Origin of the sequence: Streptomyces sp. NPDC006430 (assembly GCF_040612395.1) — a bacterium.
Classification (GTDB): domain Bacteria; phylum Actinomycetota; class Actinomycetes; order Streptomycetales; family Streptomycetaceae; genus Streptomyces.
Genome location: NZ_JBEXQA010000001.1, coordinates 505,062 through 618,182 on the forward strand (window position 1 = coordinate 505,062; position 113,121 = coordinate 618,182).

At 71.5% G+C, this 113,121-nt stretch carries 97 protein-coding genes and 3 pseudogenes (2 of these 100 running past the window's edge); 49 read left to right on the top strand and 51 right to left on the bottom strand.

Annotated elements, in window-relative coordinates; all coding sequences use genetic code 11:
• The 5 genes from ABZZ20_RS02355 to ABZZ20_RS02375 form a co-directional block, all read right to left on the bottom strand.
• Positions 1-90: the beginning of an alpha-L-glutamate ligase gene (locus ABZZ20_RS02355; protein WP_356865820.1), read on the bottom strand. Its footprint begins 717 nt before the window's first position; 90 of the gene's 807 nt are visible here — the first part of the coding sequence; it begins with the start codon at positions 88-90; the stop codon falls past the left edge of the window.
• On the bottom strand, positions 87-998 hold the full coding sequence (locus ABZZ20_RS02360) for a hypothetical protein (RefSeq protein WP_356865822.1): 912 nt from the start codon (positions 996-998) through the stop codon (positions 87-89). Before ABZZ20_RS02360 ends, ABZZ20_RS02355 begins: the two co-directional genes overlap by 4 nt.
• Positions 999-1,221: 223 nt before the next feature.
• Positions 1,222-1,953, bottom strand: coding sequence for a zf-HC2 domain-containing protein (locus ABZZ20_RS02365; protein WP_356865824.1), 732 nt, complete (start codon positions 1,951-1,953; stop codon positions 1,222-1,224).
• Positions 1,950-2,546: a sigma-70 family RNA polymerase sigma factor gene (locus ABZZ20_RS02370; protein ID WP_356865826.1), complete on the bottom strand. Its 597-nt coding sequence runs from the start codon at positions 2,544-2,546 to the stop codon at positions 1,950-1,952. The genes ABZZ20_RS02365 and ABZZ20_RS02370 overlap by 4 nt, the downstream gene beginning before the upstream one ends.
• 83 nt (positions 2,547-2,629) lie before the next feature.
• A complete protein-coding gene (locus ABZZ20_RS02375; RefSeq protein ID WP_356865828.1) occupies positions 2,630-3,625 on the bottom strand; it encodes a DUF1996 domain-containing protein in 996 nt (331 codons plus the stop codon).
• Positions 3,626-3,738: 113 nt separating this feature from the next.
• On the opposite strand from ABZZ20_RS02375, the gene ABZZ20_RS02380 reads away from it, so the two are divergent.
• The 3 genes from ABZZ20_RS02380 (at position 3,739) to ABZZ20_RS02390 (ending at position 9,913) form a co-directional block, all read left to right on the top strand.
• Positions 3,739-4,482: a DUF1838 family protein gene (locus ABZZ20_RS02380; RefSeq protein WP_356865830.1), complete on the top strand. Its 744-nt coding sequence runs from the start codon at positions 3,739-3,741 to the stop codon at positions 4,480-4,482.
• Between the two features lie 650 nt (positions 4,483-5,132).
• Positions 5,133-6,917 carry a S8 family serine peptidase gene (locus ABZZ20_RS02385; RefSeq protein WP_356866141.1) on the top strand — a complete coding sequence of 595 codons (1,785 nt, stop codon included), beginning with the start codon at positions 5,133-5,135 and terminating at the stop codon, positions 6,915-6,917.
• A gap of 224 nt (positions 6,918-7,141) precedes the next feature.
• A complete protein-coding gene (locus tag ABZZ20_RS02390) occupies positions 7,142-9,913 on the top strand; it encodes a LuxR family transcriptional regulator (protein WP_356865832.1) in 2,772 nt (923 codons plus the stop codon).
• Between the two features lie 26 nt (positions 9,914-9,939).
• On the opposite strand, the gene ABZZ20_RS02395 is transcribed toward ABZZ20_RS02390, so the two are convergent.
• The 3 genes from ABZZ20_RS02395 to ABZZ20_RS02405 form a co-directional block, all read right to left on the bottom strand.
• Positions 9,940-10,863 carry a glycoside hydrolase family 19 protein gene (locus tag ABZZ20_RS02395; RefSeq protein WP_356865834.1) on the bottom strand — a complete coding sequence of 308 codons (924 nt, stop codon included), beginning with the start codon at positions 10,861-10,863 and terminating at the stop codon, positions 9,940-9,942.
• Between the two features lie 169 nt (positions 10,864-11,032).
• Positions 11,033-11,446 (bottom strand): rodlin, encoded by a 414-nt coding sequence (locus ABZZ20_RS02400; RefSeq protein ID WP_356865836.1) that lies wholly within the window; start codon positions 11,444-11,446, stop codon positions 11,033-11,035.
• A 214-nt stretch (positions 11,447-11,660) separates the two neighbouring features.
• Positions 11,661-11,852: a DUF5302 family protein gene (locus ABZZ20_RS02405; RefSeq protein ID WP_356865838.1), complete on the bottom strand. Its 192-nt coding sequence runs from the start codon at positions 11,850-11,852 to the stop codon at positions 11,661-11,663.
• Positions 11,853-12,028: 176 nt separating this feature from the next.
• Between ABZZ20_RS02405 and ABZZ20_RS02410 the strand changes: the two are divergent.
• Positions 12,029-12,145: pseudogene (locus ABZZ20_RS02410) on the top strand (MerR family DNA-binding transcriptional regulator); the annotation flags it as partial.
• Positions 12,146-12,378: 233 nt separating this feature from the next.
• Here the strand turns inward: ABZZ20_RS02410 and ABZZ20_RS02415 are convergent.
• On the bottom strand, positions 12,379-13,179 hold the full coding sequence (locus ABZZ20_RS02415; RefSeq protein WP_356865840.1) for a caspase family protein: 801 nt from the start codon (positions 13,177-13,179) through the stop codon (positions 12,379-12,381).
• Positions 13,180-13,394: 215 nt separating this feature from the next.
• Here ABZZ20_RS02415 and ABZZ20_RS02420 point away from each other — a divergent pair, with 215 nt between their 5' ends.
• The 4 genes from ABZZ20_RS02420 (at position 13,395) to ABZZ20_RS02435 (ending at position 20,801) form a co-directional block, all read left to right on the top strand.
• Entirely contained in the window at positions 13,395-14,357 is a 963-nt protein-coding gene (locus tag ABZZ20_RS02420) for a hypothetical protein (protein WP_356865842.1), read from the top strand.
• Between the two features lie 62 nt (positions 14,358-14,419).
• Positions 14,420-18,568 (top strand): ATP-binding protein, encoded by a 4,149-nt coding sequence (locus ABZZ20_RS02425; protein ID WP_356865844.1) that lies wholly within the window; start codon positions 14,420-14,422, stop codon positions 18,566-18,568.
• Between the two features lie 6 nt (positions 18,569-18,574).
• Complete coding sequence (locus ABZZ20_RS02430; protein ID WP_356865846.1) at positions 18,575-19,741, top strand: trypsin-like peptidase domain-containing protein; 1,167 nt, start codon at positions 18,575-18,577, stop codon at positions 19,739-19,741.
• A 1-nt stretch (position 19,742) separates the two neighbouring features.
• Complete coding sequence (locus tag ABZZ20_RS02435) at positions 19,743-20,801, top strand: serine protease (protein WP_356865848.1); 1,059 nt, start codon at positions 19,743-19,745, stop codon at positions 20,799-20,801.
• Here the strand turns inward: ABZZ20_RS02435 and ABZZ20_RS02440 are convergent.
• Entirely contained in the window at positions 20,788-21,159 is a 372-nt protein-coding gene (locus tag ABZZ20_RS02440; RefSeq protein ID WP_356865850.1) for a hypothetical protein, read from the bottom strand. The two genes, ABZZ20_RS02435 and ABZZ20_RS02440, sit on opposite strands and share 14 nt — an antisense overlap.
• A gap of 313 nt (positions 21,160-21,472) precedes the next feature.
• Complete coding sequence (locus tag ABZZ20_RS02445; RefSeq protein WP_356865852.1) at positions 21,473-22,393, bottom strand: MurR/RpiR family transcriptional regulator; 921 nt, start codon at positions 22,391-22,393, stop codon at positions 21,473-21,475.
• A 257-nt stretch (positions 22,394-22,650) separates the two neighbouring features.
• Between ABZZ20_RS02445 and ABZZ20_RS02450 the strand changes: the two genes are divergently transcribed.
• The 4 genes from ABZZ20_RS02450 (at position 22,651) to ABZZ20_RS02465 (ending at position 27,937) form a co-directional block, all read left to right on the top strand.
• The gene (locus tag ABZZ20_RS02450) at positions 22,651-23,484 is read left to right on the top strand and encodes a PP2C family protein-serine/threonine phosphatase (RefSeq protein WP_356865854.1); all 834 of its coding nucleotides are present in this window, start codon (positions 22,651-22,653) and stop codon (positions 23,482-23,484) included.
• Positions 23,485-23,514: 30 nt separating this feature from the next.
• Positions 23,515-24,543 carry an MASE1 domain-containing protein gene (locus ABZZ20_RS02455; RefSeq protein ID WP_356865856.1) on the top strand — a complete coding sequence of 343 codons (1,029 nt, stop codon included), beginning with the start codon at positions 23,515-23,517 and terminating at the stop codon, positions 24,541-24,543.
• 197 nt (positions 24,544-24,740) lie between these two features.
• Entirely contained in the window at positions 24,741-25,544 is an 804-nt protein-coding gene (locus ABZZ20_RS02460) for a hypothetical protein (RefSeq protein WP_356865858.1), read from the top strand.
• An 818-nt stretch (positions 25,545-26,362) separates the two neighbouring features.
• Positions 26,363-27,937 carry a DUF4012 domain-containing protein gene (locus ABZZ20_RS02465; protein ID WP_356865860.1) on the top strand — a complete coding sequence of 525 codons (1,575 nt, stop codon included), beginning with the start codon at positions 26,363-26,365 and terminating at the stop codon, positions 27,935-27,937.
• Positions 27,938-27,987: 50 nt separating this feature from the next.
• Here ABZZ20_RS02465 and ABZZ20_RS02470 read toward each other — a convergent pair whose 3' ends face one another.
• The 3 genes from ABZZ20_RS02470 to ABZZ20_RS02480 all read right to left on the bottom strand — a co-directional run bounded on the left by ABZZ20_RS02470 (position 27,988) and on the right by ABZZ20_RS02480 (position 31,495).
• Positions 27,988-29,094: a glycosyltransferase gene (locus ABZZ20_RS02470; RefSeq protein ID WP_356865862.1), complete on the bottom strand. Its 1,107-nt coding sequence runs from the start codon at positions 29,092-29,094 to the stop codon at positions 27,988-27,990.
• A 143-nt stretch (positions 29,095-29,237) separates the two neighbouring features.
• Complete coding sequence (locus ABZZ20_RS02475) at positions 29,238-30,428, bottom strand: MraY family glycosyltransferase (protein WP_356865864.1); 1,191 nt, start codon at positions 30,426-30,428, stop codon at positions 29,238-29,240.
• On the bottom strand, positions 30,425-31,495 hold the full coding sequence (locus ABZZ20_RS02480; protein ID WP_356865866.1) for a GDP-mannose 4,6-dehydratase: 1,071 nt from the start codon (positions 31,493-31,495) through the stop codon (positions 30,425-30,427). The genes ABZZ20_RS02475 and ABZZ20_RS02480 overlap by 4 nt, the downstream gene beginning before the upstream one ends.
• Before the next feature lie 260 nt (positions 31,496-31,755).
• Between ABZZ20_RS02480 and ABZZ20_RS02485 the strand changes: the two genes are divergently transcribed.
• Together ABZZ20_RS02485 and ABZZ20_RS02490 are read left to right on the top strand one after the other, a co-directional pair.
• Positions 31,756-33,036, top strand: a complete 1,281-nt coding sequence (locus tag ABZZ20_RS02485; RefSeq protein ID WP_356865868.1) for a nucleotide sugar dehydrogenase — start codon at positions 31,756-31,758, stop codon at positions 33,034-33,036.
• A 242-nt stretch (positions 33,037-33,278) separates the two neighbouring features.
• Positions 33,279-34,667 (top strand): hypothetical protein, encoded by a 1,389-nt coding sequence (locus ABZZ20_RS02490; RefSeq protein WP_356865870.1) that lies wholly within the window; start codon positions 33,279-33,281, stop codon positions 34,665-34,667.
• Between the two features lie 31 nt (positions 34,668-34,698).
• Here the strand turns inward: ABZZ20_RS02490 and ABZZ20_RS02495 are convergent, their stop codons facing one another.
• Complete coding sequence (locus tag ABZZ20_RS02495) at positions 34,699-35,637, bottom strand: NAD-dependent epimerase/dehydratase family protein (protein ID WP_356865872.1); 939 nt, start codon at positions 35,635-35,637, stop codon at positions 34,699-34,701.
• Positions 35,638-35,650: 13 nt separating this feature from the next.
• On the bottom strand, positions 35,651-36,787 hold the full coding sequence (locus ABZZ20_RS02500) for a glycosyltransferase (RefSeq protein WP_356865874.1): 1,137 nt from the start codon (positions 36,785-36,787) through the stop codon (positions 35,651-35,653).
• Positions 36,788-37,462: 675 nt separating this feature from the next.
• On the opposite strand from ABZZ20_RS02500, the gene ABZZ20_RS02505 reads away from it, so the two are divergent.
• The 5 genes from ABZZ20_RS02505 to ABZZ20_RS02525 all read left to right on the top strand — a co-directional run bounded on the left by ABZZ20_RS02505 (position 37,463) and on the right by ABZZ20_RS02525 (position 41,965).
• Positions 37,463-38,755 (top strand): hypothetical protein, encoded by a 1,293-nt coding sequence (locus ABZZ20_RS02505; protein ID WP_356865876.1) that lies wholly within the window; start codon positions 37,463-37,465, stop codon positions 38,753-38,755.
• Between the two features lie 168 nt (positions 38,756-38,923).
• Complete coding sequence (locus tag ABZZ20_RS02510; protein WP_356865878.1) at positions 38,924-39,409, top strand: GNAT family N-acetyltransferase; 486 nt, start codon at positions 38,924-38,926, stop codon at positions 39,407-39,409.
• The gene (locus tag ABZZ20_RS02515; RefSeq protein WP_356865880.1) at positions 39,406-40,101 is read left to right on the top strand and encodes a PIG-L family deacetylase; all 696 of its coding nucleotides are present in this window, start codon (positions 39,406-39,408) and stop codon (positions 40,099-40,101) included. The genes ABZZ20_RS02510 and ABZZ20_RS02515 overlap by 4 nt, the downstream gene beginning before the upstream one ends.
• Complete coding sequence (locus tag ABZZ20_RS02520) at positions 40,098-40,796, top strand: WbqC family protein (RefSeq protein WP_356865884.1); 699 nt, start codon at positions 40,098-40,100, stop codon at positions 40,794-40,796. Before ABZZ20_RS02515 ends, ABZZ20_RS02520 begins: the two co-directional genes overlap by 4 nt.
• Positions 40,796-41,965 (top strand): glycosyltransferase, encoded by a 1,170-nt coding sequence (locus ABZZ20_RS02525; protein ID WP_356865886.1) that lies wholly within the window; start codon positions 40,796-40,798, stop codon positions 41,963-41,965. The genes ABZZ20_RS02520 and ABZZ20_RS02525 overlap by 1 nt, the downstream gene beginning before the upstream one ends.
• On the opposite strand, the gene ABZZ20_RS02530 is transcribed toward ABZZ20_RS02525, so the two are convergent.
• Positions 41,937-42,491, bottom strand: a complete 555-nt coding sequence (locus ABZZ20_RS02530) for a DapH/DapD/GlmU-related protein (RefSeq protein ID WP_356865888.1) — start codon at positions 42,489-42,491, stop codon at positions 41,937-41,939. The two genes, ABZZ20_RS02525 and ABZZ20_RS02530, sit on opposite strands and share 29 nt — an antisense overlap.
• Positions 42,492-43,013: 522 nt before the next feature.
• Here ABZZ20_RS02530 and ABZZ20_RS02535 point away from each other — a divergent pair.
• Both ABZZ20_RS02535 and ABZZ20_RS02540 read left to right on the top strand, forming a co-directional pair.
• The gene (locus ABZZ20_RS02535) at positions 43,014-43,760 is read left to right on the top strand and encodes a class I SAM-dependent methyltransferase (protein WP_356865890.1); all 747 of its coding nucleotides are present in this window, start codon (positions 43,014-43,016) and stop codon (positions 43,758-43,760) included.
• Positions 43,761-44,963 (top strand): glycosyltransferase family 4 protein, encoded by a 1,203-nt coding sequence (locus ABZZ20_RS02540; protein ID WP_356865892.1) that lies wholly within the window; start codon positions 43,761-43,763, stop codon positions 44,961-44,963.
• A 60-nt stretch (positions 44,964-45,023) separates the two neighbouring features.
• Here ABZZ20_RS02540 and ABZZ20_RS02545 read toward each other — a convergent pair whose 3' ends face one another.
• The 5 genes from ABZZ20_RS02545 to ABZZ20_RS02565 form a co-directional block, all read right to left on the bottom strand.
• The gene (locus ABZZ20_RS02545) at positions 45,024-45,776 is read right to left on the bottom strand and encodes an FkbM family methyltransferase (protein ID WP_356865893.1); all 753 of its coding nucleotides are present in this window, start codon (positions 45,774-45,776) and stop codon (positions 45,024-45,026) included.
• A gap of 20 nt (positions 45,777-45,796) precedes the next feature.
• Positions 45,797-46,798: an NAD-dependent epimerase/dehydratase family protein gene (locus ABZZ20_RS02550; protein ID WP_356865895.1), complete on the bottom strand. Its 1,002-nt coding sequence runs from the start codon at positions 46,796-46,798 to the stop codon at positions 45,797-45,799.
• 370 nt (positions 46,799-47,168) lie between these two features.
• The gene (locus ABZZ20_RS02555) at positions 47,169-48,305 is read right to left on the bottom strand and encodes a glycosyltransferase family 4 protein (RefSeq protein WP_356865897.1); all 1,137 of its coding nucleotides are present in this window, start codon (positions 48,303-48,305) and stop codon (positions 47,169-47,171) included.
• 278 nt (positions 48,306-48,583) lie between these two features.
• A complete protein-coding gene (locus ABZZ20_RS02560) occupies positions 48,584-49,573 on the bottom strand; it encodes a glutaminyl-peptide cyclotransferase (RefSeq protein WP_356865899.1) in 990 nt (329 codons plus the stop codon).
• A gap of 61 nt (positions 49,574-49,634) precedes the next feature.
• A complete protein-coding gene (locus tag ABZZ20_RS02565; RefSeq protein WP_356865901.1) occupies positions 49,635-50,186 on the bottom strand; it encodes a hypothetical protein in 552 nt (183 codons plus the stop codon).
• A 276-nt stretch (positions 50,187-50,462) separates the two neighbouring features.
• On the opposite strand from ABZZ20_RS02565, the gene ABZZ20_RS02570 reads away from it, so the two are divergent.
• From ABZZ20_RS02570 to ABZZ20_RS02580, 3 genes are all read left to right on the top strand, one after another.
• Complete coding sequence (locus ABZZ20_RS02570; protein ID WP_356866143.1) at positions 50,463-52,025, top strand: polysaccharide biosynthesis tyrosine autokinase; 1,563 nt, start codon at positions 50,463-50,465, stop codon at positions 52,023-52,025.
• The gene (locus ABZZ20_RS02575) at positions 52,022-52,600 is read left to right on the top strand and encodes a low molecular weight phosphatase family protein (protein WP_356865903.1); all 579 of its coding nucleotides are present in this window, start codon (positions 52,022-52,024) and stop codon (positions 52,598-52,600) included. Before ABZZ20_RS02570 ends, ABZZ20_RS02575 begins: the two co-directional genes overlap by 4 nt.
• A gap of 300 nt (positions 52,601-52,900) precedes the next feature.
• Positions 52,901-55,555 carry a DUF6493 family protein gene (locus tag ABZZ20_RS02580; protein ID WP_356865905.1) on the top strand — a complete coding sequence of 885 codons (2,655 nt, stop codon included), beginning with the start codon at positions 52,901-52,903 and terminating at the stop codon, positions 55,553-55,555.
• A gap of 326 nt (positions 55,556-55,881) precedes the next feature.
• On the opposite strand, the gene ABZZ20_RS02585 is transcribed toward ABZZ20_RS02580, so the two are convergent.
• Positions 55,882-56,523 (bottom strand): RDD family protein, encoded by a 642-nt coding sequence (locus tag ABZZ20_RS02585; protein WP_356865907.1) that lies wholly within the window; start codon positions 56,521-56,523, stop codon positions 55,882-55,884.
• A 305-nt stretch (positions 56,524-56,828) separates the two neighbouring features.
• Here ABZZ20_RS02585 and ABZZ20_RS02590 point away from each other — a divergent pair, with 305 nt between their 5' ends.
• Positions 56,829-58,481 (top strand): phospholipase D-like domain-containing protein, encoded by a 1,653-nt coding sequence (locus ABZZ20_RS02590; protein ID WP_356865909.1) that lies wholly within the window; start codon positions 56,829-56,831, stop codon positions 58,479-58,481.
• A 91-nt stretch (positions 58,482-58,572) separates the two neighbouring features.
• On the opposite strand, the gene ABZZ20_RS02595 is transcribed toward ABZZ20_RS02590, so the two are convergent.
• Positions 58,573-59,073 carry a hypothetical protein gene (locus ABZZ20_RS02595; protein ID WP_356865911.1) on the bottom strand — a complete coding sequence of 167 codons (501 nt, stop codon included), beginning with the start codon at positions 59,071-59,073 and terminating at the stop codon, positions 58,573-58,575.
• Positions 59,074-59,408: 335 nt separating this feature from the next.
• On the opposite strand from ABZZ20_RS02595, the gene ABZZ20_RS02600 reads away from it, so the two are divergent.
• The 3 genes from ABZZ20_RS02600 to ABZZ20_RS02610 all read left to right on the top strand — a co-directional run bounded on the left by ABZZ20_RS02600 (position 59,409) and on the right by ABZZ20_RS02610 (position 61,722).
• Positions 59,409-60,521 (top strand): alpha/beta hydrolase-fold protein, encoded by a 1,113-nt coding sequence (locus ABZZ20_RS02600; RefSeq protein ID WP_356865913.1) that lies wholly within the window; start codon positions 59,409-59,411, stop codon positions 60,519-60,521.
• A gap of 160 nt (positions 60,522-60,681) precedes the next feature.
• Positions 60,682-60,930 carry a hypothetical protein gene (locus ABZZ20_RS02605; RefSeq protein WP_356865915.1) on the top strand — a complete coding sequence of 83 codons (249 nt, stop codon included), beginning with the start codon at positions 60,682-60,684 and terminating at the stop codon, positions 60,928-60,930.
• 99 nt (positions 60,931-61,029) lie between these two features.
• Positions 61,030-61,722, top strand: a complete 693-nt coding sequence (locus tag ABZZ20_RS02610; RefSeq protein ID WP_356865916.1) for an RraA family protein — start codon at positions 61,030-61,032, stop codon at positions 61,720-61,722.
• A gap of 99 nt (positions 61,723-61,821) precedes the next feature.
• Here ABZZ20_RS02610 and ABZZ20_RS02615 read toward each other — a convergent pair whose 3' ends face one another.
• Positions 61,822-63,345 (bottom strand): alpha/beta hydrolase, encoded by a 1,524-nt coding sequence (locus ABZZ20_RS02615; protein WP_356865918.1) that lies wholly within the window; start codon positions 63,343-63,345, stop codon positions 61,822-61,824.
• Positions 63,346-63,696: 351 nt separating this feature from the next.
• On the opposite strand from ABZZ20_RS02615, the gene ABZZ20_RS02620 reads away from it, so the two are divergent.
• Positions 63,697-65,343, top strand: coding sequence for an AMP-binding protein (locus ABZZ20_RS02620; RefSeq protein ID WP_356865920.1), 1,647 nt, complete (start codon positions 63,697-63,699; stop codon positions 65,341-65,343).
• 47 nt (positions 65,344-65,390) lie between these two features.
• Here ABZZ20_RS02620 and ABZZ20_RS02625 read toward each other — a convergent pair whose 3' ends face one another.
• The 3 genes from ABZZ20_RS02625 to ABZZ20_RS02635 all read right to left on the bottom strand — a co-directional run bounded on the left by ABZZ20_RS02625 (position 65,391) and on the right by ABZZ20_RS02635 (position 67,754).
• A complete protein-coding gene (locus tag ABZZ20_RS02625; RefSeq protein WP_356865922.1) occupies positions 65,391-65,717 on the bottom strand; it encodes a putative quinol monooxygenase in 327 nt (108 codons plus the stop codon).
• A gap of 123 nt (positions 65,718-65,840) precedes the next feature.
• Positions 65,841-66,602, bottom strand: coding sequence for an IclR family transcriptional regulator C-terminal domain-containing protein (locus ABZZ20_RS02630; RefSeq protein WP_356865924.1), 762 nt, complete (start codon positions 66,600-66,602; stop codon positions 65,841-65,843).
• A 183-nt stretch (positions 66,603-66,785) separates the two neighbouring features.
• Positions 66,786-67,754: a winged helix-turn-helix domain-containing protein gene (locus ABZZ20_RS02635; RefSeq protein ID WP_356866144.1), complete on the bottom strand. Its 969-nt coding sequence runs from the start codon at positions 67,752-67,754 to the stop codon at positions 66,786-66,788.
• 111 nt (positions 67,755-67,865) lie between these two features.
• Between ABZZ20_RS02635 and ABZZ20_RS02640 the strand changes: the two genes are divergently transcribed.
• Positions 67,866-68,774, top strand: coding sequence for an oxidoreductase (locus tag ABZZ20_RS02640; protein ID WP_356865925.1), 909 nt, complete (start codon positions 67,866-67,868; stop codon positions 68,772-68,774).
• A gap of 18 nt (positions 68,775-68,792) precedes the next feature.
• Here the strand turns inward: ABZZ20_RS02640 and ABZZ20_RS02645 are convergent, their stop codons facing one another.
• The gene (locus ABZZ20_RS02645) at positions 68,793-69,545 is read right to left on the bottom strand and encodes an SDR family oxidoreductase (protein WP_356865927.1); all 753 of its coding nucleotides are present in this window, start codon (positions 69,543-69,545) and stop codon (positions 68,793-68,795) included.
• Entirely contained in the window at positions 69,542-69,970 is a 429-nt protein-coding gene (locus tag ABZZ20_RS02650; protein WP_356865929.1) for a VOC family protein, read from the bottom strand. The genes ABZZ20_RS02645 and ABZZ20_RS02650 overlap by 4 nt, the downstream gene beginning before the upstream one ends.
• A gap of 68 nt (positions 69,971-70,038) precedes the next feature.
• Here ABZZ20_RS02650 and ABZZ20_RS02655 point away from each other — a divergent pair, with 68 nt between their 5' ends.
• A complete protein-coding gene (locus ABZZ20_RS02655; protein WP_356865930.1) occupies positions 70,039-70,740 on the top strand; it encodes a GntR family transcriptional regulator in 702 nt (233 codons plus the stop codon).
• Positions 70,741-70,854: 114 nt separating this feature from the next.
• Here the strand turns inward: ABZZ20_RS02655 and ABZZ20_RS02660 are convergent, their stop codons facing one another.
• Positions 70,855-71,481, bottom strand: coding sequence for a hypothetical protein (locus ABZZ20_RS02660; RefSeq protein ID WP_356865932.1), 627 nt, complete (start codon positions 71,479-71,481; stop codon positions 70,855-70,857).
• A 133-nt stretch (positions 71,482-71,614) separates the two neighbouring features.
• Here ABZZ20_RS02660 and ABZZ20_RS02665 point away from each other — a divergent pair, with 133 nt between their 5' ends.
• Both ABZZ20_RS02665 and ABZZ20_RS02670 read left to right on the top strand, forming a co-directional pair.
• A complete protein-coding gene (locus tag ABZZ20_RS02665) occupies positions 71,615-72,292 on the top strand; it encodes a response regulator transcription factor (protein WP_356865934.1) in 678 nt (225 codons plus the stop codon).
• Positions 72,285-73,751 (top strand): HAMP domain-containing sensor histidine kinase, encoded by a 1,467-nt coding sequence (locus tag ABZZ20_RS02670; protein ID WP_356865936.1) that lies wholly within the window; start codon positions 72,285-72,287, stop codon positions 73,749-73,751. The genes ABZZ20_RS02665 and ABZZ20_RS02670 overlap by 8 nt, the downstream gene beginning before the upstream one ends.
• Before the next feature lie 28 nt (positions 73,752-73,779).
• Here the strand turns inward: ABZZ20_RS02670 and ABZZ20_RS02675 are convergent, their stop codons facing one another.
• From ABZZ20_RS02675 to ABZZ20_RS02695, 5 genes are all read right to left on the bottom strand, one after another.
• Positions 73,780-74,265: a hypothetical protein gene (locus ABZZ20_RS02675; protein ID WP_356865938.1), complete on the bottom strand. Its 486-nt coding sequence runs from the start codon at positions 74,263-74,265 to the stop codon at positions 73,780-73,782.
• A 231-nt stretch (positions 74,266-74,496) separates the two neighbouring features.
• Positions 74,497-75,771: a serine hydrolase domain-containing protein gene (locus tag ABZZ20_RS02680; RefSeq protein WP_356866146.1), complete on the bottom strand. Its 1,275-nt coding sequence runs from the start codon at positions 75,769-75,771 to the stop codon at positions 74,497-74,499.
• Between the two features lie 131 nt (positions 75,772-75,902).
• Complete coding sequence (locus ABZZ20_RS02685) at positions 75,903-76,745, bottom strand: NlpC/P60 family protein (RefSeq protein WP_356865940.1); 843 nt, start codon at positions 76,743-76,745, stop codon at positions 75,903-75,905.
• Between the two features lie 164 nt (positions 76,746-76,909).
• A complete protein-coding gene (locus ABZZ20_RS02690) occupies positions 76,910-80,770 on the bottom strand; it encodes a helix-turn-helix domain-containing protein (RefSeq protein WP_356865942.1) in 3,861 nt (1,286 codons plus the stop codon).
• Between the two features lie 246 nt (positions 80,771-81,016).
• Positions 81,017-81,382, bottom strand: coding sequence for a hypothetical protein (locus ABZZ20_RS02695; RefSeq protein ID WP_356865944.1), 366 nt, complete (start codon positions 81,380-81,382; stop codon positions 81,017-81,019).
• Positions 81,383-81,797: 415 nt separating this feature from the next.
• Between ABZZ20_RS02695 and ABZZ20_RS02700 the strand changes: the two genes are divergently transcribed.
• Positions 81,798-83,858, top strand: coding sequence for a SpoIIE family protein phosphatase (locus tag ABZZ20_RS02700; RefSeq protein WP_356865946.1), 2,061 nt, complete (start codon positions 81,798-81,800; stop codon positions 83,856-83,858).
• Here ABZZ20_RS02700 and ABZZ20_RS02705 read toward each other — a convergent pair.
• Entirely contained in the window at positions 83,797-84,375 is a 579-nt protein-coding gene (locus ABZZ20_RS02705) for a YdeI/OmpD-associated family protein (protein ID WP_356865948.1), read from the bottom strand. The genes ABZZ20_RS02700 and ABZZ20_RS02705 overlap by 62 nt on opposite strands.
• A 179-nt stretch (positions 84,376-84,554) precedes the next feature.
• Here ABZZ20_RS02705 and ABZZ20_RS02710 point away from each other — a divergent pair, with 179 nt between their 5' ends.
• Entirely contained in the window at positions 84,555-85,541 is a 987-nt protein-coding gene (locus ABZZ20_RS02710) for an endonuclease/exonuclease/phosphatase family protein (RefSeq protein WP_356865950.1), read from the top strand.
• A gap of 103 nt (positions 85,542-85,644) precedes the next feature.
• Here the strand turns inward: ABZZ20_RS02710 and ABZZ20_RS02715 are convergent, their stop codons facing one another.
• Positions 85,645-86,088: a nuclear transport factor 2 family protein gene (locus ABZZ20_RS02715; RefSeq protein WP_356865952.1), complete on the bottom strand. Its 444-nt coding sequence runs from the start codon at positions 86,086-86,088 to the stop codon at positions 85,645-85,647.
• Positions 86,089-86,181: 93 nt separating this feature from the next.
• Between ABZZ20_RS02715 and ABZZ20_RS02720 the strand changes: the two genes are divergently transcribed.
• Positions 86,182-86,751: a PadR family transcriptional regulator gene (locus ABZZ20_RS02720; protein WP_356865954.1), complete on the top strand. Its 570-nt coding sequence runs from the start codon at positions 86,182-86,184 to the stop codon at positions 86,749-86,751.
• Positions 86,738-87,550, top strand: a complete 813-nt coding sequence (locus ABZZ20_RS02725; RefSeq protein ID WP_356865956.1) for an SGNH/GDSL hydrolase family protein — start codon at positions 86,738-86,740, stop codon at positions 87,548-87,550. The genes ABZZ20_RS02720 and ABZZ20_RS02725 overlap by 14 nt, the downstream gene beginning before the upstream one ends.
• Positions 87,551-87,614: 64 nt before the next feature.
• On the opposite strand, the pseudogene ABZZ20_RS02730 reads toward ABZZ20_RS02725, so the two are convergent.
• The 3 genes and pseudogenes from ABZZ20_RS02730 to ABZZ20_RS02740 form a co-directional block, all read right to left on the bottom strand.
• Positions 87,615-87,854: pseudogene (locus ABZZ20_RS02730) on the bottom strand (aspartate/glutamate racemase family protein); the annotation flags it as partial.
• Entirely contained in the window at positions 87,833-88,333 is a 501-nt protein-coding gene (locus ABZZ20_RS02735; RefSeq protein WP_356865958.1) for a DUF6328 family protein, read from the bottom strand. The pseudogene ABZZ20_RS02730 and the gene ABZZ20_RS02735, both read right to left, overlap by 22 nt.
• A 43-nt stretch (positions 88,334-88,376) precedes the next feature.
• Positions 88,377-88,565 (bottom strand): hypothetical protein, encoded by a 189-nt coding sequence (locus tag ABZZ20_RS02740; RefSeq protein ID WP_356865960.1) that lies wholly within the window; start codon positions 88,563-88,565, stop codon positions 88,377-88,379.
• Between the two features lie 238 nt (positions 88,566-88,803).
• Between ABZZ20_RS02740 and ABZZ20_RS02745 the strand changes: the two genes are divergently transcribed.
• Positions 88,804-91,080: a helicase gene (locus tag ABZZ20_RS02745; protein ID WP_356866148.1), complete on the top strand. Its 2,277-nt coding sequence runs from the start codon at positions 88,804-88,806 to the stop codon at positions 91,078-91,080.
• A gap of 51 nt (positions 91,081-91,131) precedes the next feature.
• Here ABZZ20_RS02745 and ABZZ20_RS02750 read toward each other — a convergent pair whose 3' ends face one another.
• Complete coding sequence (locus tag ABZZ20_RS02750) at positions 91,132-92,013, bottom strand: helix-turn-helix domain-containing protein (protein ID WP_356865962.1); 882 nt, start codon at positions 92,011-92,013, stop codon at positions 91,132-91,134.
• Between the two features lie 149 nt (positions 92,014-92,162).
• Between ABZZ20_RS02750 and ABZZ20_RS02755 the strand changes: the two genes are divergently transcribed.
• Positions 92,163-93,593 (top strand): MFS transporter, encoded by a 1,431-nt coding sequence (locus ABZZ20_RS02755; protein ID WP_356866150.1) that lies wholly within the window; start codon positions 92,163-92,165, stop codon positions 93,591-93,593.
• A gap of 115 nt (positions 93,594-93,708) precedes the next feature.
• Here the strand turns inward: ABZZ20_RS02755 and ABZZ20_RS02760 are convergent, their stop codons facing one another.
• A complete protein-coding gene (locus tag ABZZ20_RS02760) occupies positions 93,709-94,383 on the bottom strand; it encodes an SUMF1/EgtB/PvdO family nonheme iron enzyme (protein WP_356865964.1) in 675 nt (224 codons plus the stop codon).
• Between the two features lie 95 nt (positions 94,384-94,478).
• Here ABZZ20_RS02760 and ABZZ20_RS02765 point away from each other — a divergent pair, with 95 nt between their 5' ends.
• Together ABZZ20_RS02765 and ABZZ20_RS02770 are read left to right on the top strand one after the other, a co-directional pair.
• A complete protein-coding gene (locus ABZZ20_RS02765; RefSeq protein ID WP_356865966.1) occupies positions 94,479-95,093 on the top strand; it encodes a TetR/AcrR family transcriptional regulator in 615 nt (204 codons plus the stop codon).
• A complete protein-coding gene (locus ABZZ20_RS02770) occupies positions 95,077-96,711 on the top strand; it encodes an isovaleryl-CoA dehydrogenase (protein WP_356865968.1) in 1,635 nt (544 codons plus the stop codon). Before ABZZ20_RS02765 ends, ABZZ20_RS02770 begins: the two co-directional genes overlap by 17 nt.
• A gap of 161 nt (positions 96,712-96,872) precedes the next feature.
• Here ABZZ20_RS02770 and ABZZ20_RS02775 read toward each other — a convergent pair whose 3' ends face one another.
• On the bottom strand, positions 96,873-97,181 hold the full coding sequence (locus tag ABZZ20_RS02775; protein WP_356865970.1) for a hypothetical protein: 309 nt from the start codon (positions 97,179-97,181) through the stop codon (positions 96,873-96,875).
• Between ABZZ20_RS02775 and ABZZ20_RS02780 the strand changes: the two genes are divergently transcribed.
• Positions 97,171-98,073, top strand: a complete 903-nt coding sequence (locus tag ABZZ20_RS02780) for a S8 family peptidase (RefSeq protein WP_356865972.1) — start codon at positions 97,171-97,173, stop codon at positions 98,071-98,073. The genes ABZZ20_RS02775 and ABZZ20_RS02780 overlap by 11 nt on opposite strands.
• A gap of 20 nt (positions 98,074-98,093) precedes the next feature.
• On the opposite strand, the gene ABZZ20_RS02785 is transcribed toward ABZZ20_RS02780, so the two are convergent.
• Positions 98,094-99,509: an amidase gene (locus tag ABZZ20_RS02785; RefSeq protein WP_356865974.1), complete on the bottom strand. Its 1,416-nt coding sequence runs from the start codon at positions 99,507-99,509 to the stop codon at positions 98,094-98,096.
• A 136-nt stretch (positions 99,510-99,645) separates the two neighbouring features.
• On the opposite strand from ABZZ20_RS02785, the gene ABZZ20_RS02790 reads away from it, so the two are divergent.
• The 5 genes from ABZZ20_RS02790 (at position 99,646) to ABZZ20_RS02810 (ending at position 105,585) form a co-directional block, all read left to right on the top strand.
• A complete protein-coding gene (locus ABZZ20_RS02790) occupies positions 99,646-100,275 on the top strand; it encodes a TetR/AcrR family transcriptional regulator (protein WP_356865976.1) in 630 nt (209 codons plus the stop codon).
• A 74-nt stretch (positions 100,276-100,349) separates the two neighbouring features.
• A complete protein-coding gene (locus tag ABZZ20_RS02795) occupies positions 100,350-100,625 on the top strand; it encodes a DUF6225 family protein (protein ID WP_356865978.1) in 276 nt (91 codons plus the stop codon).
• 264 nt (positions 100,626-100,889) lie between these two features.
• Positions 100,890-101,681, top strand: coding sequence for a nucleotidyltransferase domain-containing protein (locus tag ABZZ20_RS02800; protein ID WP_356866152.1), 792 nt, complete (start codon positions 100,890-100,892; stop codon positions 101,679-101,681).
• A gap of 121 nt (positions 101,682-101,802) precedes the next feature.
• On the top strand, positions 101,803-103,461 hold the full coding sequence (gltD, locus tag ABZZ20_RS02805; RefSeq protein WP_356865980.1) for a glutamate synthase small subunit: 1,659 nt from the start codon (positions 101,803-101,805) through the stop codon (positions 103,459-103,461).
• A gap of 99 nt (positions 103,462-103,560) precedes the next feature.
• Positions 103,561-105,585 (top strand): prolyl oligopeptidase family serine peptidase, encoded by a 2,025-nt coding sequence (locus ABZZ20_RS02810; RefSeq protein WP_356865982.1) that lies wholly within the window; start codon positions 103,561-103,563, stop codon positions 105,583-105,585.
• A 133-nt stretch (positions 105,586-105,718) separates the two neighbouring features.
• Here ABZZ20_RS02810 and ABZZ20_RS02815 read toward each other — a convergent pair whose 3' ends face one another.
• On the bottom strand, positions 105,719-106,144 hold the full coding sequence (locus tag ABZZ20_RS02815) for a hypothetical protein (protein WP_356865984.1): 426 nt from the start codon (positions 106,142-106,144) through the stop codon (positions 105,719-105,721).
• Positions 106,145-106,424: 280 nt separating this feature from the next.
• On the opposite strand from ABZZ20_RS02815, the gene ABZZ20_RS02820 reads away from it, so the two are divergent.
• Positions 106,425-107,225, top strand: a complete 801-nt coding sequence (locus ABZZ20_RS02820; RefSeq protein ID WP_356865986.1) for an alpha/beta hydrolase — start codon at positions 106,425-106,427, stop codon at positions 107,223-107,225.
• A 22-nt stretch (positions 107,226-107,247) separates the two neighbouring features.
• On the opposite strand, the gene ABZZ20_RS02825 is transcribed toward ABZZ20_RS02820, so the two are convergent.
• Positions 107,248-108,519: a pyroglutamyl peptidase gene (locus ABZZ20_RS02825; protein ID WP_356865988.1), complete on the bottom strand. Its 1,272-nt coding sequence runs from the start codon at positions 108,517-108,519 to the stop codon at positions 107,248-107,250.
• Between the two features lie 255 nt (positions 108,520-108,774).
• Between ABZZ20_RS02825 and ABZZ20_RS02830 the strand changes: the two genes are divergently transcribed.
• Positions 108,775-109,011: a chaplin gene (locus tag ABZZ20_RS02830; RefSeq protein WP_356865990.1), complete on the top strand. Its 237-nt coding sequence runs from the start codon at positions 108,775-108,777 to the stop codon at positions 109,009-109,011.
• Positions 109,012-109,169: 158 nt separating this feature from the next.
• Here ABZZ20_RS02830 and ABZZ20_RS02835 read toward each other — a convergent pair whose 3' ends face one another.
• The 4 genes and pseudogenes from ABZZ20_RS02835 to ABZZ20_RS02850 all read right to left on the bottom strand — a co-directional run.
• Positions 109,170-110,408, bottom strand: a complete 1,239-nt coding sequence (locus tag ABZZ20_RS02835; RefSeq protein WP_356865992.1) for an MFS transporter — start codon at positions 110,406-110,408, stop codon at positions 109,170-109,172.
• Positions 110,405-111,775 carry a GH1 family beta-glucosidase gene (locus ABZZ20_RS02840; protein ID WP_356865994.1) on the bottom strand — a complete coding sequence of 457 codons (1,371 nt, stop codon included), beginning with the start codon at positions 111,773-111,775 and terminating at the stop codon, positions 110,405-110,407. Before ABZZ20_RS02840 ends, ABZZ20_RS02835 begins: the two co-directional genes overlap by 4 nt.
• 172 nt (positions 111,776-111,947) lie before the next feature.
• Positions 111,948-112,238: pseudogene (locus ABZZ20_RS02845) on the bottom strand (hypothetical protein); the annotation flags it as partial.
• Positions 112,239-112,492: 254 nt separating this feature from the next.
• A protein-coding gene (locus ABZZ20_RS02850) for a response regulator transcription factor (protein ID WP_356865996.1) crosses the window boundary here: on the bottom strand, positions 112,493-113,121 show its 3' portion. 112 nt of this gene lie beyond the right edge of the window; only the last 629 of its 741 coding nucleotides appear in the window; the start codon falls outside the window, past its right edge; it ends in the stop codon at positions 112,493-112,495.

Sequence of the window (113,121 nt, forward strand, 5' to 3'; positions counted from 1 at the left end):
CTCCACCCGGTGGCCGGCGGCGGTGAGGAGCGCCGTCGTGGAGGCCAGCAGTGGATGGTCGGGCTCCGGAGTGATCAGGCAGATCCTCACAGCGCGACCTCGCCGGCCCGCGGCGCGGACGCCTGCGCCGGAATCGACAGCGGCAACCCCTGGGCCCGCGGGTGGCAGACCGCCGCAGCCGCCGGACTTCCCGTCCGCGCCAGCTCCAGCACCGCCCTCGCCACCCGGGCCGCCGCGTCGGGAACCTGACGGAAGCTCGGGAAGTCGTTCACGTCCACCACCACCGGCCCGTCCGGCCCCAGTAGTACGTCCACCCCGTACAGGTCGAGCCCGTAGACGGCCCCCACCTGCGTGGCGATCGCGGCCACCTCGCCCGACAGCGGCACGCGCCGCTCCCGCACCGCCGGATCGGGGTGCAGGGGCGAGCAGCGCTCGGTGGCGAAGAGCTCCCCGCCGACCGCGTAGACCTTGATGTCGGTGCCCGAGTTGGGCACGTACGGCTGGGCGATCAGCATGTGCTCCCCCGCCAGCTCCGGCAGCACCTCGTCGAGCCGCTCCGGCGAGGACACCAGGTGCACCGCCCGCCCGGAGCTGCCGTCCGAGGGCTTGACGACGAGGGGGTACTGCGCCGCCGGAACCTCCCGCAGCAGTTCGGGCTCCGCCACGGCGTACGTGGGGGGCATCGGAAGCCCCCGGAGGCGTCCGATGGCGGCGGCCAGCGCCTTGTCCCGCACGCCGCGGATCGCACGGGCGTCGTTGACCGTGGTCAGCCCGGCCGCAGCCGCGGCTTCCAGCAGGGTCAGCCCGGGCCCGCCGGACACGGTCTTCAGCACCCAGGCGTCGTGCGCGCCCGAGGACACCACCTCGGTCATGCACAGCAGCGAGCCGCCCGGCCGCACCACGTCGACCTGGTGGCCCCACGCGGTCAGTTGCCGGATCACCTCGTTCGGCATGCCGTCGTGGCGGTAGTGCTCCTCCACCAGGAAGCAGAGCCTCATCGACCTTCCCCAAATCCCCCGGACGTCCGCCGATCCCGTCCGGCGAGTTGTGACGTCACAGGATGTCATGGACCGCAATGTGATGATCGGTCCGGATGGGGTCCCGGGGCTCCGAGCTGTCGACGCCCGTCGCTCCGGCCCGTCGCTCCGAGGGCCTTGCACAGCGGAGAGCCCGGGCGGCCGTCATGCGACGCCGCCCGGGCTCCCCACGAGACTCCGCCGGTTACACCGGCATGGGTACGGACACGAACCGCCTGCCCGACTCGTTCTCGACCACGACCTCCTTGACGTCGGACGGGTCCACCGCCGCCGAGCCGTCCAGTCCCGCGCCCTTGCTCTCGCCGTTCTGCTGGTGGCCCACGACCCAACTGCCCGCGCTCGTGCGGGTGCCGTCCCGCGCGACCACGATCAGCCGGCAGCGCTCGCCCGGCGGCACCCCGGCCACCGCCGCGTGCACCCGTACCCACTTCGCGGCGGGTGTGACCTGTACGGTCATCCGCGCGCCCGTGCCGGCATCGGTCGCCGAGGCCACCTTCGTGCCCGCCGCCGGTAGCGAGGGCAGCGCCGAGATCGTCGGCGTCGGCGGCAGCGGTCGGGCGACCGGATCGGAGTCACCGGAGCCCAGCTGCGCCCCGGCCCAGAACACGGCGGCCAGCGCCGCCGCTGCGGCCAGCCCCGCCACGCTCCGGCGTCGGCGACGCTCACCTTCCGCCTCGCCCCGCATCTGCCGCAGAGTGCGCTGCAACAGCAGGTCGCCGCCCTGCGGCGGGCCGTCGAAGAAGGCCTCCGTGGGCACCTCGCCCAATGCCGCTTCCATCTCGCGCAACGCGGCCAACTCCTCCCGGCACTGCACGCAGCCGCTCATGTGCTCTTCGACCCGGCGGACGTCCGCTGCGTCCAAGACGCCGAGAACGTACGGGCCGAGCAGTTCCTCCTCGTGCCGCTGCCGGTTCATGCCACCACCTCCTGCAGTCCGGCGGGCTGCTGGGGCGGCCTGCCCATTCGATTGCCCTCCTTGACGTTGCCTTGCCGAAATACCTCGCGCAGCGCCTTCAGCGCATAGTGCGACCGTGATTTGACCGTGCCCGCAGGGATGCCGAGGCTGTCTGCGGCCTCGGCGACGCTGAGCTGTCGGTAGTACAACTCCTTCAGCACGTCCCGGTGTTCCGGGGACAGCTGGTCGAGGGCCCCCAGCACGGTCATCGTGTCCACGACGGAATCGGCGTGGTCCTGCTCGACCGGGGGAGCGGCTGCCGCTCCCGAGACCTCCGCGGGGCGGGCGGCCTTGGCCCGGTAGCGGTCGGTGACGATGTTGCGCGCCACCGTCAGCAGCCAGCCGCGCACCGAACCCTTCCCGTTCACCAGGACTTCGGAATGCCGCCAGGCCCGGATGAGCGTCTCCTGGACGACGTCCTCGGCGGTGGCCCGGTCTCCGGTTAGCCGGGTGGCGTACGCGAGCAGGGCGTGGCCGTGCTCCTCGTAGACCGACCTGATCAGTACCTCATCGGTCGAGCCCCGCCGCGTGCGGGGCCACAGTGGTCCGGCCATCTCACCCTCTCCGTCTTCCTCGCCCATCTGGTGCGGTCAGAACACGCGGTCCGACGCCGTCCGGTTCATGTGACCCGCATCACTCAGGCGCGGCAGGTGCGCCCGCGGTTGAGGCAGTCGACCACCCCGGCCATCTGTCCGTCCGTCATGGCGTCGACGAACATCGCGTGGTCCGTCTTCGGGTTGTGCTGCTGCTCGGGGAAGGAGTCGACGGCGACGGGCACCCCCGGCGCCACCTCGTACGCGAGGGAGATGCGCAACTGGGGCACGGCGAAGGTGCCCTGCGGGCAGACGCCGTTGGCCGCGGGGAAGCCGAGGTGCGAGCGGTGGTTGGGGCTCTCGGTCTCCAGCCCGTTCCAGCAGCTGGGGAAGACGAGCGTACGGGTGAGGCGGTCGCCCGCCGGGCAGCGCGGGTAGCGGGTGGTGAACCGGTCCGGGGAGCCGGAACAACCCCACCGGGCCCGGACGTCCGCCTCGCTCGCGGCGGTGCCGGCCACCGCATCGCCGGTCACCGCACGCAGGAAGCGCGGCATCGGCACCACCTTGCCCACCGGGTTGCCCCGGAACTCCACGGAGACCGTGGCCTCCGGCAGGATCTCGCCCGAGTTGCCGTGCCCGGCGGAGCTCTCGTGCGGACGACTGCTCGACCGGTCCGACCGGCGCAGGACCGGCCAGTAGTACGTGGACCGGTCGCCACCGCGGCAGCTGGTGGCGGCCGAGGCCAGCGAGGCATCGGTAGACATCGCGTCCGTGGACAGGTTTCCGACGTAGGCGTGCGTGTGGTGGGCGCCCGAACGCAGGCCCGGCGACACCACCAGGTTGTCCTCGTTGTAGTGGCGCTCCTCGTTGCGCCCGCAGTCCACCGTCACCCTGCCCGTCGAGGCGTCGGGACCGACCGGGGGCGGATCGCCGGGACCGGACGGTACGTCACGTATGTCCACGAAATCGGCGGCATTCGCTCCGGAACGGGGCACCCCGTCGGGACCGGCCGTCCGTGAGGCGCCCACCACGGCGGCGGTCAGCCCGATGCCCAGCACCAGGCAGACGAGCAGAGTGAGCATGCGGCGTTCGATCCCCATGCGGGTCACGGTTACCGCTGGCCGGTCCAGCGTCAACCTCGCATCCACATGTCGGCCACACGCGCGTGCCGGGAGCTTGCCGAGCCCGCCGGCGACCGCGCACAGTACCCGGCATGACACCCGCTGAGCTCCTCCACGCGTTCGCCCGCACCCGCGCCTCGCTCGACGGCGGTGAGGTGACCTTCTGGTGGTACGGGGACGTCCACGCCTGGGCCCCGGACCAGCCGTACCGGCGCCTCTTCGGCTTCGAGGGGCTCAACGTCGCGCGCCTCGTCAAGGACGCCGAGAGCGGCGGCTTACAACTCCTGTCCCGGGAGGCCGCGTTCTACCTCGATCCGCAGACCCGGGAGATCCTGGACACCTGGGAGGGCAAGCCGGTGGTCCACGTCTGGAACGACCCGGCCAACCAGAAGCTACGGCCGTTCCCCATCCCCCTGACCGAGCTCGGGGACCAGGTGTGCTTCAGCCTGGAGATCCCGCTCGCCTATCCCTCGCCGCTGCCGGTCGCGGACTACCCGCTCAACTCCGCCGACGACACGTACCGGGCTCTGGAGCTCTTCCAGTTCTTCGCTCCGACCACGGTGTTCACCACCGACGAGCCCAGCGTCCCGTGCACCATGTCCTGGATGCGGATGTCCCCGTGGCTCCCCTGGATGGAACAGGGGGCGCGGCCGGGCGGCCTCACCTTCCACTGTCGGGGCCGCAAGCTCGGCTCCTACGCCGAGGTCCCCGCACGCACCCGTGCCCGCATCGCCGCCGAGCACCCCGAGTACGCCCACGCCCCGGAGAAGTGGTCCGAACCCAACGAGACCAGCTGGACCTACTTCCGCAAGCACGGCTTCCCGCAGCAACTCTGAGGGACGCGACCGTCCTCCGCCCGAGCACCGCCCCGACCGACGTCGAGGCGCTGCCGTTGCACGGTGCCGCAGGGTGCCGGGGTCGCCGGGTGCGCTCGTTTCGGGTTGCCCGTCCAGCCCCGGCCGGCGGGCCCCCTCGGCCGGCGGGCCCCCTCGGCCGGCGGGCCCCACGGTGTCGGCGGGGGCCGGGTTCCCGCAGGCAGGGGGCGTCGTCGGGGAGCCTGGCGGGTGCGCGTAGGGTGCCGTCGAGGGCGGACCGAGGGGGCGCGGGGGAGGGACGGGCCGGAGGCGTAGGGGGCCGGCAGGGGGCGACAAGGGTTTTCCCCGTATCGGGTTCATCCCCGCGTTGCCTACTGTCTGCCCACCGGCGATCTTTCCCGCTTCGAACGGCCCCCGCCCCAACCCCACATGGTGCGAAGCCGTACGGTCGGGGGATCGCCCGCACCGCCGTCGCCCAGCCCCGCCGAAGCGGCCGGGACGACGCGGCGAGCAGCGGTGGCCGGGACGGGTCTGACCAGCCCTTCCCCGGCCCCGTAGCCGCCGGTTCACCTCCCACACAGCTCAACCGGCCGCTCCGGTCCGCCCGGAAACGGCCCGCGAAAGGGAACACTGTGCACGCATCGAGACGCAGGCTCATATCCGTGGTGGCGATGTCCGTCACCCTGCTCGCCGGGTCCGCCACCGCCGCGGTGGCCCTGACCGGCGCGGAGCCCGCCCCGGCCCCCGCCGCTGCCGCTTCCGCCCTCCCGGCCGCTGCCGCACCCACCGGTGCCGCGCCCGTCGAGAACCTGATCGTCGGATACAAGTCCTCCGCCACCGAGGCCAGCTCGAACTCGGCCGCCGCCGACGACGCGGCAGCCAAGGGCAAGAAGGCCGGCAAGAAGGCGAAGTTCGACCGCCGTCTCGGCACCGGAGCCGCCCTCGTCAACCTCGGCGGTGCCGTCGCTCCCTCCGTCGCGGCCGACGTGATGGCCCAGTTCCGCGCCGACCCGGACGTCGCCTACGTCGAGCCGGACGCCCGCGCCTACGCGATGGCCACTCCGAACGACACCGAGTACGCCAAGCAGTGGGACCTCTTCGAGTCCACCGCCGGCATGAACGTTCCGGCCGCCTGGGACAAGAGCACCGGCTCCGGCGTCACCGTCGCCGTGATCGACACCGGCTACGTGACGCACTCCGACGTCGCCCCGAACGTCGTCGCCGGCTACGACTTCATCTCCAGCTCCACCGCCGCCCGTGACGGCAACGGACGCGACAGCAACCCCGCCGACCAGGGCGACTGGAGCGCCGCCGGCGAGTGCGGCACCGGTTCCAAGGCCAGTGACTCCTCCTGGCACGGCACCCACGTCGCGGGCACCATCGCCGCGGCCACCAACAACGCCAAGGGCGTTGCGGGCATCGCGTACAACGCGAAGATCCAGCCCGTCCGCGTCCTCGGCAAGTGCGGCGGCGCCACCTCGGACATCGTCGACGCCATCACCTGGGCCTCCGGCGGCTCCGTCGCGGGCGTCCCGGCGAACGCCACCCCCGCCAAGGTGATCAACATGAGCCTCGGCGGTTCCGGCACCTGCACCAGCAGCTACCAGAACGCGATCAACGCGGCCGTCGCCCGCGGAACGACAGTCGTCGTCGCCGCCGGCAACAGCAACGCCGACGCGAGCGGCTTCACCCCCGCCAGCTGCAACAACGTGATCACCGTGGCCGCGAGCAACCGCACGGGCGACCGCTCCTTCTACTCCAACTACGGCACCCTCGTGGACATCGCCGCCCCGGGCGGTGAGACCCGCCGCGCCACCGACACGCCCGGCACCGTCACCACCCCGGAGAACGGCATCCTCTCCACGCTGAACTCCGGCACCACCACCCCGGGCTCGGAAATCTACAAGCCCTACCAGGGCACCAGCATGGCCGCCCCGCACGTCGCGGGCCTCGCCGCGCTGATGGTCGCCGCCAAGCCCTCGCTGACCCCGGCACAGGTCGAGTCGGCGATCAAGGCGAACGCCCGCCCCCTGGCCGGTACCTGCACCGGCGGCTGCGGCGCCGGTCTCGCCGACGCTGCCGCCACCGTGACCGCCGTGACCTCGACCCCCACCACCCCGGGCTTCGAGAACACCACGAACGTGACGATCGGTGACAACACGACCGTGGAGAGCCCGATCACCGTCAGCGGTGTGGCGGGCAACGCGCCGGCCACCCTCACGGTGGGCGTGAACATCGTGCACACCTACATCGGTGACCTGAAGGTCGACCTGGTGGCCCCGGACGGCACCGTCTACACGCTGCACAACCGCGCCGGCGGAAGCGCCGACAACATCAACCAGCAGTACACCGTCGACGCCTCCTCGGAGGTCGCCAACGGCACCTGGAAGCTCCGCGTCAACGACAACGCCGGCGGCGACACCGGCTACATCGACTCCTGGAAGCTCGGGTTCTGACCCGACCGGAAGAAGACGGCGCCACATCGGCCTGACGGGCCGATAGTCCGGACCAAGCCAGCCCGCGGACCTGCTGATACACCCCGTATCGGCAGGTCCGCAGCTCTTTCCCGACGGCTGACTGAATTCTGCGTCACAATCCGTGTTCACCCGGCATCCGACCTCGTATTGTCGCGTCTCACAGGAGAGGCACAGACTGGGGACCGAGAGGCTGGTGGCAGTGCGTGGTGGCGGCTGCGGGGCACGCTGACACGACCGTCGGACACGGTGAACTGACCAGGGCGGTCGAACGGGCGTTGACCACGCACGGGCGCGCCCTCCTCACCGGACCCGCCGGCGCGGGCAAGACCGAAGTGGTCGCGGCCGTCGCGGCCGCAGCCGCGGCCCGCCACGAGACCGTGCTGCGCCTCGCCCCCGAAGCCTCCGACCGGTGGATACCCGAAGCCTCCGCCGCCGCCCTGCTCGCCTCCGTGCCGTGCACCGTGCTGGAACGCCTCTCCGGACCCCAACGCACCGCCATCGCCCTGCTGCGCCGGGAAGCGGACGCGCCCCGGGCGGGACGCGACCACGTGGCGTTGCGGCTCGCCGTCGTAGAGGTGCTGCGCACCCTCGCCGCCCGCAGCCCCGTCCTGCTCGTCCTCGACAACGCCCAGTGGCTGGACGCGGAAAGCACCGATCTGCTGCGTTTCGCGCTCCGCCTGACGCCACCCCGGGTACGTGTCCTCGTGGCCGAATGCGTCCAGGGCGGCACCCCGGTGGCCGAACCCCTGTGCGGCCCCGGCACCCCCGCGATCCGTGTCCCCCCGCTCGGCGCCGACGAAGTGGCCGAACTCCTGTCCGTGCACGGCCTGCCCGCCCGTCTCGCCGGCCGCATCCACCAGGCCAGCGGCGGCAACCCCCGGCTCGCGCTCGCCCTCGGGCACTCCCTCGCGCAGGCCGCCGAGGCCCGTGACGGCAGTGCCCACCACGCCGATCCGCTGCCGCTGTCCGGCCAGGCCCGGGAGGTCGCCCGCCGGCTCCTCGCCGAAGCACCCGCCGAGGCCCGCCGCACGCTGCTGCTCGCCGCCCTCGCGGCCCGTCCGACGACCGCGCTGCTGCGCCGCGCCGGCCGCCCCGACGCCGAGGCCGAACTCGCCGAGGCGGAAAGGGTCGCGCTGGTCACCGTCGGGGAGGACGGCGCGGTCGTGTTCACCGCCGGTGCCCTCCCCATGGCGCTGGCCGCCGACGCGGGTTGGCCCGAACGCGCCGCCGGCCACGCCGCCCTCGCCGCCGCCGTCGACGACCCCGTCCAGGCCGTACGCCATCGCGCACTGGCCGTGGACACCCCCGACGAGTGGCTCGCCGCCGAGATCACCGAGGCCGCCGCAGCCTGCCGGCGACGCGGTCAGCGCGCCCTGGCCGCCGAGCTCGGCCTGCTCGCGGCCGAACGTACGCCGACCACCCGGCCCGGAGACGAGCTGGCCCGCCTCGTCGCCGCCGCCGAGGACGCCGGCTGGGCCGGCCGCGCCGACCTCGCGCGCCGGGCGTCCCGTGCCGTGCTGGCCCGGGACGCCTCCCCCGGTGACCGGGTACGGGCCCGCCTGGCCGTGATCGACGCTGCGGGACAGGCCCTCGCCGCCCTGGACGAGACGTTCGCGTACGCCATGGACGAGGCCGCGGGCGACCCCGCCCTCCAGGCCGCCGTGCAGCTGCGGATCGCCACGAAGCACAACCTCAGTGACGGCGACCCCGTCCGCTCCCGCGACGCCGCCGCCGAGGCCCGGGCGCTCGCCGCGAAGGGGGGAGACCAGGTCGCGGAGGCCATGGCCCTCACGGTCCAGGCCCGCATGGGCCGCATCCTCGGTGACCCGGACGCCGAGGACATCCTGGCCGAAGCGCTGGCCCTGCCCGCCCCCGAGGTGCCGCTCGGCATGCGCAACGCGCCGCAGTACCTCGCCGTCCGGCACGCCCTCTTCGACGACCGGCTCGCCGATGCCCGGCGCCAACTGCTCGGCCTGCTGCCCGCCGTCCAGCGCACCGGGTCCGCGGAGGACGTCTTCGAGGTCCTGCGCAGCCTCACCGAGGTCGAACTGCGCAGCGGTCGGTGCGCGATCGCCTCCGCGCACGCCCGCCGCGCCCTGGAACTGACCATCGAGGCGGGCCTTTCACCCGGCCCCGCCTGGTACGCCGCCGCGATGGCCGAAGCCGTGGGCGGTAGCTTCGCGCGTGCCGCCGGATACGCCCGGCGCGGTATCCAGGCCTCCGAGGAGGAGCACGACCAGGTCTTCCTCTCGCGCAGTCTGTACGCCCTCGGCCTGACCGAGCTGGCGACGGGGGAGGCCGCGAAGGCGGTGGCCACCCTGCGTCGGGTGGCCGAACTGGAGGAGGCCCAACAGGTCGTCGACCCCTCGATCCTGCGTTGGCACGGCGACCTGGCGGAGGCGCTGGTCGCCGCGGACGCGCCCGACGAAGCCGCGGAACTGCTCGACGACGTGCGTACGGTCGCCCTCGGTCTCGGGCGCACCACGGTGCTGGCCGCACTCGACCGGGCCCGCGGCCTGTGCTTGTCCGCGCACGGCGAGGCCGACGCGGCCGTGGACCTGTTGGGGGACACGGCGGCCCGGTTCGGCGCGCTCCAACTGCCCGTGGAGCGCGGCCGTACGCTGCTCGCCCTGGCCCGGGTGGAACGCCGCCGCCGGCGGCGAGCACCCGCCCGCGCCGCGCTCCGGGAAGCCGCCGCGGTCTTCGCCGCGGCCGGCGCGAAACCCTGGGTGGAACTCGCCGTGGAGAACAGGGAGCAGACACCCGCCGAGGGTGGCACGGCCGTGGCGCTGGCCGCGTTGACGGAGGCGGAATCCCGCCTCGCACTGCTCGTGGCCGAGGGCGCCAGCAACCAGGAGGCGGCCGCGAAGCTCTTCGTCAGCGTCAAGACGGTCGAGGCCCGGCTGACCCGGATCTACCAGAAGCTGGACCTGCGCTCCCGGTCCCAGTTGGCCACCGTCCTGCGGACCCGCTGAGGGGCCGCAGGACAGTGGCGGGGCCGTCAGCAGCTGAGGTTGTTGCCCGGTGTGACGCCCAGGATCTGGGTGAAGCTCTGGTAGGCGTTGATCCGGCTCTGGACCTGGGCGGGGTTGCCGCCGTTGCACTCCAGCGAACCGTTGATGGAGCGGATCGTCTCGCCGAAGCCCGCTCCGTTGACCATCGCGGCGTGGGCGGTCATGGTGCCCGGCCCGTTCTGGGTGTTCCAGTACCACAGGGCCGTCTTCATGGCGACGGCCGGATCCTGCTCCACGAGGTACGGGTTGGCGAGCAGGTTGATGCCGAGGGCGTCGCCGGCCGCCTTGTAGTTGAAGTTCCAGCTGAGTTGGATCGGGCCGCGGCCGTAGTACGCGGCCTGTCCGGCGGGGCAGCCGTAGGGCTGGCTCGCGTCGCAGTAGTGGGGGTAGTTGGCGGTGTTCTGCTCGACGATGTACACCAGCCCGCCCGTCTCGTGCGAGACGTTCGCCAGGAAGGCGGCAGCCTCCCGCCGCTTGACGGTGTCATCACCGGTGTGGGCGAAGGCGGGGTACGCCGACAGGGCCGCCACCAGGCCGTTGTAGGTGTAGAACGGGTTGCGGCTCGGGAACATCCGGTTGAACTGGGCCTCGGAGACCACGAATCCGGACGGGGCGCCGGGGTCCGGATCGGGGTCCTGACCGCCACCGCCGCCACAGGTGCCGAGGTCGGACCAGACGCCCCACTGGCCGGTGGTGCCGGGCGTCTCTCCCTGGGTCCACCACTTGGCCTGCCAGTTGTGTCCGCCGTACGAGGCGCTCATGCCGTTGGTGTAGACGGCCGACGAGGCCCATGAGGTGACGCAGGCGGCTGCCGCGGCGGCGGGGGAGGCAGGGAGGGCGACGCACAGGGCGAGGGTGGAGGCCACTGCGGCGGCCAGGGCGAGGGTACGGCGTCGAAGCGCACGTATCACGTAACTGCTCCTTCAGTGGGGGGAATTGCCGTGAGGGGGCATGTACCCGCCACTGAATCGAAACTGGTCTGGACCTGTCAAGGTCTAGACCAGTTTTCTGTCCTCCGTGACAACGGACAGGGCCCGTACGCGATCGCGCGTACGGGCTCTGCAAGTGGTGTCGGGGTGATCAGCTGCCGGCGGAGGCGTTGCCGGACAGGACCGGGATGTTGCTGAGGATGTGCGAGGCCGAGTCGTCGCCCTTGGCCTGGGTGGAGTTCTCGGTGCACTGCTGGTTCATCGGGTTGTGCAGGACGTTGATGTCCTGGACGCCGACGGCGGTGACCTCCCCAACGAGCGACTGGGCGTTCACCTTCGCAGGCAGGGCGATGCAGGGCTTGTTCAGGGTGCCCTGGACAGCGCTGAGCTGCGGGCTCATCGCGCCCTTGGTCTCCTGGTTGCCGTAGATCTGGGAGGAGTCGTTGCCGTTGACCGTGTTCACGCCGTTGTCGTTGCCGATCGCCATCGCCGGGGCGGCTGCCGCGGCGCCGAGACCCAGCACGGAGGCGGTGACCGCAGTGGTGGCCATGAGCTTCTTGAGCATGAGGAATGTCCTTCTGTAGCGCTGTTGCGTTGAGATGGCTGCCCCCGGCGGGACGAGCTGATCAACTGCCATCAGCGCTCTTGGTTATCGGGTGTCACCCGACTGGCCCAGTGGGCGGCCCGGACCGGTCGAGCCGAAGTCCGGGACGACAGAAGGGAAATCTCCTCTCCGCGACGAAGCGACCGCCGGGCCGATGCCGGGCCCGGGCGGTCGGTCAGCCCGTCTTGCGCCGGGTCTTCTTGTTCTTGCCGCCGGCGCCACCACTGGCGCCCTGGATCTTCGCCCGGCTCTGGTGCGCCTGCTGCGCATGGGCGCTGCGGGCGTTGCGTTCGAGGGCCTCCCGGAACTTGCGCTTCGCCGCCTCTTCCGCGGATTCGTCCTGCGGAGTGTCCGACTCCTGTGCCATATGTCCTCCTGGGTAGAGCTGAAGCCGTCCCAGTCTGTCAGCTGCCGTCCCCCCTGACCAGCGGGTTCCGTGTCCCGCAGCCCGAGCGTCGAGCACCGTAGGGGAAACTCCCCCGAGGACTGGACGGCGTTCCGGCGGGCTTGGGTCTCCCACAAGGGGCGACAGCAAGGTGGGGGATGAAGCGCGACACGCTCTATTCGATCGGGGAACTCGCCCGGCGCGCCGGGCTGACGGTCAAGACCGTCCGCTTCTACTCCGATGCGGAAATCGTGCCGCCGACGGTCCGCAACCCGCCTCGCCCCGGTTCACCTGGTTCATCGCGGCACTGCGCGGATGACGCGGAGCGGCCGGCCACGACGAGAACGGAGCTCGGTGGGTCAGTCCGGCCCGGCAAGGGGGTCGTGCACGAAGTCCCGGGCCTCGCGGGGAGACCCGGGACTTCTCGGTGCACTTCGCTTGACCGCCGTGCTCAACGACGGACCGCGCGGAAGGTCACTCGCCGTTCCGGATCCGGTCGGTGCCGGGATCAGATCGTGAACGGCTTCTGGCCCAGGAACCCGGCACCGGGGCTGCCGGTCGTGAAGAAGTTCGGGATCTGAGTGGCGGGCATTCGCTTCTTGATGTCCTGGTGGAAGGCCTCGTAGCTGCCGTCGAAGGCTCCGCCGCTCCAGACCCGCAGCAGCGTCTCGGTGAACTTGCCGTTGACGCGGCCGTCCAGGGCGACCTGGTCGTCCTGACAGGCCGAGATGAGCACGACCCCGGGTTCGTTCCCGTCACCGCTCGTGTTCCTCAGCTCGCGCTGGAGCTTCTGGAAGAACGCCTTGTCCCGCTCGAAGATCTGTTGCTGCTTCAGCACCGGCATCAGGCGGACGCCCTGCTCCGGGCTGGAGGCGTCGAGGGTCTCGGTGGCGGTGCCGCTGTGACAGCTGTCGAGGAAGGTGAGGATCCGGACGTCCTTGTCGAACCGTTGCAGTTCCCGGTGGAGCTCGTCGTCGAGGAACTGGCGGTCGAAGAACACGAGCGTCTCGTCCAGCTCGTCCGGTTCGTCGCCCTCGGAGTCGGGCATCTGGCCGCCGTGGCCCGAGTAGGTGAACAGCAGGATGTCACCCGCCTTGAGCTTGGCCGCCGCCTTGCGCAGTTCGGACGTGACGTTGCCCACGGTGGCGTTCTTCGTCAGGATCACGGTGTCGTCGAATCCGGCGGCGCGGGCCAGTTCGGCCATGTCACGGGCGTCGTTCTCGCACGCCATGAGCTGGCCGTCCCAGCCGTCGTACGCCTGGGGGTCGACGTTGTTGAGCCCTACGTGGATGGACAGGCCTGAGGGCATGAGGTCCTCCTCGAATGCGGAAGCGCGGTGGCACCGGATGGGGCGTTGCTTCGAGGAGGGTCTTCCGTGGCGGCCGGTCCGGCGAACCGCGGTGCGCGCGGCGACCCCCGATCGTGCGTGGCGGCCGGAGCAACGGCCGCGACCGACTGGCGGCCACTGAGCGGCCGACCAATACTGACGGTGACCGGCATCCGTGCTGCGGCGCGGGAGGTGCTATGGAAGCCCGGGTCGTCTACGTACACGGAAACGGGAACAAGGTCCGCGCGGACCTGCTCAAGTCCCAGTGGGACAGGGCGCTCTTCGGCGTGGACATGGCCGGGGCCTCGCGCATGGCCTACTGGGCGCCGCTCCGGTACCCGGTTCCCCTCCCCGAGGCCGAGCCAGACCCCGTCGACGGGCAGAGCCGGGATGCCGGAGCGCTCGGGGAAACGGTGGCGCCCGGGACGGAGTCGTCCGAGGAGTTCGTGGCGCGGACGCTCGCCGAGGCGCGACTGAAGGCCGCCGCCGGCAGTCCCGAAGGCGTTCCCGGCCCCGACGGGGCCGGCCCCGGGGACGCGGCGCTCGTCGGTTGGCTGCGGGACATGGTCTACCTCGCGGACGCGCTCGCCGAGGGCGACACCGAGGCCGCTTCGCCGGAGGCGCTCCCACTGCCCCTCATCGGCCGCACACCGCTGTTCCGGCTGCTGGTGAAACACACCTTCGAGGACGTGTACGCCTACTTCTTCGGCGGGATCGGCCCGGCGATGCGGGACGTGGCCCGGCGCGCCCTCGACGAAGGACCGGACGGCCCCCGCGACGACCGCCCGCTCGTCGTCATCGGCCACAGCCTCGGCAGCATCATCGCGTACGAGGTGCTCGCCGAGGTCGAGCGGGCCGTAGACCTCTTCGTCACCGTCGGGTCACCACTCGCGATCACAGAGGTCCAAGACGTCCTGGCGAAGCCCCCCGCGGTCCCGGCCGGAGTCGCGGCCTGGCACAACGCCTCCGATCCGCGCGACCTGGTCGCGCTCGACCACACCCTGCGGCCCGACTACGCACCGGTCCGACTCGTCTTCGACCACCTCGTGCTGAACGGCAGCGCCAACCACCACGGAATCCGCGAATACCTTGCGACCGCACCGGTCCGGGATCCGGTGCTCCGTCTCTTCGGCCGCCTTGCCACCAACCGGACCGAGTGAAACCATGACAGGTAGTAGTCAATCCGTTCGCCGCCCCGCAGGGGTGGCCGGGTAGGTGCGGTATGCCGCTCACCGATACGGAATGGGGCCTCGTCACCACCTGGGTGCGTGACTTCTTTCTCGACACCCTCGACCCGCGGGACCGGCTCGCACAGTTCGGATTCCCCCCGGACTTCATCGGTGACCTCGCGCTGACGAACAAGAGCGGTGAGAACGCCACCTCACTGGTGCGGGCCTCGCGCAAGGACATCGTGACGCAGCTCCGCCTGCTCGATGCCCTGGTGAGCCTGGACGAACTGAGCACGCTGCCGGCCGTCACGGAGGCGAAGAAGTTCCGGGCCAGGTTGCTCGAGGACGAAACGGTGCACTCCTCCGCCCAGGACCATTTCCTCGCCGGCGTGCTCCGCAACGGCACCGAGGTCTTCATCGACCGCGCGGGCCTGCGCGAGCGTCTGCGGGAATTCCTCGCCGACCCCGAGAAGACCGTACTGATGGTCGACGGGGAGGCGGACAGTGGGCGCTCGTACACCTACAGCCTGGTTCGGTACCTCGGTCAGCACTGCGGATTCCGCCCGGTGCGCGTCACGCTGTCGCGCACGTCGACAGCAGCTCAGGTGGTCCGGCGGCTGGCCGAGTTCGTACAGGACCCGCGTGCCGGGATCTCCCCGTTGAATCCGACACAGTTGAACGACTCACTGCCGTCGATCGACGATGCCGTCCACCAGATCGTCAGCCGCGCGACGGCCGCGCCGGAGCAGTTCTGGCTCGTCCTCGACGAGTGTGACAAGCTCGACGCCAATTCCGACGTCTGGGACTGCATCGGCCAGCTGGCCCTGGCCATCTACGAGTACACCCCGGTACGGGAGGAGACCGTGCCCCGGCTGGTGCTGCTCGGCTACGCGCCGACGATGCGCCAGCTGCCCTACGACATCCGCAAGAACGAGTGCCGCGACACCGCACGCGTCGCCGACCCCGACGACCTGCACACCTTCTTCCGGCAGTTCTTCGCGGACTCGCCGTCCCCGCAGGAAGCGGCCGAGGTCGCCGCACTGGCGGACGTGGCCGTCTCGACGGTCCTCGAAGCCGCCCGGGCTCCGGGGAACGACAGCTATATGCGGAAGGTCTGCACGGCGGCCGAGCGGACGGTGCGCGTCCACCGCTCGCTGCGGCCCGGCGAGGACTTCGCCGACCGGCTGCGCCGGGAACTGCTCACCGAGGCGGACGTGTCGGCCCCGACGGTCCGGGACACCCGCCGGGCGTACCGGGAGGCCGCCGCACTGCTCACCGGGTTCGACCCCACGCAGCTGCGGCTGCCGGGCGAGGAGACGAGCAGTGGCAGGGCGGCGCTGGAACTGGTCCAGGACTGCACGACCCTCGGAGTGCGGCCCCGCACCGTCTGGCTCCTCAAGCAGGAGGTCCGCGAGACGGCGCTGCGCGGCCTCGCCGGCCCCGAGGCCGCGCGCCTGGTCCTTGAGGCCAATCTCGACCAGGTTCCCAAGGGCCCGGGACCGGAACGGTTCGCCCACGCCTACCTCTGCGGCAGCCCCCCGGACCTGGAGCGGCAGGACGTGGACGGGCTCGCCGACGTCCTCCAGGCGGTGCTGTGGCTGGCGCAGGTCCCGCACGTGACCGACGTCCCGGACCCCGAGGAGGTCCAGGGTCTGCTGGAGCGCGCCAGGCTGCTCCAACCGTTGGAGCGCCTGGTGCAGGGCAGGTTCTGCGGGCGCGCCGCCGAACTGGACCAGTTGCGCGCGTACCTCGCCTCCGGTGCCGACGTCACCGGGCCGGTCAGGGAGCCGCCCCTGCTGATCCACGGGCTGGGTGGCATGGGGAAGAGCTCCCTGCTCGCCAAGTTCCTCCTCGACAGCCTGGACGACGCCCCGTCCCGCTTCCCCTTCGCCTACATCGACTTCGAGCGGCCCACGCTCTCGGTGCAGGAGCCGGTCACCCTGGTCGCCGAGATCGCACGCCAGTTCGGCATCCAGTACCCGGCCCAGCGCGCCGCGTTCGACGCGCTGGCCGTCACCTGTGAGGAGACCGCCCGCACCCAGCGGGAGGAGCAGAACACCATCGACGAGCTGTACCAGCTCTCCACCACCCGGTCGGGAGCCGGGCGCAGCGCCGCCGAGCAGTTCCACAACCGGGCGCGCGCACGCGAGACGGACCTGGTGCGGCGGGTCGCCGCATGCCTCGTCCAGGAGGTGGCGGGCGGGGGCGAGGACGACGGTCCGCCGCTGGTGATCGTGGTCGACTCCTTCGAGGAGGCCCAGTACCGGGCGAACCCCGTGCTCGGCCGGATGTGGGCCATGTGGGCGGCGCTCCAGGACGTGTATCCGCGGCTGCGGTTCCTCGTCGCCGGCCGCGCCAGCGTGAACCACCCGGGGCGGGCCGCGGAACCGAAGACGATCGCGCTCGGCGACCTCGAACCGGAGGCCGCCGTGGACCTGCTGATGTCCTGCGGGGTCGAGGACGCCGCCGTCGCCCGGGCCTTGGCCGACCGCGTCGGCGGACACCCGCTCAGCCTGAAACTGGCGGCGAGGGCGGCTGTACTCGTGGGCGAGGAGGCCGGCTCGCTGGGCGAGCTGGTCGAGAGCCTGCCCGCCCGGCGCCGGTACTTCTACCGCAAGGTCGACCAGATGCTCGTCCAGGGCATCCTGTACGACCGCATCCTCAAGCACATAGCCAACGAGGAGGTGCGCGCCCTGGCCCAGGCGGGCCTGGCGCTGCGGACCATCACCCCCGAGCTGGTCAAGGACGTGCTGGCCGCCCCGTGCGGACTGCACGTGGACACCCCGGAGCGGGCCAGCCACCTCTTCGGACAACTGGCCCGGCTCGACCTGATGGAGCCGGCCGGTCCGGGCGCCGTCCGGCACCGCGGCGACCTGCGGGCCATCATGCTGCGCCTGTCGGACGCCTCGCGCACCGACCTGATGCGCAGCGTCGGGCAGCGTGCGGTGGAGTTCTACGCGGCCCGCGAGGGGCCGGAGGCCCGTGCCGAGGAGATCTACCACCGGCTGCGCCTCAACGAGAACCCGCGCTCCGTGGAACGGCATTGGGAGCCCGGTGTCGAACGCCACCTCGACAACGCGGACCAGGACATGACGTCCCGGTCGGCCGCCTTCCTGACGGGCCGGATCGGTGGGCACACCCCGGACGCCGTGATGTTCGACGCCGACCAGGAGGACTGGGAGCGGATCGCCGCCCGCGAGGTCGAGGACCTGCTGGCCCAGGGCTACACGGACGAGGCGGCGGCCCGGCTCGCCGAACGCCGCCCCTGGACACCTGGCAGTCCCCTCCATCCGCTGCTCGTCGAGACGCTGTCGCGCAGCGGGCGGCGGGCGGAGGCCAGGGACGTGGCGCAGCAGGCCGTCGACCGCGCCGAGGAAGCCGGCAACGCCGACGCGCAGCTCGACCTGCTGCTGCTGTCCGCGCACCTCGCGGAGGACGACGGCGACGTGCGGGGCGCCGAGCGTGACCTCGCCGAGGCGGAGGACATCGCCACCGGCCTCGGACGCGACTTCGACGCGATGGGCGCCATGCTGGCCCGGGCCCGATTGGCCGACTCGCCGGGTCGCGGCGGTGCGATCGACCGGCGCCTCGCCCGGAGGCTGCGGGAGCTGCCCGACGAGGCACTGGCCGAGCAGCCGGTCCTGGTCCGGGCCGTCGCGGCCGAGGTGTCCCGGCACGATCCGGCCGCACTCGACCACACCTTGGAGGTCGTGGGCCTGCCAGAGGCCGACGACGGGGTCGTGGACGCGCTCGCGGACTCGATCGGCCGCGTGGTCGCCGAGCAGCCGGAACTACGACTAGCCCTGGCGAAGATCCTGGAGAACGCCGTCGGTCCGACGTCGGCCCAGCCCGCACAGCCGCCCCAGCAGCCCCCTGTCCCGAGCTCGACCCCGACCCCGACCCCGATGCGGGTCCCTGCCCCGCCGTCGGAGCCGTCCAGCGACGCCGTCGTACTGGACTACGGGCCCGCGAGGGAGGCTGCCGAGCCCACCGGGGCCACCCACACCGGGATGACCGGCATGCTCCGCGAAGCCCGTAGCCGGGGCACCCTCGACCGGCTCGCCCGGCGGCTGCTCGTACTGCGTGACCGGAGCGGGGAACTCGTTTCCGGCGTGGCCGCCGCCATTGGTGCGGGCACTCCCGACCCGGCGCCGCCGACCGTGGGGCGCACTGCCGAAAGGAACGGCCCCCGTGCGGCCTGAGCCGGTATGAGCGATGCGTATCTCCCCTCCGAGGAAATCGTCCGGCTGGTCGACGCCGCGCTGGAGACCGGGCTGGCCGACCCCTCGGTCCGGCGGCTGCTCCTGGACGGCATCTTGCCCAAGTACCGGGGGACGTTGCCGATGATGGCGGCCCCCGGCATGCAGGTGCACTCGGACCTCAACGAGATGAACCGGGTGGAGCGGCTCGTCGACGGATCGGTACCGCTGGAGATCTGGCTGCGCAACGCCGTCGCCCAGACCGCTGAGGCGGGGCCGCTCGCCGTCTTCCAGCGGGCCCTGGACGCGGTGGCGCGCGACGCCGCCGGCGAGCCGGACGTTCCCGCCGGGCTGCCGACCGGAGAGACCAAGGAAGAGATCGTCCACCGGGACGACACGGTGCCCTTCGAGTTCCTGCACGGCGGCGACCTGGCCGGTACGTCGGTCGCCCGGATCAAGGTTCCCCCGTACCAGGCCGGTGCCCCGCTCCAGCCGAACGGCTTCCCGCACTCGGGTACGGCCTGGTTGATCGCGCCGGGCCTGCTCGTCACCAACCACCACGTGGTGAACGCCCGGACCCGCAGCGCCACCGATCGCGGCATCGTGGATCCCGCGGACCTCCAGTTGCAGGTGCAGCATTCGCGCTCGCGTTTCGATTACGGCGCCGACGAGACGGAGACCGAGGAGGTGGCCGCGAGCGGCCTGGTCGCCTGGGACGAGGCGCTCGACTACGCGATCGTGCGGCTCGCCGACGAGCCGCCGCGGCCCGCCCTGCGGGTGGCCACCGAACCGCTGACGGTCGTCCGCGACGAGCCGGTTGCGGTCAACATCATTCAGCATCCCGGCGGCCAGCCCAAGCGCGTCGCCCTGCGCAACAACCTCGTCTACGAGGCGAACGAGGACGACGTGCGCTACTTCACCGACACCCGGGGCGGTTCCTCCGGATCGCCGGTCTTCACCGACGACTGGAGGGTCGTCGCGCTGCACCGAGGGACGCGGCGCGTCGAGGACGTCAGCTTCCAGGGCAAGAACACCGCGTTCGTCAACGTTGGCACGCAGATGAGCAGCGTCATGCGGCACCTGCGGGAGCACAGCCCCGAGGTCCATGCCGAGATCACGGCGGCACAGGTGGCACAGGCCCCTGCGCCGGAGCAGAGTCGGGCGGAGGTGGCGTGAGATGCGCGGTGGTTCACCGGTGGCGACCGGTCCCGAGCAGGTCTTCGGGAACCTTGGCGAGGTCGCCGAACGGGTGCGTCGGCAGCTGGACGCGGAGGTCCCCGAGTCCTCGCAGGACCTTCCGGCGGATCGGGCCCCGGCCGGGCAGATCGGTGAGTTCGCCCGGCAGGAGAGGGCGAGGGTGCTCAGCGCGGGTGTCACCGGGCTGGAGAAGCTGGCCGCCGGCCGGGCGGACGAGGTCGACGACGAAGAGTACTTCGGCGTCGAGGCGATCGTCCTCCTCGAAGGTCGGCCCGCCCTGTTGATCCAGGGCCAGGACTTTCCCTCGCAGCAGGGGGACTGGGCGGTGCTCGACGGTCAGCGCGCCGGGATCCGGGCGTCGATCGCCCGCGTGGGCCGGGTGGAGGTCACCGGTCACACCAGCCTGGACTGGCTGGGCACCGCCTTCCTCGTCGGCCCCGACGTTGTGATGACGAACCGCCACGTGGCGGCCGAGTTCGCCCTCGGTGACGGTGCCGGCTGGTCCTTCCGGCCCGGCATGAGCGCCCGCGTCGACCTGGCCGAGGAACTGGCCGCCGTGCCCGGCGACGGCTCGCTCGAATGCGCGGTCACCGAAGTGGTCGGGATCCACCCCGAGGTGGACATGGCCCTGCTGCGGGTGGACACCACCCGGGCCGGGCCGAGTTCGACGACCCCGCTGGCCGTGGCTGCCGATCCACCGGCCGACGTGCCCGGACGGCCGGTGTACGTGATCGGCTACCCGGCGGAGGACGGCCGCCGCAACGAACCGGAGGCCATGCGGCGCATCTTCATGGACGTGTACAACGTGAAGCGCCTTCAGCCCGGTACGACGACGGGGCTGGTTCCCGGCGAGCTCACGGTGAAGCACGACTGCTCGACGCTGGGCGGCAACAGCGGTTCCCCGGTCCTCGACCTGGTCGACCACCGCGTCCTCGGCCTGCACTACGGCGGCCGCTACGGGTTCGGCAACTACGCGGTCCCGCTGTGGGAGCTCGTGGATGATCCCCTGCTGCGCCGCGCGCAGGTCAACTGGGTGTGACGCGCAGCGCGTCGCTGACGAGGCGTACCGCGCGGGAGAGTCGGCCCAGCTGCTGGAGTTCGACGGCGTACATCCGGATCGAGTTCTCGATGACGGACTCGGCCACGCCCATCGAGGGCAGCTCGGCCCGGCTGGTCTCCAGCGCGACCCGAACCGCGCGCATCTCGTGCTGGAGCTGGAGCTGGGCGTGCCGGGAGAGGAGGACGGGGCTGCGGGTCAGCGTCGAGTAGCTGCCGTAGCGGGCCGGGAGCAGATCCCGCAGCCAGCGCATGGCCGTGCGTTCCCAGTCGTGCGTACCGGGGGTCTTGACCTGGCAGGGCCAGTCCGGGCTGAGCGTGGTAGAGGCCGTGTGGCGCATTCTCGTCGCTTCCGAGTGGTGTCGAACTCTGATCGAGACGTGGGTGGGGCGGCCTCGGCCCAGGGGTTGACCGAGGCCGCCTCGAGCGCTCTGGTGGATCGAGGTGCCGGGACTGGCACCCAGGCGGGACGTGAGGAGGAGCATCCCGTACGAGTGTCTGTCTGGGAGGGCGTGGGGTCGCTCTCCTGGCGTCCGTGCGATCCGGCGCGCTGCTTAGTAAACATATATACCGTCGAGTAAACAAGAGAATGAAAAATTACATGCGCTCACCTGGCATGAAAGTGGACCGTTCCGTACCGGTTGAAAATCGGTCTTACAGGAAGAATCCGTGCTGGTCGGCGACCTGCTCGTACCCTTCGAGCCGCGCCTGGGTCCGCTCCGGATCGGCGTCGGCCATCGCCTGCAACAAGGCTGCGGAGAGCATCCCCGGAGCCGCGTACGAGTCGAAAACCAGCCGCGCCCCGGTCCCGGCGGTCAGCGCCACGTCCGCCTCGTCCACCAGCGGACCCAAGGTCGTGTCGGTGATCAGCGCGATCTTCAGCCCGGCGCTGCGGGCGGCCTTGAGGGCCCCCAGGGTCTCCTTGGCGTGCCGGGGCATGGCGAACGCCAGCACCCAGGTGCCGCCCGCCGCCCCGGACTGTAGGAGGGCGTCATAGGCGACGCTGCCGCCACGTGTCACCAGTCGGACGTCGGGGTGGATGCGCCGTGCCGCGTACGCGAAGTACTCCGCGAGGGAGACCGAGATCCGCAGCCCGAGGACGGTCAGCGGCACCGAGCGGGCCAGCTCGCGGCCGATGTCCAGCACCTGATCGGTGTCGGCCAGCAGCCGCCGTACGTTCTCCAAGTTCACGATCTCGGCGTCCACGGCCGCCTGGAGCTCGTTGCGGCGGAACTGCTCGCGGGTCTCCGGTGAGCCCGCCACCGCGCTCAGCGCCATCGGCTGAAGCGCGTCCCGCAGGGCCGGGTACCCGCTGAATCCGAGGGAGGTGGCGAAACGTGTCACCGACGGCTGGCTGACCCCGACCCGCTCCGCGAGCTCGGTGATCGAGAGGAACGCGGCCTCGGTGAGGTGGTCGATCAGGTACTGGGCGATCCGCCGCTGCCCCGGGGAGAGCCGGTGGCCGTCGAACAGGGCGCGGACCCGGTCGCCGGGGGCGCGCTCGTGGACCGGCGGTGCCTGCCCACTCGGCGTGATCGCAGCCGCCTGTGCCCGTGCCTGCTGCCCCGATGACACCGGTGGGCCTCCCTCTCCTGTCACTCTTCTTCAAACATAGCTCACGCCCTGTGGTCGGCTGACCGGCGCCGTTGCCCCGTGGGCCGTGCAGCCGGGCCGCGGCCCCCCGGAGCGGTCGGCGAGGCCCCCGGGTGCGCGGACCGCACCTGTAGCGCCCGTAGAGGGGTGGAAATATGATGAACCGGGTCTTTGGGGCACAGTGCAGCGAGAGCCGAGAGCCGAGAGCAGGGACATATGAGTGCACCCGGGAGCGGCCCGTGACCCCGCGCCGCACTCCGCGGTCGGTGAGCGCCGACGACCTGCTGGCCACGCTGGGACGGCTCACCGAGCGGGCCCGTGCGGGCGCCGAACTGCAGCAGGCCCGGGTGGAACTGGCCGAGGCCCTGCAACGCGAGATGCTGCCGAGCTCGCTGCCCGCCGTCCCGGGTCTGCGCACCGCCGCCCGGTACGCGCCCGCCCGGCACGGTCTGGACATCGGCGGCGACTGGTACGACGGCTTCCGGCTGCCCGAAGGTTCGCTCGCCTTCTCCATCGGCGACGTCCAGGGCCATGACGTCGAGGCCGCCGCCTTCATGGGACAGGTCCGCGTCGGTCTGCGCGCGGTGTCCACCGTCATCGTCGATCCGGGGGAGGTGCTGAGCCGGGCCAACGACGTCCTGCTCTCGATGGATTGCGAACTCTTCGCGACCTGTACCCTGCTCCGCTTCGACCCCGAGACCTGGGAGCTGGAGAGCGCCCGGGCCGGACACGTCCCCAGCGTCTGGGCCACGGTCGACGGCCGGTACGGCGTGACCGACGACGAGGGCGGGATGCCGCTGGGCGTGCAGGCCGGCGAGGGCTACGCGGTGACCCGGCGCAAGCTGGACCAGGCGGGATCCATCGCCCTCCTGACCGACGGCGTGGTCGAAGGGCCGTCGTTCCCGATCGACGTCGGGCTGGCCCGGGTGGTCCGGGTCGTGCGGGAGACAGCGGGAGCCGACCCCGACGAGATCGCCGCCGAGATCATGAAGGTGGCCGACTCCACCGGCCACGCGGACGACGCGGCGGTGCTGGTCCTCAGCCATGACGCGGCGGGCCCCGCGCCCTGGTAGTGCGTGTCACGCTCCGTGCGGAGGCGGCGCTTGTTGTCTGATGCTGTGGTGCGCACCGAGGAATGGCGACGTCTGACCGGAACTCTTCTCGGGATCCTCGCTGTCGCCGGCGCCTACTACGCGACGGGACGGGTCGGCCTCCTGCTGCGCGTGCCCGTCGAGGATGCGCAGGTCACGCCCCTGTGGCTGCCCACCGGTATCGCGGTGGCCGCCCTGCTGTGGATGGGGCTGCGGGTCTGGCCCGGGATCGCGCTCGGCACGTACCTGTCCATCGCTGGCATCAGCGGCTTCCAGCCCTCCGGCATCGGGATCGTCGTGGGGAACACCCTCGCCCCGGTGTGCGCGTACCTGCTGCTCCGCCGGGTGGGATTCCGTAGCGAAATGGACCGGCTGCGGGACGGCCTGGCCCTGGTCTTCCTGGGCGGGCTGCTGCCGATGCTCATCAGTTCGTCCGTCGGCACCGGGGTGTTGGTGGCCACCGGCGACCTGCCGCCGAGCGAGTTCTGGCCGGTGTGGTCGGCGTGGTGGGCCGGCGATGCGATGGGGGTGCTCGTAGTGACGCCGCTGCTGCTCGTCCTGCCCAGGGTCCGGATGCCGCAGGACCCCTACCGCGCCGCCGAGGCGGCGACGCTGATGGTCGCCGTCGGGGTCGTCACCCTGGCGGCCACCAGGAGTTCCCTCTCGGTGCTCTTCCTCGTCTTCCCGCTGCTGATCTGGTCCGCCGTGCGCTTCCAACTCCCCGGGAGTGCTCCGTGCGTCCTGATCGTGTCCGTGCTGTCCATCGTGGCGGCGACCGATCGCGCCGGACCGTTCGCGGACCACACGCTGTTCGAGATCATGGTCAACCTCCAGGCGCTCAACGGCTCGGCGGCCCTGACCGGGCTGTTGCTGTCCGCGTTGGTGACCGAGCAGGACAACATCCGCCTGAGGATCGAGCAGGTGTGCGAGGATCTGGCCGAAGTGGTCGACCGGCTCGCTCCCGGGAAACCGGCGGACGGGCCGAGGGGCGGCGCGGGGGACGGCGCAGGGGGCAGACCGGGCGACGGTGTGGAGGGCTGACCACCGAACCGTGTGCCTCGTGGTCCGCTCTGGAGCAGCCCACCGCCGAAGGGTTGGTGACGCTCCACGACGGTTACCGGCTAATCAGTAGGGGGCCAATTCGCTGTAAGTCCCCTATATGGCCCAGACGCAGCGGCACCAAAACCTCCGGCAAGCGGGCGGCCTCTCGCTTCTCCCGTCTGTCCATCGTCATCGCAGTGAGTGCATCCGCGCTGCTGTCCGTCGTCGGTCCGACGCACGCGGTCCCGGCCAAGGACCCTCTCCCGGCCGACATCCCCGACTACCAGGCCGCCCTCAACGCGGTGAAGTCCACCGAGGTCCGCAACGCCGTCTGTCGTTTCCTGCGCACTCCGGTGCCCAGCGGCGGCGCTGGTGGGCCGGTGGAGACGATCCCCGAAACGGCCGAGCCGTGCCAGGGCCTCCCGGTCTTCACGATCAAGGACCCAGTGGCACGGAACGAGATCACCCCCGGGTTCGTCGCAGGCACCGTCCAGCCACTGCCCACCGAGGCGATCAAGCTGACGCAGCTGGTCTCCTCGCTGAGCACCACCGTCAACGGCCGCAACGCCACCGTCATGCTCGCCCCCACCCAGGGCGGCGGCTGGCACCTGGCGGCCGTGCGCGACGGCGACAGCGACGCCACGTACGCCAGCAAGGCCACCGTGGGCACACTGGTCTTCACCGAGCCGCAGATCCGCGGCTGGTACCAACTCAAGCTCCTCACCGTCGAGCCCCTCAACGACCAGGCCCGGCAAGGACTGGGCGGCCAGGCATCGGTGTCGCTCAGCGACTACCAGAAACTGGTCAAGGCCCGCTACGCCGACAAGCTCCCCGGCTCGGAGTACGCCACCAAGGGCTACTCCAGCGGCTACAGCCCCCAACTCAAGGCGGACGACGCCTCGTCCTCCACCCTGCTCCTTGCCGGCGGTTCCGGCATGGCACTCGCCCTCGCGGGCGGAGCCGCAGTGCTCCACCGGCGCCGGCGCACGAGCACCCGCTGACCCGACCCCATACGCCCCCTCGCTCCCTTCCGGCAGCCAGCCGGGAGGGAGCGAGCGGGGCGTACGGCCTGCTGCAACCTGGGCGACTTCTCGTCCATGGGCCGCGTCGGGTCGTACTTCTACGAGGCCGTCAGCGAAGCGTTCGACTCCAAGAGCCCGATCGACTACGAACGCGAATACCGAGCCGCCCTTACCGTGGGGCTGGCTCATAGGAGGCCAACACCTCGGTATGAATTATTGGGCCATCCAGTGATTCGGGTATTCCAAGGCGTTATCGGACGCTACCCAGCGACATGTATGGGTGTGTAGAGCCAATTTGCCCCGTCGGTTCTGGCCCTGACTCATGTAAGGAGCGTGGAGAATTTGGCGACGTCGTCGATGTGGCGTGGCGCGCGGGCGGCCGGCACAGCCTGGGCTGCCGTCGCCGTGTCCCCTCGTCCGGGCGACTGGCCCGGCCACGCTCTTCGCAGGGCGACAGGAGTGGTCCCACCCGGAGGCGGCGTGGGTGGAGCAGCCTCGTGGCTCGAAAACCATTGATCACCGAGTTCTCCGTGTGGCTGCGACACCTGCGTGAGCGTCTCGAATTCATCGAGAACACGGGGCGGTCTCCAAGGACGGAGCCGGCGAGCCGCCGATTCCCACGGCCTCGTGCCCGGCACGTGCTGTCGGCCGCCGCCGCCCTGTGTCTTGCCCTAGCGGGCTGGATCGTGGGCACCGGTCTACTTGCCCGGACGGAGTTGCTGGCCGCTCAGCGGTCGCTGGATACGCTGCGGCACTCGGTCGCGGATACGACGGGGAACGCTGCCTCGGAGGCAGCGATGAGCTCTGCGGCGGGGCACGCCGACCGGGCGCATCGCCTGACCACCGGACCCGCCTGGTATCTCTTCGCGCAGGTGCCGTTCTTCGGCCGCCCCGCGGAAACGGTTCGCGGCGCGGCGAGCGCCGCCGACCGGTTGACTCACGACGTACTTCCGCCGTTCGTGCGCATCGCTCCCGAACTCGCAGATGGCTCCCGTGAGGGCGGTAGGGGAGCGCTGCTGTCCGCCTTCGGCGGCAAGGCTCCGGCTCTCGAACGGGCGGCGCGGGCGGTCGCCGAGACGCGCGCGGAGGCCGACCGTCTTCCCCGTACCACCTGGTTGCCGGCGGCCGACCACGCGCGCACGCAACTGTTGGGGTTGCTCGACCGGATCGCCCCCGTCACGTCCGATGCCGCAGTGGCCGCCCGTGTGCTGCCGGCGATGCTGGGGGAACAGGGTCCTCGACGGTATTTCGTCGGCGTCCAGAACACGGCGGAAGCCCGCGGCACCGGCGGCATGCCGGGGGCCTTCGCCGTGCTCACCGCCGAACGGGGACAACTGCACTTCGAGACCTTCGGCAATGACGACAGGGTGACGGGTGGCAGTCCCACGGTCGACCTGGGAGCCGAATACACCGCCCGCTACGCCCAGTACAAGCCCACCCGCTTCTGGGCCAACTCCAATCTCAGCCCGCATTTCCCCTACGCCGCCCGTATCTGGGCGGCAACCTGGCGCCAGCGCAGCGGCCAGAGGGTGGACGGGGTCATTGCCCTGGACCCCGCCACCTTGGGCCGATTGCTGCGAGCGTCGGGCCCGGGACGACTGTCCGACGGCTCGGTGCTCACCGGCGACAACGTGCTGGATCTGACGGAGCGCACGGGTTACGCACGCCACTTGGACGACGCGCGGCGCAAGGCTTTCCTCCTCGACGTGGCGCGCACGGCCGTCACCACCCTGGTGGAGGCCTTCCACGATCCGCGCCGGATTCCCGGACTGCTCAAGGCAGCGTACGGTGACGCGGCGACAGGACGGCTGAAGGTGTGGAGCGCCCGGGAGAACGAGCAACGTCTCCTGTCGACACGTCCGTTGAGCGGCGTGTTTCCCCAGGAGACCGGCCCCTTCGCCGGACTCGTCGTCAACAACGCGGCGGGCGGGAAGCTGGATTACTACCTCGATCGAGAGCTGAGCTTGGTTCCGGGCCGCTGTACGCCACAAGGCCGAATCGTCACCGTGCGGATCGCTCTCACCAACCGGGCGCCACGGTCGGGGCTTCCTTCCTACGTCACCCAGCGAGGCGACAAGCCGGCTTACCCCGTCCGGCCGGGAGACAACCGGGTGCTGCTCTCCTATTACGCCAGCACGGGCGCACAGCTCACCGGTGCGACCCTCGACGGTCGGACCGTCTTGGCGGGCATCGGCGAGGAACGCCGACACCCGGTCTACACGATGGACCTGGAACTGCCCGCGCAGCGCACCCGCACCCTGATGCTCCGGCTCCTGGAGCCGGTCAGTGACCGTGCGCCCGTGCTGTGGCGCCAGCCGTTGGTCACACCGCTGCGGGCCCATGTGGAGTCCCACTCGGCGTGCGGCGACTGACGGCGGGCACTTGAGAAGGCAGCGGTGACCGATGCCCAGACGGCTTCTCCTCAGCTTTCCCGGGCTCCGCTCGCCAAGGCGGCGTAGACCTTGTCGAACCAGGCGGCGGTGGAGGCGACGTCCACCGAGGTGGTGTCGGCGAGCGCTCGGGCGGCGAGCGCGCAATGAACCTCGGGCCGCATGGCGCGCAGGATGCCTTCCGCCAGCCGTTGCGGTGAACCGGGCTGGACGAGGATGCCGTTGTCGCCGTCGCGGACCAGGTCGGGGATTCCCCCTACCCTGGTGGCCACCACCGGCACGGCGGATGCCAGTGCCTCCATCACCACCACGGGCATCGCTTCGTAGTGGGATGCCAGGACCAGGGTGTCGGCAGCCGCCACCAGCCGGCCAGCCTGCTGAATCCGTCCCAGATACGGCATCCGGTCCTGTAGTCCGCGCCGGTGGATGTCCGCGAGCACCTGCTCGCGCAGAGGGCCGTCCCCGGCCAGGACGAACAGCGCGTCAGGACGCTGCTCGAGTACCAGAGCGGCTGCTTCGACCAGCATCGCGTGGTTCTTCACTGGACGGAAGTTGGCCACGAAAGCCATCACGAAGGCCTCCGCCGGGATACCGAACTCCTCCCGAACCTGGGCCGATCGTTGCGCCCAGCTGCGCTGAGCGGCCACGTCCACCCCGTGGATGCGCGTACGGACCCGACGAGCGCCCCGCACGGATCCGGAGGCGGCTACCTGTGGTGAGACGGCCACCGTCAGATCATCAAGGCGCCGCGTCGGCCGTTCGAGCAGCCTCGTCAGCGGGTGACACCGCACATAGTGCACTGTCGAGATCAGTACCGGGCGCGGGCGCATCAGGCGCAGAGCGGGGCGCAGCACCGCGGCGGGCAACGGGGAGTGAACATTCACCACGTCCGGAGCCAAGCGCCGCACGGCACGGAGCAGCCCGAGGTAGCGCAGCCTCCGCGGACAGGACCGGAGATCGACGAGTCTTACTCCGCAGTCCCGGAGTGCATCCACCAGCTCCTCCGTCTCGGCTTGGAGGAAGACCACGGTGTAGTCACGGTCGGACCGGGGTGCCCTGCGCAGGCGTTCGACCAGAAGGACCTCGGCACCGCCGACGTCGAGGGTCTTGATCACTTCGCAGATACGCGTCATGGCCATCGAGTCGCCTTCCGATAACGACGAGGCCTTGCGCCGTCGCGGTTCAGCACCGTAGGTGCTGAGTGGCGCCCGGACACAAGGCCTCGCCCCGGTCGTCGCGTCTTTCCTGGGAGCCTCACCCGAATGTCGCCTCTTCTACGGCATCACTGTGGTGCCACCAGAGAGCCCGCTGTCGGGGACAACGCGGCGGCGTTCGTGGCTTCCCGTGAGTGCGGTACACCCGTCGGCCGGACTGCCCTGGGGCGGAGTCTGGCCCCATCACCGAGTCTCCACCGGAGCGCCGTACGGGCACCCCCGTCGGCCAGGGCCGGGATCGCGACGCGCGGCGAAGCGGTGGACGAGGCGGGGACTTTGAGCAGCAGCCGCAACGCCCCGATCCCCACGGCGCAGGCGGCGAGGAGCGCGATGCCGGGAGCCAGCAACCCGTAGGTCACCAGCATCGCGGACAGGCAGCCCACCACGGCGAAGGCGCTGAGCGTCTGGACCACCTGCGGCACCGTCAAGCCCATGCGCCGCAACCGGTGGGCGGTATGGTCCGTGCCGCCCTGCAGCAGGGGCCTCGACTCCCGGTAGCGGGAGAGCATCACCAGCGCGGTGTCCAGCGTCGGTACCAAGGTGGCGAGCAGGAGACTCGTGGGTCCGGACAGGCCTGCGGCGTCACCGTGGCACACCGTCATCGCGGAGGCCAGCGTGAAGCCGAGGAAGAGTGAGCCCGCGTCACCGAGGAAGATCCGTGCCGGATGCCTGTTGTGGAACAGGAAACCGAGACAGGCCCCGGCCAGGGCCGCCATCACCACACCCAGGCCGTTCAGATCGCCTGCCGGGGCAGTCAGGCAGACGAATCCTCCGATGACGACACACAGCGATGACGCTGCGCCGTCCATGTTGTCCAGCAGGTTGAATGCGTTCGTGACGAAGACGATCCACAGGACGGCAAGCACGACGTCGACCGTTCCGCCGAGGACGCTCGGATGCCCCCCTACCACTACCACCATCGTGGCGGCCGACGTCTCGACGCACAGCCGGATCTTCGGCCCCAGCTGACGCAGATCGTCGATGAGCCCGAGGACGCACACGATGGCCGCGCCGCCGAGCAGCACCGCGAGAACCGGGTCGAAGACACCCCGGGCGAGCGCGACGGTCGTAGCCACGGCAAGGGTGGCGAGCGCGACGGCGACACCGCCGAGATAGGGCGTGGGCCGAGTGTGCGACTTACGGGCGCTGGGACGGTCGGTGATCCCATGGCGCAGGGCGAAACGCCGCATGGGTTCCGTCAGTAGAAGGGCCGCCGCGCCTGCTCCCGCCATCGGCAGCACCGCGCTGATGCCGTTCACCGTCCCGCCACAGCGGCTTTGGGGACGGGCCCGCCGGTCCCGGGGAGACGTGGCTCCGGGGGGGCCGGCACATGTCCCGACGGGGTCTCGCGCACTGCCGCACGGGCGTCGGCGATCGCGTCGGCGAGCACGTCGGCCAGGCCGTGCCGGGGCTGCCAGCCCGTCAGTGCGCGGAGTTTCGTGGTGTCGGGGACTCGTCGTTCCATGTCCTCGAAGTCCGCTCCGTATGCGTCTGCGTACGAAAGGTGTTCCACCCGTGAGACGCTTCCGGTCTCGGCGATGATCCGGTTGGCGAGCTCGAGGATGCTGATCTCGTCGTGCACGCCGATGTTGAAGGTCTCTCCCACCGCCTCGGGGTGTTCCAGCAGGAGCAGCAGCGCCGCGACGGCGTCGGCGACGTGCAGGAAGCAGCGTCTCTGGTGGCCGTCCGCATGGATCGTGAGGGGTTCCCCGAAGACTGCCTGCCGGGCGAACCGCGGAATGACCATGCCGTACGCCGGGCTCTGGCGGGGTCCCACGGTGTTGAAGAACCGGACCACGGTCGACCTCAGCCCTCGCTCCCGGTGGTAGAGGCAGGCCATGACCTCGTCCACCGCCTTGGCGGTGCTGTACGACCACCGGGCCACGGACGGGCTGCCCAGGATACGGTCGGAAGTCTCGCTGAGCGGTCCGGAGGAATTCTTCCCGTAGATTTCCGAGGTGCTGGCGATGAGAATCCTACGATCGTGGCGCTGCGCGGACTCGATGACGGTCTCGGTGCCTTTTGTGTTCGTGATGAACGACCTCAACGGCTGCTCCACGATGAGTTTGACCCCTACGGCGGCAGCCAAATGGATGACAATCTCGCATTCCTGCACCAGCTCGTCGACGAGCGGCGCATCCAGAACGGATCCGTGGACGAAGCGGAAGCGCGGGTTCGCCTGCGCCTGGGTGAGGTTTTCGTGCCGTCCGGTGGTGAGGTTGTCGAGGACCACCACGCTGTTTCCGTCGGCCAGCAGTGCGTCCACGAGATGGGAGCCGATGAAGCCGGCTCCGCCGGTTACCAGGTACTTCGAACAACGATCCATGTGCGGCGTCACTCCGGTTCGGGTGGTGGGGTCGCGGTTTCGGTGAGCTCGATCACGGCGCCGAGCCAATGTTCACCTATGCGATGAATAGCGGAGATCGGAACCTCGTCAGGTGATGACGGAACGCTCGGCGAGTCTCCCGTTACTGAATCAGGGTGATGACGGTCGGACACATCCCGAAGATGCGGGTCGGAGCTGCCGCGCATGCGTCAATGGGCGTTGGCATATGCCGAGTCCCCAAAAAAATCGGAGTGATGAGGGTGCGTCAGAACAGCGTCGCCGACAGGCGCAACCTGATCGTCGTAGGCCTGGGCTACGTAGGCCTTCCCCTGGCCATCCGGGCGGTCGAGGCTGGATATTCCGTCGTCGGCGTGGATACCGACGAGTTGCGTGTCAAACGCCTGGGCGGCTGCGACTCCTATATCGAAGGCGTCGACGACGCGCGCCTCATGGCCATCACGGACAGCGGCCACTTCCGTGCCGCCACCGACTACGACGGGATCGACGGTTTCGACGTATGCGTCATCACGGTGCCGACACCCCTGCGCGAGGGCGTCCCCGATCTGAGTTTCGTGGAGTGCGCCGGTCGGAGCATCGCCCCGCACATCTCACCCGGCGCCACCGTGATTCTCGAGTCCACCACGTATCCCGGGACGACCGAGAGCCTGCTGCTTCCGCTGCTGGAAGCGGGCAGCGGACTGAGGGCCGGAGCAGATTTCCACCTGGGCTACAGCCCCGAGCGCATCGATCCGGGCAACCCCGACTGGCGCCTGGAGAACACGCCCAAGGTGACCTCCGGGATCGATCCCGCGTCCCTGGACAGCATCGAAAGATTCTACGCCGACATCGTGGAGCAGACCGTGCCGGTGAGTTCGTGCCGGACCGCCGAGCTGACCAAGCTGCTGGAGAACACCTATCGGCACGTCAACATTGCGATGGTCAACGAAATGGCCATGGTCTCGCGCCAGTTGGGGGCCGACATCTGGGAGGCCATCGAGGCCGCCAGCAGCAAGCCGTTCGGCTTCATGCCGTTCCGACCCGGTCCCGGCGTGGGCGGACACTGTCTGCCGGTGGACCCGTCCTATCTGTCGTGGCAGGTCAAGCGGCTGCTGAAACAGGACCTCCGATTCATCGCCCTGGCCAACGAGATCAACGACCGCATGCCGTCCCACGCCGTCTGGCGGATCACCCGCGGACTGAACGAACGCGGGAAGTCGGTCAAGGGCTCGCGCGTGCTGCAACTCGGTCTGGCCTACAAGAAGAACACGGGTGACATCCGTGAGTCGCCGGCCCTCGCCCTCGCCGGGTCGCTGCTCGCCCTCGGCGCCCGGCTGGTGGTAGTGGAGCCGCACACCGACTCGTACCTCGTTCCCCCGCAGATCACCCGGGTCGAACTCACCGAGGCGGAGGTCCGGGCAGCCGACGTGGTCGTCGTGGCAACCGATCACGATGCCTTCGACTACGCACTCGTCGAAGAGGCCGGTGCCTACGTTTTCGACACGCGGAATCGCTGCCGGGGCGAGCATGTCGAGGTCCTCTGACCCGTGCGCGTCCGCGCCCTTCTCCGGCCGGGGAGGATCCGGGCCGGCCGGATCCTCCTGCTCCGCCGAGGTCGGGACGACTTCGCCAAGTCGCACGGGCCGTGGGACGGTTGTGGCAGAGAGGCAACCGATGCCCGCCACCCGCTCCGACTGACGAGGAGGTGCAGCAGCAGGTGAGAGGTACACCGCCAACGGCGGCGGCACTGGATGCCACAGGTACCGGGGCGCACCCCGGGAGTTGGGTGAGGCGCTGGGCGAGGCGACTGCCCTGGCAGCGGCATCTGAGGACCTTCTGCTCGCTCACCGCCGCCAGTCAGATCGAGGCGGCATTCTCGTTCGCCACCACCGTCACACTGGTCCGGCTGGTCGGCAGCACTGCGGCGGGGGAGGTGCTGCTGACCCAGGCCATGGCAGCGGTCTGGTTCCTGCTGTGGGATCCGCGCTTCGAGGACGCGCAGCAACGGTTCGTTCCCATGGAACAACGTCGCGGCGCCGGTCACGGAACCCGGCTGTACTGCCGGCTTCTCCGGCTGGACATCGGGGCCGGGCTGCTGGCCACGGTCCTGGGCGTGGCGGCGGCGCTGGCCGCCGCGGCCCTGGGATGGATCCCCGCAGAACGGCTGTCGCTGCTCGTGCTTGCCGTGCTGGCGGCAGGAGCGGCCACGCCCTGGGGCAGTGCATCGGTCGGTTTCGCGATCTCCGACCGGCTTGAGCGGCTCGGAGTGATCCGCGTGGTGCTCGCCGTCTTCGGCTTCCTGGTGACGCTGGCGGCATTGATGACGGCCGGCACGGTCGGCTACCTGCTGGCCACCGTGATCACCGGCCTGGTTTCCACCGTATCCGTCACCGTGATCGCCGGGCGGCAGGTGAGGCAGGCGTGCGGCCCTCCCGCCGAGGGCCCCGCTCCGATGCCGGCGGGCCTGTTGCCCTTCCTGGTGAAGAGTTCGGCGACCCAATCCGTCTCCCTGGCCTCAGACAGTGGCGTCTCTCTCCTGGCCGGACTGCTCGGGGGCCCCACCCTGGTGACGTACCTGAAAATCGCCGGCGCTCCGGGCCGTCTCTTCGGGAGCGTCGTCAACCCGGTGGCGTCGCAGCTCTACCCGCGTCTTGCTCGGGCCGGAGCCCATGGGCGCCGGAAGGCGGTGATGGGCGACGTCCACCGCTGCAGTGCACTCGTCGGCGCCGTCGGACTGGTCGCGGTGGTGGTCGCGGTTTCCCTCCTCGGCCTGCTGATCGGCCTGATGTACGGCGCCCAGTACACGATCCTGTCCACGGCGGCGGTGGTGATGCTGGCGGGGGCCGCGCTGCGTGGCACGGCGATCTGGTCCAAGGTCCTGCCCTCGGCTCTGGGCTTCCCCGGTGTCAGGCTGGTCTTCCTCACCGCCGAGGGTGTCTGTCAGCTCGGGCTGCTGGCCTGCGTCATCCACTTCTGTGCCGGTGCGTCGGGCAGGACGCTGGCCTGGGCATGGGGAAATCTGGGCCTGACGGTCCTGAGCACGGCCGGCTGGTTCATCGTGCTGAGGTGCCTCACCCGGTCGATGCCGGATCCGGACGTCCAGGCCGGGCGGGGTCCGGTGGGGAACGACCCCCGCGTCCACGCGGTCGGCGCGGCCTGCGGCGCAGACCACTGAGTCCCGCCCGCGAGGCCGCACATAGGCTCCGCTACGCGTACGCCGGCAGGGAGCGGAACCACCGGACGGTCTCGGTCAGCCCCTCCTCCAGCGGAACCGCCGCGAGACCCGGGAAGAGACCACGGAGCAGCCCGTCGTCGGCCTGCGAGTCGCGCACATCGCCGCGGCGGGGATCCTCGTGGCGGACGTCGATCGCCAACTCCAGCGTCTTGGCGAGGTGATGGGCGAGCTCCAGGACGCTGATCCGGGTGCCGAAGGCCAGGTTGACGGGGCTCGTGCTCGTGACCTTGCGCAGGACGGCGCCGGCGAGTACCCGGGCGACCGTTCCGACGTAGGTGAAGTCGCGGGTCTGGTGGCCGTCGCCGAAGACCGTCAGCGGCTGACCGCGCAGCGCGGCGTCGATGAAGGCCGGAACGACGGCTGCGTAGGCGTGTCCGGCAGGCTGTAGCGGGCCGTAGACGTTGAAGAAGCGGAAAACGAGGGTCGGAAGGCCGAATGCCGATCCGTAGGCGAGCGCATAGGCCTCGGTGGCGAGCTTACTGGCGGCGTACGGGCTGAGGGGACGCGTCGGCAGGCCCTCGTGCTTGGGCAGGTCGGCGACCGAGCCGTACACGGACGACGAGGACGCGGCGACCAGGTGGGTGTTTCCGCGGCGGCACGCTTCGAGGACGCGCATGGTTCCGGTGGCGTTGACTTCGTGGCTGGCGAACGGATCCGCCAGGGAACGCGGCACGGACGGCCGCGCGGCCAGGTGGACCACGGCGTCGGCCCCGGCCACCACGCCCTCGAGCAGGTCGCGGTCGAGGATGCTGCCCTCGATGAGCTCCACGTCCGTACCCGCGAGATTGGCCGCTGTACCGGTACTCAGATCGTCCAGGGCGAAGACCCTGCCGATGGATGGGTGGGTGGTCAGTTCACGGCACAGGTTCGCTCCGATGAACCCGGCCCCTCCGGTCACTACGACGTCCAACGGTTCGTGCCTTTCAGTGGGGGATCGGCCACCAGCCGTGTGTCACGGCGATGGAGGCATAGAGATCGTGGGTGTCCTGCACCAGGCGCTCGGCCCCGAACTGCCGCGCTGTCCAGGCGCGGGCCTGCTCGCCCATCCGGCGGCGGAGCGAGTCGTCGCCAAGGAGCCTGATGGTGTGCCGGGCGAGGTCATCGGCGTCGCGCTGGGCCAGAAGCCCGGTCTGCCCGTCCAGGACCACCTCTGCCACGCTGCCCACGTTCGTTGCCACGGCCGGCACCCCCGCCAGCCCGGCCTCGATGAGACTGACCGGCATTCCCTCGTTGTCCGATGTGAGTAGCACCAGGTCCGAGGCGGCGTAGACGGTCTCCACGTCGGCGCGCCAGCCCAGCAGATGGAGCGAGTCGCCCAGATCGCCGGCAGCTTCCAGATCGCCGTGCAGGTCTCCGTCCCCGCACACCAGGAATCGAGCGGTCGGGAAGGCGCGACGTACCTCTCGGGCCACCGACAGGAACCGGTCGGGCCGTTTGATCCTGGTCACCCGCCCGACATAGGCCACGACGAGGCTGTCCTGCGGGAGGCCGAGCTGCTTGCGCGCCTCCGAGCGGCCCGGAGCAGCAGCCGGCGTGGTGCCGGGCGGTACCACGGCGTACTGCCCGGGTCGGCCGATGCCCGCGGCCACGAGGTCGTCGCGGACGCTGCGTCCCACCGCCACCAGCCGGTCGGTGACGGTCGCGAGGCCGCGCTCGGCCTGCACCACCAGGCGGGTCTTCGCCGGTGAGAAATAGCCCTGGAGGAGGTGGCCGTGGAAGGTGTGCACGCGTACCGGCACCCGAGCGAGCACGGCCGCCGTACGTCCGAGTGCTCCCGCCTTGGCGGTGTGGGTGTGCACGATGTGCGGCCGGAACCGGCGCATGGCGGCGGTCAGCGCCGACAGGGCACGCAGATCATCGGTGGGCCGCACGGCCCGGCCCAGGGTTGGCACCGGGCACACCCGCACATGCGGGGCTCGCTGCTCCACGTAGTCGGCCTCGTCCGGGCCCACGAAGCCGGCGAAGAGCCGGTGGTCGAAGAGCTCGCTGTCGAGTCCCCGCATGAGTGTGGAGACCTGGAGGGCCGGACCGCCCACGTTCATCCGGGCGATGACCCTCATCACCCGGATTCGGGAGGGAGCGGCGGCGTGGGCGTGACCTCGGGCAATCACCATTCAGCCTCACCGCGTTCCTGGCCAATCGTCGGGTCGGGCACTTGTACAAGCTCACGACGAGCACTCATGGTGACCTGAAAGGATCAAGCGAAGACACCGACGCGCCGCCTGCCAGGTGAGGACACACCTATGGTCTAACGACCTTGGGGAAGAGAGTGATCGCCCCAGTCGGGCCGTGACATGAGAAGGACCGCACGGGTTGGGTGAGTTGTAAAGCTGACCTGCGCCGTGCGGTCTGTTCCCGTCCTGCCCTGTCCGGTGTTTCCCGCGTACCTTTCGACGAGTTGTTCGCTGAACTCGCCGGACCGTGGGAAGCGGCCGGACAGTCCGCGCTGCGTACGGTACGGGGTGGCCCGCGCCGACGGGCTGGAGGGGCCGGGCGCAAGCCGAAGCCGGCCTTTTCGACCGGCTGCTGGTCACCCTGGTCCATCTGCGAGTTCGTAAACGCCCGCGCGCCGAACGACCTTTCATCGACCCTGTCAGCGCCAGAATGTTCCCTCAGGGAATTTTGCCCTGCTTCATATCAGATCATCAGAGACAGACGATCCACGTGTGTGTCGTTGCCGCGGATCGCGGAGGAATCCAGTGAGGCGGACCGTAATCACACTGAATGGTTCGAACGTGGCCGGTGTCATCGTCCCGGTGCTCTTTGCCGTTCTGGTCTGGGCCGGTCGGACCGAACTTGCCCTCAGCACTCTGCTGCCCTCCGCAGCGGTGCTGTTCATGGTCATCGCCCCGCCCTGGCTGATCCTTCTCATGACCGCCGTCGTCGTGGTGATCAGCCCCACGGCGTGGCCGCACCTCGGCGTGGTTGGCGGAGCCGACATCTATCTCGGCGACGCACTCCTCGTGTTGTTCGGCCTGGCCGGGCTGCTGCGCATCCGCAATCGCTCTGGCGGGCCCGTCCTCGGCGCGGTCGGCGCGTTCGTGCTCTACGGGCTGGTACGCGACCTCCTGGGCGGGCACGCCGAGGGCGCGATGACCTTCCTGCGCATCATGGAGCCCGTCATGGTCTGCGCGGCCGTAGGACTGCTCCTGCCCCGCGGGTTCGACCTGTGGCGCACCGCGCGCTGGGCACTGCTGGGCGTGCTGGCGACGGTGCCTCTCTTCGGGGATACACGGATCCGCTGGTCAGGCCTGCCCGGCGGCCCCAACGACGTGGCTCTGGTCGCTGCGGTACTGGTGGTCCTCGGCGTCGCGGCCACCAGCAAGCCAGTCAGAGCACTGTTCGTTCTGAGCGGCCTGTGGGGGCTGGTCGGAACCCGCGGGATCACCGCGTCACTGGCCGCACTTGCGGGAGTGGCGGTGCTCAGTCTGGGCCGGCGCCGGCAGGCGCGAAGCGGGGAAAGGGGCTTGCTCCACCCGCTCACGCTTGCCTGTGCGGCGACGGTTACCTGTCTGGTGATCCCGAAGATCCGTCCCGACCTGGACGTGACCCTCGACGTGCACACCACTCAGGCCCAGTCCTTCTGGTCCGCCATCGCATCGACCAACCCGCTGATCGGCGGGGGCTGGTCGATTGTGGACAGCGAGGCCCTGGTGAACGCCTACCGGCACACCTACCTGCTCGGTCTGCACAACGTGTATCTGGACATGGCCGTCTTTCTCGGCGGGGTCGGTATCGGCCTGTTCCTCCTCGTACTGTGGCGCGCATGGCTCACCTGTGACCGGCTTACCCGCGCGGTACTTGTCGTGGTAGCGGTGTGGTTCAACACCACAGGTGCCTTTCCAGGCGCGGGCTGGGGGATCCTCGGCCTGGTGGTGGCGGCCTGTGTCGGTCGGGCGTCACGGAGTGCCGCCTCGGGCGGCGCCGCGCCGCCCGAGGCGGTCACCGACCCAGCGACACTGGTACCAGTGGTGAGAACTGTGGCGGCGAATCGCCCGAGGCCGGCCCTGGAGACGTCGGACACGTAGCACCAGCCAGAGGCAAGCCTCTCATGGTGTGCTCCGCAGGCTTCCAGGGGTAAACCGCCAGCCGCGCATACGCCGTTGGGGTGCAGCGGCCTTCCCGAGCGGCCCGTCGGTGTAGCCGTTCGGCTTCGCTGTGCGACGCTGGCGGACGCCGCGATCTCGGAGGCCCGGATGCACAGTACAGATCGGCGGGCTGCCGTCCGGCGGCCCGCCCAGGAACTGCATCGCCTCGGCGATGTGATGGACGAACTACGCGGCCCGCTGGTCGATTTGGAGCAGCGCGTGTACGAGGCGAGCAGCCACTACGACACCGGTCCGTGGCAGGCCGAGAACTTCGCCCGGCACCTTCCCGGAAAGCGCGAGCTGAGCCTCGTCGCGACCGTGCACGGGAAGCCGGTCGGATTCGTGATCGCCTCCCGGCGTCCCGAGGGCGCGCACATTCACCGGGTGGCCACCGACCCTCGTCACCAGGGCACCGGTATCGCTTCTCGGCTGCTCGCCCACCTCCTGGCGCGCACGCCCGGCATCGTCACTCTCATCTGCGACCCCCGCAACCAGCCGGCACTAGACCTGTACGCGCGCGCGGGCTTCCGCCTCACCGGCACCACGCCAGAAGGCAAGTTGTCCCTGGCGGCCGGCACCCCACTCCATCGGTGACTGTTTCCCGAGAGGACGATGTGATGTTCTGCAGCAACCCGATGTTTGAGCGCAGCCTGTTCGTGGGGGCCCACCTCGACGACATCGAGCTGGCGGCCGGAGGTACCGCCGCTCGTCTCGTGGAGGCAGGAGCACGGGTGCGTTTCCTGGTGATGAGCCCATCGGACTACACCAGCTACGACGGGAGCCACTTCCGCGACGCCGATGTGGCAGTCACGGAGGGCCGGGAAGCCGCCGCCACTCTCGGGGTCAAGGAGATCGACGTTCTGTCGTTCCCCGCCAAGGACGTGGAGAACCACTCGACCGTCGTGGAGTCGATCAACAAGGTCATCGACGACTTCCGCCCGACGATGGTCTTCACGCACTGGCCGTTCGACACCCATCGGTCTCATGCCAACACCGCGCTCGCCACCATCGCGGCGAGCCGGTACTACAACTCCGTCGTCATGTACGAGCCCATCACCCCGTCCGGCCGCAGCTACGTCGGTTTCCGCCCGCAGCTCTACATCAACATCGACGACACCATCGAGAAGAAGCTGCAGGCCCTGCGTCAGCACAAGTCGGAATACACCAAGTACGGCGAGCAGTGGATCGAAGGCGTCGAGGCCCGCTCCCGGTACCGCGGCTACGAGATGCGTGCCCGATACGGCGAGGCGTTCGAGGTGTCTCGCCTGGAAGGCGTGCTTGCATGAGGGTCACCATTCACCAGCCCGAGCACCTGCCGTGGCTCGGCCTCCTGGCCAAGGTCGCCGCGTCGGACTTGTGGATCGTTCTTGACGCCGTGCCGTACCGGAAGAACTACTTCCAGAACCGCAATCGGGTCCTGCTGGACGGCCGGCCCACCTGGTTGACCGTTCCGGTGACCGCCCCGTTCGGCACACGGATCTGCGATGTGCAGATCTGCGAGATGCCCTCCTGGCGGCGGCGCTACCGTGGACGCCTGATCCAGGCGCTGTCCGGGACCCCGGGCGCGGACCGTATCGACGACCTGCTGTCGGTGATCGACGAGGCACCGCCCGGCGGCTCCCTGGCCGACCTCAACCTCGACCTCGCGGACTGGATGCTGTCACAGTTCGACGTCAAGGTGCCGACGGCTCGTTCTTCCGAGCTCGACGCCACCGGGACCAAGTCCGAACTGATCCTCAACCTGTGCCGGGCGGTAGGGGCCGACGAATACCTCGCTGGGCCCTCGGGGCGCGACTACCTAGATCTTGACGCCTTCGCCTCGCACGGGATCACCGTGCGCTTCTTCGATTTCGACCACCCGACGTACGCCCAGGGCTGCGATCCCTTCGTACCGCGTCTGTCGGCCGTCGACGCCTGGTCGCGGCTCCCTCCGGCCGAGCTGGCGCCCCTGCTGACCCGCTACCGGCTCCAGGACGTGTGATGACCACCCACTCCACCGCCCCCATGGAACGGCAGCGCATCACCGTCGTGACCATCTCGGGCCACCGGCAGCGCGGTGTCGAGGACTCCGCCGACTTCCGATCGTGGAACGCGCTGGCCGACCGGCTCGGTCATGCCTGGTGCATCTGGGCGGGCCCGCACCTGGAGTGCGACCGCGGCTCGATGCACGTGGTACGGCACCCGCGCCGCCCGGGGCCGCAGTCCCTGCTGTGGGTCGCCGGCTCGGTGCGTCTCGGGGTGCGCCTCGCGCGTGCGGCAGCCCGCAGGGGCGAGACAGTCGTCCTCAACGGGGCGGAACCTTGGGGCTGGCTGGCGGCCTGGACCGTGTCGCTGGTCGTCAGGCGTCCCTGGCTCATGGACGTCCACGGCGACTACCTCGGCCTGCCGGTCGCCTCACTCGGCCGATGGCGCAAGGCCGTCCTCGAACGCTCAGTCGTCGCGTTCGCCCGCCGGGCCAGCGAGCGCAGAGTGGTGGCCCAGTCGATGGCCGACGCGTTGTCGCGGCGCGGCATCCCGTCCGCTCTTGTGCCACCGCGGCTCCAGCCTGTCTGGGAGGATCCGCCGGTCCGCACCGTCCTGCCCCTGGCCGGAACCGGTGTGTCCCTCCTCGCGGTTGGCCGGCTCGTACCGTCCAAGGGGTACGACATCCTCCTGACGGCGCTGGCCACGCTGCTTGAGACGGTCCCGACGGCCCGGCTGCGCATCGTCGGTGACGGTCCCGAGAAGGCGAGGCTCGTGGCCCTTGCCGAACGGCTCGGCCTGGCCGACAAGGTCACCTTCCTCGGAGCACGCGACATCGACGAGGTGCGGAAGGAGTACGCGCGTGCCGACCTCTTCGTCATCTCGTCGAGGGACGAAGGGCTGCCGAGAACCCTGCTGGAAGCGGCGTCTGCGGCCGTTCCCGTCGTGGCGACCCGTGTCGGGGGCATTCCGGCCGCCGTGTCCGACTGGCCCGGCGTCGTGCTGGTTCCGCCCGACGCCGGTGCCCTCGCCGAGGGTCTGCGGCAAGCGGTGGCGATCCCGCCCCGGCCCGAGGATCTGGCCGAGGTACGCGGAAAAGTCCTCGCGGCCCACGCCTTCTCCGTCAACATCGAGGATCTCGGCCGCCTCTATCGCCGTGTCACGGCTCGGGCTCCGCGGTTGCCATAGCCGTCCGCTGCGAGACCCCGCGGCGACGCATTACGCGCGCGGGGTTGCCGGCCACGACGGCGTACTCGGGGACGTCGCGCGTGACGACCGATCCCGCTCCGATCACGCTGCCCGACCCGACGGTCACCCCGTCCAGCAGGATCGAACGTGCCCCGATCCACACGTCGTTCTCGATGACGACGCCTCGGGCTGTGATCGGCTGGCAGCGGATGGGGACGGACAGGTCGTCGACCCCGTGGTTGAAGGCGACGATGACGACACCGGTCGCGATGCGGCACCCGTCCCGCACGTTGATCCCGCCGGCGCCGTAGAGGACGACGTGGTTGTTCAGTGAGCAATCACTGCCGATCGTGATGGAGCCGCCCTGCGGGACCAACTCCACGTGGCGACCGACCAGGGTCCTCTGCCCGATGGCGATGCGGGCAGGCTCCTGGATCACTGCCCGCGGAGAGACGTACGACCCGGTTCCGATGCGCGCGCCGCGCAGCCGGGGAGGAATGTTGGCGCATGCCCGTAGCCACCTCACGGCACCAGCCCCTTGTGAAACGCCACGTCCCGCTGCTTCCTTCGGTGTTCTCGGTCGCTGAGTGTCCGCGCGCGCCTGCACGCTTGGACGCCGACACGTCGTCGGCTCTCTCGTGGACGGATGCAGGCACTGTCAGGCGGGCAACGAAGGCCGTTGTCAGCCACTTCCTCACGGAGCCGCCGCCGGGGGCGGCTAGTGCGTCCGGAGCGACGAACTGCAGGTGCTGCTCGCGCTGCCGCCGTTCGGCGGTCTCCCACGGATTGCCCATTCTTCACCCTAGATGCGACACATCCAGTTCAGACATGCCGAGCAGGTGCAATCCCTGCCGGGACGCCAGCGGCGACCGGCTCTCCAACGCCCCGTGTTGTGGGAGATAAAGCCCGTATGACCCGATACGTTATGTGGCGCAGACAGCAGGAAAACACCGAGGAGGCTGCCGTGAGCCGGGTATCGACCGTTCGTCGTTGGGTCAGGCACTCTGGAATGAGGCCCGTGGCGTCAGTGCTGGGAGGGTACGTCGCCATGCGTACCCTCGGAACCGGAATCCGGAGGTACACGGAGCCGAGCGTCACGGACTTCACCCGCTCCGGAGGGAAGTTGACCACGTCGGCGCCGGAATTCCTGCGGGGACTGGGCTGGGAAGGCGCAGCGATCGAGCACGTCCTGGGCGAGTACCGGGAGGTCACCGAAGAACTGGCTACACGCTACGCCGACACGGCGCTCTGCTACCCCCGGACCCACGGTGTGGAGGCGGAGACCAGCGCGGTGCTGTACGGACTGAGCCGGCTGCTCAAGCCTCAGTCGGTGGTGGAGACCGGGGTGGCCGACGGCCGGTCCTCGTGGCTGATCCTCGCCGCACTCGAACGCAATGGCTCAGGGATGCTGCACAGCTTCGACGTCAACCACGCCGCAGGCCGGCTGGTCGGCCAACACCCGCAGTGGCAGCTGGAGATCCTCGACGGGAAGGACCCCGCGTCAGGATTCAGCCGGGCGCTGGAGCGTGTGGGGTCCATCGATTTGTTCTTCCACGACAGTGACCACCTGTACCTTCCGCAGCTGTTCGAGTACGGGCAGGCGTGGCCCAGGATGACCCCGGGCAGCGTGTTCGCCAGCGACGACGTCAACTGCAGCAGGGCCTTCTTGGACTTCTGCGGGCGCCGCCGTCAACGCCCGGTCTTCCTCTTCGACTCCAGAAAGATCACGGGCGCGGTGCGGTTGCCGGGCGTTCCGCGGCGGCGCGCTGAACAACTCCAGCAGCAGGTGCGATAGATGGCCGACGTGATGCGGGGCAGGGCATACAGCGAACCGGACTCCGCCCAGCCCGGTTCGCGCCCGCGGCTCGTCTACGTGGTGCCCCACCTGTCTGAAGACGAGTCCGAACACTTCGCGCACATCCCGGCGTTGCTGGCCGCTCTGGGGCAGCGTGTCGACGTTGCGGCCGCTGTGGAGCGCGGCAGTCCTCCGGCACAACTGGCCGGGGTCCGTCTCCTGATGCGCGTACCCGGCCGGAACCGGATCGGCCGGATGCTCGGCACCGCGCTCACGGTCCACCGCCTGTCCCGCGCCGGCTACCGGACCTACTTCCTGCGGTACTCCACCCTCTTCGTGATCGTTCTGATCCTGACCTACCCCGTGTACCGCCACCGCATCCTGCTGTGGCGCAGTGGCCTCGCCAATCTGCAGGAACCGGGGCAGCGCACGACGGTGCGGGAAAGGGTCCAGCGCGCCGTCAACCGGTTGACGGCGCGATTGGTGCATTGCCTGGTAACCGGCCCCGAGACCATGGTCCCCCTCATGGCCGGGCTGTGGGGCGTGCCGCGGCACAGGATGCGGCTGCTCTACAACGATGTCGATGCCGAGCGGTTCGTTCCTTTGCCCTCAGAGGAACGCAACGAGGTGCGAGCGAGGCTCGGTTGGGCCGAAGACGAATTCGTCCTGCTCTTCGTCCACCGACTGTCGTACCGGAGAGGGACCCGCCTTCTCGCGCCGCTGCTCAAGGCGGTCGGCCATGCCGCCGAAGGCCCGGGCTCCGGTGTGCGTGTCCGGCTGGTCATCGCCGGAGACGGTCCGGACCGGCCCCTTCTGACACGCGAGGCGGCCGGCCCTGAGCTGGGCGGGCGGATGCTGCTGCTGGGCGCGGTCCCCAACCGTGACCTGCCCGAGCTGTACGCAGCGGCGGACTGCGTTGTCATGCCGAGCTTTGAGGAAGGCTTCCCGCGGGTTCTGCTGGAGGCGATGGCTTGCGGCACGCCTGTCGTGACGACTGACGCAGGCGGGTCCGCCGACGTGGTGGGAGCCGGCTACCCGTACGTGGCGCGCGTCGGCGACCTGGATGCGCTGGCCACCCATGTCCGGGCTGTGATGGGCATGTCGTACTCCGACCGGTGCGAGCTGGGGCTGCGGTTGCGGCGCCGGGCGCAGAGCGAATTCTCCCCCGAGCGCGTGGCCGCGATGCTCCACGCGCTGCTGTGAGGGTGCGCCGCCTGTGAGGGTGCGCCGCCGGCCGCATGCGCGGCGGCGCACCTCGTCGGATCAGCCGCGTCCGGTCCCGGTCCGTTGCCGGGCCTGGGCGCCGAAGCGGCGTGCTGCGAGCGCGTAGACGGGTCGCGGCAGCGCGGCCCGCGCGGCGTGCGTGGCCCACATGTAGGGCGGGCGGTGGAGTCCGAGACGGTAGCGCACCGTGCTCGCCGCGGCGGGGGAATGCGGGCTCACCAGCTCAAGCCACTCCCGCACCGCGGTGCCGCCCCCGTGACTCTTCAGGGACTCGGGCGTGACGAAGCCCTGGCCGTGATGCCGCAGTCGGTCCTCCACGATCGCGTGCCGATGGGCCTGGCTGGGGATCTTGCGGACGTCGAAGTCGACGTAGATGCTCCGCAGCCGGCTGATCACGCCGCTGTCCAGGAGGTCCTCGAGCACATCGCACTCACTGCCTTCGCAGTTGAGCTTGAGGTAGATCTCGTCGTCGCCCGACGTGTTCGCCCGCAGCCAGTCCGTGGCGCGCAGCAGGGTGATGGTCTCCGCCCGTACGTGCCCGTCGCCCAACTCGCCCTTGTCGGCATAGACGCTCGCTCCGAGCAGGCCCGCCCCGAACAGGGTGGCCTGCCCCGTCCTGCTGGACAGGCCGGCCGGCACGATGTGCACCCGGGAGTCGCGGAACCCCCGGAGAATGCGCCGACAGGGTTCCGCCGGCTCGAACGAGTAGATCTTCTCGAAGCCCCAGCGGGGGTCGAGGGCGACATCGAGGGACTCGCCGTAGTGTCCGCCGACATCAAGGAAAACGCGCATGCCGCCCACCGCTCTCCGTGTCACGCCGTCACAGCAGCAGCGCTGTGGAGGTGGCCACGGGAACGAGTGGACAGCCATTTCCACTGGCGCTCGATCCCCTCGGTCAACGCGATCGAGGGGACATAACCGAGCAGCTCGCGTGCCTTCGTGAGGTTCGCTTCGGTCACCTGCACATCGCCCGGCTGGTGGGTGTCGTCGCGCACCGGAACCTCCGCCCCGGTGATGTCGGCGATCCTCCTCAGCACGTCGAGCACCGAAACGCTGTCTCCTCCGCCCACGTTGACCACTTCCGCGGTCGCATCTGCGGTCGCTGCGGCGACAGTGGCTGCCGCGGCGTCCGTGACGAAGGTGAAGTCCCGGCGCTGTTGGCCGTCCCCGTAGAGCTGCAGCGGCTCTCCCGTGAGGATTCCGCGCAACATCCGGCCGATAGCCATGTCCGGCCGCTGCCGGGGGCCGTACACAGTGAAATAGCGCAGTGCGACCACGGTGGTGGGGCTTGCCGGGGCGAGCGCGTAGGCGAGAGCAAGGCGTTCGGCCGCGAGCTTGGTCACCCCGTACGGGGACAGAGGGGCGGTGGCGTCCTCCTCGCGCAGGGGGCCCCTGCCGATGGCGTCCCCGTAGACGCTGGAGGACGAGGCGAGGACGAGGCGGCGGACACCCGAGGACTGGCATGCGTCCATCAACCGCTGCGTCGCCAGTACGTTGCACGCGAGGTAATCGCCGAAGCCGTCCCCCCACGACGACCGGACGCCCGGAATGGCCGCGAGGTGAAACACGGCGTCCGCGGCATGGACCCAGGGCTTGAGCTCGTCCGTCACGAGGTCGCCCTGGACCAGGCGGAACCCCGGGTGCCCCAGGACGCCCTCGAGGTTCTCCGCCGCCAAGGCGTTGTCGCGGGGCGAGCGCCGGTCGACGCCGAGAACGGTGACCCCTCGTTGCAGCAGGACCTCTACGACATGGGAGCCGATGAAACCCGCCGCCCCGGTCACAACAGCGCGTTCGATGCAATGAGCCGCACTCATCACGGATTCCCTTCCGTCGGCGCAGCTCGCACTGCGCCGGGCAGTTGCGGGCCGTCACCAATGAATTAGACACCCTATTTCTACTGCCCTGGACGCCGTTTCCGGTTTAGACATTCTCGGGAATTTTCGTGATGTTCGACAGGATGGAGTGAAGTGAATTCCGGATTCAGTTCTTATATTTCCGGTCGGACCGCAGCGGCGAGTCGCGCTTCCGCAGCATGGATCCGGCGCCGGGACGAGCCGGTCGGCACCGACGTTTCTTCGAAATGTAGAAGTCCGCCGAAATCGGCGAAGCAACCCGGCTGCGTGCTGTCAGTGTGGGCGCGGACGGAGGTGCCGTCGCACGCGGATAAGTCCAGTGGCCGCCCGATCAGTCTTTTCCGTGCTTGCCATCGCGCCATGGCGGCGACCCCGGTGCCGCTCGGTACCATTCTTCGACGCGCTGTGCGACCCGGGACCAGTCCAGCTCTGCGGCCGCGCGAACCCCGAGCTCACTCATCCGGTTGCGGCCCGGTTCGTCGTCGAGCACGGTTCTCACCGCATGCACCAGGTCCGCCTTCGAGCCTGATGGGAAGACCCGATAGGCATCGCGGTCCGTGACCACCGGGTCGAGCGAGGCGTCCGAGGACACCACGACGGGTGTGCCCAGTGCGAGCGCCTCCAGCGCCGCCGTGGGCACGCCTTCGCCCTTCCCGGAGAGTCTGCGTGATGCGAGAACGAACACTTCGGCTCGCCGGACCAGGTCGTAGACCTTCTCACGGGGCAGGGGGCCGGCCAGTTCAACTCCCGGACCCGCCGCAGCGAGCCGGCTCAGACGGTCCCGTTCCGGGCCTTCTCCTGCGATCACCAGACGCATGCCCGGCCGGTTGCGCGCCAGTTCGTGGAACGCCTCGATGAGCAGGTGGTGGTTCTTCATCGGGTTCAGTGCGCCGACGCTGACGATCAGGCCGCGCTCGCGGGCCATGGCACCGGTGGGGGACGGCATGGCGGACAACTCCAGGCCGCTGGACATGGTGAGGATGCGTTCACGGTCCACGCCGCGCGCCGCGAGGTCGGCAGCGGTCGCCGATCCCAGGGCGATGAACGCCTTCACCTGCCGGAAAGCGTGCCGGGCGAGCCACTGATGCCGGTCGGTGAGTGCCGCATGCACCGTCAGGAACAGCGGAATTCCCAGGCGCTGGCACACGGGACCCAGCCCGGCGGCCTCGATGTGGTCGCCGTGAAGATGCACCAGGTCCACGTCGCGTCGGTCGGCGCAGAGGTCCTTGATCGCCGCAGCGGCTTCCGCCGCGAAAGCGAGCCGGTCGGATACCGGCCCGAGCATCCGGGACCGCGGGATCCTTCGCAGCGGCAGTCGGGTGGCTCCGACCGGTACCGCCGTCCCGTGCCGGAATGAGATCGTTACCCGGTTTCCCCCAACGACCTGATGGCGTGTCAGGTATTCGACATGGCGTTCCATTCCCCCCGGCATAGGGGGGACCCGGTAGCTCACCCGCACGATGTGCATCGTCGTCTTACTCCACCTAGCGTGTCGGCCCGTCGCGTGAACACCGTTGCGGTCACTGGTGACGGCCGCCCGCGACCTGTGCGCATCGAATGTCACCGAAGGATCGCGGCACAGCCTGCTGCCTGCCGCTCGGCTCGCCGGTCCTCACCGGAAAGGACCAGTGAGGGGCCAGGGGGCGCAGTGCGGCGACCCCTGGCCCCTCGGGGCGTACAAAGTCCCGTTACTTCACCGGTTTCGGCTCGTTCGGACCGGTGATCCGCGTCGCTGTGTGGCCCGCCTCAGGCCGGGACGAACGCCACGCGGAAGATTTTGGGCCAGAACTTCCCCGTGACCAGGAACTGGTCCGTTCCGGGTACGGCCGCGATCCCGTTCAGTGTTGATCCCGTGACGAGTTCGTCGTCGCGCAGCAGGCCCGAGGCGTCGATGCTCGCCGTCACCGCTCCGGTGGCGGGATCGATGCGCACGATCCGGTTGGTGAAGAGCACGTTGGCGTACACGGCGCCTCCGACGCACTCCAACTCGTTCAGCTCCGTCACCGGCCGGCCCTCTTCGGCCACGGCGACCTCGCCCGTCTTTGCGAGCGTGCTGGGGTCACGGAACGTCAGCCGGGACGAGCCGTCACTGGTCACCAGCCGGCGCCGGTCCCGCTGGAGGCACACGCCCCAGCCGTCGTCCGGGTACGGGACGCGGCGCAGCTCAGCGAGCGTTTTGGCGTCGCGCTCGATGGCGGTGCGGTTCTGCCAGGTGAGCTGCCAAAGGGTTCGGCCGAGCACGGTGACGCCCTCACCGAACAAGGGCGCGGGGAGTGCCGCGCGGACCGTGGGCCCCTCGCCCGGACGGCCTGCCCGTACCGAGGACCGGCCGGAAATGCCGGTGCCTTCGTAGAGCGTGTCGCCGGCCATCTCAAGTCCCTGGGTGAACGCCTTGGGGTCATGGGGAAGGGACGTGAGCACCTTGACCCGCAGGCGCTCGACCCGTTTAGCGGCCAAGCGTCGCCCCTCCGGGGCCGGGCCTGCCGGATCGTCCAGGGTGCGTCCTCCGGTCACGCACGACGCGAGCAGCAGCACACCCAAGAACACGGCCGCCCCGGTGCGGCGCGGGCGCCTGGACACGGCAGGAACCGCCCAGTCGTACATCGCGTAGCTGGCCCTTTCGGTGAGGTCCACGACGTGGTCGGCGGTGGGCTCAGTGCCGTTGACCAGCGGTATGGTGCCGAGCATGCGACGGCGGCCCGGTGCCTCCTCGCGGGAGCGGCCGGGCCTGCGCATGCGGAAGGCGTCCCGGCCGGGGCCGGGACGCCGTGGTACCGCCGTGCTGATGTCGGCTCCGTCATGCACTGCGGCGACGGCGCACGGCCAGCATCGCGCCCCTGCCGGCCACGATCAGCGCGGCTGCGATGCCGCTGGCCGCCAGAGCCTTCTCACCGCCCGTGACTGCGAGGTCCTGGCCGTGGGCGGGGCGCTCCGGTCGGTTGGGCTCGTACCATGCGCTGTCTCCGTGTCCGTCGTCTCCGTGTCCGCCGTGTCCGTCGTGGCCTGGCTGACCGACTGCGGCCTGCACCCTGATGCGAGCGGAGAGGGTGAGGGTGAGGGCGGGATGGCGCGCGGTGAGCCTGAAGGTGTGCCAGCCGGGGCGGACCCTCGTCGGGATGGTCACGGTCGCCTGCGCCGCCCCGCTGGCGTCGGACTGGTGCCGGCCGAGGACGATCCGGTCCGAATCCAGCGACGACGTGACACGCCGCTGGGGGGCGAACCCCGTAGCCCTGAAGTCCAGGGTGCCTCCGGCCGTTACCGTGGTGGCGCTCAGGGTGAGGCTCGGGGGCGCCGGCGGGTACTGCGCATGGGCGGTCTGCGCCCCCACCAACGGTGCGGCGACCAACACGACAGCCGATGCTGCCGATGCCAGGCAAACCCGCCATCTGGGTGATGTCGTCATCTTCTCACTCTCCTCGACTTCAATCTGGGACAGGCTGCAGCGTCGGCCGTCATCAAGGTCCAGATACGTAGATATGTCAGTGAGAGGGATTTGAGAGCGTTGGCTGACGGAGTGTCGACCAGAAGCCACCGGATGGTGCAGTGCCCGCTCCCCGATGGCCCACGCTGCCACCCCGACGCGGCGGCCGGACGGCGCGACGCAAGGATCGTTCGACTGGCCGACATGGGGGTGCCTCCCCCGGTTGAAGCGCGCGAGTCCCTATCGTCGGCTGCATATATAGGGAACACGCCATTCCATTTTGGGTGGTTCCCTCGGTCCCATGAGGGGTGCAACTTGGATCTCCACCGATTCCTGAAGGCTCTTACAAGACGCTGGCCGACCGTCGTGGTCAGTCTGGTTCTCGCGATCGGGGCGGCGCTGGCCGCGACGAGCATGAGCACACCCGTCTACGAGGCGCGGACCCAGCTCTTCGTCGCCACCCGCACCGGTGAGGACTCCGCCCAGCTGAACCAGGGGCAGAGCTTCTCGCAGGCGCGCGTGCAGTCGTACGCCGCGATCGTGACCACCCGTCAGGTGACCCGGCCCGTGGTGGAGGAGCTGCGGCTGCGCACTACCCCGGAGGAACTGGCGTCCCGGATCACCGCCGTCGCCCCGCTCAACACCGTGCTCATCGACATCACCGTCCGGGACACCGAGCCCAGGCGTGCGGCGCGCATCGCCAACGCCGTGGCGCAGCGGTTCAGCGCGGTCGTCGAGCGACTGGAGGCGCCCAAGTACGTGTCCGACTCGAAGCGGTCCCGAAGCAGCCGTACGGGCGACGGTGTTTCGCCCGTCTCCTTGGGCGTCACCCAGGAGGCCGTCGCCCCCGTCGGCCCGGTCTCGCCCCGCCCGCTGCTGAACCTGGCCGCAGGAGTGCTCGGCGGCCTGCTGCTCGGTGCCGGACTCGTCGCCCTGCGCGAGAACCTCGACACCACGATCAAGACGAGCGAGGCGCTGGGCGAGTTCACCGCGTTGCCGGGTCTCGGCAGCATCCCGTACGACCGGAACGCCCCCAGGCAACCGCTCGTCAGCGCCGATGGGCAATCCAACCGCGTCGAGGCCTTCCGTAGACTGCGCACCAACCTGCAGTTCTCTCAGGTCGACAACCCGCCCCGGATCATTGTGGTGACGAGTTCGGTGCCCGGTGAAGGCAAGACCAGCACCGCGGTGAACCTTGCCCTTTCGCTCGCCGAGGCGGGTGTCTCCACCTGTCTCGTGGACGGCGACCTGCGCCGTCCGAGTGTGGCTTCGACCTTCGGTCTCGTCCAGGACGCCGGTCTGACCACGGTGCTCATCGGACAGGCTCGCATCGAGGACGTGATGCAGCAGGTCAGCGGCGGACTCTCAGTGCTTGCCGGCGGCGCCGTACCACCGAATCCCACGGTGCTGCTCGCCTCGGCGCGGATGGAAGCGGTGCTGCGCGACCTGGCGAACACCTACGAGGTCGTGATCGTCGACAGCGCGCCGCTGCTGCCCGTCGCCGACACCGTCGGACTCGCTCCGCTCGCACATGGCGCACTGCTCGTCGTCCGCGCCGCCAAGACCAGCCGGGAACAGGTCCGTACCGCTGCGGAATCGCTGGGCCGCGTGGGTGCCTGCGTCCTCGGCACCGTCTTCAACATGGCTCCGGTCTCCAGGGGCGACCGTTACGGCGCCCACGGGTCGTACGGCGAGCTGCCCGCTCCCCGTGGGGTGGAACGCCGGTGGGAGGCCGCTGCGGCGACGCATCTCGCGGGCGAGAAATGACCCGTGTCCTGTTCGTCTGCACGGGCAACGTGCACCGCTCGGTGCTAGCCGAGCGGCTGCTGGCGGCGAAGCTACCGCCCGGCTCGGCCGTGCGGCCGCAGAGCGCCGGCACGGAGGCGTGGCCCCGGCCCGGCATGGAGAGCTCCACCAGGGCTGTGCTGGAGAAGCTGGGCGGTGACGGCTCCGGCTTCGCGGCCCGCACGCTCACCGCGCAGCTCGTCGTGGGATCGGCGCTGGTCCTCGGGCTCGCCGTCGAGCACAGGGAGGCGGCCGTGCGGCTCGCGCCGTCGGCGATGCGGCGCTGCTTCACCCTCAAGGAGTTCGTGCGTCTCGCCGCGGGAGGAGTGCGGGGCGCAGAAGCGGGCCGGGAAGGACCGCGGGACGCGGACGGTTTCGACGCCGTCGTTGCGGCCGCGGCCGGCCGTCGGGGCGCCGCCGCACCGGTCCCGCAGGCCGAGGACGACGTCGCAGACCCGTGGGGGAGGCCCCATCCTGTGCTGTACGAGTGCGCCCGCGAGATCGACGGGGCGGTGAGCACGCTCGCCCGGCTGCTGGGCGGCGGGGCGAGCGTCTGAATGGAGGATGCTACCGGCCTTGCGCGTCATCCGGCCGTCCGCCGGGCCCTGCCTGACGCGGTCAAGTCGGCAGTCCCGTAACGGGCTTCGACGGACAGCAGGTGACGGCCCGACACCGTACGGGCCGCAGACCTTGCGCCGGGGGTGCGCGAAGTGGCCGACGGCGATCCCGAGCCGCGTCCGCCGGAGGCCGGGCCGACTACCGTGGCCGCCGAGGTCCGTGCGCGCACGCACCGGAGCCGTCCGTACGGCGCAGCGCGCGGCCGTCACCACCACCGCACCCACCACCGGAAGGGCTCGATGAACCCGATACTCGACGCGGTCCGCGACGGCCGCACCGACCTGATCCCGGGCTTACTGGGGCCCTTGACCCCGTCCGAGCGCCGGGAACTGCTCACCCAACTCGTGGACCTGCGCGATGAGATACGCGAAGGGGACTGGAACCGCTGGCAAGAGCGCGACCGGATCCGCCGCGGCCTGCTCGTCGCCGGCGCCGGCTGCCACACCGGTGCGAACGCCACCGCCTCCTGGATCACCGCTCCCGACCTGCGCGACGGCCGCCAGCTGCCCACCGCACTCCTGCTCGACCTGTTCGCCGACCGCGACCGCCGCTGGCTCGCAGACCTCGCCCATCGCCTCGCGGACCGCGCCGAGACCGCAGAGGCCGACTATCCGCTGATCAGGGAGCTCGTCCAGCGCGCCCGCTGCCCGGTCCCCACCACCGACGCATTCGTACACGGCTGGGTCCGGTCCATCTTCACGATGGACCGGGCACGCTCCACACACAACCCGCTGTCGATCGCCCTGCGCCAGGACCCGTACGCGCGGGAACTGATACCCCTGCTGTTCGTGACGGCCGAATCCCCGGAAGCGCTGCACTGGTGCAGCGACCCGACGGCCCCGAACCACTGGCCCTCGGAACTGGCCGCACTCGCGGAGGAGGGCATCGTCGAACGCAGGGTCCTCGTCGACGGCTGCGTCGCCCGCCTGCTGCGCGGCGGCCGGCACAACCAGCTGAAGTTCTTCCTCGCCATGCTGGAGCGCCTCGAACTGACTCCGGCCGAGGAACGGGAGCGCACCGCAGAGTGGATCGCGATGGCCGCGGACGGGCCGTCGCCGCTCGCCGGGCACGCGCAGCAGGTGCTCGCCCAGCTGTTCGACGGGGGACAGCTGTCGACGGAACGGCTCGTCGCGATGTCGCAGCGGGTGCTGCTGCGCCCCGAGAAGAAACTCGTTCGCGCCCAACTGACCCTCTTGGGGAAGGCCTTGCGGCGCGATCCGGCGGCCCGCCATGCCCTGCTGCCCGTCGTGGGCGGCGTGTTCGGGCACGAGGACACCGTCCTCCAGGAGCGGGGCCTGGGCCTCGCCATCCGCCACCTGCGGCCCGGCGACCATTTGCTCCGCAGCCAACTCACGCTACTCGCGGCCGGGTTGAGCGCCGTCCACCGCCGAACCGCCGCGCAACTGCTCGGTGCCACGCCCGGCACCTGTGAGGAGAAGCCGTACGAGGAGGTGCTGCCACCGGCACCGGTACGCCGCCGCCTGAACACCGCGCCCCCGACGCTCGCCGAGACCGTAGAATGGGTCGCGGACGCGGTGCGGTGCGGCAGTCCGACGGCCGCCGCGTTCGAGTCCGCCCTCGACGGGCTCGTCCGCCACGCCCACCAGGACCGGGCCGCCCTGGCCGAGGCCCTGCGCCCCGCGCTCGACGGCCGCAGGTGGCGCCGTGCGGGCGACCGGCCGGCGGACCCGGACCGGCTTCAGGGGTTGGAGTTGGTGGCGGCGGCAGTGCTCGGCCGCATCCCTGCCGCCGACCTGCGCCCGCAGCGCGGCGACCGGGCCGATGCCAGCCCACAGGACTGTGCCCACGGCGCGATGAGCGCCGTGACGGCCTCCCGGATCGTGGAGATCGCGCACCGCACCCTCACCGACCCCCTGCCGTTCCTACTCGCCACCCCCACCTGGGAGACCGGAACCCTGGAGCCCGAGGAACTCGTCGCACGCCTCGCCGCCTACCGGGCGCTCGGCGTGGAACCCGCCCCGGCGGACTTCGCCCAGGCGCTGTTGCGGGTACGGCGCGACCCCGGAGTCACGCCCGCCGCAACCGCACTCGGCACGCCCGCGGGCGAACGGCTGGCGGCCTGGCTCAACGGGGCGGGAGAACCGCCCGAGGTGCTGCGCCGGGTGAAGGTACCGGACCCGCAGGTCAACCACCACTGGTGGGACCGACCCCGGGAGACGGCACGGCAGATCGTGCTCGAAACCGGTGAACGGTGCGTGGTGCGCAAGGAGTTCCCGGTGGCCTTCCGAGGGCTCGGCCGCGCGCACACCGGGACGGGGCACCGCTGCTCGAACGCGTGCGACGGCGACCTCGTCCGGGGCGCCGTGCTGCCCGAGGACCGCGAAACGCAGGCCGTCTGGCTGCTGCCGGTGGTGACTGCGGGCGCCGCCGCCGAGGAGCGAGGTGCGGGGGCGCCGCTGCCGCGGCTGGCGGAGCTGGGCGGACCGGCCGGCCCCGCCCTGCACCTGGCGGTGGCCACCGGGCTCGGCGCGCGTCATGCGGAGGACCGCCTCGCGGCCGTAGACGCGTTGTTGCTGCTGGCCGCCCGGGGTGAGCTGGACGCCCCGCGGGTGGGGCGGGACCTCGCCGAGCTGCTCGTACTGGGCACGGTGAAGCCCAGCAGGCTGTCCGAGGCGGCGCGGACGGCAGCCTCCCACGGTGCGTACGCCACGACGTGGGCGGTGCTCGCGGAGGCACTACCGTCCCTCCTGACGCAGGGTGCCGCTGCGCGGGGAACGGGTGGCCTGCTGGCGGTGGCCGCGGACTGCGTGGAGCGCTGCGGTGCGTGCGGCCCCGTCCCGGCGGGGCTGGCCGAGGTCGCCGCGCGGACCGGCTCCTCGCAACTGGTCACGCAGGCCCGGCGGCTGCGGGCGGCGCTGGCCAAGGCCCCGTAACGGCCGCGGGGCACGGAGCGGGGCGGGGCGGCATCAGGGCGAGAACCCGAGGTGGCGCCTGCTCGCACGCCTGGTGGAGGTGGTGCTGGACGTGAGGGCCCGGGCCGATCGCGCGGCGGGTTCACCAGCAAGCTCCACCTGAGCGTGGACCGCACCCAGTTCACGGCGGTACCGGCGGGCGCACATGATCGGCCGGACCGGTCCTACGGCGCCGTTGTCGGAGTGCTGCGCGTTCGACGCCCGGCACGTGAACGGAGCCCGCGAACGCGCCCACCCGGCAGCGGAGGAGTTCCGCTGCCGGGTGGGGAGGGGGAGGAGGGGTGGCCTCAGCCCTTGGGGACCTGGATGACGACGGTGCTGCACACCTTGTCGGCGAAGGTCTGCTTCTTCTCGTCCCACAGCGGCCACAGCCAGCCTATGTAGCAGGGCAGGCCGTCCAGGACGTGGGCCAGCTTGCGGACGAACGCCATGCCGAAGCCGAGGGTGTTGCCGTCGGCCTCGCGGCGCAGGCTGATGCCGAGGACCTTCTTGCCGATCGTCTGACCGGTGGCGCCCTCCTTGTAGAGCTGGAAGAAGCCCATGCCGATGGCGTAGAGCACGCCGATCACGAAGAAGACGCCGGGGTTGGCCGTCGCCGGGTCGTCGCTCATGGCGAGGTCGATGAAGCCCAGTGCGTACATCGGGCCCGCGATGATCAGCGCGTCGAGCAGGTACGCGCCGACGCGCTGACCCCAGTGGGCGAGTGGCGGCATGCCGGAGGGGGGCATGCCCGGCATGCCGGGCGGCGGGTAGGCGCCGTACGGCGGAGGGGTCTGCTGGGGGTGACCGTACTGCGGCGGCACGCCTTGGGGAGCCTGCTGCGGGTAGCCGTACTGCGGGGGCACACCCTGGGGGGCCTGCTGCGGGTAGCCGGGTTGACCCTGCGGGGGCTGCTGGCCGTACGGGTTGTTCGGGTCGCCGAAGCTCATGGCGAAGACTCTCCGGTGTCGGAAACGGGGACGTGGCCGATCGAGCGGAGGAACATCACCATGTGGGCGGTTTGCCCCCCTGGGCTGCTGCGATCTAGCGCGCATCATCGTGGTCGCTCGATCGACCACTTGTCCAATCAGGCCATTTTGGCTCGTTGTCGATCGAATGGTGCGCCCGCGCATCCGCCGTGGCCGAATCCGGTGCGTGTGGTTCCCGGCCCTTCTGACCCAGTGGTAACTTCCGCGAGTTGATCTTGCCCGTCGCCCCCGGCGGCGACGGCGATCCCTCCTGCAAGGAAGTCACATTGCACCGCCATTCCCTCCACCGCCCGTCCGCCCTCGCCACCCGCGCAGCGGTCTCGGCGGGCCTGCTGGCCCTGTTCGGCGCGGTCCCCGTTACGACCGCCACGACCGCCGCGGCTGCCGAAGCCGGGCCCGCCGCCCCGGCGCCCCACCTCGACGCGGTGGAACAGACGCTCCGTCAGGTCTCGCCCGGCCTCGAAGGCCAGGTATGGGAACGCACCGCTGGCAACCTCCTCGACGCCTCGACCCCCGGTGGTGCCGACTGGCTGCTGCAAACCCCCGGCTGCTGGGGCGACGACACCTGCACCGCGCGCCCCGGGACCGAGCGGCTGCTCGCGAAGGTGACCGAGAACATCTCCCGGGCGACGCGGACCATCGACATATCGACCCTCGCACCCTTCCCCAACGGCGCGTTCCAGGACGCCGTCGTCGCGGGTCTGAAGTCCTCGGCCGCGCGCGGGAACAAGCTCAAGGTCCGCGTCCTGGTCGGTGCCGCGCCGGTGTACCACCTGAACGTGGTGCCGTCGAAGTACCGCGACGAGCTCGTCGCCAAGCTGGGCGCGGACGCCCGCAACGTCGACCTCAACGTCGCTTCGATGACGACCTCGAAGACCGCGTTCTCCTGGAACCACTCCAAGATCCTCGTGGTCGACGGGCAGTCCGTGGTCACCGGCGGCATCAACAGTTGGAAGGACGACTACCTGGAGACCACGCACCCGGTCGCCGACGTCGACCTCGCCCTGCGGGGGCCGGCCGCTGCGTCCGCCGGTCGCTACCTGGACGAACTGTGGTCCTGGACCTGCCAGAACAAGGGCAACATCGCCAGCGTCTGGTTCGCCTCCTCCAACGGCGCCGCGTGCATGCCCACCCTGGCCAAGGACACGGCCCCCGCGACGCCTCCGGCGAGCCCCGGCAACGTACCGGCCATCGCCGTCGGCGGACTCGGCGTCGGAATCAAGCGCAACGATCCGACCTCGGCCTTCCGGCCCACCCTGCCCAGCGCCCCCGACACCAAGTGCGTCATCGGCCTCCACGACAACACCAACGCCGACCGCGACTACGACACCGTCAACCCGGAGGAGAGCGCACTGCGGACGCTCATCTCCAGCGCGAACCGGCACATCGAGATCTCCCAGCAGGACGTCAACGCGACCTGCCCGCCACTGCCCCGCTACGACGTCCGCGTCTACGACGCCCTCGCCGCACGGATGGCCGCCGGTGTGAAGGTGCGCATCGTCGTCAGCGATCCCGCGAACCGTGGCGCGGTGGGCAGTGGGGGCTACTCGCAGATCAAGTCGCTCGCGGAGGTCAGCGACACGCTCCGCGACCGTCTCGCCCTGCTGACCGGCGACCAGGGCACGGCCAGGGCGACGATGTGCTCGAACCTCCAGCTGGCCACGTTCCGCAGCGCGCAGAGCCCGAAGTGGGCGGACGGCCATCCGTACGCGCAGCACCACAAGGTGGTCGCCGTGGACGACTCGGCGTTCTACATCGGCTCCAAGAACCTGTACCCGGCGTGGCTCCAGGACTTCGGCTACGTGGTGGAGAGCCCGACGGCGGCCCAGCAGCTGAACGCCCAGCTCCTGACCCCGCAGTGGCAGTTCTCCAGCGCGACGGCCACGGTCGACCACGAGCGCGGCATCTGCCCGGCCTGACCCGTCGGGTCGGTGCGCAGGGGCCGCCTCCGGCAAGTGCCGGGGGCGGCCTCGTCGTACGGGCGCACGTACGGCTGCGCTGGGTGCGGGATCAGTGGAACAGCATGGAGGCGTCCCCGGCCGCCGTGGTGACCGAGCCGGGGCAGAGGAAGCTGCCCGAGACCTTGGTCGCGGTAAAGGCCTGGTTGACGTACTTGCGGGTGGTCGCGTCGCGGTTCCACGCGATGTTGGTCGCCTTGTAGCGGCAGGACACGAAGCTCTGCTTGCCCGTGATGTCGATGGCGTCCGTCCTGGCGACGCCGGCGGCGTCGTCGAACGTGAACGCGGGGTCGTTGTTGAGGGTCGCGGTGATGCCGCCGCTGCAGCTCAGGTTGCCGCCCGGCGTGTTGATGGTGGTGCGGTCGACGCTCAGTGCGTCCGGGGGGTTGGCGCTGGTGTGTGCGTTGGTCCACGTGCAGGTGTTGCCGGCGACCACGATCACGCCGTCGAGCCGTTGGTCGGCCGTGGGGCCCAGAGCCGTCGCCGTCGTCGCTCCGGCGACGAGCACGGCTGCTGCCAGGGCGGTCACGCCCGGCCATGTAGAGATCCTCATCCTGTCGCTCCTCTTCGCCATGTCCTCGTGGGGTGTGAAGCGGGGCCTTGGGGGGCCTCGCCGGCGTGCGCCCGGCCGACGGGGGCGGTTTCCGTCAGGTCGGGGGAGAGAGCTTTCGGTACACGCCGGGGAAGGTCCCACAGGGACCTTAAAATGTCAGGCCCATGTCAACGAATTGGCTGGAAGGCTCTGCCCGGGTCGGCGCCTTCCCAACTGGTGCATACGCAGTGGAACGGATTGATCCGTGGTGCTGTCTACCCTGATGCGCACGCACCGCCGGCGCCGCCGGATCCGTTAGGTCTGGGCCGACCCATCGCAGAGAGTTCCGCCGACCCGTGAGTCTCACGAGCAGCACCCTCCTGATAGTCGTCGTACTGGCCACGACATTGGTCTTCACGGCCGCGGTATGGCTGTGGCCAGGCCTTGGAGGCCGCGGTTGGAGGCCGGTACTCGGTCGGGTCGCACTGGTGTTGACGCTACAGGTGCTGCTGCTCGCCTCGATCGGCCTGACGGCCAACCGCTCCTTCCTGATCTACGGTTCCTGGGCGGACCTGGCCGGCAAGCAGCAGGCGGCGCCCGCCGCGGGCCGGGGCGCGCCGAGCGGCCCGTTCGTACGGCTCCTCGGACGGCAGCCGACGGAGGTGCGCGGCGGCGCGACACCCCATGTGGGTGGTCAGATCGAGAAGGTCCTGGTGCAGGGCGAGCGGTCCAAAGCCGTCACCCCGGCCTACGTGTACCTGCCGCCGGAGTACTTCCAGAAGGGGAACGAGAACAAGAAGTTCCCGGCCACCGTCGTGCTCACCGGATACCCGGGGACGGAGGAGAACCTGCTGGGGCCGCTTCCGTACCCGAAGACGGCGTGGACGCTCGCCAAGCAGAAGAAGATGCCCCCGATGATCCTGGTGATGATGCGACCCGCGATCGTGCCCAACCGCAACACCCAGTGCATCGACGTCCCGGGCGGCCCGCTCAGCGAGACCTTCTTCGCCACGGACCTCCCCAAGGCGATCGGCGGCGCCTACCGCATCGGCGCCGGGCCCTCGAACTGGGCCATCATGGGTGATTCCACCGGCGGCTACTGCGCCCTGAAGGTCGCCTTGCAGCACCCGGAGAGCTACGCGGCCGGGGTGGGGCTGTCGGCGGACTACAAGCCGGAGATCGACCGGTACTCCGGTGACCTGTTCCACGGGAACAATGCCGAGGAGAAACGATCCGACCTGCTGTGGAGCCTGGACAACCTGCCGCAGGGCAAGACCTCCCTGCTGGTGACCACCTCGCTCCAGGGGGAGGAGAACTACAAGCCGACGCAGAAGTTCATCGAGAAGGTGAAGGCACCGGCGCGCATCTCGTCGATCACCCTCGACCACGGCGGGCACAACTTCAACACGTGGCGACGGGAGATCCCGCCCACACTGCAGTGGATCGGCAGCCGCCTCGGCACCGAGTGACCTGCGGTCCGTCCCCCGTTCCCCCCGTCCCGCCTGTCCTGCCTGTCCCGCCCGTGGCGCGCGGCCCGGCCTCCCGGCACCGACCGGTAGCGGTCCCCGATGGCGGACGGGGCTGATCCGTCCGGATGCGGCCCCGTCCGTCCCGGCGGAGGCTGGGCCCATGCACCGTGCGCCGATCCTCGTCCATCCGATCGCCCCGGCCGGTGGCCGCCGGGTCTCCCTGCGCGTCGAAGGGCAGGACGCGATCCTGGGCCTCGCCTTCAGCGACGCCGACGTGATCGAGTTCCTGCGCCGGGCCGGCGTGCCCGATCCTGACGAAGTGGTCCTCGGCGAGCCGACGCTGGTCGAATGGCAGGGCGACGAGCCGCACGCCTACGAAGCGGAGCCCTCGGACACCGACATCCCGTGACGGCGAACTCCGTAGCCCCCACCCCCGGGCGGCCGGGAAGGCACCATGGACGGGGGCGGCTGACCCAAGCCGTCCGTTCGGGAGAGAAGGGGAGACGGCATGCTGAAGGCCTTCGCCGACCTGTCCACGCCGCTCGTGGCCGATGCCTGCCTCCGTGTCGGCGTGCCGCTGCGCGTCGCACCGCCCGGCATCCGCGCGGTCCTGCCGGTACAGCGGGTCGCGGGACGCGTGCTTCCGGTGCGCCACTACGGCAGCGTCGACGTGTTCCTGGAGGCCTACGGCCTGGCCGAGCCGGGTGACGTCCTGGTCATCGACAACAGCGGCCGGTCGGACGAGGCGTGCGTGGGGGACCTGACCGCGCTGGAGGCCGGGACGGCGGGGGTGGCGGGTCTTGTGGTGTGGGGCCTGCACCGCGACACCCCGGAGCTGGCCGAGATCGGCCTCCCGGTGTTCAGCTACGGGAGCAACCCGGCCGGGCCGGTACGGCTGGACGAACGCGAGCCCGAGGCGCTGGTGACGGCGCGCTTCGGGCCGCACCTGGTGGGACGGGAGGACTTCGTCTTCGGTGACGCCGACGGCGTGCTGTTCGTCGCCGCCGACCGGGTCGAGGAGGTACTGGAGAGCGCGCGCCGGATCCACGAGACCGAGCGGGAGCAGGCTCGCCGCATCCGTGCGGGTGACACCCTGCGCAGCCAGACGGCCTTCGAGGACTACATGGTCCTGCGCGAGGCCGACCCCGAGTACACCTTCCGCCAGCACCTGCGCCGGATCGGCGGCGCCATCGAGGAGTGACGGCGCCGCCGTACCCACGCCGCCGCCGTACTCGCGAGGCCCCCGCCCACGGCGCCGCCGTACCACCGCGGGGGCGGGACGGTCACCCGATGGAGCCGGTCACGGCTGCGGCGCCGGGCAGGTGGTGTCCCCGGCGGGCAGGGCCCCGTCCAGCAGGTAGGCCTCGACGTGGGCGTCGACGCAGGCGTTGTGGTTCTGGAACTGGCCGTGGTCGCCGCCCTCGACGGTGACCAGACGCGACCCGGCCAGCCCGCGGTGGGCGCGTACCGCGGCCTCGTAGTACGTCGCCGGGTCGTTCTTGGAGTTGAGCATCAGCACCGGGGGCAGGCCCTCGCCCGTGACCTCGATGCGCGGCGCCTTCGAGCGCGGCCAGCTCGCGCAGATCGAGGCGAAGGTCAACTCCCTGGCCCCGGCGAGCGGGTAGCTGCGCGTGGCCTCGGCGCTCTGCTTCACCCAGGAGCCGATGTCACGGTTCCACGGGGTGTCGCCGCAGGTGACCGTGAAGAAGTCGGCGGCGAAGTCGGCACGCATGGGGTGCGCGAACTGCTGGGCGACGGCCTTCCTCGTCTCCGCGGGCGCCCGGTCCGGATGCTCCAGGAAGCCGAGGAGCGAGGCGAGAGCGGCGAACCGGTCCGTGTTGTACAGGGCGTCCGTGGTGGCCGCGTCGAGGTGGTTGGGCGTGATGACCGTTCCTTCCACGTCCAGCGGCTGCTCGTGCAGCGCGGCTCGCAGCCGCTCGTAACCGGCCCGCGCCTCCTCGGGGGTGCGGCCCCGGTGGTACGTGGCGTCGTTCTTCGCCAGCCAGGGCAGGAAGTCCTGCTCGAACCGGCGCTGGAAGCTCATCGGTTGTCCCGTGAGGAACGATTGCCAGTCCCCGGTGAAGTCGATGTTGCTGTCGAGCACGACCCGCTCCACGCTGCGGGGGAACTCCGTTGCGTAGAAGGCCCCGAGGAAGGTGGCGTAGGACGGCCCGTAGTACGAGACCTTCTCCACCCCGAGCAACTGCCGGTACAGGTCCATGTCGTGGACGGCCTGATCGGTGGTGATGTACGGAAGCAGTCCGCCGGACGCCGTCCGGCAGTCCCGTACGAAGTCACGCGCGCGTTCGACGGTCTGCCGGACCGCTGCCGTGGACCGGTCGCGCAGATCGGCGCTGGCGAAGAGGGCGTCTACCTTGCTCTGGTCCGAGCAGACCACCCGGGTACTCGCCCCCACACCGCGCTGGTCGAAGCCGACGATGTCGTACGCCTGCGCCAACTTCGGGCTGTACGCGGCGAGACGGGCCGGCCGGGGGAGTCCCGAGGCCCCGGGGCCGCCGGCCGCCGTCATGAGTACGCCCCGGCGCTTGGCCGGGTCCGCCGCCCGGCGGCGCGACACCTCGATGCTGAGGCTCGGTCCCGCGTCCGGGTGGTACCAGTCGCGCGGTACGGACATCGAGGCGCATTCCAGGGCGCCGTCCGCGCAGGTCCGCCAGTCGAGTACCTGGTGCCGGTAGCGGCCTGGTACCGGCGGGGTGGCGCCCGGAGCCGCGGCGTTTGCCGCGCCGGTGGGCAGGGCCGCCGCGGCGAGCATGCCGCAGGCGGCGGCCGCGAGCCAGCGTGCGGGCTTCTTGAACACGTGCATGTCTGATCTCCCCCTGGGGGCCGGTCGGTCGCCTTGATCGTCCCGTGCCGGCCCCCCGCCCCTCGATACCACTGCCATCCAGATCGCAGGTGGCAGTAGTGCCACCCCGGCGGTGACGCACGCACCCGGACCCGGACCCGCGCCCGTCACCGCCACGGACCCGGCGAGCGGGCTCACGGCCACCGCAGCGATCCCGGCCCGGGTCGCGGGCTGCCTGCACTGAACCCCCGCTCCCCGAACCCTTGGGTTCTCGGGTTCGTCGCGGGGGTGTTCTGCCGTGCGGACGGTGGGGATCATGAGGAGGCGCCGGCCCGCCGGGCCCCGCCTCGCCATCGAGTCCAGGAGGTACGTGTGTCTGCGTCATCGAGCTATGCGTCCGGGGTGTTCGAAGTGCCGCTGCTGGGCGACACGATCGGCGAGAACCTGGACCGCACCGTCCGCCGGTTCCCCGACCGTGACGCCCTCGTGGACATCGCCGCCGGACGGCGGTGGACCTACGCGGAGCTCGCCGCCGACGTGGACGCCCTCGCGCTGGGACTGCTGGACCTGGGCATCGTCAAGGGGGACCGGGTCGGCATCTGGGCCCCCAACCGTGCCGAGTGGACGCTCGTGCAGTACGCCACCGCGAAGATCGGGGCGATCCTCGTGACCGTCAACCCCGCCTACCGCTCGCACGAGGTGGAGTACGTCCTGCAGCAGTCCGGGATCCGGTTGTTGGTCGCGGCGGAGCGCTTCAAGACCTCCGACTACGCGGGGATGATCGAGGAGGTCGGGCCCCGCTGCCCGGACCTGGAGTTCACGGTCCTGCTGGACGGACCGCAGTGGACGTCCCTATTGGAGCGGGGCCGCCGGGGCGAGCCGGCCGACCTGGTCCGGGCGGGTTCCGAGCTGAGCCCCGACGATCCGGTCAACATCCAGTACACCTCGGGAACCACCGGCTTCCCCAAAGGGGCGACCCTCTCGCACCACAACATCCTCAACAACGGCTTCTTCGTGGGCGAGTTGTGCCACTACACGGAGCGGGACCGGGTCTGCATCCCGGTGCCGTTCTACCACTGCTTCGGCATGGTGATGGGCAACCTCGCGTGCACCAGTCACGGCGCGGCGATGGTCATCCCGGCGCCGTCCTTCGACCCGGAGGCCACCTTGGCCGCGGTCGCGGCCGAGTCGTGCACCTCCCTGTACGGGGTCCCCACCATGTTCATCGCCGAGTTGGCCGCCCCCGGCTTCGACGCGTACGACCTCTCCAGCCTGCGCACCGGGATCATGGCGGGCTCGCCCTGCCCCGTCGAGGTGATGAAGGAGGTCATCGACCGGATGGGCATGCGCGAGGTGTCCATCTGTTACGGGATGACGGAGACCTCGCCGGTGTCGACACAGACCCGCTCCGACGACTCGATCGAACGCCGGGTGTCCACGGTGGGCCGCGTTGGACCGCACCTGGAGGTCAAGGTGGTCGATCCGCAGTCCGGGCGGACCGTGCCCCGCGGCGAACCGGGGGAGCTGTGCACCCGCGGCTACTCGGTCATGCTCGGCTACTGGGGCGAGCCGGAGCGGACCGCCGAGGCGGTCGACGCGGCACGCTGGATGCACACCGGTGACCTGGCGGTGATGGACGAGGACGGGTACCTGAGCATCACCGGCCGCATCAAGGACATGGTGATCCGCGGCGGGGAGAACGTGTACCCGCGGGAGGTCGAGGAGTTCCTGCACACCCACCCGGACGTCCTGGACGTGCAGGTCATCGGCGTACCCGACGCCAAGTACGGGGAGGAACTGATGGCGTGGGTGCGGATGCGCGAGGGCGCCGAGCCGCTCACCGCGGCCGCCGTCCGCGCGTACTGCGACGGACGGCTGGCCCACTTCAAGATCCCGCGGTACGTGCACGTCGTGGAGGAGTTCCCCATGACGGTCACCGGCAAGATCCGCAAGATCGAGATGCGCGAGACGGCAGCCCGCCTGCTGGATCCCACAGTGCGGGCCTCGTCGCCGGAGTAACGCCGGGCGGGTGGGACGTCGACGACGGGGCCCGGGACCAGAGGGGATCAGCTACGGGGAGACAGCTCGGCCATGGCGTTCCAGCCCTGGCCGGGCACCTCTACGTGGATGATCTCCGGCGTGCTGGCGATGGCCCCGGCCAGGGTCTCCATACCGGCCTTGAAGTGCTCGGACGCGACGTGCGCGGCGCCCGCCTCGGCGTCGGCGAAGCCCTCCAGGAGCGTGTACTTGTGGGGGTCGTCGACGCTGCGCGTCCAGTCGTAGAAGAGGTTGCCCGGCTCGTTGCGGGTGGCCCGGGTGAAGTCGTCGACGATCGTGAGCCAGTTGTCGCTGTACTCCGGACGGACGTCGAACCTGACGGCGATGAAGATCATGCGTACCAGACTGGCAGCCCGCCGCGGGCTGCGCACCCCCATCGGGCCGGATTCCGGCAGCGTCGGAAAACCAGCCCGGCAGGGGGCAGGGGGCAGGTGGCAGGTGAAGGCAGGTGGCAGGCGTCAGGCACAGTGCGCGGCGGCCTGTGCGAGCGCGGCGCGGATCTCCTGCGGGCGCCGGCGGAACTCCTCGCTCGGCAGCGACACCGAGAGGGCGTGCACCACGTCGCCGTCGCCGTCGCCGTCACCGTCGCGGTGGCGCCTGCGCGGCAGTGTGACGGCGAGGCAGGTGTACGCGGGATCGGCCTCCCCGACCGAGAGGGCGAAGCCCTCCCCGCGGACCCGGGACAGCTCCGCCTCGAAGAGTTCGGCGCTGGTGATGGTGGCCCCGGTCAGGCGGGCCATCCCGTGCTCGGTCAGATACCGTCGGCGGGCCGCCCGGGGCAGCTCGGCGAGCAGCGCCTTGCCGTGCGCGGTGGCGTGGGCACGGGTCTCCTTCCCGGGGGCGAACGGGTTCGCCGCGTCCGTGACCGGCGCGGTCGTGTCGACGACGGTGATCAGTCCGCCGCGGTAGGCGGTGTAGTATGCCTCGGCACCGGTGGCGCGGCGCAGCCCGGCCAGTAGATCGGTCATGCGCGGGGCGGGTTCCAGATGCTGGAGCAGGCTTCGGTGCAGGCCGGGGATGCGCGGTCCCAACACGTACCCCCGTGCCGTGCGCACGAGGTAGCCGCGGTCGGTGAGCGGGGCCAGGAGGTGGTACACGGTGGACAGCGAGCAGGCCGTCCGACGTGCCAGCGCCTTGGCAGTGACCGGCCCGGCCGCGTCGGCGACGGCGTCGAGGACCGCCAGCGCGCGGTCGACGGACTGCGGGCCGTTGGACGCCATGGTGGGTTCCCCCGAGGTGGTGATGGAGCGGGCGGCACGAGCCTACGGTGCGCCGGCCCGCCCGCCGGAACCGAGGCCGCGGCGTTGTCGTACGCGCCCTCGCGGCGTAGCAGGACCACGGTCCGCGAGTCCCCGGCGGTCGGGCCGCCGGGCCGTGCGGTCGGCGGCCCGCCCGGTCGGGCGTCACGTCGAGGACGGGTCCGGGCCGCAGGCGGCGAGCAGGGCCTCGGCGACGGAGGTGCGGGCGTACAGTACCGAGCGGCCGGCCCGGTGCGGGCTGACCAGGCCCGCGTCGCGCAGCGCGGTCAGGTTCTGGGACACCCCGGCTGCCGAGAGCCCGGTGCGGTGGGCCAGTTCGGTGGTGGAGGCGGGCGCCTCCAGTTCCGTCAGCAGCCGGGTCCGTGAACGGCCGAGTACGGCGGCGAGGGCTTCGGCCCCGGGGACGGGCGGCCGGGACGCCCACAGCACGCCGACCCCGCGCGCGGGGTAGGCCAGCTGCGGCGGATCCGGCGGCGTCATCCGGGTGAGCAGCCCCGGTCCGAGGAACGCCGAGGGAACCAGCAGCAGCCCCGTGCCCGCGCTCTCCCGGGACAGGGGCCGGGTCCGGCGCAGCAGCCGCAGCGCGTTGTCGTCCCACTGCACGGCGCTGTGCAGTTCGTTGAAGAGCCGGCCGGCGCCCTGCTCGGCGGCCTGCCGGGCCCGGTGGAAGACGTCCGCGTCGAGCACGGAGCGGATCCGCGCCCAGTAGGGGGCGAGCGCCAACTCCCAGTAGGCCTCGATCTCCTGCGCCACCCGTGGCAGGCGGGCCTGAGGCTGGGCGTGCAGGGACTGTGCGCGGGGGCCGAGTGGGCCCTGGTGGTAGCGCAGGTGGTCCAGGTTGCGGCGGACCTGCTCGGCGGGGGCGGCCAGGACCCCGATCAGCTCCGCCGCCAGAACGGGGGCAGGACCGGAGGGCGCCGGGTTCAGGAAGTGCGGAACGTACCCCGAGGGCGGGATCAGCTCGGCGAGCCAGCCCCGGTCCAGTCCGGCGGCTGCGACCCGGGGCCGTACCTGCTCCACCCAGGGCCGGTGCACGGGGCTCGCGGAACCGGCGTTCAGCAGTCGCCGGAAGCTGGTCACCACCTCCCACAAGGGCGAGACCGCGAACCGCATCTGTGCCAGATCACTCGCCGAGAACGCCAACTCCGCCAGGACGACCACCTCTTGGATTCACCCATGTTCGAATCAGTGGTCGCGAGCCTACCGCGCGGAGATCATTCCGGCATGACCTCTCAGACGATCACCGCAGCGGCATCGGGCACGTGGAAACTCGGCGACCTGGAAGTGAATCGGATCGGCTTCGGCGCGATGCGCCTGACCCAGAACGGCGCCGCTTTCGCCGCCGGCGCCGCCCCGAGCGACCGCGGCCGGGCGATCGGCGTGCTGCGGCGCGCCGTCGAACTCGGCGTGAACCACATCGACACCGCCGCCTTCTACTTCTCGCCGCTGCGCTCCGCCAACGAGCTGATCAACCAGGCACTGGCCCCCTACCGGGACGACCTCGTCATCACCACCAAGGTGGGCCCCGGCCGGGGCCCCTCGGGGGAATGGCTGCCGCACGCCACCCCGGAGCAACTGCGCGGCCAGGTCGAGGAGAACCTGCGCCAGCTGGGCCGTGACCACCTCGACGTGGTGAACCTGCGCATCGTGGGCACCGATTCGATCGCCGAGCGCTTCGGCGCACTGGCCGACCTGCGCACAGCCGGGCTCATCCGGCACCTGGGCATCTCCAACGTACGGCCCGAACACCTCGCCGAGGCCCGGGCGATCGCGCCGGTGGTCTGCGTACAGAACCAGTACGGGCTCGGCGCCCAGCTCGAACAGGAGGCCTTCCTGCGCACCTGCGGCGAGCAGGGCGTGGCGTTCGTGCCGTTCTACGCGATCGCCGGCGCGGGTCGTACGGAGGGTGCCGGCGGCTCCGAGCCCGCGCAGCTGCTCGCCGTCGCACGGGCCCACGGGGTGAGCCCGGCGCAGGTCCGGCTGGCCTGGACGCTGCACCGCGGGCCGCACGTCCTGGCCATCCCCGGAACCGGTAACCCGGACCACCTCACCGCCAACGTGGCCGCCGGCGCGTTGAACCTGTCCGCCGAGGACCTCGCCGTGCTGGACGCCCTCCACTCCGGTGGCGCGTGAGGGGAGCGCTGCGGGGGATCATGTGCGCAGGTAGGAGGCTCCGTTGACATCCAGGACCGTCCCCGAGGACCAGATCGCCTCGGGCGAGGCCAGGTAGAGGACTGCCGAGGCGATCTCCTCCGGTGCGGCGACCCGGCCGAACGGGCTCTGGGCGGCGATCTGTTGACCCTCCGCTGAGGCGAGGCGATCCGCGACCCGCTCGGTGGCCACGAATCCAGGCGCCACCGAGGCGACGGCGATCCCGTGGGGCGCGAGAGATACCGCAAGCGACTGGCCGAACGCGTGCAGGGCGGCCTTCGTGGCCCCGTACGCCGGATGGTCGGGCTCACCGCGGAAGGCGCCGCGCGAGCCGACGTTCACGATGCGTCCGGCCCGCCCTTCGGCGATCATCCGGCGAGCCGCGCAGTAGCTGGTGTTGACGGCCCCGAAGAGGTTGACCGCGGCCGTGCGCTGCCATGCCTCCTGCCACTGGGCGTACGGGGTGCTGGGCAGCGGGTGCCGGATCATCACCGCGGCGTTGTTCACCAGCACGTCCACGCCGCCGAGCCCCTCGGCCGCCTCGTCCACGAGGGCCTCGACCCGCTCGGGGTCGGTGAGGTCACCCTCGACTAGCAGGTGACTGTCCCCGGCCAGTCCGGCGAGGGTCTCCTGCGCATCGGACCGCCGGGTCGAACAGTGGACCGCGACGCGGTCGCCCTGCCGGGCGAAGGCGGTCGCGACCGCGCGCCCGATGCCCCGTGACGCCCCGGTGACCAGCACGCCCCGGCTCATCGCGCGAACACCTGTGCCTCGTCCGCGAACGCCTTGAACTCCAGTGCGTTGCCGGCAGGGTCGTGCAGGAACGTCGTCCACTGCTCCGCCGGCTGGCCGGCGAAGCGCACACCGGGCTCGATCACGAAGGCGGTGCCGGCCGCACGCAACCGCTCCACCAGCGCATGGAAGGCCGGCACCGTCAGCAGCAGGCCGAAGTGCGGTACGGGAACCCTGTGCCCGTCGACCAGGCCGTGCGGGGTGGCGCCGGGCGCAGGGGCCCGCTCGGCATCGAGGTGGGTCACCAGCTGGTGTCCGTGGAAATCCCAATCGACCCAGGAATCCGTGGAACGCCCCTCCGCGAGACCGAGCACACCTCCGTAGAACCGTCGCGCCTCGGTCAGGTCGTCCACGGGAACCGCGAGATGGAAGCCGGGGCGGCTCATCCGAGTCTCCTTCCGTTCGGTTCCCCGACTTTGACTCGACACATGTCCTAATGTCAACATTGGGACTTATGGACAACACGGGGCTCACGCCCGTCGGTAGGGCCCAGCGCAGGGGCCTGGCCGACGAAGCCGCAGACCGCATCCGAGAGGCGATCCTCGCCGGAGGGTTTCCGCCCGGAGCGCCGCTGCGCGAGGTCGACCTCGCGGCGTCGCTGGACATCAGCAGGGGCTCGGTGCGGGAGGGGCTGGCCGTGCTCGCGCGCGAAGGGTTGATCCGCAGCGCCTGGCACCGGGGTACGAAGGTCATCGACGTGACGCCGGAAGAGGCGCAGGAGCTCTATGCGGTCCGGGCGGCGCTCGAACGGCTCGCCGCGCGCCTCGCCGCCGAACGTGCCACCGCGGCGGACGCCGCCGGGCTGGACGCGATGGTCGACGCGATGGCGGCGGAGCTCGCGCACGGCGCGGACGGTCCCCGGCTGCTCGCTCTCGACCTCGACTTCCACGACCGGATCTACCGGCTCGCGGGCAACCGCCGCCTGTACGACGGCTGGGAGGGCATCCGCTCGCAGGTCCATCTGTACCAGCTGACCCGCGTGCGGCTCGGCTACGACGGCTACCGCGCGGCCGTCGTCGAAGAACACCGCGAGCTGGTGCGGCTCCTGCGGGAAAGCGACGGAGACGCGTTGCAGCGGGCCGCGGAGGAACATGTGCTGTCGGCGTGCGAAGTGCTGTGCCGACGGCTCGGCACGGCGGTTGAGCGTCCGGCGTAACCACCGGCCCACGCCCGCCGCGCCGTCCGTCCGGCGGTTCGCCGCGTCCGCCCCGTCCGTCCGGGGTTCCGCCACGGCGGGCCGGGGTTCAGCCGTGGGAGCCGCCGCGCAGGGTCAGCGGGGGATGTGCGGGGCGGTCTTGGCGGCGGGCGTGTTGCCGGTGACCGTGCCGTCGGCGCCGGCCAGCGTCACGGCGTGCCGGACCCCGTCGGGCCCCAGGACCACAGCCAGCCACGCGCTGCCGCCGCCCTCCTGGGGAACGGCCCGCAGCGATTCGACCTTGCCGCCCTCCACGGCGCCCACCGCCTTCTCCAGGGCCTGCGCCGCAGGCAGCGCGGGCAGCGGCACCGGGGCCTTCGCGGCACCCTGCGCCCGGCGCTCCGGTCCCGGTCCGCGACCCGGCCAGGCCCGATCGCCGTCGACGATCTCCGGCTTGCCGCCCATGTGCTGCTTCATGCCCATCCGACCGTCCGCCGGCTTCTCGCCGCGGCCGTGCCCGAGCTCCCCGGCGGCGAACCTGCCCCGGACGACGTGCTCCCTGTGCTCGTGCGCGACCGCCACCACTGCCGCCCCGCCGCCGATCGCGACGACCACCCCGAGGGCCACCCATCGCGTACGCCCCTCGCGGGTCAACCGGACCAGTCGGCTGCGGCTCCCCACCGCCGTACCGGTAGCGTCGGCCTTCGCCTCGCCCGGGCCGCCCGCGGGCGGCCCGGGCGGCTGGGGACTGGACTGAGTCATCTGACTGCTCCTCGCGTTCTCCGGGCAGGCTGCCCGACTCGGCAGATCCTGCGTGCCGGATGCTGAAGCTCCGCTGAAGGCACCTGAAGACCTCTTCAGCAACCCGCCGGGGCGACCTGAGAACCTTGTCCCCATGCGCGTACTGGTGGTCGAGGACGAACGACGGCTCGCCGCGGCCCTGCAACGGGGTCTGCAGGCCGAGGGCTTCTCCGTGGACGTCGCCCACGACGGCCCGCAGGGCCTGTGGCTGGCCGGCGAACACGACTACGACGCCATCGTGCTGGACATCATGCTGCCCGGCCTCAACGGCTACCGGGTCTGTGCCCGGCTGCGCGCGAACGGCTGCGAATCGGGGATCTTGATGCTCACCGCCAAGGACGGCGAGTACGACGAGGCGGAGGCACTCGACACCGGCGCGGACGATTTCCTCTCCAAGCCGTTCTCCTACGTGGTCCTGGTCGCCCGGCTGCGCGCCCTCATCCGGCGCACCGGCCGCCGTAGCCCGCAGATCATGGAGTTCGGAGACCTGGTCGTCGACCCGGCCCGGCAGCGGTGCACCCGCGCCGGGACCGAGGCCCGGCTGACCTCGCGCGAGTTCGCGGTCCTCGTCCACCTGGCGCGGCGGGCCGGGGAGGTCGTACCCAAGCGGGAGATATTGGAGAACGTCTGGGACGCCGCGTACGAGGGCGACCTGAACGTCGTCGAGGTCCACGTCAGCGCCCTGCGACGGAAGATCGACGCCCCGTTCGGCCGGTCCGCGGTGGAGACCGTCCGGGGCGCGGGCTACCGTTTGGCGGCCGACGGTGGCTGAACCGCACGGCGGTCGGGTCACCAGCAAGACCCCCGGTCGGGTCCCCGGTCGGGTCCGCGGCCGAGTTCCCCGGCAGCTCCCCGCCCGCCTCCGCCACGTCGCGCAGCGGTTGCGGCCCCGCTCCGTCCGGGCCCGGGCCACGCTCGGCGCCTCCACCGTGGTGGCCCTGGCACTCGGTGCCGCCTCCTTCGCCCTGCTCGGGATGCTGGACGGCAACCTGATGCGCAACGCCCAGGCCGACGCCGAACGGCAGGCCCTCGCCACCGCCGGGCTCGCGGCCACGGGCCGGCTCGACACCGTACTGACACCCGGCCGCGGGACGGACTTCCTCCAGGTGATCGACGCCCGGGGCCACGTCCTGGCGGCGAGCCCCAACCTCCTCGGCCGTCCCGCCCTCTCCCCGTCCCGCCCGGGGAAACCCGGCACGGTCCGCGACACCTGGAAGGAGGGCCCGGCACGTGGCGGACGGCGCCACCGCGTCGTCCAGGTCACCACCGTCACGGGCGAGGGACTGGTCACCGTCCTCGCGGGGACCTCCCTGCGCGAGGCCGACGCCGCGGACGACTTCGTCACGGGCGCGCTGGCCGTCGGGGTCCCGCTGCTCGTGCTCACCGTAGCCCTGGTCACCTGGCGGGTGACCGGCTGGGCGCTGCGCCCCGTGGAGGCGATCCGTGCCGAAGTCGCCGAGATCAGCGACCGGGACCTGCACCGCCGGGTTCCCGTTCCGCACAGCCAGGACGAGATCGCCCGGCTCGCCGTCACCATGAACAGCACCTTGGACCGGCTGGAAGCCGCAGGAATCCGTCAGCGCCGGTTCATCGCCGACGCCTCGCACGAGCTGCGCAGCCCGATCACCGTGCTGCGCACCCAGCTGGAGGTCGCCCAGGCCCACCCCGATCCGGCGCTCTGGGGCGAGTTGGTCAGCGGGGCCCTGGAGGACACCGTACGACTCCAGGACCTCGCCGCCGACCTGCTCCTGCTGGCCCGCCTGGACACCGGGGAACCGCCGCCCGACGGCGCGGTCGATCTCGCGGACGTCGCCCGGGAAGCGGCCCGGTCGCGCAGGCAGGACCGGGTTCCCGTCGCCGTGGAGATCGCCCCCGAGGCCGTCGTGCGCGGCAGTACGCTCTGGCTCACCCGACTCGTCACCAATCTGCTCGACAACGCGCAGCGACACGCCGACGGGTGGGTCGGGATCGTGCTGCGCCTCGACGAGGCCACGAACACGGCCGTACTGGAGGTCCGCGACGACGGGCCCGGCATCCCGGCCGCGGACCGCGAGCGGGTCTTCGAGCGGTTCACCCGCCTCGACGACGCCCGTAGCCGCGACGAGGGCGGGACGGGCCTGGGCCTGGCCATAGCCCGTGACATCGCCGGGCGGTTGGGCGGGTCCCTCACCGTCGAGGATGCGCCGACCGGGGCCCGGCTGGTGGCCCGGCTCCCGCTGGACACGGCCTGAGCCGTGCGGTCGTGGACCCGCCTCCGCACTACTTGATCAGGTAGGTGCAGCCCTTCGAGTTCTTTCCGCCCTCGTTGTCCGCGACCTTCTTGCCGTCGACCTTGATGGTGCACGGGGCCTGCTGGAGCGAGCCGTCGGCCGCCTTGACCGAGCCGGGGACGACGTTGACGAGGTAGCCCACCTTCTGTTCCGCAGCGGTGAGTTCGACCGTCTCCGTCTTCTTCCACGGCAGCGTCTGCTGCTCGAAGCCGCTGCTGTCGGCGTGGTACATGACCTGCGTCTGGCCCTGGCCCTCGACCTCCAGGGTCACCTCGTGGGCCGCCCCGCCCTTCGCCCTGCCCTTCGCGTCGGCCGTGGCGCCGGAAGAGGCGCTCTGTGAGGCCGCCGGCTTCGCGGCGTCGCTGCTCGGCGTGGACTTCGCCTTGCCGTCCGCGTTACCCCCATCGCTTCCGCAGCCCGTCAGCAGCGCGGCCGCCGCGACGAGCAGGGTCACTCCGGTAACTGTCTTGCGCATGTTCCCCGTTCCTTGCCTTGCGTGTTCCCCATGAAGGGAACGGACGTCCGGAGATCCAATCACACCGGTGTCACCCGGACGGTGTGACGGGCCGTACCCCCCGCCCGGAGCGCGCGGACCCTCCGACCGTGCGGCCCGGTACGGCCCGACCGCCCCGTTCGTGGAGGGCCGCGGCCCGGGACGTCCGGGCGGACGGCAGTCGCAACATGCGGCTGCCGTCCGCCCAGGTAGTCAGCGTGCGTTGCGCTCCGGAAGGTCGGTCTCGGCCGGCGCCGCGGTCAGCGGCGGGATCAGGGCGAAGCTGCGCTGCGTGGCGGTGGGGGCGGCCGGTGTCTTCTTGCCGCAGAACGCACCTTCGAGCGTGCCGCCCAGGGCGGTGTTCGCCTCGCCCTTGTTCGAGGTGTTCGCCACCGCGGCGAGGCTGCGCTTTCCGTCACGGGTGGCGAAGGCGTAGGTGTAGAAGCCCTGGACCGTGCCCGTGTGCCCGTACACCGAGGTGCCGCACGAGAGGTCGTAGCGGCGCAGGCCCAGACCGTAGAAGCGGGTGTTCGTGGCGTCGGTCGGGGTCATGGTGAGCATGGCGTCCAGCATGCGCGGGGCCAGCAGCTTGCCCCCGAGCAGCGCGGACATGAAGGTGTTGAGGTCGGCGGCGTTCGAGATCATCGCACCTGCGGACTGCGCCCAGGACACAGTCTGTTCGGTGGAGTCGACCAGGGGAGCCCCCGCCTCGTCCGGGTGGAGGTAGCCGTGGAGGTGCGCACCCTTGATCGCGGCGGACGGGTGCACGTAGGACGTGTTCTTCAGCCGCAGGGGCTTGATGATGCGCCGGTCGTACTCCTTGGCCACAGCGTTCCCGGTGGCCTTCTCGATGAGCATGCCGACGACCACGAAATTGGTGTTGGAGTACTTGTACGCCACCCCCGGCTCGGTGGTCCTCGGTTCGCGCAGCGAGAGGGCGACCAGCTCCTGGTAGGTGAAGACCTTGTTCCGCACGGCCTCGAAACCGGGCACGGTGTGCTCGAACATGACGTTCGTGTAGTCCGCCAACCCACTGCGGTGGGTGAGCAGGTGACGCACCGTGATTCGGTCGTCGGGCAGTAGCCCGGGCAGGTACTCGTTGACCGGGGCGTCCAGGCTCAGCTTGCCCTCGTCCACCAGCTGCAGCAGGACGACCGAGGAGAACGACTTGGTGACGCTGCCGATCCGGAAACGGCCCTGGAGGTTCATGGGTGCACCCGTGGTCCGGTCCTGCACGCCCACCGCGCTGGTCAGCGGGGCTCCGGAACCAGTGATGCGGACCATCGCGCCCGGAGCCCCGACCGCGGTGGTGTTCTTCAACGCCTGGGTCACAGCGTCGAGATCGGGCGTGGCCGCAGCCTGCGCGGTGGTCTGTGCCGCCGGGGCGGAGAACGGGCTCGCCGCTGCGTGGGCGGCGGTTGCCGGCACCACACCGGCCACCACGGCGAGCAGGGCGGCACTGAGAGTCAGGCGTCGGTCGAGAGGCAGGCGCACGTTGGTCCTCAACTGCAGAGTACGGGAAGGATTTAAGGGTCGCGGACGCACCCCTGGTGGGGCGATCAAGGCCGGGACTTTGCGATCGTATGTCCTCATCGGCCGTAAACGGTGCGCGTGTTGCCTCAGAATGTGCAGGTAGGGACGTTTTCCAGCCATGCGGGTCCCTGGATGTAGATGTTGGTGAGCCACGCCCCGTAGTCGGGAAGGTACGACCAGGCGTCGTTCGTGTAGCCGTCGGACGTGACCGTCTCCGCGTGCTTCTGGCACTCGACGCGGATCGTCGTCGGCCCGGGGAGGGCGTAGACGCGTGCGGCCGTGGTCGAGGGCTGTACCTTCGTCCAGACGCCGGTGCCCCAGGTCCGCACGACGTGGCCCGTCACCGGACCCGGGTCGATCCGCACCGCCCCGTAGTAGTCCCCGTTCAACCGGACGTCGCTGACCATGAGTTTCGTGCCGGACTGCCTGGCCTCCACCATCTTGCCCGCGCCCAGGTAGATCGCGATGTGGTGCAGGTCCTGGGAGGTGCCCCACACCAGCAGGTCGCCGGGCAGCAGTGGGGCGAGACCCTGGGCCGCGGTGAAGCGCCCGGCAGCGCGGTGCGTGTAGAACTGTGCGCTGGCGACACCGTCCAGCACGTCCGACCCGGCGGCCTGTGCGTAGGCGTACCGCACCAGCCCCGAGCAGTCGAACCCGAGCCGCTCCGGATCGTGCTCGCTGGCCGGATCGGTGGGGTCCACCTGCCCGTAGGTGGGGCCGGGTTGTGGACCGTGGCCGCCGCCCCACGTGTACCAGACGTCGGCGGCGACCTGTGCGCAGGCCGCGCCGACGGCGCGCTCGGCCGCGTCGGACGCCCCCGGGGCCAGGACCCGGCACGGACCGTCGGCGGGCGCCGCCGACGTGGGCGTCCACAGGATGCAGACCAGGAGCGCGACGAGCGCGCCGATGAGACCGTACCGGCGAAGCATGCGGGATCCTCGATTCTCTGGGGGTGCCGAAGAGCCGTGACGAGGGCGGCCGTTGGCGGGTGGGCACACGGACGAGCCTGCGGGCCGCGGACCCGGCACGTCGAGGTCCGTGCCTCACCCCGTCCGGACGGGCAACGGGAAACCCCCTGGGAAACCCCCGCGGATCAGCGCTCTTGCGCACAGCGCGCCGCGGATTCCCGCGGCCGGGGCGCACCGCTGCCCGCGCGCATCCGGCAGAGTTCCGCCATCCGCGTCCCGGGGTCCGGGTTCCACAGGCGCACCGTTCCGTCGTTGCTGCTGCTGGCGACCGTCCGCCCGTCGGGGGAGAAGGTGACGCCCCAGACCGCACTGGTGTGACCCGTCAGGGCGGCCCACAGCCGCCGCCCGGCCACGTCCCACAGCCGCACCGTACGGTCGTTCCCGCTACTGGCCAGCGTCCGGCCGTCGGGGGAGAAGGCGATGGCGCGGGCGGACCCGATGTGGCCGGCGAGCACCGCCTCGGGCTCGTACCGCCGGGCGTCCCACAGACGTACGGTGCCGTCGTTGCCGCTGCTGGCCAGCGTCCGCCCGTTCGGACCGAAGGCGACCGCCCGGACCGCCCCCGCGTGACCGGTGAGTGTGGCCAGCGGCCGGCGCCCGGCCACGTCCCACAGACGTACGGTCAGATCGTCGCCGGCGCTCGCAAGGGTGTGGCCGTCGGGGCTGAACACGACGTCGTTCGCGAAGTCCGTGTGGCCCGTGAGCGTGGCCAGGGGGGTGCGGGAGGCCAGGTCCCACAGGCGGACCGTCCGGTCGGAGCCGGCGGAGGCGAGCGTCCGCCCGTCGGGCGAGAAGACCACGCTGAAGACGGTTCCCTCGTGACCGGTGAGCGTGCTCAGGGGAGTGCGGGAGGCCACGTCCCACAGGCGGACCGAACCGTCGGAGCCGGCGGAGGCGAGCGTCCGCCCGTCGGGGGAAAAGGCCACCGCGAACACGCTCTCGGTGTGGCCCGCGAACGTCGCCACCACCCGCCGCCCGGCCACGTCCCACAGCAGTACCGTGTGATCGGCGTCAGCGGTGGCCAGCAGCTTTCCGTCCGGGCTGTACGCGGCGTGCCAGATCTCGGTGAACGGGCGCGAGGTCAGCACCGGCCCGCGCAGATCCCACAGCACCACCGATTGGTCGAAAGCAGCGGTGGCCAGCAGCGAGCCGCCCGCATCCACGGCGACCGCGAGCACGTAGTCGGTATGTCCGGAAAACGTCGAGGCCAGCCGGCCGCTGCGGACGTCCCACAGCCGTGTGGTGCCGTCGCCGCCGGCGCTGATGACCGTCGTGCCGTCCGGGGTGTAGGCGACGGCGTTGATGTCGTCGTTGTGCCCCGTCAAGGTCGCGGTCGCGCGGTGGTCGGCCACGTCCCACAGGCGTACCGTCCGGTCGACGCCGCCGGAGGCCACCGTCCGTCCGTCCGGGGCGAAGGCCACCCCGAGCACCTCGCCGGTGTGCCCCTGGAGTACGGCGAGCGGACGGGCCCGCACCGGGTCCCACAGCCGTACGGTCCGGTCGGTGCCCGCAGAGACCAGCGTCCTGCCGTCCGGCGCGTACGCCAGCGCGTTGACCCTCCCGGTGTGGCCGACCAGGGTCGCCACGGCGGGCCGGTCGCCCGAGGGGTCCCACAACTGCACCGTCCCGTCGGCGGCCGCGACGGCGAGCGTGTGCCCGTCGGGTGCGAAGGCCACGGCCCGGGCGTCCGTCGTCTGCGCGGGGAGTACCGCGGTGCCGTGGCCTGCCGTGTCCCACAGCCGTACCGGACCGTCGGTGGACGTCGCCGCGAGGGTCCGGCCGTCGGGGCCGAAGGCGACGGACCGCACCCGGCCGGCCGTGGTGAGGGTCGCGGTCGTCCGCCGGTCGGCCACCCGGCGCAGCAGCACCTTCCCGTCGGAACCCGCCGTCGCCAGCAGCCGGCCGTCCGGGGCGAACGCCACCGCATTGACCGGCCCGCTGTGCCCGCGCAGGCGCGCGAGGAACGACTGCGCCTGCGTGCTCAGCAGAGCCCCCCGGGCCTGCGGAGTCGCCTCGGTCCGGTACGCCTCCTCGGCGAGCCGCATCGAAGGTTCGGGCTGACCGGCCGCTAGGGAGGTGGACTGCGCGGCCAGGGCCTGCGAACGGGCGACGCGCCCCTGGTCGAGCGCGTCCGTCCGCTGCCCGTACGCCAGCGCGCCGGCGGTCAGGGCCAGGCCCAGCAGGACGACGAGCATGGCCAGCATCCGCTGCTGTAGCCGGACCTGGCGCCTGGCCTGCGTGCGCCGGGCGTCCTGCGCGGCCTGACTCGCGCGGAGGAAGTCCGCCTCCGCAGGGCTGAGCCTGCTCCTGCCGTCGAGGTCGTCGACCCAGGATCGGGCGGTTTCCAGACGGGTCCCGCGGTACAGGGCGGACGGATCGCGGCCCTCGCGCTCCCATTCCTCGGTGGCGTCGGCCAGTTGTCGGTGGACCAGCAGGCCGTCCCGGTCGGCGTGGATCCAGCCGCGCAGCCGGGGCCAGGCGTGCAGCAGGGCCTCGTGGGTGATCTCGACGGTGTCGCTGTCCAGGGTGATCAGTCGGGCCCGGACGAACGCGTCGAGGGCCGCCGTGGCCCGGCCCGTCCCGCCCGACTGCTCCATCAGGGCGGACCGGCTCATCCGCCGCCGCGTCGCTCCCGCGCCGTCGGCGACGTGGACCAGCGCCACGAGGATGCGCCGGATCGTCCGCTGCTCGGCCGGGTACAGGCGGGCGAACACGCTCTCGGCCGTGTGCGCGACCGCCCCTTGGATACCACCCGTGTACTCGTAGCCCGCGACGGTCAGGCTGGCCCCCTCGCGCCGCTGCCAGGTGGCCATCAGCGCGTGGGACACCAGCGGCAGCGCACTGCACGGCGTGTCACCCGGCCCCGCCGCAGGGGTGGTCGTGCCGGGCTCCTCGCGCAAGCCGGCATCCCGTAGCAGCAGGGGGACCAGGCCGGGTTCGAGGGTGAGCCCGGCGAGCTGCGCCGGGCGCGTGATCGACTCCCGCAGCTCCGCCACGGACATCGGGGGGAGGACGAACAGTCCGTCGACGAGGACCGGGGCCAGGTCGGGAAGGTCCAGGCAGCTGCCGGTGAAATCGGCCCGCACGCTGAGCACCACTACGGCGGGGTCGTGGCTCGTCGGCCCGGGCCGCGTCGTGGCGAGGGCGCGGAGCAGCCGTACGAAGTCGCGGCGCTCCTCCTCGTCGGAGCAGAGGGTGAAAATTTCCTCGAACTGGTCGACGATCAATACCGGCCGGACGGTGGGGGGTTGGTCCCCGACCCGCTCCGGGGTGTCGTCCGCCGGGCCGTGTACGGCTTCGAGGAGTCGCTCGGGCCGCTCCCGCACCTCCCGTACGGTGACGCCGAGATCGCCGCCCAGCACCTTCGCCGTGCGGTCCAGCAGCTCCTGCAAAGGGTGCGCGGTCGGGGTGAACCGTACGACGGGCCATCGGTCGGCGTCGGCCGTCGGGAAGCCCCCGCGGCGCCGCAGGGCCGGTACGAGACCTGCGCTGAGCAGGGAGGACTTGCCGGCTCCGGACCGGCCGACGAGCATCAGCGGGCCATTGCCGATCCGTTCGAAGACCCGCTCGACCAGGGCGGCCGTCACCCGGTCCCGGCCGAAGAACCGGTCCGCGTCCTGCGGGGTGAAGGCGGCGAGCCCCCGATAGGGGCATTCGCCCGCCGACTGCGGCGCAGTCGACGGCGGCACGGACGGCACGGACGGCAGTCGGAGGCCGGCCCCGGCCCCGGTCACCGAACCGGCCGGCGAGCAGGGGGCCGATGCCGCCCGGGCCTTGGGGGCCTCCGTCTCCTGGACGAGCCGTAAGAGGGCGCCCTCTGCTTCCAGCACCCGGTCGCAGCGCAGCGCCACGTCGAGGGTGACGCGCTTGGCACCGGTCTCGATCTTGCTCAGGTAGCCCTTGCTGTAGTGAGTCTGCCGGGCCAGGTCGGCCAGTGACAGGCCGCGCCGCACCCGAAGTCGCCTCAACTGCACGGGGAAGGACACGGCGGAGCCGTCGGTGGCTTCGGATGGATCGTGCTGATGACCGGTGTTCCGTCCGCGGTCCGGGTTCCCCACGGCATCCCCCATGGCACGGTGCGCCCAGGTTGTGAGATGGAAGGTCCCAGGTTACAGCGGGGGTCGGACCGCCGAGTGCGCGTCATATCGTGCGTGGCGGAAAACAGCGCAGAACGGCAGACTTCCGGAGCCGCCGGGCGGCGGATCCGGAAGGCAGTGCGAACGCGTCCGGGATTACGGGCGGTTGAGGGTGATGGAGTTGATCGGCCCGAGGTCGGCGTAGACGCCGGCCCCCTCGGCGATGGGGGCACCGCAGCCCGATCCGCCCGAGCCGGTGCACAGGCTCGCGGTGGCTCCGCCGTACTGGTTGTTCAGCACCCAGTGGTTGCCGTACTGGTTGCTCAGGTTGTGTGCTCCGTAGCTGTAGAAGATCTGGCTCGGCTTGACGGCCGGGTTCTGGTCCTGCGGGTAGATGCAGACCGCTCCGGACGGGCAACCGGCCCAGTCGTCGGCGGGCTTGGCGTCGGCCGCGCTGCTCAGTGCCAGGACGGCCGCGGCGGCGGTGGCGAGCGCGGCGGTGCCGCGGATCATCTTGCGCATGGTGTCCCCCTGTTGGGTTGCCTCGGTGCTGACGGTTTCAGCCTGTCCCCGCCGCCCCCGGGGGTCGACGGGTTTCCTGTTGCCCATCGGCCCGCCGGTCGGGAAACCGCCCGCGACCTGCCCGGACGCGGGGCCGGGGTCAACCCGCCGGGGGCCGGGAGAACCGCCGCGGGTCCCGAAGATCCGGCCCGTGTCGAACCCGGCGGTCACCGAACGTCACCCGGCGGCTGCCGTCCGCACGCCATGATGTCCACCTCCCCGATGGCGCGCAGAATTGAGGAGGCAGCCCGTGTCCGCCGTACGGGCTCCGGCCAGCCACCCGCGCGGGCGGTGCGCAGAAGGGGGCCTCACGATGCCGTCGAACCGGCTTGGGGGTGCGGCGGATCGCGGCCCGATCCGATCCGAACCGGGCTCCTTGCTGGAACACGTGGCGGTGGCCGTCTTCGGCATCGACGGTGAGGACCGGATCTGCTTCTGGGGCCCGGGCGCCCAGGGCCTCTTCGGCCACGAGGCCCGGACGGTGCTGTCCCGGCCGGCGGCGGACCTCTTCCCCGGACCGGCACCCGGCGGGGGTCCCGGCGCTGGCCGCCGCCCCGCCGAGCAGCTCGTGGAGCGCGCCCGAACCCTCGGCTACTGGCGGGTACGGATGCCCGCACGGCACCGGGACGGCACGGTGTTCGACTGCGGTTTCCGGGTCTTCCCGCTGACCGGCTCCACGGGCGCCTCGGTGGTGATGGGGCTGGCGAGCAGGGGCGACGAGTTGGACCGGGTCAAGACCAACCTCTCCTTCCTCGACGCCCTCTTCGAGACCTGTCCCATCGGCCTGGTCATGCTCGACGAGGACCTGCGCTACGTCCACCTCAACCAGGCCCTCGCGGACATGGACGGGGTCCCGGTCCAGGAGCACCTCGGCCGCCGGATGGCAGACATCATGATCACCTCCGACGGCGGGGAGTACCAGCGCATGCTGCGGGCCGTGGCCCAGGGGGACCGGCCCGTGATCGGCACCCTCGTGGGGCTGCGCACACCGGGCCACCCGGACCGCGACCAGGTGCGCTCGGTCAGCTTCTTCCCGCTGAGCGGTGCGGGGGACACCCGACGCGGAGTGGGCGGACTGCTGCTCGACGTGACCGACCGGGAGCAAGCCATCCTGGAGGCGACGGCCGCCCGGCAGCGCCTCGCCCTGCTGGACCGGGCCGCAGCACGCATCGGCACCACCTTGGACCTGCACGTCACGGCTCGGGAGTTGGTCGAAGCGGCGGTTCCGGACTTCTGTGACGGTTGTGTCGTCGAACTCGTGGAGTGGATGGACGAGGACGCGGCGTTCGATCCGGCACTGCCCCTGATCACCCGCCGGATCGCCTCCGGCACCACGCTCCCGCAACCCGCCGTCGAGCTCGTGAGCGGCCTGGAGAAGGTCACGTACCCGCCCGGCTCCAGCATCCACCAGATGGTGAGCAACGGCCGCCCGCTCTACGTCTCGGTCGACGAGGACTTCGTGGCCCGGACCGTCGTGCACCAGGAGCGTGCGCAACTGCTCCTCGACAGTGGGCTGACCTGCATCCTCATCGCACCCCTCATCGCCCGCGGCACCGTGCAGGGCATCACCATGTTCGGTCGCGCGGCTGCCCGCCCGGCCTTCGTGGACGAGGACCTCGGGCTCGCGGGCGAACTGGCCTCCCGCGCCGCCCTGTGCCTGGACAACGCCCGGCTCTACAACAGGGTCCAGGACATCGCCCTCACCCTCCAACGCGCACTGTTGCCCAGCGCGCCCGCGGCCGGCCCCTACGCGGAGATCGCCCACCGGTACCTTCCCGGCAGCCGCGTCACCGAGGTCGGCGGTGACTGGTACGACGCGATCATCCTGCCCGGTGACCGGGTGGCCCTCGTCGTCGGCGACGTGATGGGGCACGGCGTCCCGGCCGCCGCGGCGATGGGCCGGCTGAGCATCACCGCGAAGACGCTCGCCCGGCACACGGCGGAACCCGAGGCGCTGCTCGCCGAACTCGACGCCTGTGCCCGGGAGGCCAGCATCGAGTGGGCGACCTGCGTGTACCTCCTCTACGACCCCCACACCGGCCGCGCCCGCATCGCCAACGCCGGCCATCCCCCGCCGCTGGTACGCCACCGGGACGGGACCGTGGACACCATCGGCGACGTGCTCGGAGTCCCCCTCGGGGTGGGCGGCGTACCGTACCGGGCGACCGAGTTCGCGCTCCCCGAGGGCGCAACCGTGGCCCTGTACACCGACGGCCTGGTCGAGTCCCGCGGCCAGGACATCGACACCGGCATGGACGCGCTGCGCGATCAGCTGCGCGGCCCCATGGGCTCGTTGGAGGAGGCCGCCGACCGCATCCTCGCCGCCCTGCTGCCCGATCCGGCGGCCGACGACACGGTGCTCGTCCTCGCCCGGGTCAGCGCGGCTCCGGGCCGCTCGCCAGCAGGGTCACGGCCCGCGCCAGGCGGGTCCGCCTGACCTCCGGTGTGAGCGCCTGGAGGACGGGCAGCAGCGCCAGGTAGCGGCCGGTCCGGTCGAGCGCTTCGAAGGCCTTCTTGGCCCGGGGTTCGGCGTCCAGCGCGGCTGCGACGTCGGGCGGCACGGTGGCCTCCCTCTGCGAGGCGTAGGCCGCCGCCCACCGCCCGTCCTCCTGAGCCCTGCGCACCTGTGCGAGGCCGGGTTCACGCATGCGCCCCAGGGCCGTCAGCGTCGCCACCTTCTCCACGTTCACCTGCGACCACAGGCTCTTGGGCCGGCGCGGGACGTACTTCTGGAGGTAGTACCGCTCGTCGAGGGACCGGCGCTGACCGGAGATCCAGCCGTAGCAGAGTCCGATGTCGACCAGCTCGTCGGCGGTGACCGAGGCGATGCCGGATCCCTTCTTGGCCAATTTGATCCACACCCCCGCCCGGCGCGTATGGTGCGCGGCCAGCCAGTTCTCGAACGCCTCGCCGTCCGCGAAGGCGATGACTTCCACGCCGTCCGACTCGTTCATGCCCCTCAGGGTAGGGGCCCCTGCCGAGGTTCCCGAGCGGCCCGAACCAGCAGCCCACGGCCCCGGCGCCCGCCGGGCCTGCGGGAACCGGATCACCGCGCCCCGCGTCGTCGTACGGTGCGGAGTCGTGCGGGTGCCACGATGCGCGGGGACGCCGAGCCGACTGGGAGCACGGGCGCATGAGGAAGCAGTGGTCAGGAGCGTGGGCGTGGCGCGGGCGCGGGCGCGTGCTCGCCGGGCGCGTGCTCGCCGGGCTCGCGGTCCTCGTCGCCTGCCTGTTGACCTTCCACAGTGCGGTGCCCGACACGGCGGGTCGCCCGGGCAGCCTGGTGGAGACGTTCCTGCCCTGGCTCGGTCTGGCCGTGCCGGTCCTGCTGGGCACGGCACTGCTGCGGCGCTCGGCCGTGGCCGCGTACGCGCTGCTGTTGCCCAGCGCCGCCTGGCTCTTCCTCTTCGGGGGCTTCCTCGTCCCGGGCGACGACCGGGAACCCGATCTCGTCGCGGTGCAGCACAACATCAGTGACGAGAACCCCGATCCGGCCGGCACCGCACGGGCCCTGGCCGGGACCGGGGCGGGGCTCATCGCCGTGGAGGAGCTGACGCCTGCCGCGGCCCCGCCGTTCGCGGCGGCCCTGGCGGCGCAGTATCCGTACCACGCGGTGGCGGGCACCGTCGGACTGTGGTCGAAGTACCCGCTGGTTCGCACGGAGCCGTTGGACATCAGGCCGCAGGGGGTGGGGGCGGACTGGAACCGCGGGCTGCGGGCCACCGCCCGTACGCCTCGGGGCGACGTTGCCGTCTACGTGGCGCACCTGCCGTCGGTGCGCCTCGGGCCCTCGCACGGATTCGGCTCCGCACGGCGGGACGAGAGCGCCGCCCTGCTCGGCGCCGCGATCGCCGCGGAGCGGACGGACCCGCTGATCCTGCTCGGGGACCTCAACAGCACGGTGGACGATCGCGGTCTCGCCCCGGTCGGTTCGCAGCTGGACCGCCCGGGCCGGGACTTCGCGTTCAGCTGGCCCGCGGCGCTGCCGGTGGCCCGCATCGACCAGATCATGACCCGCTCGGCGGCCGTCACCCGCATCTGGTCGCTGCCCGCCACCGGAAGCGACCACTTGCCCGTCGCCGCCGGGATCAGGTGGCGGGACCCGGCCCCCCGCCGGTGACCCCCGGCACGACGGCGCGCCGCCGATCGGGGCGCGCTCCACAGCGCCCTCCCCTCCCCGTCGCGCGCCCCGCCGGTAAGGTGGCCAGGCTCCGGCCACAGCACTATCGGGTGGCCTGCCGGTCGGTCGGACCGGGGGCCAGGCCGTCGGCGACCAGTCCGGCGAGAACGGCCTCGCCCAGGGCGTGGACGGCAGACTGCGGCCTGACCATCACCGTGAACTCCTTGATCCGGCCGTCGTCGGCGAAGTGCAGCAGGTCGATGCCGTGGACGGACTTCCCGTTGACGGTCGCCCGGAACAGCAGGATCTCCGACGGCGAGGCAACCCCGTCGACGCTCGTCTCGGCGCTTCCGGCGTACTGCCCGACGTAGCGGAAGTCCTCGAAGGTGCGCAGCAGCACCCCGAAGAGCCCCAGCACCATCGGCCTGCCCTCGAACGGGGTGAACTTCACCGGGCTGTACAGGCGGACGTCTTCGGTGAACAGGGCTTCCAGCGCGGCGATGTCGCGGCTGTCGACGGCGGCCCGGAAGCGGTCTGCTGCGGTCACGGCTTCTCCTCGATACTCATCAATGTGACTAGTCACTTTCTTGAGTATGATGCGGGGAGGGAGCGTGGACAAGGCTGAGAAGGAGGCGATCCGATGGCTCTGCGCCACGCGGTGCTGGCGGCGTTGCTGGACGAGGAGTTGAGCGGTTACCAGCTGGCCAAGGCCTTCGACCTCGGTGTGGCCAACTTCTGGCACGCGCTCCCGCAGCAGCTCTACGCCGAGCTGACCCGGCTGGAGAACGACGGACTGATCGCGGGGCGGGAGGTCGTCCAAGACACCCGGCCCAACAAACGCCTGTTCACCGTCACGGGCGCGGGACTGGCCGAGTTGGAGCAGTTCACCGCTTCCTCCGCCAAGCCCTCCTCCATCCGGGATGACCTGGTGGTCAAGGTCCAGGCCGCCGACCACGTCGACACCGGGACCCTGATCGCGCAGCTCACCGAGCGCGCCGCCTTCGCCGGGGCCAAGGTGGACCTCTTCGGTGCCTTGCTGCGCACGATGCGCGGCGACCGCACCGAGGAGGACTTCCTGCGCCACGGCGAACGCGTCGGCCCCTACCTGACCTGCCTGCGCGGTCTCGCCTTCGAGCAGGGCAACCGCGACTGGTGCGAGCGCACGATCGCTGTCCTGCGGGAACGGGAGGTGGCCCGTGCCCGGCGCTGAGCAGCCGTACCTGCGCTACGTCGCCCTCGGTGACAGCCAGACCGAGGGAGTCGGCGACGGCGACGACACGGTCGGTCTGCGCGGCCTCGCCGACCGGCTCGCCGAGCACCTCGTCCGCCACGCTCCCGGCCTGCGGTACGCCAATCTCGCCGTCCGCGGCCGGCTGGCCGGGCAGGTCCGCGCCGAGCAGCTCGCACCCGCCCTCGCCCTGCGCCCGGACCTGGCCACCGTGATCGCCGGGGTCAACGACGTGTTGCGGCCACGGTTCGACGTGGACGGGGTCGCCGGCCACCTGGAAGCGATGTTCGAGGCGCTCACCGCCCAGGGCGCCCGGGTGGCCACGCTCACCTTCCCGGACCTCGCGCGGATCACGCCGCTGGCCCGCCCGCTCAGCCCGCGCGTCGCCGCCCTCAACGACCGGATCCGGCGAGCCGGCCGCCGCCACGGCGTGGTCGTCGTCGAGACGGGACACCATCCGGTGGTCACGGACCCCCGGTTGTGGAGCGCGGACCGGCTGCACGCCAGTCCGATCGGCCACCAGCGGATCGCCGCCGCCCTCGCCCGCGCCCTGGACCTGCCCGGTAGCGACGACTCCTGGACGCACCCGCTGCCTCCCGCGCAGGCGTCCGCTCCCACGCTGGTCGACGAACTGGCCTGGGCAGCCGGCTTCCTGGGGCCCTGGCTGGGTCGACGTCTGCGCGGCCGCTCCTCGGGCGACGCCCGTACCGCCAAGCGCCCGGACCTGCTGCCGGTGGCGCCGGCCGCGGGTGGCGGCCGGACGACGGGGGTCACGGCGTAGGAGCGGCGGCTGCCGCGTGCGGGCGTAGACGGGAAGGGGGGGCGCGCCTCCGGACGGTGTGGGTTCACGGCAGCCGGCCGGTGGGCGCCAGGGCCGCCTCCACCGCGGCCTCGGCGTGGATGCGTGTCGTGGGGAAGACGGGCACGGGGCTGTCCCGGGGGCCGATGAGCAGCTCGATCTCGGTGCAGCCCAGGACGATCCCCTCGGCGCCGGCGGCAGCGAGGTCCTTGACGACGCGTTGGAAGGCGGAGCGTGATTCCTGTTCGTCCGCCGTGGGCGCGGTCAGTTCGAGGTGGTGTGGCGCTTGCGGACCCACACGGGCAGGGCGAACCAGCACAGTACGAACCAGATCAGGACCCCGCTCACCAGCCAGGGCACGAGGGAGTTGTGTACGGCTACGCGGAGGATGAGGAACAGTGCGGCGGTCAGCGTGGCCAGCAGGAGGGCGAGGCCCGCGAAGGTGAGCCGCGAGGCCCAGATGACCGCCTCGGGTTTCAGTCGGCGGCCCGCGACGATGCGGTGGAAGGCGACGGGGCCGATGAGTGCGCCCGTCGCCAGGGATCCGAGTACGACGGTGACGACGTAGATCGTCTTGTCGGTCTGCGAAAGCTCCCGAAACTGCGTGGTGAACACGACGGTCAGCAGGAAGCCGAAGAGGATCTGGACGCCGGTCTGGGCCACCCGGATCTCCTGGACCAGCTCCTGCCACTGCCGGTCCGCGCGTTCCTGCGGGGTTTCGTCCCTGCCGTCGTCCCGGTAGTCGCCGCCGGCGTCGTCCTGCATGCTGCCTCCTTGCGTTCGGCTGTCGTCCGACCCGGCGAGGACGTTACTCCGTGGAGGCTTGCTGCATGACGTACTGGAAGGCAGTCATGCAGGGCGCGCAATGACGGTCCGTTTCGGCGTTGCCGCCCGGCTGGAGTGGGCGGCCGCACAAGGTGGCTCGGTGGTCCCGGGCGACGACGTGCCACACCGGGCCGGACCCGGCGGCCGCCTCACCGATTTGCATTTCGTACATGAGGGTGCTCCATGTGGTGGACAGCTCTTGCGTCCACCAAAGCAGTGCACGGCGCCGAAAGCCTGATGGGTGAGCCGACCGGGTGACGCCCGGCATCCGGCGCCGGCCCGCATACGGAAATACCCCGGACCAATTGACGGCCGGGGTATTTCGCAGCGTATATTTGATGTTTCACGCCCTGCTGGAAGGCGGGCGTGAAGAAGCTTTACGAGGACACTGTATCGGGTCGGGAGTGGAATTGTCAACCGTGGAATTCCGTAATGAGCAGCAATTCATCGACGAGCTCTACGCACGTCTCGACGACCTGCGCGACCAGGCAGAACAGGCCGTGCAGCGGGCTCTGGCGGGGTCGGGGAACGGCTTCCAGGAGCGGCTGGAGCGGGATGTCATCGTCGCCGAGCAGTCCGGTCTGCTTTCCGCGTTGACCGCGGGCGAGAACGGCCTGTGTTTCGGCCGCCTTGAGTTCTCCGACGGTCGCGACTACCACATCGGCCGTATCGGAATCAGGCAGGACGACGCGGAGCGCACCCCCCTCGTCCTCGATTGGCGGGCCGACGCGGCACGCCCCTTCTACCTCGCCACCGGGTACTACCCGATGGGTCTGCGCCGCCGCCGTCACCTCACCACCCGCGGACGTCGGGTCTCGGCCCTCCACGACGAGATCCTCGACCTCACCGACACCGAGCGGACAGGGCACGAGGGCTCCGACGCGGACGCCGTACTGCTCGCCGCGCTCGACTCCGCCCGTACCGGCCGCATGCACGACATCGTGCAGACCATCCAGGCGGAGCAGGACCGCATCATCCGCTCCTCCCACCGTGGGGTGCTGGTGGTGGAAGGCGGTCCCGGGACGGGCAAGACGGCGGTCGCCCTGCACCGGGCCGCCTACCTCCTCTACGCACAGCGCGAGCTGCTCGCCAAGCGGGGCGTACTCATCGTCGGCCCCAACCCGGCGTTCCTCGGCTACATCGGCGAGGTGCTCCCGGCACTCGGAGAGACCGGCGTACTGCTCTCCACCGTGGGCGAGCTGTTCCCCGGCATCCGTGCCAGCGGCGCCGACCGGCCCGGAGCCGCGGCCGTGAAGGGCCGCGCGCGGATGGCCGAGGTCCTCGCGCAGGTCGTGCGCGATCGCCAGGCGCTGCCGGAGAGCGTGCCCGCCGGCAGCGGTGAGGACAGCGCCGTGCTGCCCGAACCCGCGGTGGAGATCGACCACGAGGACTACGGGACCCTGCTGCTGGACCGGACCATGGCCCACGAGGCCCGGGACCGGGCGCGCGCCACCGGGCTGCCGCACAACCTGGCCCGCCCCTACTTCGCGTTCCGCGTCATCGACGCGCTCACGGAGCAGCTCGCCGACCGGCTCGGCGCGGATCCGTACGGCGGTCCCAACCTGCTGGGTCCCGACGACGTCGCACAGCTCGGCAAGGAGATCGCGACGAGCTCCGAGGTGCACGCCGCGATCGACAGCCTCTGGCCGCCGCTCACCCCCCAGCAGCTCGTTGCCGACTTCCTCGCCGAACCCACTCACCTTCCCGCCCACGAGGCCGAGCTGATCCGGCGCACGACGGACGACTGGACGCCCGCCGACGTTCCGCTGCTCGACGAGGCGGCCGAGCTGCTCGGTGTCGACGACAGCGCGCAGCGCGCCGCCGAAGAGCGGGAGCGGCAGGAGCGCATCGCGTACGCGCAGGGCGTCCTGGACCTGTCGCAGGGATCCGAGTCGTACGAATTCGAGGACATGGAGAACGAGTTCCTCGCCGCGCACGACATCATCGACGCGGAGCGGATGGCGGAGCGACAGGAGGAGGCCGACCACCGCAGCACGGCCGAGCGGGCCGCCGCCGACCGCACCTGGGCCTTCGGGCACATCATCGTGGACGAGGCGCAGGAACTGTCCGAAATGGCCTGGCGGTTGTTGATGCGGCGCTGCCCCGTCCGCTCCATGACGCTGGTGGGCGATCCAGCCCAGACGGGCGACGAGGCCGGGTGTGGTTCGTGGCAGCGGATCCTGGAGCCGTACGTCGGGGACCGCTGGGAGCTCGTGCGCCTCGGCGTCAACTACCGTACGCCCGCGGAGATCATGGACGTCGCGGCTGCCGTGCTGCGGGCCCGCCACCCCGGGTTCGAGCCGCCCAGCTCGGTGCGGTCCACGGGACGGCGGCCCTGGCTCCGGGCGACGGACGACCTCGCGCGTACGGTCGCCGACGCGGTGCGCAAGGGCGCTCCGGCCGAGGGCGGGGGCCGGCTCGCGGTGATCGCGCCGCGCCCGCTGCACGAGGAACTGGCCGCCGCGCTGCCCGGTGTTCGGGCGGGCGAGCAGCCGGATCTCACCCGTACCGTCGTCCTGTTGGAGCCGCGGCAGGCCAAGGGCCTGGAGTTCGACTCGGTGATCGTCGTGGAACCCGCGGACCACGAGCCGAGCGACCTGTACGTCGCGCTGACCCGGGCCACCCAGACCCTCGGGGTGGTCCACACCGGGCGGCTGCCGCAGGGGCTGGCCGAACAGCCCGGGTAGCCCCGGAAATCGGGCGGTGCGCGGAGGGCGCGGGGCGGGGCGCGGGGTGCGTCAGACCGCGGCGGTCGAGAGGGGGGAGCGGGTCGAGCGGGGCTCCAGCCGCTCCAACCGCTCCAGGCGCGTACGGCTCTCCTCGTCCACCGGCACGTACGTCACCAGGCGCGGACCGGCAGCCGGCCCGAGCCACAGGTTGGTGTGCTGGAGCTGCAGCAGACCCACGTGCGCGTTGCGGATGTACTTGGTCTTGGTGCCCTGCCCGACCACCTCGTGCCGCGCCCACACCTCCCGGAACTCCGCCGACTCCGCTTCCAGCCGCGCCAGCAGGGTCTTCCACGCTGGCTCGGCGAGGTGTTCCGCCATTGCGGCCCGGAATTTGGCCGCGATCGTGCGGTTCACCTCGGCGACGTCGACGACGGCCGCCCGCCAGTCCGCGTGGGTGAACGCCAGCCACAGGCAGTTGCGGTCCTCGGGCGGCAGCGCGTCCAGATCGCACAGCAGCCGTCCGTACGTCGTGTTGTACGCCAGGATGTCGTATCGGCTGTTCTGGACGCAGGCGGGAATCGGCCCCAACTGGTCGAGCATCGCGCGCAGGGCCGGGGTGACGCTCGGGCAGGGCGCGTGCGGCGTCGGATCGAGGCTGCCGGCCAGGGCGAACAGATGCGAACGCTCACTGGGGTCCAACAGCAGGGCGCGCGCCAAGGCGTCCAACACCTGGGGGGAGACCTGGATGTCGCGGGCCTGTTCCAGCCAGGTGTACCAGGTGACGCCGACCGCGGAGAGCTGCGCGACCTCCTCGCGGCGCAGCCCGGGGGTGCGCCGGCGACGGCCGCGCGGCAGCCCGACCTGCTCCGGGGTGATGCGCTCGCGGCGGCTGCGCAGGAAGTCGGCCAGTTCGTGCCGGCGTACGTCGCTCTGCGTGGTCACAGTGGTCATTCCACCAGGGTGCCGGACCGCTCATCCCGTTGCCAGGTAGTTCTGGTACCAGGATGCGGAGACTCTGGTACCAGGCTGGTCCCGGCGGGATCGTCTCCGGTGTGAGTGAAACAACGGTACGCACCACCGACCCCTCCCCGCCCGTCCCCATGGGACCGCCCCCCGGACCGGCCCCGTCCGCCCCCGGCTCCCGGCAGCAGGCGCCGATCGGCCCGCTCGGGCTGTTCACCGTGCTGCTGGGCGCGGCCCTGCCGCTGGTCGACTTCTTCATCGTCAACGTGGCACTGCCCGCCGTCGACGCCGACCTCGCCGCCGGTCCCGCCGTACTCGAACTGATCGTCGGCGGCTACGGCGTCGCCTACGCCGTGCTCCTCGTCCTCGGGGGCCGCCTCGGTGACACGGCCGGCCGGCGCCGCCTGTTCCTGATCGGCATGGCAGCCTTCGGCCTCACCTCGCTCGGCTGCGGTCTGGCGCCCACCGCCTGGACCCTGGTCGGGGCGCGCGTGGCCCAGGGGGCCGCGGCTGCGCTGATGCTGCCGCAGGTGCTCGCCACCATCCAGGCGACCACGCAAGGACCGCGCCGGGCCCGGGCGATGAGCCTGTACGGAGCTACCGCCGGGCTGTCCATGGTCGCCGGGCAGATCCTGGGGGGCGTACTGGTGGCCGCGGACGTGGCCGGCTCCGGCTGGCGTTCGGTGTTCCTGGTGAACGTGCCGGTGGTCGTCGTGGGGTTGGTGCTCGCAGTCCGGGCCGTTCCGGAGACCCGCTCGGACCGGCCGGCCTCGGTGGACGTGCCGGGGACGCTGCTGCTCGCCGTGTCGCTGGTGTCCCTGCTGCTGCCGCTGACCGAGGGGCGGGCCACCGGTTGGCCGCTGTGGACGTGGATCTCCCTCGGCTTGTTTCCGTTCGCCGCCGTGGCCTTCTACCTGGTGGAGCGCCGCGCCGACCGGCTCGGGCGGGACCCGCTGGTGCCGCCGAGCCTGCTGCGGCTGCTGTCGCTGCGGCGGGGGCTGGTGATGGTGGTGCCGTTCTCGATCGGCTTCAGCGGGTTCATGTTCGTGATCGCGGTGGTCCTCCAGCAGGGCCTGCGCATGGGGCCGGTGGCGGCCGGGCTCGCGCTCGTACCGATGGCGCTGGCGTTCTTCGCGGCGTCGCTCGCCGGGCCGCTGTTGGTCGGCCGGTTCGGCAGCCGGGTCGTCACGGCCGGAGCCGTCTTCCAGGCCCTCGGCGTCGGGTTGCTCCTCCTCGCGGTCCTGCACGGCTGGGCGGACCTCGGGCTCGCCGCGCTCGCCCCGGGGGTGGCCGTCGCAGGCCTCGGCCAGGGTCTGCAACTGCCGGTGTTGATGCGGTTGATGCTTTCGGACGTACCGGCCGACCGGGCCGGCGTGGGCGGCGGGGTCATGATCACCACTCAGCAGTCCGCACTCGCTCTCGGCGTCGCGACCCTGGGCAGCCTCTTCCTCGCGCTGAGCCCGTCGCTGGGCATGCGGGACGCGCTGGCCGTGACGCTACTGGTCCAGCTCGGCATGATCACGCTGACCGCCCTGCTGAGCCTGCGCCTGCCGCGCCTCATGGGCTGAGCCGTGCGTCGCCGCGGGCGGGCCCGGCACGGGCGCGCCGCCGGCGGCCCGCTGACCGGGGACCGGTCCGGCGGGCTGCTGACCGGGCACCGGGACGCAGCCCGCCGGCGAACGGTCAGCCGGCGACGGAACGCGCGATGCGGAAGCCCACGTCCTCGACCCTGAACGTCGGGTGGCTGCGACGGCGTGCAGAGGCCCGGCAGCTCCAGTGCTCGTCGAACCAGCCACCGCCGCGCAGCACCCGGTAGCTGCCGTAGACCTCGGCGTCGTAGACGTCCCAGCACCAGTCCCAGACGTTGCCGATCATGTCGTACAGGCCCCACGCGTTGGGCTGCTTGCCACCCACGGGATGGATGCGCTCCTGCGAGTTGTCGCGGTACCAGGCGATGTCGTCGAGCGGTCCGTACCGGGGTCCCGCCGCGCCGGCACGGCAGGCGTGTTCCCACTCGGCCTCGGTCGGGAGCCGGTACCCGTCGGCGGAGGTGTCCCAGTCGACGTCCTCGTCGTCGGCGCGGAGGTGGTAGGCGGGCGTGAACCCGTCGCGCTCGGACAGGGTGTTGCAGAACCGGACCGCGTCCCACCAGGAGACGCCCTCGACGGGCAACCGGTCTCCGTCGGCGGTGCTCGGGCGCTGGCCGGTGAGCTCCGCGTACTGCTCCTGAGTGACGGGGAAGGCCGCGATCCGGTAGGCCGCGAGGTCCACCGACCAACGCCGCTGTGTCCGCCGGTCCGACAGCGTGACCCGCCCGGGAGGAACGGCGATCAACTCGTGTGCTGTGCCTGTGTCCATGAGGAGGTGATCTTACCGGTGACGGCCCCCGGCGGCCGTGCCGGGTCGCTGTCCAGGCCTGGCGTGAAGCATTGAATCAGTGCTTCAATCCTTCCATGCCCTACCGCCGCCCCCCTGCCGTGCAGGCCCGCCTCGACGCCCGGCGCGACCGGGTGCTGGAGGCGGCCGTCCGCCTGCTGTCCCGCGAGGGGTACGGCGGATGCTCGGTCGCCGCGATCGCGGCCGAAGCCGGAATCTCCACCGGCAGCGTGTACCAGTCCTTCTCCGGAAAGTCCGAGTTGGCCGCCGCGCTCTTCCGGACCCTGGTGGCCAGGGAGCTGGAGGCGGTGGCCGCCGCGACGGACCGGCCGGGCACCGCAGCGCAGCGGGTCGCCGCCGCCGTGGAGACCTTCGCCCACCGGGCGCTGCAAGCCCCACGCCGCGCCTTCGCGCTGCTGGCAGAGCCTGCCGATCCCGCCGTCGACACCGAGCGCCTCGTCTTCCGGCGCGCGTTCCGCGACGTGTACGCCGAACAGATCGCAGCGGGCGTGACCAGCGGAGAACTGCCCGCACAGTCAGCCGAGTTGACTGCCGCCGCGCTCGTCGGCGCCATCGCCGAGGCCCTCGTCGGTCCGCTGGCCGACGGCGACGCGGCCCCCGGCGACGTCATCCCCGGCCTGATCACCTTCACCCTGCGTGCCCTGGGAGGACACGATGCCGCACACGCATGAGGTCACCAATCAGGTACCACCGCACCAGTCTTACGACGCCGCCGCCGACCCGGCCCTGCTGGAGGCGGTCTCCCGCGAGGGCGCGGCATGGGCCGTCCCCGAGCTCCACCGCCTCGGTGTCCTCGCCGGCTCCGAACAGGCAGCGGAGTGGGGGCGCGTGGCCAACGAGAACCCGCCGGTGCTGCGCACCCACGACCGCTACGGCCACCGGATCGACGAGGTGGAGTTCCACCCCTACTGGCACGAGCTGATGCGCACCGCCGTCAGCCACGGGCTGCACGCCGCGCCCTGGGCGGAGAGCCGCCCGGGAGCACACGTCGCACGGGCCGCGAAGTTCCTCGTGTGGGGCCAGGTCGAGGCGGGCCACTCCTGCCCGATCTCCATGACCTACGCCGCTGTACCCGCGCTTCGCGCGACCCCGGAGCTCGCCGGGTGGTTGGAACCGCTGCTCGCCTCCCGCACGTACGACTTCGGGCTGCGCCGGCCGGACAGCAAGCAGGGACTGATCGCCGGCATGTCGATGACCGAGAAGCAGGGCGGTTCCGACGTACGCGCCAACACCACCACGGCGGTCCCGGCCGCGGACGGCACGTACCGGCTGACCGGCCACAAGTGGTTCACCTCCGCGCCCATGTCGGACGTCTTCCTGACGCTGGCACAGGCTCCGGGAGGACTCTCCTGCTTCCTCCTGCCACGGGTGCTGCCGGACGGCAGCCGCAACCGCCTGCTGCTCCAGCGGCTCAAGGACAAGCTCGGCAACCGGTCCAACGCCTCCGCCGAGATCGAGTACGACGAGGCCCACGGCTGGCTGGTGGGGGAGGAGGGCCGCGGCGTGGCGACCATCATCGAGATGGTCAACATGACCCGCCTGGACTGCGTGCTCGGCGCGGCGTCCGGGATGCGGCTCGGGGCCATCAGGGCCGTCCACCACGCCACCCACCGAAGGGCGTTCGGCAAGAACCTCATCGACCAGCCCCTGATGCGCAACGTCCTCGCCGACCTCGCCCTCGAATCCGAGGCGGCGACGGCCGTCGCGCTGCGCCTGGCGGGAGCCACGGACCGCGTCGCCCAGGGCAACCAGGACGAGGCGCTGCTGCGCCGGCTGGGGCTGGCCGTGACCAAGTACTGGGTCTGCAAGCGCGCCCCCGGGCATGCCGCCGAGGCCCTCGAATGCCTGGGCGGCAACGGCTACATCGAGGACTCCGGCATGCCCCGCCTCTACCGCGAGGCCCCGCTGTCGTCCATCTGGGAGGGCTCCGGCAACGTCGCCGCCCTGGACGCGCTGCGCGCCATGGCCAGGCAGCCCGAGACCGTCGAGGCCTTCCTCGGGGAAGTGGGGCGTGCGGCGGGCGCCGACCGGCACCTGGACGCGGCGGTGGCCGGGCTGCACAAGCAGCTGGCCGATCCGGCCGAGGCCGAGTACCGGGCCCGCCAGCTCACCGAGACGATGGCCCTGGTCCTCCAGGCGTCGCTGCTGCTGCGGTACGCCCCGGGCGCGGTAGCCGAGGCCTTCTGCGCCTCCCGGCTGGGTGGCGAACACGGTGGCGCGTACGGCACCCTGCCGACGGGCGTGGACACCGAGGCCATCCTCGCGCGAGCCCGCACGACCACGGTCTGAAGCCGGCACGAAGGCCGCACCGCGGCCTGTGAGCTGCGGCGCGTGAGCCGCGGCGCCTGCCCGAGGAGGGCGGGCGCCGCGCCGTGGAGTGCCGGCCCCCCGGGCCTCGGCCCGCACGGCCGAAGGCGGCGGGCGCCCGCGTTCCGGCAGACCGGAGCCGCTCAGCGCAGTACGGCAACCGACGGGGCGGTGTCGGTCGTCTGCACCCTTGACGGCGCGAAGCCGCAGGGCGACAGGGGGCGGGTCATGGGAAGCCGGCGCAGCAGCGTGATGCTCGTAGCAGTCGTGGCGATGGCGATGGCGATGGCGCTGGGGGCCGCGGCCTGCTCGCCGGAGGAGGGGCCCGCCCCCGGCGGGTCCGGTGCGGTGTCGCCCTCCGCGTTCCCGACCGGGGCGCCGCGGCCGACGTACGTCCCCTCGGGGAGCCCCCGGCCGTCCGGCTCCGCGGCGGCGGACCCCGTGGTGCGCACCGGGGTCCCCTGGAACCTCGACCGCCTCGACCAGCGCGCCCGCCCGCTCGACGGGAGGTTCACCGCGGGTGCGGACGGCCGGGGCGTGCACGTCTACGTGATTGACACCGGCCTGGACGTCAAGCACGCCGAGTTCGGCGGCCGGGCTGCCCTCGGCGCCGACTTCGTCGGGGACCCGGACGCCGGTGACTGCTTCGACGGCGGCGGCCTGGGCCACGGCACGTTCGTCGCGGGCATCATCGCCGGTGCCACCTACGGCGTCGCCCCGAAGGCGAGCCTCGTGCGCGTCCAGGGCATCGCCTGCGAGGAGGGCAGCGGCCCCCACACCAAGGACGTCTCGCCGGCCCCGTCGGAGGATTCCATCGTCAAGGCCGTGGAATGGGTGACCGCGCACGCCCGGCGCCCGGCCGTGGTGAACATGTCCCTCAACCTCGCGAGCCGCTCGGCGGGCGTCGACACCGCCGTACAGCGCATGATCGACTCCGGGATCCCCACGGTCGTCGCGGCCGGGAACTTCAACGACGACGCCTGCGGCCACTCGCCGGCCGGCGTCCACGGTGCGATCGTCGTCGCGGCCTCCACCGCCGACGACCGGCACTGGAGCGACGGTGGCGGGTACGGCTCCGGCCACGGTCGCTGCGTGGACCTCTACGCCCCCGGCGACAAGGTCACTTCCGCGCTGGCGGGCGGCGGCACCGCCACGAGCGATTCCGCCGCCACGTCCTGGGCAGCCCCGCACGTCACCGGCGTGGCCGCCCTCTACCTTTCAGTGAACCCGGGCGCGACGCCCGTCCAGGTCCGTACCTGGCTTACCGAACAGGCCGTACGCGATGCCGTGGCCGGCGTTCCGGCCGAGACCCCCAATCGGTTGCTCCACACCGCAGGCCTGTAACGTCCCCCGGCTCGTCGGCTTCATCCGCGCGGGTCGAGCGGAGTCAGGACGCCCAGCCGGTCTTCGACCGCCTGGGCTGCGTCCAGACACAGGTCCTCGCGGAACGCGCGGCCGACGATCTGGACCCCGCACGGCAGTCCGTCGACGACCCCGGTCGGTACGGCCACGGCGGGCACGCCCACGAAACTGGTCACGGTGCACAGGCGCATGCCCGATCCGACCCGGTCCCGCCCCGCCAGGTCGCGCGACTCCAACCCCGGCTCGACCGGCGGTTCCGTGAACGACGGGCCGAGCAGCAGCGGGTACGCGTGCAGGAACTCGGCCCAGGACCGGCGGATGTTCAGCCACGTGCCCATCAGCCTCACGAGTTCGTCCGCGCTCGCGGGCGGGGTCCGCTCCATCATCATCCCGATGTAGCGGTCCCCGCCCGCGCCGAGCAGCGTGCGCACCGTCGGCCAGGCCGGTGCGAACTCGCTCGCGGTGATCCGGCCGTACGCATCGAGGGTTTCGGCCATCCGCGGTACGTCCTGCACCTCGCGCACGTCGTATCCGGCGTCCCGGAGCGCGCCGGCGGCGGTCTCGACGGCCGTGCGCACCGTGGGGTGGACGCCCTGCCCGCCGGGGTCCGTCACGACGGCGACCTTCAGCGGCCCGGGCGACGGGGCCCCGTACAGGGGGACCGGTACGGCCCGCGGGTCGCGCGGATCGGTCCCGGCCAGCACCTCGTACGCACGGCGCAGGTCGCCTACCGTCCGCGCCAACGGGCCGTCGGTCACGAGCATCTGGGACGCCGGACCGGGGTCCTCCGGGCCGAACGCGCGGTGGTCCGCGGGGAACCGGCCGGTCGACGGTTTCAACCCCGCCACGCCGCAGAACTGGGCCGGGATCCGCACCGATCCGCCGGAGTCGTTGCCGAGCCCGAGCGCCGCCATGCCCGTGGCCACGGCCACCGCGTCGCCCCCGCTGCTGCCGCCCGGGGTCCGGCTGCGGTCCCAGGGGTTGGCCGTGTCGCCGAACAGTTCGCTGCGCGTGTGCATCCCCGCGAGGATCAGGGTGGGTACGTTGCTGTGGCCGATGGGGATGGCGCCGGCGGCGCGCAGCCGTGCCACCGGCGGAGCGTCGGCTTCAGCCACCAGGTTGCGGAAGCGTTCGGAACCGAACGTGGTCGGTACGCCTTCGACGGCCGTGGTCTCCTTCACCGTGAACGGAACGCCCGCGAGCGGCCCCAGCGTCGCGCCGGTGGCCCGCAGCCGGTCCGTGTGCGCCGCGGCCGCGCGGGCGCGCTCCGCCAATAGTTGGGTGACCGCGTTGACCCGTGGGTTGACCTCCGCGATGCGCTCCAGATGGCTGTCTACCAGTTCCACCGCCGAGACGTCGGCCCGGCGTACGGCCTCGGCCTGTGCGCCGGCCGTCATCCTCCACAAGGGATCCCGCATGGTGTGAACCCCCTCCCCTCCAAGTTCCGATGCACTTGCATCGGAACCCTAACCCGTGAACCGATGCAAGTGCATCGCATAAAGTCCGTTCAGACGCGGACCGCGCGGGTGCGCAGCTGGTGGGAGGAGATCGGGCATGCCCAGGCAGGTGGATCACGAGGGTCGGCGCCTCCTCATCGCCGAGGCCGTCTGCCGCCTCGCGGACGAACGCGGGTTGGAGGGCGTGACCCTGCGCGACGTCGCCGCCCGCGCGCAGGTGTCGATGGGAGCCGTACAGCGCTGCTTCCGCACCAAGGACGAGATGCTCGTCTTCGCCCTCGGGTACGTCGGCGAACGCATCGGCGAGCGCGTACGGGCCCGCCTCGTCAGGAGTCCGGCCCAGTCGGCCGGTACCGCACTGGGCCACGCGGTCACCGAGGTCGCACTGCTGCGGGAGGAGCACCGGGCCGAGGCCCGGGTCTGGCTGGCCTTCGTGGCACAGGCGGCGGTCAGCGAGCCGCTCGCCGCAACGTTGAAGGCGAGCTACGCAGCCCTGCAAGAGGTGTTCAGCCGGCTGGTCTCGGAAGCCGCCGAGGGTGCGAGGACCGCCGAGGGTGCGGATATCGCCGCGGGCGCCGCGCCCCTCGATCCGCAGCGCGAAGCCCGCGCCCTTCTCGCCCTCGCGGACGGCCTCACCGCGCACGTCCTCATCGGCCACCTCACCCCCCGAGAGGCGCGGGAGGTCCTCCACGCACACCTGGACGACTTCTGGACGCACTCCGGGTGAGACTCGCCCCGGATGCGCGAAACCGTCCGGCGTGCCGTGGCCGCGGTGCACCTCCGGCGTTCTAGTGTCACCGCATGGCTGACATGTTCGATCACAATCCGCAGGTGTGGACCGCCGGCCGGCTCCGCGAGGTGCTGGCAGGGCTGCCCGAGGAGACTCCGATCCACATCGGAGTCGCGGACGGCCCCGGAGACTTCGAGGGCTACGGGGAGTACGTCCTCGTGGACGCCGAACCGGTGGAGGTGGAGCCGGACGTGGACGGCGACGAACACGGCGAACCGGGACCCCGGGTCCAGTTCACGTTGTTCGCCGACGCCCAGGCGGGGGCGTACCACCTCGACCTGGACTGACATCCACAGGAGCATCCCGCGCCCCGCAAGCCCGTACGCCCAGCCCGGGTGGACGCCGATGCTTCCGCGTGGGCGAACCGGACGGCGCCGGTGGAGCCGCCGCCGTGCACGAGGACGAGTGGAGCGGCGCCGGCCGGCCCGTACGGGAGGCCGGGCCCGGCCGGCAGGCGACCGGTAGGCGGCCGGAGTGGAGTCGGCTCGGACCGGCCGGCCGGAAACGGCTGGCCAGGGCCGGTTGCCCGGTGCAAGACTCGCCGCGTGGAGATGATCACCAAGGACATGGCGCACCGTCTGGCCCAGGTACCGGGCGTGGTCGGCGTGCTGCTCGGCGGCAGCCGGGCGCGGGGCGAGCACCGGCCCGGATCGGACTGGGACCTCGGCGTCTACTACCGGGGCGACCTCGATGTCGATGCGCTGCGCGCGCTCGCCGGGCCGGACGTGGACGTGGCCGGGCCGGGCGGCTGGGGGCCGTGGGTGAACGGCGGTGCGTGGCTGCGGGTCGACGGGATCGCCGTGGACTGGATCCTGCGGGACCTGGACCGGGTCGAGCAGGTGTGGGGGCAGTGCCGCGAGGGCCGGTACGAGGTGGGCGTGCAGGCGGGGCACCCGCTCGGGTTCTGGTCGCCCTGCTATCCGGGCGAGGTCGCACTGGGCCGGGTACTCGCTGATCCGACCGGCGAGCTTGCGGACCTGCGGCGGCGGACCGCGCGGTATCCCGAGCCCCTGCGGGAGGCCCTGACGGCAGGGGCCTGGGAGGCGGAGTTCCTCGTCGAGGGCGCGGCGAAGGGCGCGGAGCGGGCGGACGCCCTGTACGTCTCGCTGTGCCTGTCCCGGGCCGTCGGCGTGCTGGTGCAGGCGCTGTTCGCCGCGGAACGGCGCTGGTGCCTCAACGAGAAGGGCGCGCTCGCCGTCGCCGAGACCCTGCCGGGGGCTCCGCCCGACTTCGGCGCGCGCGTCCGCGGGCTGCTGGGGGCTCCGGGCACCACCGTCGAGGCGCTCACGGCCACGGTGGCCGGGGCGCGGGCCCTGGTCGCGCAGACGCGCTCCGCGTGGTGAGCGCCCGATCGACAGTCCGGCAGTACCGCCGGTCAGGGCGCCCGGCCGCAGGGAACCCGCGGCGGTGGCGGCGTAGCCTGGTCTGAACGCCGTAACCGCCCGAGAGCCAGGGAGGCGGTGCATGACCGACCCGTACGGCTTCCTCAGGACGCCACGCAACCCCGTCCCGGCCCGCCCCGCGGACGAGCGGCTCGGTGACTGGCGTGAGGTGCACTCCGGACAGACCCTGCTGCCCCTGGTCTCCGAGCAGGCGAACCGCTGCATGGACTGCGGGGTGCCGTTCTGCCACGGCGGCTGCCCGCTGGGCAACCTCATCCCCGAGTGGAACGCGTACGCCGCACACGGTGCCTGGCGGGCCGCGTCCGACAGGCTGCACGCGACCAACAACTTCCCCGAGTTCACCGGGCGGCTCTGTCCGGCCCCCTGTGAGGACTCCTGCGTACTGGCGATCAACGCGGACCCCGTGACCATAAAGAACGTCGAGCAGACGATCGCCGACCAGGCCTGGGAGCGCGGGTACGCCTCGCCGGTGCCGCCGGACCGGCTCAGCGGGAAGTCCGTCGCCGTCATAGGTTCCGGCCCGGCCGGGCTCGCCGCGGCCCAGCAGCTGACCCGGGCCGGGCACACCGTGGTCGTCTACGAGCGGGCCGACCGCATCGGCGGACTACTGCGCTACGGCATACCGGCGTTCAAGATGGAGAAGACCCACCTGGACCGGCGAATCGCCCAGATGCTCGCCGAAGGCACGCTCTTCCGTACGGACGCGGACATCGGCGGCCGGGTCGATGCCGCCGACCTGCGACGGCGGCACGACGCCGTGGTGGTCGCGGTCGGGGCCGCGGAACGCAGGGAGCTGGCCGTCCCGGGCCGTGAGCTGCGCGGCATCCACCAGGCCATGGACTACCTGATCGGCGCCAATCGGGTCGGGGAGGGCGACCGTAGGGCTCCCGAGGTGACGGCCGAGGGCCGGCACGTGGTGATCGTCGGGGGCGGGGACACCGGCTCGGACTGCCTGGGCACCGCGCTGCGGCAGGGGGCGGTGTCGGTGGTCCAGCTGGACATCCGTCCGGAGCCGGGCGCGGCCCGGTCCGACGCCGAGCCGTGGCCCCTGGTGCACCCGCAGGTGTACCGGATCTCCCACGCCCACGAGGAGGCACGGGGCCGCCACGGCTCCGACCCCCGGCTCTTCGCCAGCGCGACCCTGCACTTCGAAGGCGATGCGGCGGGTCGGGTACGCGCCCTGCACCTGAGCGCGGTGGAGCCGACGGGGAGGACACCGTTGCCCGGCACGGAGCGGGTCATCGAGGCCGAATTGGTCCTGCTGGCGCTCGGTTTCTCCGGTCCCGAGCGGGCTTGCGGTCTGGGCGAGCAGCTCGGGCTCACCCTGGACGCCCGGGGCAACTTCGCACGCGACGCGGGTTTCGCGGCCATCGGCGAGCGGGGACCGGCGGACGCCCGCCCGGCGGGCGGCCCCTCGACCGGTGGTCCCACTGCGGACGGCCCCGCGGCGGGCGGGGCACGGTCCGCAGGCCAGCCACCGCCATGGGCCCGGACCCCCCGTGCGGGCAAGGCCCCCTCGTGGGGCCGGCCGCCGCCCCAGCCGTCCCTGCGCCGGCCCGACGGCGTCTTCGTGGCCGGTGACGCCGGGCGCGGGCAGTCCCTGGTGGTCTGGGCCATCGCCGAAGGACGGGCGGCAGCCGCCGCCGTGGACCGGTACCTGACCGGCTCGACGGCCCTGCCCGCCCCCGTCGGCGCCCATGACCGGCCGTTGTCGGCGTGACCCGTCGCTGTCCACGACCTGCGACCCGCAGCCGCGACCCGCGTCCACGCTTCGCCGGAGGTGGCTCCGGCCGGTCCCGCCGGGCTGCACAATCATGGTGTGACTGCTGAAGATCGTTTCCTGTGGCTGGAAGACGTCGAGGGTGAGGCCGCGCTGGCCTGGGTCGGCGAACGCAACGCCGAGACCGCCGCCGAACTCACCCGGGACCCCCGCTTCGAGGAGCTGCGCGACGAGCTGCGCGAGGTTCTCGACGACGCCGACCGCATCCCGTACACGGTCCGCCGCGGGGCGTTCCTCTACAACTTCTGGCGGGACGCGGACCGGCCCAAGGGCGTGTGGCGGCGTACGACGCTGGAGCAGTACCGCAAGGACGATCCCGCCTGGGAGGTCCTCCTCGACGTCGATGCCTTCGCCGCGGCGGAGGGCGAGGAATGGGTGTGGGCCGGCGCCCGGGTGCGGTACCCGGACTACCGGCGGGCGCTGGTCCAGCTGTCCCGGGACGGCTCGGACGCCGTCGTCATCCGCGAGTTCGACGTCGAGGAACGGGCCTTCGTCGAGGGCGGCTTCGAAGTGGCGGAGGCGAAGACCCGGATCGGCTGGATCGACGAGGACACGGTCTTCCTCGGCGCGGACCTCGGGCCGGGCTCGCTGACGGCCTCCGGCTACCCCCGTACGGTCAGGCGCTGGCGCCGGGGCACCGATCCCGCGGACGCCGAGGTCGTCTTCGAGGTCGAGGCCGGGGACGTGTCCGCCTCCGGCTGGCACGATGCGACCCCCGGGTACGAGCGCGATTTCGTCTCCCGGTGCAGCGACTTCTTCCACGACGAGCTCCACCTGCTCACCGCCGACGGCCGGTTGGTGAAGATCGAGGTGCCGGACGACGCCGGGAAGTACGCGCACCGGCAATGGCTGATCGTCACTCCGAAGACCCCGTGGCTCGGGCACCCGGCCGGTTCGCTCCTCGCCTTCGACTTCGACGCCTTCCTCGACGGCGACCGCACCGCGCACGTGCTGTTCGCGCCGGACGAGCGCACCGCGCTGGCCGGGCACAGCTGGACCCGCCACCACCTCGTCCTGGAGACGCTGGCCGACGTCGCCACCCGTATCGAGGTCCTCACCCCCGGCTCGGACGGCTGGGGCCGCCGCCCCCTGGCGGACGTTCCACCGCTGTCCTGCGCGACCGTCACGGACACCGATCCGGACCTCTGCGACGAGTACTTCCTCAACGTCGACGGCTTCCTCCAGCCCTCCACGCTCACTTACGGCCACATCGGCGGCGACGCCGAGCCGCTCAAGCAGGCCCCGACGCGCTTCGACGCGCGCGGGCTGTCGGTTCGGCAGTTCTTCGCGACCTCCGCGGACGGCACGCGGGTGCCGTACTTCGTCGTCGGCCCCGCCGACCCCATCGGCCAGGGCCGGCCGGGACCCGCGCTGCTGTACGGGTACGGCGGCTTCCGGGACCAGCAGACCCCGTACTACAGCCCGTTGACCGGCCGCGCCTGGCTCGCGCGCGGCGGCACGTACGTGGTCGCAAACATCCGCGGCGGCGCCGAATACGGCCCCGCCTGGCACCGGGCGGCCCTCGGAGCGAACCGGGTACGGGCCTTCGAGGACTTCGCCGCCGTCGCCGCCGACCTGACCGCCCGGGGCATCACCACCCCCGACCGGCTCGGCATCACCGGCGCCAGCAACGGCGGCCTGCTCATGGGAGCCATGCTCGTCAGGTATCCGGAGCTCTTCGGCGCGGTCGTCGCCAAGGTGCCCCTGCTGGACATGCTCCGCTACCACCGCCTGCTGGCCGGGGCCTCCTGGATCGCCGAGTACGGGGACCCCGACGACGAGGGCGACCGCCGCCACCTCGAAGCCATCTCCCCGTACCACAACCTCTGCGCGGACCGGCCCTACCCGCCCCTGCTGCTGATGACCTCCACCAGGGACGACCGCGTCCACCCCGGCCACGCCCGCAAGACGGCCGCCCGGCTGCGGGAACTGGGGCACCGGGTGCTCTTCCACGAGAACACCGGAGGGGGCCACGGCGGAGCCAGCGACAACGAACAGGCCGCCGCCAACCACGCGCTCGCGTACACCTTCCTGTGGCAGAACCTGGGAGCGCACCCGTCGTGACGGGGTGACGGCGTGCCGGACCCTGGGGCCGGCACGCCGATCGACTTCGACCGAAGCGGTGGAACCCGGCCCGGGCGGGGCGTGGTCCACCGCGCGTGGATCGGCGGCGCCGATCCGGTGGCCCGCCGCGCCGTCAGGGCCGCGTGCGGGCCGCCTCGGTGTCCGGGACGTCGTTGCACAGGGCCCAGATGACGAACACGCCGATGCCGATGGCGATGATCGACCAGAGCGGCTGGTACGGCAGCCACATGAAGTGTGCGATGACGGACAGTGCTGCCAGGACGATGCCGGCGATCCGTCCGGCCTTCGCACCCTTGAGGATCGCCGCGCCGGTGACGACCACGAGGATGCCGACGATGAGGTGGATCCAGCCCCAGGCCGTCAGGTCGAACTCGAAGGTGTAGTTGCCGACCCGCGTGTAGACCTCGTCCTCCGCGATGCCGGCGATGCCTTCGAAGATTCCGAAGATGCCGACCACCAGCATCAGGACACCGGCGAACATCGTGCCGCCCGTTGCCCAGGCGCTGCTGCTCGGCGTAGTACCCGGCGTGCTACTCATCGCGCCGCCTCTCTCTCGGGTGCGGGACCCAGGTATCCAGGTCACGTTGGTCCCGTACCTCATCCTGCGCACCTATGGTGCGGCGCGCACTTCGGGAGCCCACTCGGTCGCAGAGGGTGAGACCCACGGGGTTCGGCCGGGGCCACCAAGGCTCGGGGATGGATTTATACATTTGTATTGTGCAAGCGATCTATACGCTTGTATGGTCTGTTTGGTCGAGCGAGAACGACCGAACGCGCCCGAGCGCGGCGACCTCGGGCGCACGTCCAGGAGATGTGTGATGAACCAGCAGGCGCAGGCCTTCCGCAGTGAACTGACCTTCGACGGGCGTGTGTTGTCCTATCTGGACTTCGGCGGCCCCGGCCGGCCGCTGCTCGCCGTGCACGGACACCTCTCCGAAGGCGTGTCCTTCGCCGCCCTGGCGGCCGAACTGGAGCAGGAATGGCGGGTGATCGCTCCTGACCAGCGTGGCCACGGCGACTCGGACCGGGCTGCCGCCTACGGCCGGGAGGGGTACGTCGCCGACCTCATCGCCCTGCTGGAACACCTGGCCCTCGACGGGCCCGTCGTCCTCCTGGGGCACTCCCTCGGCGGGATCAACGGCTACCACCTGGCCGCCGCCCGTCCCGACCTGGTCGCCGCGCTGATCAACGTCGATGCCCCGGTCGATGTGCCGCGCACGGAGCCGAGCCCGCTCGCCTTCGTGCGCGGCTTCCCCTACAAGGCGCCGACCCGGGAGGAACTCATCGCCGCCTGCGGCCCGTTGGGCGCCATGGTCGGGCCCGCCCTACGCCCGCTCGCCGAAGGCGCAGGTTGGCGGCTGCCGTTCCACCCGCAGGACACCGTCGACTCGGAGGACGCGGTGCACGGTGACCACTGGGCGCAGTGGCTCGCGAGCGACTGCCCGGCGCTGCTCGTCCATGGCCGGCGCAGCCAGGTGCTCCCGCAGGAACAGGCCGACGCGATGGTCTCCAGACGGCCCGGTACCTCGTACGCCGCCGTCGATGCGGACCACTTCGTCCAGCTCCGGGACCCGAACGGCTTCGCCGCGGCGGTCCGGAAGTTCCTGGGCGGGCTGTGACCCGGCAGGCGGGGGGCCGGACCTACGGGCGGGCGGCGACGTGTTCGAGGACGGTGCGCACCTCCGCCGTTATGGCGTTCTCGTTCTGCTCGAACTCGGGGCCGGTCAGCAGGCGCGGGTCCGCAGGCAGGCCGGTGAGGACCGGCGTGTGGAGATGGCCGCCGGGCAGGTGCGGGGCGAGTTCCCCGCGCAGCCGGTTGGAGCGGTAGGCCACCTCGTTGGAGAGGTAGCCGCCCCCGCCGCCCGCCACGGCCCGCGAGCCGGTCGTCGGCCCGTCGGAGCGGTCCACCGGCGTCGTGCCGCCCGCCGGGATCTCGGTGACGGCGGTGTTGAGGAGCACCGGGTACGGCGTCCGGACCGAGTCGGTGACCGTGTCGGCCGGGAGCGTGGTCCGGATGAACTCCGGGCCCGGGCCGAGGTCGGGAGCGGCAACCGGGTGCTCGCGGGTGCCGCCGGAGAGGGAGCCGGTGTTGTCGGGGTACGGGTCGGCCGACCGCGACCGGCCCGCCCAGGCCTCCAGGGTGAAGATGCCGGGGTAACCCTGGCTGACGGTGGTGATGACGTCCGCCGCGCCGGAGCCGCCAGCCAACCGCGGTGCGAACGCCCGCTCCACCATGCCGGCGTCGAAGTCGGCGTACCGCACGGGAAGGGTGACGGCGCGTATCTCGGCGCGGCTGCCGTCGGCGAGGGTGATTCGGCGGCCGTTGAGCTGGAGTGCGGCGGAACCGGACGGGTTCGCGCGGCGGAGCTCGGCGTCGAGGCCGAAGGGGTCGAAGCCGCTGATGAAGACGCGCCGCACGCCGGGCGACGTACGGAAGGCGTTGTCCGTGAGCCCGCGGGAGGCGTCTTCGAAGCGGGCGCGCAGCGCGCGGCGGTCGACGGCGAACGGCGGTTCCCAGCGGGCGAGCGCCGTGGTCATGGCGAGCCGGGTCCAGTACAGCGGCCGGTCGTCCCCGACCGGAAGGTCACCGCCGGGCCGCTGTCCCTGGGCCCTTCGTACGGCGGCCTGCCAGAGGGCTTCGCCCCAGCCGTCGAGCAGCCGTTCGGTCTCGGTGGAGCTCCGGACCCCGCACAGCGCGGCGGGAAAGCGCAGTACGAACTCCTCGAACCCGGCACGTTCGACGAGCGCCGTGGTCCGCGCGTCCGCGAGCCGGGCCTGCTCCGCGTCGAGGGGTGCGGAGACCGCGGTGCGGCAGGAGGGGCCGCCGGCCGCGTGCGCGGGCGTGGTCGCGGCCAAGGGGAGGACGGTGGCGAGAAGGACCGCGACGGACGCGGTACACCGTAAGAAAGTCATGCGATGTGACATTACGTAGCTGCCCCGCGCTCCACCACGGCCCCCGCGCGGACGTGGCGCGTTCCGCTCCCTCTCCCGTGCGTCACGGCGCCCGCGGTGGAGCGTCGCGCCTCGACGTCCCGACCCCCTCCCGCCCGGGCTCTCCCACCGGAATGGCTCGGATCCGGACGCGGCCCACGGGCGGGTGAATGGGTCCGGTTCGCGGGGCGGTGGTATGGGATGGCCCGGCACACCCTCATTCGATGGGAGACCCACATGAAGATCCGTACGCTGGCCGTTGCGGCTTGTCTGGTTGTCGGTGCGACGCTGGGCGGGATCGGTTCCGCTTCCGCCGATGCCACGGCCGAAGGCGTAGCCATCGGTTCGCCGGGCGTCCTCTCGGGCAACGTGGTCCAGTTCCCGATCCACATGCCGATCAACGTCTGCGGCAACGGGGCCGGCGCCGCCGGGCTGCTGAACCCGGCCGCCGGCACCATCTGCATCAACGCCTGAGCAGTGCCGAGCCGCGGTGCCACCGGACCCTTCCGGTGGCACCGCTTGCTGCCGGGGGGCGGGGGCGGGGGCGGGGGCCGGGGGGCCGGGGTGCCGGAATGTCGGGATCTGCCGGGGCCCTCCCGCAGTCCCCGGCGGGCGCACGGGGCGGGCCGGCCCTACGGGACCCCGCGGATGCGGCGGACCAGCACCGACCCCGCCAGGGCCAGTGCGCCCGCGAGCCCGTACAGCGAGGCGTACCCGCCGAAGTGGGTCACCACCGGGGCGGCGATCACCGGAGCCAGGACCTGCGGGAGTGCGTTGGCGATGTTGATGACCCCCAGGTCCCTGCCCCGGTCCTCCGCGGTCGGCAGCACGTCCGTCAACAGGGCGAAGTCGACGGACGTGTAGACGCCGAAGCCGACCCCGAGGACGAGTGAGGCGACGATCGCGCCGGTCCAGGTCTGCCAGACGGCGAGCAGCCCGGTGGCCGCCGAGATCACCAGCCCCGATCCGATCACGTACGCCTTCCGCCGGCCCGTACGGTCCGACCGGACGCCGCTGATCACCACGGTGGACAGCAGGGTGAGCGCGTTGAGCGCCGTAAGGATCAGGACCCCCGTGTCCGGGTCGTCCTCGTAGTGCACGGCGTCGGTCAGGTAGTACAGCAGGTACATCGTGCTGACGGAGTACGACAGGTTCATCAGGAACCGTGTGATCCAGGCCCAGCCGAAGTCGGGGTGGCGCCGCGGGTCGATCCAGAAGCCGGTGAGGAAGGTCCTCCAGCAGAAAGCGGGCCGGTCCGTGGGGGAGAGGCGCGCGTCGCGGCGCATCACCACGTACGGGACGGCGGCCAGCACGGAGAAGGCCGCGCAGGCGAGGTAGCCCGCGGCGATGCCGCCCGCGACCGTGGCCAGCGCCGTGCCGGCCAGGATGCCGCCGACCTGGGAGACGCCGAGCCAGCCGCCCACGAGGCCACGCTGTCGGGGCGGGACCTGGTCGGGCACCGCCGCGGTGAGGGCCGCGAAGGCCGCGTTGAGGGCGAGTTGGACCAGGCACCAGCCCGCGATCACCACGGCGACGCTCGAAGCCCGCGCGAGCACGAGCAGTCCGGCCGCGCCGCCCGCGACTCCCGCCACCACCCAGGGGATGCGCCGGCCCACGGACGCGGTCGTACGGTCGGAGAGTGCCCCGAACACCGGGTTGGCGACCATCGAGACGGCCGCCCCCACCCCCGTCACCAGAGCGAGGGTGGACGCCTTGTGGTGCGGGGTGAGCTGTTCCGCCTGGCGGGCCAGGAGCAGCTGGAGGGGCCCGAACCATCCCACCCAGACGCCGAGGTTGGCGAGGGACAGCGCACTCACCCACCGCCCGCCGACCGGGTGGGAGGTCTCCGCCGCCGTGCGCTCGACGGTCACCTGCCGCCCTTGATCACGTCGCGGTACCAGGCGTAGGAGTCCTTCGGGGTCCGTTCCAGCGTGTCGTAGTCGACGTGGACCAGGCCGAACCGCTGCCGGTACCCCTCCGCCCATTCGAAGTTGTCGAGGATCGACCAGATGAAGTACCCGCGGACGTCGACGCCTTCGGCCATCGCCCGGTGTAGGGCGTTCAAGTGGCCCGCGTGGTAGGCGATCCGGCGGGCGTCGGCGATCCGGCCCGTCGCCGGATCGGGTCCGTCACCGTATGAGCAGCCGTTCTCGGTGATGTAAAGGGGCGGCAGCCGGTTGCCGTAGCGTCCGCGCAGGGTGACGAGCAGCTCGCGCAGCCCGTCCGGAACCACCGGCCAGCCGAAGTCGGTGCGCTCGTACCCCTCGGGCTGCCGGATGGCGAAGGGGAGGTCCGACGGGATCTCGATGCCACCGAAGTCCGCGGGTGCGGCCGTCGCCCGCGGCGCGCCGACGAGCATGGGGTTGTAGTAGTTGACGCCGTACCAGTCCAGCGGGGCGGAGATGACCTTGAGGTCTTCCGTCACCGGCCCGGGCAGGAGCGAGGAGAAGCCCTCCGGGTACGCGCCGGTCAGGATCGGGTCGGCGAAGAGGCGGTTCGTGAGCGTGTCGTACAGCTCGGCCGCCGCGCGGTCGGCGTCGCCCTCACCGTCGGTCCACACGGGGCTGTGCGAGGCGGCGATGCCGATCCCGCGGGCGCCCGCGGCGCGCAGGGCCTGGACCCCCAGGCCGTGGGCCAGGAGTTGGTGGTGGGCCGCGGGCAGGGCGTCGAAGACGAGTCGCTTTCCGGGGGCGTGTTCCCCGAGGCCGTATCCGAGGAGCGTGACCTCGGCGGGCTCGTTGATGGTGATCCACATCGGGACGCGGTCGCCGAGCCGCTGCGCGACGACCGAGGCGTACGCCGCGAAGCGTTCGGCGGTTTCGCGGTTGAGCCAGCCGCCCTGCTCCTCCAGGGCGAGCGGGGTGTCCCAGTGGAAGAGGGTGGGCGCCGGGGCGATCCCGCGGGCGCACAGCTCGTCGACGAGCCGGTCGTAGAAGTCCAGCCCCTTGCGGTTCACCCGGCCGTGGCCGTCCGGCTGGACGCGTGACCAGGAAACTGAGAACCGGTAGGCGCCGACGCCTAGTTCGGCCATCAGTGCCACGTCCTCGCGGTAGCGGCGGTAGTGGTCGGTGGCCACGTCGGCGTGCGAACCGTCCCGGATGCGCCCAGGTTCCTCGGTGAAGGCGTCCCAGATGGAGGGGCCCCTGCCGTCGGCGGTGAGCGAGCCCTCGATCTGGAAGGCGGAAGCGGAGACTCCCCAGAGGAAACCGGCGGGGAACTCGGGTACGGGCGCTGTCATGCGGGCTCACTTCGGTCGCGGGGCACGGGACGCCGACGCCCCCGATGGTGAGGGCTGTCGGAGGCATCGCTGACCGCACACTTTTGAGCCCCGGGGCCCGTCGTGTCAATGGAAAGTGAACAATCCTCAAGTTTTGCCAGCATCAAGTGCGTCCGCGGCGGTTCTCCTCGGCTCAGCGGTAGTGAACTTCGTTGTTCCGCTTGCTGTACTGGTTCCGGTGGAACAGCTCGAAGGCCACCGCGGGCCGGCCGCCGAACCGCTCGCCGGCCGCCGCCAAGTTCCGTTCCAGGAAGCCCCGGACGTACGCCTTCGGATCGATCCTCGTCGGTGAGCGCCTCCAAGTAGGTGGCATGGGCGAGGGCGGCCTGCACCCCGCGCTCCGTCGCCCGTCGATGGCATAGGTCGGATACGGCGAGTTGGCCACCGCCTGCCAGCGCACGCCCTCCCACGGAGCCAAGCCCTCCGCCCCTTTCCTTCGTCGTCAAGGACTCAGGCAACGGACAACACCGTGGAGACCCGGCAGCGCAGATCCACGCGGGGGCCCGTACGTGACGAGAAGGCGCGGCCTCCACAGATGACTGCCGGGTCCTGTCGGGTCGGGTGGGCTGATCCACCAGGGTTTACGGGACGGCCCTGAGAGGAGCGCGTCGAAGACGTCGCGCAGTTCTCCCGACATACCCGTTTTCCGGTGGTCCGCGGTGAGGTCGGGTCGTGCTCCTAGCAGTCGAAATCGGCGGCCGGCTGCCGGGCCGCCACCAGGCCCGACTCGTATGCCGCGATGACGGCCTGCGCCCGGTCACGGACGCCGAGTTTGTTGAAGATGCTGGTGATGTAGTTCTTGACGGTGGAGACGCTGATCTCCATGGCGCGCGCTATCTCGTTGTTGTCCAGGCCGGTGGCCAGCAGGCGCCAGACCTCCACCTCGCGCGGGGTGAGATCGACGGTGTTTTCGGCGGCGGGCCGACGGCCCGGGGGCGCGCCCTGATCGGTCCTGACGTAGGCGGAGATCAGCCGGGTCAGCAGCCGGGGGGCGACGGCGGCCTCGCCCGCGCGGACGGTGCGGACTGCGGCCACCAGGTCCTCGGGGGAACTGTCCTTGGGCAGGAAGCCGTACGCGCCGGCGCGCAGGGCAGCGACCACGTACTCGTCCATGTCGAAGGTGCTGAGAGCGAGCACCCGGCACTCGGGCAGGTCACGGGCCAGTCGCTCGGTGGCGGCCACCCCGTCGAGCACGGGCATCCGGATGTCCATCACCACGACGTCGGGACGGTGCTCGCGGGCGAGTGTGAGGGCCTGCTCGCCGTTCTCGGCCTCGGCGACCACCGTCACGGCCGGGTCGGGGCCGA

Bases quoted from the DNA above. Each gene is read 5' to 3' on its own strand.
- ABZZ20_RS02360 (WP_356865822.1), bottom strand. From the start codon at position 998: ATGAGGCTCTGCTTCCTGGTGGAGGAGCACTACCGCCACGACGGCATG.
- ABZZ20_RS02365 (WP_356865824.1), bottom strand. From the start codon at position 1,953: ATGAACCGGCAGCGGCACGAGGAGGAACTGCTCGGCCCGTACGTTCTC.
- ABZZ20_RS02370 (WP_356865826.1), bottom strand. From the start codon at position 2,546: ATGGCCGGACCACTGTGGCCCCGCACGCGGCGGGGCTCGACCGATGAG.
- ABZZ20_RS02375 (WP_356865828.1), bottom strand. From the start codon at position 3,625: ATGGGGATCGAACGCCGCATGCTCACTCTGCTCGTCTGCCTGGTGCTG.
- ABZZ20_RS02380 (WP_356865830.1), top strand. From the start codon at position 3,739: ATGACACCCGCTGAGCTCCTCCACGCGTTCGCCCGCACCCGCGCCTCG.
- ABZZ20_RS02385 (WP_356866141.1), top strand. From the start codon at position 5,133: ATGTCCGTCACCCTGCTCGCCGGGTCCGCCACCGCCGCGGTGGCCCTG.
- ABZZ20_RS02400 (WP_356865836.1), bottom strand. From the start codon at position 11,446: ATGCTCAAGAAGCTCATGGCCACCACTGCGGTCACCGCCTCCGTGCTG.
- ABZZ20_RS02405 (WP_356865838.1), bottom strand. From the start codon at position 11,852: ATGGCACAGGAGTCGGACACTCCGCAGGACGAATCCGCGGAAGAGGCG.
- ABZZ20_RS02415 (WP_356865840.1), bottom strand. From the start codon at position 13,179: ATGCCCTCAGGCCTGTCCATCCACGTAGGGCTCAACAACGTCGACCCC.
- ABZZ20_RS02420 (WP_356865842.1), top strand. From the start codon at position 13,395: ATGGAAGCCCGGGTCGTCTACGTACACGGAAACGGGAACAAGGTCCGC.
- ABZZ20_RS02425 (WP_356865844.1), top strand. From the start codon at position 14,420: ATGCCGCTCACCGATACGGAATGGGGCCTCGTCACCACCTGGGTGCGT.
- ABZZ20_RS02430 (WP_356865846.1), top strand. From the start codon at position 18,575: ATGAGCGATGCGTATCTCCCCTCCGAGGAAATCGTCCGGCTGGTCGAC.
- ABZZ20_RS02435 (WP_356865848.1), top strand. From the start codon at position 19,743: ATGCGCGGTGGTTCACCGGTGGCGACCGGTCCCGAGCAGGTCTTCGGG.
- ABZZ20_RS02440 (WP_356865850.1), bottom strand. From the start codon at position 21,159: ATGCGCCACACGGCCTCTACCACGCTCAGCCCGGACTGGCCCTGCCAG.
- ABZZ20_RS02465 (WP_356865860.1), top strand. From the start codon at position 26,363: ATGAGCTCTGCGGCGGGGCACGCCGACCGGGCGCATCGCCTGACCACC.
- ABZZ20_RS02470 (WP_356865862.1), bottom strand. From the start codon at position 29,094: ATGGCCATGACGCGTATCTGCGAAGTGATCAAGACCCTCGACGTCGGC.
- ABZZ20_RS02480 (WP_356865866.1), bottom strand. From the start codon at position 31,495: ATGGATCGTTGTTCGAAGTACCTGGTAACCGGCGGAGCCGGCTTCATC.
- ABZZ20_RS02500 (WP_356865874.1), bottom strand. From the start codon at position 36,787: ATGAGGGTCATCGCCCGGATGAACGTGGGCGGTCCGGCCCTCCAGGTC.
- ABZZ20_RS02510 (WP_356865878.1), top strand. From the start codon at position 38,924: ATGCACAGTACAGATCGGCGGGCTGCCGTCCGGCGGCCCGCCCAGGAA.
- ABZZ20_RS02520 (WP_356865884.1), top strand. From the start codon at position 40,098: ATGAGGGTCACCATTCACCAGCCCGAGCACCTGCCGTGGCTCGGCCTC.
- ABZZ20_RS02525 (WP_356865886.1), top strand. From the start codon at position 40,796: ATGACCACCCACTCCACCGCCCCCATGGAACGGCAGCGCATCACCGTC.
- ABZZ20_RS02535 (WP_356865890.1), top strand. From the start codon at position 43,014: ATGCGTACCCTCGGAACCGGAATCCGGAGGTACACGGAGCCGAGCGTC.
- ABZZ20_RS02540 (WP_356865892.1), top strand. From the start codon at position 43,761: ATGGCCGACGTGATGCGGGGCAGGGCATACAGCGAACCGGACTCCGCC.
- ABZZ20_RS02545 (WP_356865893.1), bottom strand. From the start codon at position 45,776: ATGCGCGTTTTCCTTGATGTCGGCGGACACTACGGCGAGTCCCTCGAT.
- ABZZ20_RS02550 (WP_356865895.1), bottom strand. From the start codon at position 46,798: ATGAGTGCGGCTCATTGCATCGAACGCGCTGTTGTGACCGGGGCGGCG.
- ABZZ20_RS02555 (WP_356865897.1), bottom strand. From the start codon at position 48,305: ATGCACATCGTGCGGGTGAGCTACCGGGTCCCCCCTATGCCGGGGGGA.
- ABZZ20_RS02560 (WP_356865899.1), bottom strand. From the start codon at position 49,573: ATGCGCAGGCCCGGCCGCTCCCGCGAGGAGGCACCGGGCCGCCGTCGC.
- ABZZ20_RS02570 (WP_356866143.1), top strand. From the start codon at position 50,463: ATGGGGGTGCCTCCCCCGGTTGAAGCGCGCGAGTCCCTATCGTCGGCT.
- ABZZ20_RS02575 (WP_356865903.1), top strand. From the start codon at position 52,022: ATGACCCGTGTCCTGTTCGTCTGCACGGGCAACGTGCACCGCTCGGTG.
- ABZZ20_RS02580 (WP_356865905.1), top strand. From the start codon at position 52,901: ATGAACCCGATACTCGACGCGGTCCGCGACGGCCGCACCGACCTGATC.
- ABZZ20_RS02585 (WP_356865907.1), bottom strand. From the start codon at position 56,523: ATGAGCTTCGGCGACCCGAACAACCCGTACGGCCAGCAGCCCCCGCAG.
- ABZZ20_RS02595 (WP_356865911.1), bottom strand. From the start codon at position 59,073: ATGAGGATCTCTACATGGCCGGGCGTGACCGCCCTGGCAGCAGCCGTG.
- ABZZ20_RS02605 (WP_356865915.1), top strand. From the start codon at position 60,682: ATGCACCGTGCGCCGATCCTCGTCCATCCGATCGCCCCGGCCGGTGGC.
- ABZZ20_RS02610 (WP_356865916.1), top strand. From the start codon at position 61,030: ATGCTGAAGGCCTTCGCCGACCTGTCCACGCCGCTCGTGGCCGATGCC.
- ABZZ20_RS02615 (WP_356865918.1), bottom strand. From the start codon at position 63,345: ATGCACGTGTTCAAGAAGCCCGCACGCTGGCTCGCGGCCGCCGCCTGC.
- ABZZ20_RS02625 (WP_356865922.1), bottom strand. From the start codon at position 65,717: ATGATCTTCATCGCCGTCAGGTTCGACGTCCGTCCGGAGTACAGCGAC.
- ABZZ20_RS02630 (WP_356865924.1), bottom strand. From the start codon at position 66,602: ATGGCGTCCAACGGCCCGCAGTCCGTCGACCGCGCGCTGGCGGTCCTC.
- ABZZ20_RS02635 (WP_356866144.1), bottom strand. From the start codon at position 67,754: ATGCGGTTCGCGGTCTCGCCCTTGTGGGAGGTGGTGACCAGCTTCCGG.
- ABZZ20_RS02640 (WP_356865925.1), top strand. From the start codon at position 67,866: ATGACCTCTCAGACGATCACCGCAGCGGCATCGGGCACGTGGAAACTC.
- ABZZ20_RS02645 (WP_356865927.1), bottom strand. From the start codon at position 69,545: ATGAGCCGGGGCGTGCTGGTCACCGGGGCGTCACGGGGCATCGGGCGC.
- ABZZ20_RS02650 (WP_356865929.1), bottom strand. From the start codon at position 69,970: ATGAGCCGCCCCGGCTTCCATCTCGCGGTTCCCGTGGACGACCTGACC.
- ABZZ20_RS02655 (WP_356865930.1), top strand. From the start codon at position 70,039: ATGGACAACACGGGGCTCACGCCCGTCGGTAGGGCCCAGCGCAGGGGC.
- ABZZ20_RS02660 (WP_356865932.1), bottom strand. From the start codon at position 71,481: ATGACTCAGTCCAGTCCCCAGCCGCCCGGGCCGCCCGCGGGCGGCCCG.
- ABZZ20_RS02665 (WP_356865934.1), top strand. From the start codon at position 71,615: ATGCGCGTACTGGTGGTCGAGGACGAACGACGGCTCGCCGCGGCCCTG.
- ABZZ20_RS02675 (WP_356865938.1), bottom strand. From the start codon at position 74,265: ATGCGCAAGACAGTTACCGGAGTGACCCTGCTCGTCGCGGCGGCCGCG.
- ABZZ20_RS02685 (WP_356865940.1), bottom strand. From the start codon at position 76,745: ATGCTTCGCCGGTACGGTCTCATCGGCGCGCTCGTCGCGCTCCTGGTC.
- ABZZ20_RS02695 (WP_356865944.1), bottom strand. From the start codon at position 81,382: ATGCGCAAGATGATCCGCGGCACCGCCGCGCTCGCCACCGCCGCCGCG.
- ABZZ20_RS02705 (WP_356865948.1), bottom strand. From the start codon at position 84,375: ATGAACGAGTCGGACGGCGTGGAAGTCATCGCCTTCGCGGACGGCGAG.
- ABZZ20_RS02710 (WP_356865950.1), top strand. From the start codon at position 84,555: ATGAGGAAGCAGTGGTCAGGAGCGTGGGCGTGGCGCGGGCGCGGGCGC.
- ABZZ20_RS02720 (WP_356865954.1), top strand. From the start codon at position 86,182: ATGGCTCTGCGCCACGCGGTGCTGGCGGCGTTGCTGGACGAGGAGTTG.
- ABZZ20_RS02735 (WP_356865958.1), bottom strand. From the start codon at position 88,333: ATGCAGGACGACGCCGGCGGCGACTACCGGGACGACGGCAGGGACGAA.
- ABZZ20_RS02740 (WP_356865960.1), bottom strand. From the start codon at position 88,565: ATGTACGAAATGCAAATCGGTGAGGCGGCCGCCGGGTCCGGCCCGGTG.
- ABZZ20_RS02750 (WP_356865962.1), bottom strand. From the start codon at position 92,013: ATGACCACTGTGACCACGCAGAGCGACGTACGCCGGCACGAACTGGCC.
- ABZZ20_RS02755 (WP_356866150.1), top strand. From the start codon at position 92,163: ATGGGACCGCCCCCCGGACCGGCCCCGTCCGCCCCCGGCTCCCGGCAG.
- ABZZ20_RS02760 (WP_356865964.1), bottom strand. From the start codon at position 94,383: ATGGACACAGGCACAGCACACGAGTTGATCGCCGTTCCTCCCGGGCGG.
- ABZZ20_RS02765 (WP_356865966.1), top strand. From the start codon at position 94,479: ATGCCCTACCGCCGCCCCCCTGCCGTGCAGGCCCGCCTCGACGCCCGG.
- ABZZ20_RS02770 (WP_356865968.1), top strand. From the start codon at position 95,077: ATGCCGCACACGCATGAGGTCACCAATCAGGTACCACCGCACCAGTCT.
- ABZZ20_RS02785 (WP_356865974.1), bottom strand. From the start codon at position 99,509: ATGCGGGATCCCTTGTGGAGGATGACGGCCGGCGCACAGGCCGAGGCC.
- ABZZ20_RS02790 (WP_356865976.1), top strand. From the start codon at position 99,646: ATGCCCAGGCAGGTGGATCACGAGGGTCGGCGCCTCCTCATCGCCGAG.
- ABZZ20_RS02795 (WP_356865978.1), top strand. From the start codon at position 100,350: ATGGCTGACATGTTCGATCACAATCCGCAGGTGTGGACCGCCGGCCGG.
- ABZZ20_RS02800 (WP_356866152.1), top strand. From the start codon at position 100,890: ATGATCACCAAGGACATGGCGCACCGTCTGGCCCAGGTACCGGGCGTG.
- gltD (WP_356865980.1), top strand. From the start codon at position 101,803: ATGACCGACCCGTACGGCTTCCTCAGGACGCCACGCAACCCCGTCCCG.
- ABZZ20_RS02815 (WP_356865984.1), bottom strand. From the start codon at position 106,144: ATGAGTAGCACGCCGGGTACTACGCCGAGCAGCAGCGCCTGGGCAACG.
- ABZZ20_RS02820 (WP_356865986.1), top strand. From the start codon at position 106,425: ATGAACCAGCAGGCGCAGGCCTTCCGCAGTGAACTGACCTTCGACGGG.
- ABZZ20_RS02825 (WP_356865988.1), bottom strand. From the start codon at position 108,519: ATGACTTTCTTACGGTGTACCGCGTCCGTCGCGGTCCTTCTCGCCACC.
- ABZZ20_RS02830 (WP_356865990.1), top strand. From the start codon at position 108,775: ATGAAGATCCGTACGCTGGCCGTTGCGGCTTGTCTGGTTGTCGGTGCG.
- ABZZ20_RS02840 (WP_356865994.1), bottom strand. From the start codon at position 111,775: ATGACAGCGCCCGTACCCGAGTTCCCCGCCGGTTTCCTCTGGGGAGTC.